The following is a 110,302-nucleotide window of genomic DNA, read 5'->3' as shown; positions in this document are numbered from 1 at the left end:
GCCTGAGTGCGACCGAAGCGTTGCTGGAGCGCGCCGGCGAGTTTCTCGACCGCGCCCAGGCCGACACGACGGCCGACAGCGTGGCGGCGGCGTCGATTGCCGTTGCGGAAGCCCGGGCGATCAGTACGGAAATCTCCCTCGCCGCCGGCAGCACCCTGTTCGAGTTGGCGGGCAGCCAGGCGACCCTGGCCGAGCACGGTCTCGACCGCCACTGGCGCAATGCGCGGGTGCACACGTTGCACGACCCGGTGCGCTGGAAGTATCACGCAGTGGGCAACTACTACCTCAACGATGAAAACCCGCCGCTGCGGGGGACCATCTGATGAGCAAGAAAAAGATCCTGCTCAATGCCTTCAACATGAACTGCATCGGGCATATCAACCACGGCCTGTGGACTCATCCACGGGACAACTCGACCCGCTACAAGACCCTCGAGTACTGGACCGAGCTGGCGCAGTTGCTGGAGCGCGGGCTGTTCGACGGGCTGTTCATCGCCGATATCGTCGGGGTCTACGACGTCTACCAGCAGTCGGTGGAGGTGCCGCTGCGCGAATCGATCCAGCTGCCGGTCAATGATCCGCTGCTGCTGGTCTCGGCCATGGCTGCGGTGACGAAAAACCTCGGCTTCGGCCTGACCGCCAACCTGACCTACGAGACGCCGTACCTGTTCGCCCGCCGGCTATCGACACTGGACCACCTGAGCCGCGGCCGGGTCGGCTGGAACATCGTCACCGGCTACCTCGACAGCGCCGCCAAGGCCATGGGCCTGGAGGCCCAGGTCGAGCACGACCGCCGCTACGACCAGGCCGACGAGTACCTGGAAGTGCTCTATAAGCTGCTCGAAGGCAGCTGGGAAGACGACGCGGTTATCAACGACCCGGTGCGGCGGGTCTATGCCGAGCCGGACAAGGTCCACAAGGTGCGGCACAAGGGCGAGTTCTACCAGGTCGAGGGTTATCACCTTTGCGAGCCGTCGCCACAGCGTACGCCGGTGCTGTTCCAGGCCGGCAGTTCCGAGCGCGGCCTGCTGTTCGCCGGGCGGCATGCCGAGTGCGTGTTCATCAGCGGGCAGAACAAGGCGGCGACCCGGGCCCAGGTGGACAAGGTCCGCGCCAGTGTCGAGGCGGCAGGGCGCGACGGCCAGGCGGTCAAGGTGTTCATGGGCATCAACGTGATCGTCGGCGAGACCGAAGAGGCGGCCTGGGCCAAGCATGCCGAGTACCTCGGCTACGCCAGTGCCGAGGCCGGAGTGGCGCATTTCTCGGCGTCCACCGGGATCGATTTTTCCGAGTACGAACTGGACGAGCCGATCCAGTACGTGAAGAGCAACGCGATCCAGTCGGCGACCCGCAACTTGCAGAACAACGACTGGACCCGACGCAAGCTGCTGGAGCAACACGCCCTGGGTGGGCGCTACGTGACCGTGGTCGGTTCGCCGACCCAGGTCGCCGATGAGCTCGAGTCGTGGATCGCCGAAACCGGCCTGGACGGCTTCAACCTGACCCGCATCGTCACCCCGGAAAGCTACGGGGACTTCATCGACCTGGTGATTCCCGAGTTGCAGCGGCGTGGCTCGTACAAGACCGCGTATGAGCAGGGGACGTTGCGCGAAAAGCTGTTCGGCGACGAGGCCCACCTGCCGCCGGAACATGCAGGCGCGGCCTATCGCCAGAACTCAATTGCGGAAACACCACAGGCCCCTTCGTCGCCTGACGCAAACGAAAAACAAACGCTGGCCCTGTAGGAGCCGGGCTTGCCCGCGAAAGCGTCTGCAAGGGCGCCAAAAGCTTCGCGGGCAAGCCCGGCTCCTACAAGGCCGGTGCAGCCCCTACAGACGATTACCGACTGGAAATCCATCATGAAAACAATACGCCTCACCGCGCCAGTCAAGGCACTGGCCCTCGCCCTTGGCCTGTTCAGCGGCGCTGCCCATGCCGCCGACGCACCGCTCAAGGTCGGCACCACCGCCGCCTTCGCCATCCCGCTGGAGGCCGCCGTGGAAGAAGCCGGCAAGCAGGGCCTGAAGGTCGAGCTGGTGGAGTTCACCGACTGGATCGCGCCCAACGTCAGCCTGGCTGCCGGCGATATCGACGTGAACTACTTCCAGCACATCCCGTTCCTGGAAAACGCCAAGGCCGCCGCCGGTTTCGACCTGGTGCCCTTCGCTCCAGGGATCATCAACAACGTCGGCCTCTACTCGAAGAAGTACAAGAGCTTCGCCGAGCTGCCCGAGGGCGCCACCGTGGCGATTGCCAACGACCCGATCAACAGCGGTCGCGGCCTGCAACTGCTGGCCAAGGCCGGCCTGATCACCCTCAAGCCCGGTGTCGGCTACAAGGCCACCGAAGACGACATCGTCGCCAACCCGAAGAAGATCAAGATCCTCCAGGTCGAGGCCGTGCAACTGGTACGAGCCTACGATGACGCCGACCTGGTGCAGGGCTACCCGGCCTATATCCGCCTGGCGAAAACCTTCGATGCCGGCTCCGCGCTGCTGTTCGACGGCCTCGACCACAAGGAGTACGTGATCCAGTTCGTCATCCAGCCGAAGGAGAAGAACGACCCGCGCCTGATCAAGTTCGTCGATATCTACCAGCATTCGCCCGCCGTACGCGCCGCCCTGGACAAGGCCCACGGCAAGCTGTACCAGGCCGGCTGGGAAGGCTGACATGAGTGTTGCCAGCCTCCAGCGCCCGCAGGCCGAAGCGCCACGCGAGGCCGAACAGACCGAGCTGCACCCTGATCTCAACCGGGCCCACGTGCGCTTCATCGGCGTGGGCAAGACCTACGACGGCCACCACGGTCCGGTCAATGCCTTGCAGGGCATCGACCTGGCGATCCAGTGCGGCGAGGTGTTCGGCATCATCGGTCGCAGCGGTGCCGGCAAGTCGTCGCTGATCCGCACCATCAACCGCCTGGAGCAACCCACGTCGGGGCGGGTGCTGATCGACCAGGTGGACATCGGCGAGTTCGACGAGGATCGCCTGGTGGAATTGCGCCGGCGGATCGGCATGATCTTCCAGCACTTCAACCTGATGTCGGCCAAGACCGTCTGGCAGAACGTCGAGCTGCCGCTGAAGGTGGCCGGTGTACCCAGGCTGGCGCGCGAGCAGAAGGTGCGCGAGCTGCTGGAACTGGTGGGCCTGCGGGACAAGCACAAGGCCTATCCGGCGCAGCTGTCCGGTGGGCAGAAGCAGCGGGTGGGGATCGCTCGGGCGCTGGTCCATGACCCGGCGATCCTGCTGTGTGACGAAGCCACTTCGGCGCTCGACCCGGAGACCACCCAGTCGATTCTCGGCCTGCTGCGCGAGATCAACCGGCGCCTGGGCCTGACCGTAGTCTTGATCACCCATGAGATGGCGGTGATCCGCGAGATCTGCGACCGCGTGGTGGTGCTTGAGCACGGCCGGGTGGTCGAGCAGGGGCCGGTGTGGCAGGTGTTTGGCGATCCGCAACATGAGGTCAGCCGGACCTTGCTCGCGCCGTTGCAGCACGCGCTGCCGGAGGAGTTGCAGGGTCGCCTGCGGGCACAGCCGGAATCGACAGAAGCGGAGGTGGTGTTGCGCCTGCAGTTCACCGGCAGCGCCAGTGACGAGCCGGACCTGGCCGCACTGTTCAGTGCCTTGGGCGGGCGGGTGCGGCTGTTGCAGGGTGGCGTCGAGCGGATTCAGGGGCACGCCTTGGGGCAACTGCTGCTATCGGTGAGCGGATCGCCGCTGGACGCCGAGGCGCTGAGCCAGCGTGCGGCCGGTTGGGCACAACAGGTGGAGGTACTCGGCTATGTGGCTTGATCGGTTGTGGCAGGGGGTGATCGACACCTTCCTGATGGTCGGCGTGTCGTCGTTGATCGCGCTGTTGCTGGGCATTCCGCTGGCGGTGATCCTGGTCACCAGCCACAAGGGCGGAATTTACGAGGCACCGGCGGTGAATCGGGTATTGGGAGCGTTCGTGAACCTGTTCCGCTCGATTCCGTTCCTGATCCTGATGGTGGCGCTGATCCCGTTCACCCGACTGATCGTCGGCACCACCTATGGCGTGTGGGCGGCGGTGGTGCCGCTGACGATTGCGGCGACACCGTTCTTTGCACGGATCGCCGAGGTCAGCCTGCGCGAGGTCGATCATGGTTTGATCGAAGCGGCGCAGGCCATGGGCTGCCGGCGCTGGCATATCGTCTGGCACGTGCTGCTGCCCGAGGCGTTGCCGGGGATCGTCGGCGGTTTCACCATCACCCTGGTGACGATGATCAACTCCTCGGCAATGGCCGGCGCGATTGGTGCGGGTGGCCTGGGAGACATCGCCTACCGCTATGGCTACCAGCGCTTCGACAGCCAGGTGATGCTGACGGTGATCGTGTTGCTGGTGATCCTGGTAGCGGCAATCCAGTTCGGTGGGGATCGGTTGGCGCGGGTGCTCAACAAGCGCTGATTCGGGTGGCGACTTCGCGGGCAAGCCCTGCTCAGTGCTGTGTCGTATACGAATCTCGTGTTTGACAAAGCCCTGCAGGAGCGTGGCTTGCCCGCGAAGGGGTCCTCCCAGGCACAGCAAGAATTCGCGGGGTGATATATTCAGATCACCCACCCCAAAGCGCAGATCCTCGATGAAAACCCTCGGCCCCGACGACCTCCACCAGATCGCCTCCACCACCCTCGGTCACTACAACCGTACCGCCGAAGGTTTCCGCGAAGGCACCCGCGACCACGACGTCAGCCAGAACATCGACGCCCTGTTGCGTCACATCCAGGGCATGGCGCCGTTCACCATCCTCGATTTCGGCTGCGGTCCCGGTCGCGACCTCAAGACCTTTACCCGCCTCGGCCACACCGCCGTCGGCCTCGACGGTACCGAGCGTTTCGCGCAGATGGCCCGTGAGGACAGCGGTTGCGAGGTGCTGCAACAGAACTTCCTCGAACTGGATCTGCCGGCGCAGTGTTTCGACGGCATCTTTGCCAATGCCGTGCTGTTCCACGTCCCGCTGCAGGAGTTGCCGCGTGTCCTTGGGCAACTGCATGCCACGCTCAAGCCAGGTGGCGTACTGTTCAGCTCCAACCCGCGTGGGGAGAACCAGGAGGGCTGGAATGGCGAGCGATATGGTTCGTACCACGACCTGGAGTCCTGGCGAGAATTGCTGACGGCGGCGGGCTTCGTCGAGTTGGAACACTACTACCGTCCTGCCGGCTTGCCGCGTGAACAGCAGCCGTGGTTGGCGAGTGTCTGGCGCAAGTCCTAGAGGCTCGGCGATGTCGGCGTTGGATTGTCCATCCAGGACGGACAGTCAAACCGGTTTGAGCCGCTTTTTCCTTTTTCGGCGACTCATTAATCTGGTCACAAGTTGAACGACACAGCTTCTAACCACTTAACGAAAAAGGATTCCCCCATGAGCAAGCCAACCTACAACCGCCTGAACAAAGACGACGCCGTAGTCCTGCTGGTCGACCACCAGACCGGCCTGATTTCCCTGGTGCAGGACTTCTCGCCGAACGAGTTCAAGAACAACGTGTTGGCGTTGGCTGACCTGGCCAAGTTCTTCGACCTGCCGACCGTGCTGACCACCAGCTTCGAGCAAGGCCCGAACGGCCCACTGGTTCCGGAACTGAAGGAGATGTTCCCGGATGCGCCGTACATTGCCCGTCCAGGCCAGATCAATGCCTGGGACAACGAAGATTTCGTGAAAGCGATCAAGGCCACCGGCCGCAAGCAACTGATCATTGCCGGTGTGGTGACGGACGTTTGCGTGGCCTTCCCGACCTTGTCGGCCCTGGCTGAAGGTTTTGATGTGTTCGTGGTGACGGATGCTTCCGGTACCTTCAACGAAACCGTGCAGCAGGCCGCGTGGAACCGCATGACCCAGGCTGGCGCGCAGATGATGAACTGGTTCTCGGTGGCCTGTGAGCTGCACCGCGACTGGCGCAACGATATCGAAGGTCTGGGCAACCTGCTGTCGCAGCGTATCCCGAACTACCGCAACCTGATGAACAGCTACGCGGCACTGACTGCCCGCTAATCCACCAAAAACCACCAGGCCCGCCTTCGAGCGGGCCTTTTGTTTTTCTGCAGCCCCACACCGTTTCGGCGTGCTGCATACCTCTGTGGCGAGCGGGCTTGTCGGGACGCCGCACCGCCGCGCTCGGCTGCGCAGCAGCCGTAAAACCAGACGACCCGATTCCATCCGAAGTATCGCGGTGTCTGGTTTCAGGAGCGCTACGCGCTCCAGCGCGAGCAAGCCCGCTCGCCACAGGGACTGCGGTGTGCCCGATGTTTCAGTGTTGCTGGCCCAGCAACCCGTCCACCTGGCTTTGCGCCAACTCGATCAGATGCACCGCAGCCATCGCCAAGTGACGCGGCATACCGCTCAACTGTTCGGCAGACTCATACGCGGTGGCGGCTGCAGAGCGCAGGATCGAGTCGAGGTTGTTCAGGGTGTCTTCGAGGTGGGATGTTTTGCTGATGGAATCTGCTGGTAGTTCGTAATGGGCGAAGGCGCGTTCAGCGGCTTCGGCATCCATGAAGGATGCATTTTGCACCGGCGGATCGGGAACGATGGTTTTCATGACAACTCCTTGATTGATGGAGCCGACACTGATCGCTACCAAACGATATGGGTGGCGGCTATGCGCAGGTTGGTAGACCGGGAATCAAGGAACCCAGCGCACTCGAAAGTGCCCTGCGCACAGCCACCATGGACGACAGTCGCGGGCAAGAAATGCCAACGAAAAATCCACTAGAGTGGCGTCATGCGCCTTGATTGTTCTCGGGCTACCAAACCCGATCACCGCGTGTTCGCAGTGACAGGTCCAAGCCTAGGTCCCGCAGATCGACAGGCGCAAGCCGAAAGGATTTTCTAGGAAACTTCAGGCGAGGGAAAGGGAATCGTCTTGCTGGTGGGTCTTGGCGCCTGCAACAAGAATGTATCCAACGGTCGTAGTGAGTTGACATCAACGTCATCTGTGGCACTCTAAAAGAACTACTCAGCCCCGTACGCAGCGATTCAGTTCGCTGGCTGTTGGGGTGAAAAAACCGGCCTTGTGCCGGTTTTTTCGTTTCAAGAGACGGAGATATGATTCTGAAGCTGGGCTGCGTCGGTCGATCACCCAAAAAAGAAAACCCCGGAGGGCCTTGGCCTTCCGGGGTCGTTTGGCGCCACCGCTTACAGCTTGGCGATCGACACCTCGGTGGATTTCACGAAGGCGATCACTTCGCTGCCGATTTCCAGTTCCAGTTCCTTGACCGAACGGGTGGTGATCACCGAGGTGACGATGCCGGAAGCGGTCTGGACGTCGATTTCCGACAGAACGTCGCCGGTGACGATTTCCTTGACGGTGCCCTTGAACTGGTTGCGCACGTTGATGGCTTTGATGGTCATGGCGTTGATTCCTGTCTTTGATTGAGTAGGCAAGGCTTGATTACAGCGCCCAGCGCAGTTGCGTGGGCAAGGGTGAAACAGGTTCCGGCTCGGGTGGCACGCCAGGCAGTGACAGCACCCGGTTCAACACTTCGGTCTCCAGCGCCGCCAGGCGATGGGAACCCCGCACCCGAGGGCGCGGCAGTTCGACGTGCAGGTCGAGGCCGACCTGGCCGTCTTCGATCAGGATCACCCGATCGGCAATGGCCACGGCTTCGCTGACGTCGTGGGTCACCAGCAGCACGGTAAAACCATGCTGCTGCCAAAGGCGTTCGATCAGTTGCTGCATCTCGATCCGGGTCAGGGCATCCAGCGCCCCCAGCGGTTCGTCGAGCAGCAGCAGGCGAGGTTGGTGAATCAGGGCGCGGGCCAGGGCGACGCGCTGTTTCTGGCCGCCGGACAGACCCGCCGGCCACTCGTTGGCGCGATCGGCCAGGCCGACCGCTTCCAGGGCTTGCAGGGCCTGTGGACGCCAGTTGCCCTTGAGGCCGAGGCCGACGTTGTCGATGACTTTTTTCCATGGCAGCAGGCGCGCTTCCTGGAACATCAGCCGGGTGTCTTCGCGGGCGTCGCTCAGCGGCGCCGAACCGGCCAGCAGGTCGCCAGCGGTGGGCTTGTCGAGACCGGCCAGCAAGCGCAGCAGGGTGCTCTTGCCGCAGCCACTGCGGCCGACCACGGCAACGAATTGTCCGGCCGGGATGTGCAGGTCGATCTCGCGCAGCACCTGGCGCTCGCCGAAGGTTTTCTGCAGTTTGCGCGCCGCCAGCGGAATGCCTTGCAGCAGGCGTGGAGGTTGTTGGGCTGTCATGCTGCACCGCCTTTGGTCTGGTAAGCCGGATGCCAGCGCAGCCAGACGCGCTCCAGGCCGCGTGCCGCGAGATCGGCGAGCTTGCCAAGCACCGCGTAGAGCACGATGGCCAGCACCACCACGTCGGTTTGCAGGAACTCCCGGGCGTTCATCGCTAGGTAGCCGATGCCGGAGCTGGCCGAGATGGTTTCGGCGACGATCAGCGTCAACCACATGAAACCGAGGGCGAAGCGCACGCCCACCAGGATCGACGGCAGCGCGCCCGGCAGGATCACCTGGCGGAACAGGCTGAAGCCGGACAGGCCGTAGCTGCGCGACATTTCCACCAGCGCCGGGTCGACGTTGCGGATGCCGTGGTAGGTGTTGAGGTAGATCGGGAACAGGGTGCCGAGGGCGACCAGGAAAATTTTCGCCGACTCGTCGATGCCGAACCACAGGATGACCAGTGGGATCAGCGCCAGGTGTGGCACGTTGCGGATCATCTGCACTGAGCTGTCGAGCAGGCGTTCGCCCCATTTCGACAGGCCGGTGATGAAGCCCAGGGCCAGGCCGATGCTGCCGCCGATGATGAAGCCGAGGCCGGCCCGCCAGCCGCTGATGGCCAGGTGGGTCCAGATGTCGCCGCTCTGTACCAGGGCGACGCCGGCTTCGACCACCGCGCTCGGTGCGGGCAGGATCCGCGTCGACAGCCAGCCGGCCGAGACCGACAGTTGCCACACCGCCAGCAACAGTATCGGCAGGGCCCAGGGCGCGAGCCGGTGGGTGATTCGGGTAAGGGTCGTCATGGTGCGGCCTCAGCTCTGGGAGACGGCTTTGGGCAGGATGTCATTGGCGACCATCTCACCGAAGGGGCTGACGTAACCGGCGCTTTGCGGCCGCTCCGGACGTTCGATGTCCAGGTGCGGGAACAGCAGTTCGGCGACCCGGTAGGACTCTTCCAGGTGCGGGTAGCCGGAGAAGATGAAGGTGTCGATGCCCAGGGCTGCGTATTCCTTGACCCGTGCCGCCACGGTCGGGCCGTCGCCGACCAGCGCGGTGCCGGCACCGCCACGCACCAGGCCGACGCCGGCCCACAGGTTGGGGCTGACTTCCAGCTTGTCGCGGTTGCCACCGTGCAACGCGGCCATGCGCTGCTGGCCGACGGAGTCGAAGCGCGCCAGGGATTTCTGTGCACGGGCGATGGTGTCGTCGTCCAGGTGCGAGATGAGTTTTTCCGCGGCCTTCCAGGCTTCGGCATTGGTTTCGCGGACGATCACGTGCAGGCGGATGCCGAAGCGCACGGTACGGCCCTGTTTGGCGGCCTTGGCCCGCACCTGTTCGACCTTCTCGGCGACGGCGGCCGGTGGCTCGCCCCAGGTCAGGACCATGTCGACCTGTTCGGCGGCCAGGTCCTGGGCGGCTTCCGAAGAACCGCCGAAGTACAGCGGCGGACGCGGTTGCTGCAGTGGTGGATAGAGCAGCTTGGCGCCCTTCACGCTGATGTGCTGGCCGTCGTAGTCGACAGTCTCGCCTTCCAGGACCCGGCGCCAGATGCGGGTGAATTCCACCGAGGCCTGGTAGCGCTCTTCGTGGTTGAGGAACAGGCCGTCACCGGCCAGTTCATCCGGGTCGCCACCGGTCACCAGGTTGAACAGCGCGCGGCCGCCGGAGAGCCGGTCGAGGGTCGCCGCCTGGCGTGCCGCCACGGTCGGGGAAATGATCCCGGGGCGCAGGGCGACGAGGAATTTCAGCCGTTGGGTCACCGGAATCAGCGAGGCGGCCACCAGCCAGGAGTCCTCGCAGGAACGTCCGGTGGGGATCAGTACGCCGCCGAAACCAAGGCGATCGGCGGCCTGTGCCACCTGTTGCAGATAACCGTGGTCGACGGCGCGGGCGCCTTCGGCGGTGCCAAGGTAATGACCGTCGCCGTGGGTAGGCAGGAACCAGAAGATGTTGAGGCTCATGGAGTTGTCTCCTAAGGGATTCGTATGGTTCAAGGTGCGGTGGCCACGGCGGCCGGTGGAGTCCAGATCACGTCCTTGATGCTCAGCGGCTTGGGAATCAGCTTGAGCTGGTAGAAGCTGTCGGCGATTTTCTGCTGCGCGGCGACCACTTCCGGGGTGAGGAACTGTGCACCGTAGCCCTGGCGTTTCACCGAGGTCAGGGTGATGTCGGCGGGCAGGCCGAGCAGCGGTGCGACCTGGGCGGTGACTTCCTCGGGGTTGGCCTTGGACCAGTCGCCCACGGCACGGACTTCTTCGACCAGGGCCTTGATCACTTCGGGGTGTTTTTCCGCGTAGGGACGGGTCGCCAGGTAGAACTGGTTGTTGTCCACCAGGCCCTTGCCGTCACGCAGGGTGTGGGCCTTGAGCTGTTGCTCGGCGGCGGCCTGGTAGGGGTCCCAGATTACCCAGGCGTCGACGCTGCCACGCTCGAAGGCGGCGCGGGCATCGGCGGGCGGCAGGTAGACGGTCTGGATGTCGCTGTACTTGAGGCCGGCGTCTTCCAGGGCGCGGACCAGCAGGTAGTGCACGTTGGAACCCTTGTTGAGGACGACCTTCTTGCCCTTGAGTTCCTGCACCGACTTGATCGGCGAGTCCTTGGGAACCAGGATCGCTTCGCTGGTCGGTGCTGGCGGTTCGGAGGCGACATAAAGCAGGTTGGCGCCGGCGGCCTGGGCGAATACCGGCGGGGTCTCGCCGGTGACGCCGAAATCGATCGAGCCGACGTTCAGCCCTTCGAGCAGTTGCGGGCCGCCGGGGAACTCGGTCCATTGCACCTGCACGCCCTGGGCGGCGAGGCGTTTTTCCAGGCTGCCCTTGGCCTTGAGCAGGACCAGGGTGCCGTATTTCTGGTAACCGATCCGCAGGGTCTCGGCTTGAGCTTGGGTAATGGCGCCGAAGGTGACAGCCGCTGCAAACAGAGCGACCAGACCGCGACGCAAAATGACAGTGCGCATGGCGCTCTCCTTTTTGCAGTTGGGGTTTTGGCTGCACCTGCTTGCCCGTTGGCGGGCGAGTAAGGCCAGTACATCGATAAGCGGGTTGAAGCGGGCTAGATGCTCCAGCGGGCACTCAGCAGGCGATCGTTCAGCAGGGCCGGGTCCAGTGGCTTGGGTCGGCGGGCCAGGGCCCGATGGAACTGTTCCAGGGCTTCGCCCAGGCGTTGTTCCAGCGCCGGGGTCAATTGCGCCTGGGCGCTGCCTTCGCCGTAGGCGATCTGGCTGTCCTCGGCAAAGATGCCGTGGAGCATTTCCTGGGCCTTCAGTGCGGCGAGGACCGGCTTGAGCGCGTAGTCCACGGCGAGCATGTGGGCGATGCTGCCGCCGGTGGCCATCGGCAGTACCACCTTGTGGCTCAGGGCGCGTTCGGGCAGCAGGTCCAGCAGGGTTTTCAGGGCGCCGGAAAACGAGGCCTTGTACACCGGGGTGGCGATCACCAGGCCGTCGGCCTGCTCGATGTGTTGCAGCAGGTTGACGACCTGCGGGCTGCCGAAGCGAGCGTGAAGCAGGTCTTCGGCATTGAAATCACGGATCTGGTAGCTCACCACTTCGACGCCTTGCTGGTTGAGCCAGCGTTTGGCGTGGTCCAGCAGCACCCCGGAGCGCGATCGCTGGCTGGGGCTTCCTCCGAGTGTCACGACCAGCATGAAGGTCTTTCCTCAAACGTAGGGCGGCGATTCGCGGGTTGCGATCTCGCTTGGGTTGGGACAGACCTTACCAGTCATTTTATATATCCATAAATCTCATTTATTCATTTGTTTATTCTTAAAGTGAATATGTAAATGGCTTTGTTCCAGGCAAAAAAATAGGCCGTCAAAACGGCCTGAAAACCCCTGCTTTGTGAATCCCTGGAAGCCTGCGATCCCCGCGATTGAGTGCGAAGCGCTCGCAAATCCTGAGAACCCGTTTCATCAGGAACATTGCATCTGGCGATTTTACGACTGCTTCGCAGCCGATCGCGGGCAAGCCTCGCTCCTACAAGGGGGTGGGGCTTGCCCGCGAGATGGAAGTCAGCGGTTGGGCTGTGGCGTCAGGCGCAGGTACGGCTTCACCGCGCGGTAGCCTTTCGGGAAGCGTTTCTTGATCTCTTCCTCGTCCTTGAGCGACGGCACGATCACCACGTCGTCGCCGTCCTGCCAGTTGGCCGGGGTGGCAACCTTGTGGTTGTCGGTCAGTTGCAGCGAGTCGATCACCCGCAGGATCTCGTTGAAGTTGCGGCCGGTGCTCGCCGGGTAGGTGATGGTCAGCCGGATCTTCTTGTTCGGATCGATCACGAACAGCGAGCGCACGGTAAGGGTGTCGCTGGCGTTGGGATGGATCAGGTCGTACAGGTCGGAAACCTTGCGATCGGCGTCAGCCAGGATCGGGAAGTTGACGAGGGTGTGCTGGGTCTCGTTGATGTCTTCGATCCACTTGTGGTGCGAGTCCACCGGGTCCACGGACAGGGCGATGGCCTTGACGCCGCGCTGGGCGAAGTCGTCCTTGAGCTTGGCGGTGAAACCCAGCTCGGTGGTGCACACCGGGGTGAAGTCGGCCGGATGGGAAAACAGCACGCCCCAGCTGTCGCCAAGCCACTCGTGGAAACGGATCTTGCCGGCGCTGGAATCCTGTTCGAAATCGGGGGCGATGTCGCCAAGTCTGAGGCTCATGTGCTGCTCCTTGGGTGAAGGTTCATGAGGCCTACTGTGCCTTGAGTGAGGATTATTTAAAAAGAATAAATATTGATTTATTTAGAAGATAAAGAAATATTAAAAAGTTCTTCATTGGACGCCGCAAGCGGCCAGGCGCACTCTTGTCCACAGCTTGTGAGAGGGCTAAGGGGATGTAACTCAGTGGAGTACCAAACGCCGCGATGTTGAGGTTTGGCGTGGGGTCGAAGCTGAAGAGTAGTGCTGTATGCAAGACGTGAAGCACTCGGCCCGGTATTGCACCGGGCCGAGTGTGGATCTTTCTACCAGCCGATCACGCGCTTCTTACAGCAGCGGAATCGAGTAGCTGACGATCAGGCGGTTCTCGTCCTGCGAACGGGTGTTCGGCAGGTCGGTACGCCACATCGCGTTTTTCCAGGCGAAGCCCAGGTTCTTGAAAGTACCTTCCGGTACGACATAGGCCAGGCTGATGTCGCGTTCCCACTCGGAACTACCGTTGGCACGTGCACCCGAAACGATGGTGTCGATGTTGTCGCCACGCAGGTAAACGACGCCAGCGGTCAGGCCAGGCACACCCACTTTGGCGAAGTCATAGGCGTAGCGAGCCTGCCAGGTACGCTCGCCGGCACGGGCGAACTTCTGGATCTGCACGTCGGTGGTGGTGCTGTTGGACGAGCCGTCACCCTGGTTCAGCCAAGGGAAGTCACTGTCACCCTTGGTGTACTGGTAGCCAGCACCGAAGGTGTGACCTTCAACCGAGTACAGGGCCAGGTAGCTGTACAGGTCGTTGTCGACCTTGCCCTTGACCTTGGTGGCGTTGGTGGTGTGATCCGAGTACCAGCCAGTGGTGTAGTAGTTGGCGGTGTCGCCATTGGCGCCGTTGTCGCGGCTGCGGTAGTAGCGCAGATCGCTCTTCAGCACGCCAGGACCGATTGCCCAGTTGTGCACCAGGCCCAGGAAGTTCTGCGAGTAGAAGTCCTTCAGCTCACCGTAGTAGTACGAAGCGGTCAGGTCCTTGGTGATCTTGTAGTCTGCGCCACCGTAGTAGAACTTGTTGCTGTCACGAGCGGCAGCGGTAGTACCGTTGGCGCCAGCGAGCGACAGGCTCTGGTCGTTGGTGGAGTTACGGCCCTTGGCCGAGTTGATCAGACCGCCGGTCAGGGTCAGATCCTTGATTTCGTTCGACTTGATCTCGCCGCCGGTGAAGGTTTGTGGCAGCAGGCGACCGTCGTTGGTCTTGATGACCGGGTTGTTTGGCTGCAGGGTACCGATCTTCAGTTCGGTCTGGGAGACCTTGACCTTGCCGGTCAGGCCCAGGCTTGCGAAGTCTGGTACTGCGCCATTCTGGCCATTGGTCGGGAACACGGTGCCGCCGTTGGCAGCGCCGTTGGCGTTACCGCTCTTGTCACGGCTGGAGTCCAGACGGACGCCGTACAGGCCGATGGCGTCAACGCCGAATTGGACGGTGCCTTGGGTGTAACCCGAGATGAAGCGCAGATCGAAGCCTTGGCCCCATTCTTCGTTCTTGTTGCGGCTGGTGGCGGTGTTGGCGCCATCGCGGTTATCGGTATTGATGTAGAAGTTGCGCAGACCCAGAGTGGCCTTGCTGTCTTCGATAAAACCTGCGGCGCTTGCCTGCTGCGCCAGAACCCCTACGGCCACAGCCAGGGCCAAAGTGGACTTCTTCATTGGTCTTGCTCCTCTCATTTCTAATTTTTGTATTTCTAGGCTCGGGATCTGCGTCCCTTTGGCGCCACAGATTGCGCGATTAGCGCCGGATCGTGACTGGTAAGTCAATCGTAACAAACCATGTCTACGACTTTGGTCTAACCGCTGTGATTTGGTCCGTGCAGGGTAATGACTTTGTCATAAACCCAAAAAGAATCATTTCATCCTTTTTCAGACGATTCAGGAATATCGCGCTCCATCGAGCCGCATCGCCAGAGGTTCTTATCGACCGCCGGGCTCATTCCTGAAAAGTATTTTTTGCCTCTTTTTTAAAACCACAGACGGGGCGTAACAGTCTCCGTACGTCATGAGCGATCAAAAAGGCGACGCAATCATGGCGAAACGCTGCTACTCCCGTCAATTTATTACAGCATTTGTCGCAGCAAGAACGCCACGTGACTGTCACATTCCGACGTCCGGTCCGGGTGATGACTCATGGGGCGAACTGGAAACCATAGACCAGGGAAGGCCGCGCTGCCACCTGGCCTGCCGGTGAAGGTGTGGGAGGGCCACGGTTTACGGGGACATGACAGGCCTATTTACTCTCATAAGCTAATGTGAATAAGTTATTTATTTTAAGATTCTTAGATCATTTAGTCTTCTCGACACGCCGAGTCCCCGGTCATCCGTCGAGGAGCTTCTCCCATGAAACCCAATTCCCCACTCCGCCTGCTGGCGGCCTTGTCCCTGGCCGGGGCCAGCCTGTTCGCACAGGCCGCCGACCTTACCGTGGCCTACCAGACCACCGTCGATCCGGCCAAGGTCGCCCAGGCCGATGGCACCTATGAAAAAGTCACCCAGGCCAAGATCGACTGGCGCAAGTTCGAGAATGGCGCGGACGTCATCTCGGCCATCGCCTCGGGCGATGTGCAGATCGGCTACCTGGGTTCCAGCCCGCTGACCGCGGCGATTACCCGCAAGGTACCGGTGGAAACCTTCCTGATCGCCACCCAGATCGGCGCTGCCGAGGCCCTGGTGGCCCGCGATGGTTCCGGGATCAACTCGCCCCAGGACCTGGTGGGCAAGAAAGTCGCCGTGCCGTTCGTCTCCACCGGCCACTACAGCCTGCTGGCTGCTCTGAAGCACTGGAACATCGATCCAGCGAAAGTGCAGATTCTCAACCTCGCACCGCCAGCCATCGTCTCTGCCTGGAAGCGCGGCGATATCGACGCGACTTATGTCTGGGACCCAGCCCTGGGCGTCGCCAAGGAAAACGGCAAGGTGCTGATCACCTCTGGTGAGCTGGCGAAACTCGGTGCGCCGACGTTCGACGCCTGGATCGTGCGCAAGGACTTTGCCGAGAAGCACCCGGAAATCGTCAAGGCGTTCGCCAAGGTCACGCTGGATGCCTACGCCCAGTATCGCAAGGACCCACAAGCCTGGCTGGCTGACAAAGGCAACGTCGACAAGCTGGTCAAGCTCTCGGGCGCCAAGGCCGCCGACATTCCGCTGCTGCTGCAAGGCAACGTCTACCCGCTGGCGGCTGACCAGGTCACTGTCCTCGGCAAGCCGACTGCCCAGGCAATCACCGATACCGCGGCGTTCTTGAAGGAACAGGGCAAGGTCGAAGCGGTCCTGCCGGACTACGCGCCGTACGTCAGCGCCAAATTCATCACCCACTGATCCACCGAGCCTGATTGCTCAAGCCCAGACTGAGGAGCCCTTCGCCATGGCCTTGTTACAACTGGAGCGCATCAGCGCACAGTACCCCGGTGCGGCCGAGCCGGTGTTGTCGGATATTTCCCTCAGTCTGGGGCCCCAGCAGCTGCTGGTGGCCCTCGGGCCGTCGGGCAGCGGCAAGACCTCGCTGCTGAACCTGATCGCCGGGTTCGTCGAGCCGAGTGCCGGGCGCATCACCCTCGATGGTGTGCCGGTCAAGGGACCGAGTGCCGAGCGCGGCGTGGTGTTCCAGGACGATGCGCTGCTGCCCTGGCAGGATGTGCTGGCCAATGTCGGCTTCGGCCTGGAACTGGCGGGCGTATCCCGTGAGCAACGCGAAGCCCGTGCTCGGGAAATGCTTGCGCTGGTCGATCTGGCGAGCTTCGACCAGCGGCGTATCTGGCAGCTCTCCGGTGGCCAGAAGCAGCGCGTCGGCCTGGCCCGCGCCCTCGCCGCAGACCCGCGCGTGTTGCTGATGGACGAGCCGTTCGGCGCCCTCGATGCCTTTACCCGCGAGCAGATGCAGGAGCTGTTGCTGCAGGTCTGGCAGCGCACCGCCAAGCCGGTGTTTCTGATTACCCACGATATTGAAGAAGCGGTGTTTCTCGCCACCGACCTGATCCTGTTGGCGCCGAATCCCGGCCGGGTGGTGGAGCATCTGCGCCTGGACTTCGGCCAGCGCTACAGCGCCGGCGAGTCGGCCCGTTCGATCAAGTCCGATCCACGTTTTATCGAAACCCGCGAGCACGTGCTTGCCCGCGTGTTCTCCCAGCGCAGCGCCAGCCCACGGCAGGAGTTCGTATGAGCAGCTATGAATTGCCGGCGACCACCACCGCCAAGTCGCCCACCCCTGTGGCGCGGCGCAGCCTGAGTACCCGCTGGATCAGCGTACTGACCCTGTTGGCTCTGATTGCCTTGTGGTGGGCCGTTACCGCGTATGGCGTGATCGAACCGCTGTTTCTGCCGCCGCCCTCGGCGGTGCTGGAAAAAGGCTGGCTGCTGGCAACCAAGGGCTACATGGACTCGACCCTCTGGCAGCACCTCGGCGCCAGCCTCGGCCGTATCGGCCTGGCCCTGGGCATCGCGGTGCTGACGGCTATTCCGGTGGGCATCGCCATCGGCCACAACCGGGTTGCCCGCGGCATTCTCGACCCGCTGATCGAGTTCTACCGGCCGATCCCGCCGCTGGCCTATCTGCCGCTGATCGTGATCTGGTGCGGTATCGGCGAGCTGTCGAAAGTCCTGCTGATCTACCTGGCGATCTTCGCCCCGATCGCCATCGCGACCGCTACCGGCGTGCGCACCGTCGATGCGGCCAAGCTGCGTGCGGCGCTGTCGCTGGGAGCGACCCGGACACAGCTGATTCGCTACGTGATCCTGCCCAGCGCCTTGCCGGACATTCTTACCGGCGTGCGCATCGGGTTGGGCGTCGGCTGGTCGACGCTGGTCGCCGCCGAACTGATCGCAGCCACCAGTGGCCTGGGCTTCATGGTCCAGTCGGCGGCGCAGTTCCTGGTAACCGATGTGGTGGTGCTGGGCATCCTGGTCATCGCCCTGATCGCCTTCGCCATGGAGATGGGCCTGCGCGCCCTGCAACGCAAGCTGGTGCCGTGGCACGGCCAGGCTCACTGACAGACTTGACCCTGCCGACCGCTCGGCGCGTATTTGAAGAGACCCGACCATGAGCCTGACCATCACTCCCCTGAGCGCGGCCCTGGGTGCCCAGATCGACGGCATCGCCCTGAGCCAGCCGCTCAACCTCGAGCAGCGCGACGCCATCGAGCAGGCGCTGCTCAAATATCAGGTGCTGTTCTTTCGCAACCAGCCGCTGATCCCGCAGCAGCAGGCGGCGTTCGCGGCGAATTTCGGCGACCTGCATATCCATCCGATCTACCCGAACGTGCCGGAGCAGCCGCAGGTGCTGGTTCTCGATACGGCGGTGACCGATGTGCGTGACAACGCGATCTGGCATACCGACGTGACCTTCCTGCCGACTCCGGCTCTTGGTGCGGTGCTGGCGGCCAAGCAGTTGCCGGCCTTTGGGGGCGACACCCTGTGGGCCAGCGGGATCGCCGCGTTCGAGGCCTTGTCGGCACCGCTGCAGCGGTTGCTGGATGGGCTGACCGCGACGCACAACTTCATCAAGTCGTTCCCCGTCGAGCGCTTCGGCAATACGCCCGAGGACCTGGCGCGTTGGGAGGAAACCCGCAGGAAGAATCCGCCGCTGTCGCACCCGGTGATTCGCACGCACCCGGTGAGTGGGCGCAAGGCGTTGTTCGTCAACGAGGGTTTCACCACCCGTATCAATGAGCTGGAAGAGGCGGAGAGCGAGGCGATTCTCAAGCTGCTGTTCGCCCATGCAACGCGGCCGGAATTCACCATTCGCTGGCGCTGGCAGGAGAACGATGTGGCGTTCTGGGACAACCGCGTGACCCAGCACTACGCGGTGGATGACTACCGGCCGAACCGGCGGGTGATGCATCGCGCGACCATCCTCGGCGACGCACCGTTCTGACGTTGTAGGAGCAGGCGGTTCGATGAATCGACTTGCCCGCAAACCGCCATGGGCGGCCATACGAAACTGTTTTGAATGGCCGCCTCTCGCGGTTCGCGGGCAAGCCCTGCTCCTACAGACGGCCGTGTTGGAGTTTAGAGCGGGATGGCGCGCTTGGGCAGGTACGGCGGCAGGTACAGTCCCAGGTACGCATCGAACACCCGCATGCCTTCCTCGGCCATGCGCGGGGTGATCTGGTCGTGCAGCTGCATCGACCGCGCGTAGACCCGATCTCCCAGCTCCATCGCCAGGGCGAACACGTCGACATCGGTCGGCAACGTCGGCAGCTCGAAGTGGCGGATGAACAGTTTGTGCATCAGGTCGCCCAGCTCGATGTCGTGCTGGCGGTCGGCTTGGGTCACCTCGGCCAGGCCGTGCTGGGCGAGGATCAGTTGCCGGGCCGCGGCATCTTCGCTGTAGATCACCAGCATCCGCTGTTCCACCAGCCGTGACAGGTCGCGCCAGCTGTTGAGGCTGGCGTGGTCGATCGGTGCCTGCAGGCAGGCGCGAAAGGCCGCGTGGACATCGGCGGTGAGCGCTTCGAGCAGGGCCGGGACACTGGCGAAGAAGTGATAGACCGATGACGGCGGGATCTGCGCGCGCTCGGCGACGCTGTAGATCGACAGGCTGGCCACGCCCTCGGCGGCCAGCAGGGTGCGGGCGGCGTCGAGGATCGAGTCGATCCGCGCCTGGCTGCGTGCACGGGGTTTGCGGGCGGTGGCGGGGCGGGGCATGGGGTTCTCCGGCAGGGATGCCGGGGATTGTACGCGAGGATGCTTCGGCGGTGTCTTGTGGCGAGCGGGCTTGTCGGGACGCCGAATCACGGCGGCGCGAGGACGGTTCGGTGGTGTCTTATGGCAAGCGGGTCTTGTGGCGAGCGGGCTTGCCCGCGTTGGGGCGCGAAGCGGCCCCCAAAACCTGTCTCCCCGGTTTGGCTGATGCACCGAGCCGGCTGGTTTTACGGCTGCCTTGCAGCCGGGCGCGGGCAAGCCCGCTCGCCACAAGGCGGAGCGGCGTCTCGATATTCCTGGCAAAAAAACGCCGCAGGCCCTGGGGCCTGCGGCGTTCTTCTTTGCATTACCGCAACCGCTTACACGGTATGCAGGTACCAGTTGTACTCGAGGTCGGAGATGGAGTGTTCGAACTCCTCCAGCTCGCTTTCCTTGCAGGCCACGAAGATATCGATGTACTTCGGATCGATATAGCGGGCCATGACTTCGCTGTCGTCCAGCTCGCGCAGGGCATCGCGCAGGTTGTTCGGCAGGCTCTGCTCGTTCTGCTCGTAGCTGTTGCCTTCGGTCGGTGCGGGCGGCTCGACCTTGTTGGTCAGGCCGTGGTGCACGCCGGCCAGTACCGAGGCCATCAACAGGTACGGGTTGGCATCGGCGCCGGCAACTCGGTGTTCCAGGCGCACGGCGTCGGCCGAACCGGTCGGTACGCGCAGGGCCACGGTGCGGTTGTCCAGGCCCCAGCTCGGCGAGTTCGGCACGTAGAACTGCGCGCCGAAGCGACGGTAGGAGTTGACGTTCGGGCAGAGGAAGGCCATCTGCGCGGGCAGGGTCTCGAGCACACCGCCGATCGCGTGACGCAGCGCGGCGTTCTGCTCGGGATCCTCGCTGGCAAAAATGTTCTTGCCGTCTTTGTCGAGTACCGAGATGTGGACGTGCAGTCCATTACCCGCCTGGCCCGGATAGGGCTTGGCCATGAAGGTGGTGTCCATTTCATGGTCGTAGGCGATGTTCTTGATCAGGCGCTTGAGCAGGACCGCGTAGTCGCAGGCCTTGATCGGGTCGGCCACGTGGTGCAGGTTCACTTCGAACTGCGCCGGGGCGCTTTCCTTGACGATGGCGTCAGCCGGAATCCCTTGCTCCTTGGCACCTTCTAGGATGTCCTGGAGGCAGTCGACGTATTCGTCGAGGTCGTCGATCAGGTAGACCTGTGTCGAGTGCGGGCGTTTGCCGGAGATAGGGGAGCGGGGCGGTTGCGGGCGGCCATTCACGTTCTCCTGGTCGATCAGGTAGAACTCCAGTTCGAAGGCGGCGCAGATGGTCAGGCCGAGGTCATCAAACTTGCTTACAACTTGGCGGAGCACTTCACGAGGGTCGGCGAAGAAAGGATCGCCTTCGAGTTCGTGCATGGTCATCAGCAATTGCGCGGTGGGTCGCTTTTGCCAGGGTTCGTTGCTCAGGGTGCCGGGGATCGGGTAACAGATCCGGTCGGCATCGCCGATGTCCAGGCCCAGACCGGTGCTTTCCACTGTGGAGCCGTTGATGTCGAGGGCAAAAAGTGAGGCCGGCAGGTTGATGCCTTTCTCGTAAACCTTGTGGAGGCTGGTGCGTTCGATGCGCTTGCCTCGCACCACACCATTCATATCCGCAATCAGAAGGTCGACGTACAGAACCTCAGGATGTTCCTTAAGGAACACGTTCGCTTCGTTAAGCTGAACGGCACGCGGGGGTACCGACATGATGCAACACCTTTGTTGTTAAAAATATCAATCATTGATCTTTTCTGGTTTCAGTCAACCCGAACGGCATGCCGAAGTCAAGCCAGGCAATTTCTGCCCTGAAAAAGCGCCCGAGTGGCTTTTTTGGGGCATTTTGGGGCGTTTTTTCCCTGATAAATCCCATGGGCACCGCAGGCTTGAGCGGGCCGTGTTGTATTTTTTACGGGGGTGTTGTGTAAAAAAATGAACAAGGCTAAGCTCGATTAAAACCCATAACAGCAATAATACCGGGGTGTTTCATGTCTCGCCTGCCGTTGATCGGCGTCACCGCCTGCTCTAAACAGGTTGGTTTGCATGGTTATCACATCAGTGGTGACAAGTATGTCCGTGCAGTCGCAAGTGCTGCCAAGGGCTTGCCGCTGATCATTCCCTCGCTGGCGGAACTGTTCGAACCGTCCGATATTCTGGACAGTGTCGACGGCCTTCTTTTTACCGGCTCTCTCTCCCATGTCGAACCGCATTTGTACGGCGGTCCGGCCAGCGAGCCGGGCACCGCTCATGATTCTGCACGCAACCGCACCACCGTGCCGCTGATCCGTGTCGCCGTGACGGCGGAACTCACAGTCAACCCGGTTCCCGGACTGGTCGAGGCGGTCTCTGTGGTGGGCGGCAAGGCTTTTGCTTCGAGGGGGCAATGGCACCCGGAATGGCAGGTCAGGTCCAACCCGGCCTACCTCGGCATTTTCCAGGCTTTTGGCGAGGTTTGCCGAAAACGGGCAAAACAACGTGATAGTGATGCGCTTAGTAACACCTGACTCCTATTATGTAGCTCAGGAAACCCAGCCCAGAGGCATTTATGAGTAACAACCTCGACCAGCTCACCGATTGGTTGAAAGACCACAAGATCACAGAAGTCGAATGCATGATTGGCGACCTGACCGGCATCACCCGAGGCAAGATCTCGCCAACCAACAAGTTCATCGCCGAAAAGGGCATGCGCCTGCCCGAGAGCGTCCTGTTGCAGACCGTGACCGGCGACTACGTCGAAGACGACATCTATTACGAACTGCTCGACCCGGCGGACATCGACATGATCTGCCGCCCTGACGGTAACGCGGTGTACCTGGTGCCCTGGGCCATCGAACCGACCGCCCAGGTGATCCACGACACCTACGACAAGCAGGGCAACCCGATCGAGCTGTCGCCGCGCAACGTGCTCAAGAAGGTCCTGAAACTCTATGCCGACCGTGGTTGGCAGCCGATCGTCGCACCGGAAATGGAGTTCTACCTGACCAAGCGCAGCGACGACCCGGACTATCCGCTGCAGCCGCCGGTGGGCCGCTCCGGTCGCCCGGAAATCGGTCGCCAGTCGTTCTCCATCGAGGCGGCGAACGAATTCGACCCGCTGTTCGAGGATGTCTACGACTGGTGCGAACTGCAGGAACTGGACCTCGACACGCTGATCCACGAGGACGGCACGGCGCAGATGGAAATCAACTTCCGTCACGGCGATGCCCTGTCCCTGGCCGACCAGATCCTGGTGTTCAAGCGCACCATGCGCGAGGCGGCGCTCAAGCACGATGTGGCGGCGACCTTCATGGCCAAGCCGATGACCGGCGAGCCGGGCAGCGCCATGCACCTGCACCAGAGCATCATCGACATCCAGACCGGCAAGAACATCTTCTCCAATGAAGACGGGACCAAGAGCGAGCTGTTCCTCAACCACATCGGCGGCCTGCAGAGGCTGATTCCCGAGCTGTTGCCGCTGTTTGCGCCGAACGTCAACTCGTTCCGCCGCTTCCTGCCGGACACCTCGGCCCCGGTGAACGTCGAGTGGGGCGAAGAGAACCGCACCGTCGGACTGCGTGTGCCGGATGCCGGCCCGCAGAACCGTCGGGTGGAAAACCGCCTGCCGGGCGCCGACGCCAACCCCTACCTGGCGATCGCCGCGAGCCTGCTGTGCGGCTTCATCGGCATGGTCGAAGGCATCACGCCGAGCGCGCCGGTGGTCGGTCGTGGCTACGAGCGACGCAACCTGCGCCTGCCACTGACCATCGAGGACGCCCTGGAGCGCATGGAAAACAGCAAGACCATCGAAAAGTACCTGGGCAAGAAATTCATCACTGGCTACGTCGCGGTAAAGCGGGCCGAGCATGAAAACTTCAAGCGTGTCATCAGTTCGTGGGAGCGGGAATTCCTGCTCTTCGCCGTCTGATGCAGCGGGCGCGGCGGGTTCCTGGCCGCGCCTTCACTGGAATCTAGGAGATCCGTATGACCAGCAACAACCCGCAAACCCGTGAGTGGCAAGCCCTCAGCAGTGATCATCACCTGGCCCCCTTCAGCGACTTCAAGCAACTGAAGGAAAAAGGCCCGCGCATCATCACCAACGCCAAGGGCGTCTATCTCTGGGACAGCGAGGGCAACAAGATCCTCGACGGCATGGCCGGCCTGTGGTGCGTGGCGGTCGGGTACGGGCGCGACGAGCTGGCCGACGCCGCCAGCAAGCAGATGCGCGAACTGCCTTATTACAACCTGTTCTTCCAGACCGCCCACCCGCCGGCGCTGGAACTGGCCAAGGTGATCTCCGAGATCGCGCCCGAGGGCATGAACCACGTGTTCTTCACCGGTTCCGGCTCCGAAGGCAACGACACCATGCTGCGCATGGTTCGCCACTACTGGGCGATCAAGGGCCAGCCGCAGAAGAAGACCATCATCAGCCGCAAGAACGGCTATCACGGTTCGACCGTGGCCGGCGCCAGCCTGGGCGGCATGACCTACATGCACGAGCAGGGCGACCTGCCGATCCCGGGCATCGTCCACATCCCGCAGCCGTACTGGTTCGGTGAAGGCGGCGACATGAGCCCGGAAGAGTTCGGCATCTGGGCGGCCAACCAACTGGAAGAGAAGATTCTCGAAGTGGGCGTGGACAATGTCGGCGCGTTCATCGCCGAGCCGATCCAGGGCGCTGGCGGGGTGATCGTGCCGCCGGACAGCTACTGGCCGCGGGTCAAGGAAATCCTCGCCAAGTACGACATCCTGTTCGTCGCCGACGAGGTGATCTGCGGTTTCGGCCGTACCGGTGAGTGGTTCGGTAGCGATTTCTACGGCCTCAAGCCGCACATGATGACCATCGCCAAGGGCCTGACCTCCGGCTACATCCCCATGGGTGGCCTGATCGTGCGCGACGATGTGGTCGCGGTGCTCAACGAAGGTGGCGATTTCAACCACGGGTTCACCTACTCCGGGCATCCGGTGGCGGCGGCGGTGGCGCTGGAAAACATCCGCATCCTGCGCGATGAAAAAATTATCGAGCGGGCCCATGCCGAAACGGCACCCTATTTGCAAAAGCGTCTGCGGGAACTGAACGATCACCCATTGGTGGGTGAGGTTCGCGGTGTGGGTCTGCTGGGGGCCATCGAACTGGTCAAGGACAAGACCACCCGTTCGCGGTATGAAGGCAAGGGCGTCGGCATGATCTGCCGGCAGTTCTGCTTCGACAACGGCCTGATCATGCGTGCTGTCGGCGACACCATGATCATTGCCCCGCCACTGGTGATCAGCAAGGACGAGATCGACGAGCTGGTGGCCAAGGCGCGTCAATGCCTGGACCTGACCCTGAGTGCGTTGCAGGGCTAGGTGCTAGGCTCTGAGCGCAAGCGAGTTGTCGGCGCTTTCGCCCGGAGTGATCAGAAAGGCCTGTCTTTTCTTGAAAGCCGGCCTTGGATCTTGCCAGACTACCCCACTGTTCCGAGTCGCCCGGGAATCGGCCGCCGAACAGCTGGTTAAAAAGAAAAATTGGAGCATGACGCATGAAGGCATTAGGTTTGAAGAACGCTGGCAAGACTCTCCTGGCCCTGTCCATGGCCGGAGCGATGGCCGGTGCCGCTCACGCGGACGACAAAGTGCTGCACGTTTACAACTGGTCCGACTACATCGCACCGGACACCATCGCGAACTTTGAGAAAGAGTCCGGGATCAAGGTCGTCTACGACGTGTTCGACAGCAACGAAACCCTGGAAGCCAAGCTGCTGGCCGGCAAGTCCGGCTACGACATCGTGGTGCCGTCCAACAACTTCCTGGCCAAGCAGATCAAGGCTGGCGTCTACCAGGAGCTGGACAAGTCCAAGCTGTCCAACTATGACAACCTGAACAAATCGCTGCTCAAGGCGGTTTCGGTCAGCGACCCGGGCAACCAGCACGCCTTCCCGTACATGTGGGGCTCGATCGGCATCGGCTACAACCCGGAGAAGGTCAAGGCCGCGCTAGGCGTGGACAAGATCGATTCGTGGGACACCCTGCTCAAGCCGGAGAACATCGCCAAGCTCAAGAGCTGCGGCGTGAGCTTCCTCGACTCGCCGACCGAGATGATCCCGGTGGCGCTGCACTACCTGGGCCTGCCAACCGACAGCCAGAAGAAGGATGACATCAAGAAGGCCGAGGAACTGTTCCTGAAGATCCGTCCTTCGATCACCTACTTCCACTCGTCCAAGTACATCTCGGACCTGGCCAACGGCAACATCTGCGTGGCCGTCGGCTACTCGGGTGATATCCAGCAGGCCAAGTCCCGCGCTGCCGAAGCCGGTGACAAGGTGAAAGTCAGCTACGCCATTCCGAAGGAAGGTGCTGGCAGCTTCTACGACATGGTCGCCATTCCGAAAGACGCCGAGAACGTCGACGGTGCCTACAAGTTCATGAACTACCTGCTCAAGCCGGAAGTCATGGCGGCGATCACCGACAGCGTGCGTTTCCCGAACGGGAACGAGAAGGCTACGCCACTGGTCGACAAGAGCATCACCAGCGATCCGGGCATCTACCCGCCAGCTGACGTGCAGGCCAAGCTCTACGCCATCGCCGACCTGCCGGCCGCTACCCAGCGTGAGCTGACCCGCAGCTGGACCAAGATCAAGTCGGGCAAGTAACCCGCCTGGTGTAACACCGCTCCACCTGCTGGAACCAGGCTCATCCGGGGCTCGGTTCCAGCAGGATAAATATCAATCAAAGAAAACTTTTGCTGGATCGGCTTATCGAGGGTAAGTTGCGCGCCGGTTTTGCCGTCGGGCGGTTCAGACGCCATATGGCCCGGGCAACTCAGGCCCAACTATTGAGAGGACCTCCGAGTGTCTATTTCTTTGTTTTGCAAGACTTTGCTGGTTGGCGCAGGCCTGACGCTGACTGTCAGTACATACGCTGCACCGACCGTGCATATTTATAACTGGTCCGATTATATCGGCGAGAAAACCCTGGCCGATTTTGAGAAGGCCACCGGTATCAAGCCGGTGTATGACGTCTTCGATTCCAATGAAACCCTGGAAGGCAAGTTGCTGGCCGGACATACCGGGTATGACGTGGTGGTACCGTCCAACCACTTCCTCGGCAAGCAGATCAAGGCCGGCGCCTTCCAGAAGCTCGACAAGTCGCTGCTGCCCGATTACGCCAACCTCGACCCGGCGCTGATGAAGCGCCTGGAGAAGAACGATCCGGGCAATCAGTACGCCGTGCCGTACCTGTGGGGTACCAACGGCATCGGCTACAACGTCGAGAAGGTCAAGGCCGCGCTGGGCGTCGACAAGATCGACTCCTGGGCGATGCTGTTCGAGCCGGAAAACATCAAGAAGCTCTCCAGCTGCGGGGTGGCGTTCCTCGACTCGGCCGATGAAATGCTCCCGGCGGTGCTGAACTACATGGGCCTGAGCCCCAACAGCACCAACGAGAAGGACTACAAGGCGGCCGAGGAAAAACTGCTCAAGGTCCGTCCGTACGTGACCTACTTCAACTCGTCCAAGTACATCTCCGACCTCGCCAACGGCGAGATCTGCGTGGCGGCCGGGTTCTCCGGCGACGTGTTCCAGGCGAAAAAACGTGCCGAAGAGGCGAAGAAGGGCGTGGATATCGCCTACGTGATTCCCAAGGAAGGCGGCAACCTCTGGTTCGACATGCTGGCGATCCCCAAGGACGCCAGCAACGTCAAGGAGGCCCACGCTTTCATCAATTATCTGCTGCAACCTGAAGCGATCGCCCAGGTCAGCGATTATGTCGGCTATGCCAACCCGAACCCAAAGGCTGGCGAACTGATGGATCAGGCCGTGCGCACCGACGAAGCGGTTTACCCACCGCAAGCTGTAGTGGACAAGCTGTACGTCAACTCGGAACTACCCCCGAAAATCCAACGTGTGATGACCCGTAGCTGGACCCGGATCAAGTCGGGCAAATAGTCCGCAGGGCCCTCGGGTCAAACCATTCAATGCCGGGCCGTCTTGGCCCTGCAGTTAAATTTTGTTGGGAGTTTTGCAAATGGCTGTTGCCTCCGGCGCCTATAAGAAAGCCCTCGAAGGCGACCAATCACCCAAGCAGGTGTTGGTCAAGATCGACCGGGTCACGAAGAAGTTCGACGAGACGATCGCCGTGGACGATGTGTCCCTGGAAATCAAGAAGGGCGAGATCTTCGCCCTGCTTGGCGGCTCGGGTTCGGGCAAGTCCACCTTGCTGCGCATGCTCGCCGGTTTCGAGCGGCCCACCGAAGGCCGGATCTACCTCGATGGCGTGGACATCACCGACATGCCGCCCTACGAGCGGCCGATCAACATGATGTTCCAGTCCTATGCCCTGTTCCCGCACATGACCGTGGCGCAGAACATCGCCTTCGGCCTGCAGCAGGACAAGATCCCGAAAGCCGAGATCGATGCCCGTGTGGCCGAAATGCTCAAGCTGGTGCAGATGAGCCAGTACGCCAAGCGCAAGCCGCACCAACTGTCTGGTGGCCAGCGCCAGCGTGTGGCCCTGGCCCGTTCCCTGGCCAAGCGGCCGAAGCTGTTGCTGCTCGACGAGCCCATGGGTGCTCTGGACAAGAAGCTGCGCTCGCAGATGCAGCTTGAGCTTGTCGAGATCATCGAGCGCGTCGGCGTGACCTGCGTCATGGTGACCCACGACCAGGAAGAGGCCATGACCATGGCCGAGCGGATCGCCATCATGCACCTCGGCTGGATCGCCCAGATCGGCAGCCCGATCGACGTCTACGAGACCCCGACCAGCCGCCTGGTCTGCGAGTTCATCGGCAACGTCAACCTGTTCGACGGTGAAGTGGTCGATGACGCCGAAGGTTATGCGCGCATTGCCAGCCCGGAGCTGGAGCGCAGCATCTATGTCGGCCACGGCGTGAGCACCTCGGTGCAGGACAAGCGCGTGACCTACGCGATCCGTCCGGAGAAGCTGCTGGTCACCACCACCCAGCCGCAGTGCGAGCACAACTGGTCGCGCGGCAAGGTCCACGATATCGCCTACCTGGGCGGCCACTCGGTATTCTACGTCGAGCTGCCGAGCGGCAAGCTGGTGCAGTCCTTCGTCGCCAACGCCGAACGCCAGGGCGCACGGCCGACCTGGGGTGACGAAGTGTTCGTCTGGTGGGAAGACGACAGCGGCGTGGTACTGCGCTCATGAACATGCGAAAACTCAAGCGTCGGCTGCAACGAATAACCCCCTCTGGCCGCCATGTGGTCATCGGGATCCCTTTCCTCTGGCTGTTCCTGTTCTTCATGCTGCCGTTCTTCATCGTCCTGAAGATCAGCTTCGCTGAAGCGGACGTGGCGATTCCGCCGTACACCGAGATCTACACCTTCGTCGAGCAGAAGCTGCAACTGGTACTGAACCTCGGCAACTACTCGATGCTGGGTGACGACGAGCTGTACCTGGCGGCGTACCTCGGTTCCCTGAAGATGGCCTTCGTCAGCACGCTGTTGTGCCTGCTGATCGGCTATCCGATGGCCTACGCCATCTCCAAGGCGCGCAAGGAAGTGCAGACCGTGCTGGTACTGCTGATCATGATGCCGACCTGGACCGCGATCCTGATCCGCGTCTATGCCTGGATGGGCATCCTCAGCAACAACGGGCTGCTCAACAGCTTCCTGTTGTGGACCGGCCTGATCAGCGAGCCGCTGCAGATCCTCAACACCAACCTGGCGGTGTACATCGGTGTGGTCTACTCGTACCTGCCGTTCATGATCCTGCCGCTCTACGCCAACCTGGTGAAACACGATGCCAGCCTGCTGGAAGCCGCGTCGGACCTGGGTTCGAGTACCTTCAACAGCTTCTGGAAGATCACCGTGCCGCTGTCGAAGAACGGCATCATCGCCGGCTGCATGCTGGTGTTCATCCCGGTAGTGGGCGAGTTCGTGATCCCCGAGCTGCTCGGCGGTCCGGAAACGCTGATGATCGGCAAGGTGCTGTGGCAGGAATTCTTCAACAACCGTGACTGGCCGGTAGCGTCCGCACTCGCCGTGGTGATGCTGGCGATCCTGATCGTACCGATCATCCTGTTCAACCGCAGCCAGGCCAAGGAAATGGAGGGCAGGGTATGAAGCGCTTCAGTTTCTCGAGTCTGATGCTGGTGGTAGGCCTGCTGTTCATCTACCTGCCGATGCTGATCCTGGTGATCTACTCGTTCAACGCCTCCAAGCTGGTGACGGTGTGGGGCGGCTGGTCGGTGAAGTGGTATGTCGGCCTGCTCGACAATACCCAGCTGATGGGCTCGGTCGCCCGCTCGCTGGAAATCGCCTGCTACACCGCCGTCGCGGCCGTGGCGCTGGGTACCCTGGCGGCGTTCGTGCTGACCCGGATCACCCACTTCAAGGGCCGCACCCTGTTCGGTGGCATGGTCACCGCACCGCTGGTGATGCCGGAAGTGATCACCGGCCTGTCGCTGCTGCTGCTGTTCGTGGCCATGGCGCAGATGGTCGGCTGGCCCCAGGAGCGTGGCATCGCCACCATCTGGATCGCCCACACGACCTTCTGCTCGGCCTACGTGGCGGTGGTGGTGTCGGCGCGCCTGCGGGAGCTGGACCTGTCCATCGAAGAAGCAGCCATGGACCTCGGTGCGCGGCCGTGGAAGGTGTTCTTCCTGATCACCATCCCGATGATCGCGCCATCGCTGGCGGCGGGCGGCATGATGTCGTTCGCCCTGTCGCTGGATGACCTGGTACTGGCCAGCTTCGTTTCCGGGCCGGGGTCGACCACCCTGCCGATGGAAGTGTTCTCGGCGGTGCGCCTGGGCGTGAAGCCGGAGATCAACGCGGTGGCGAGCCTGATCCTGCTGGCGGTATCGCTGGTGACCTTCCTGGTCTGGTACTTCAGTCGCCAGGCCGAAGAGCGTCGTCGCAAGGCGATCCAGCAGGCCATCGAGGAAAGCGCGGCGGACTCCTGGAAACAGCCGGACGTGCGGCGACCATCGGCTGCGGTGGAAACCGTATGATCCGCTAAAAGCTTCGCGGGCAAGCCCGGCTCCTACAAGGTTGGTGCCGTACAAAAAATGGTGGACGACACTATTCTGTAGGAGCCGGGCTTGTCGGGGCGCCGAACCGCCGCGAATGGGGCCTCCCGGATTTCACTCGGCCCACGGCGAACGCCGGATCACCTCGACGAAATTCATCGGCTTGAAACTCGTATCCTTGTCCCTCAACACGTCGGTCTTGACGTTGCCGAAGGTGGTCTGCGGACGATGGCGCAAGCCGTCGGCAAACGCACAGATGATGCACTCCTTGAACTGCTCCCCCCGTGGGTGCGCATGCACCACCGCTTCACGCTGTGCCGCGGGAAACGCGGCGTAGTCCATCCCCAGCACATCCATCTCCACTCCCGCGGTCACCAGGGCCACGGTCGGACGCAGGTATTGCGGTATACCCGGCGTGGTGTGCAGGGCGATCGACAGCCAGACCTGCTCGATATCGTCGTCCGACAGCCCATAGGGCTGCATGAAGGCCTTGGCGGCGTTGGCGCCGTCGACTTCGAAACGGTCGTGGTCACTGCGCTGGCCTTCCACCAGGCCGAGGTCGTGGAACATCGCGCCGATGTAGAGCAGTTCCGGGTTGTAGGCCAGTTGCTTGCGCTCGCCGCTCAGGGCGCCGAACAGGAATACCCGGCGCGAGTGGTGGTAGAGCAGGTCGCTCTCCACATCGCGAATGTACTCGGTGGCCGCCCTGGCCAGCGCGCTGTCGGGGATCCGGATGCCGGCGATGGTGTTGCTCATGGTGGTGACTCCTCTGGCGAGCGCCGGGGTGGCGCCGATGGAATCAGTCTGGCGCCGGGTGGGTTTGGCTGCTATTGATACAGGGTGACGATTCCAGCCATTCGCGGCGGGTTTCACGCCAGCCGCCGCATGCGTCTCGTATCCCCGCAGGCCTTTGGGTACCGTAGGCCCGGTTCGGCGGTTTTCCGTACGGAACCAGACGTTGATCCGAAAGAGGCTTGTTCCATGACCCGTACCGTCGCCGTCGTCGTGTTTTCCGGTGTCCAGTCCCTGGATGTCACCGGGCCGATGGATGTATTTGCCGAGGCCAATCGCTTCCTGGGGCCCGAGGCGGGGTACCGCCTGGAGGTGATTGGCGTCGAGCGCGGCTGGGTGCCTTGTTCCAATGGCCTGGCGATCCAGGCACACCGGCATTTCAGCGAAGCGCTGGAACGCTACGACCTGCTGTTGTGCGCCGGTGGGCCGAACTTGCCGGGGCAGGACTTCGGGGTGGAGTTCCATGCCTGGCTGCGGGCCGCGGCTGGCCGTGCCGGGTTGTTTGGCTCGATCTGCAACGGCGCGTTCATGCTGGGGCGGGCCGGGCTGCTGGAGGGGCGGACGGTGACCACCCACTGGAACGACGCGCAGGCGCTGGCCGAGTTGTGCTCGACGGCACGGGTCGAGGCCGATCGTCTGTATGTGCAGGATGGCGAGCTGTTCACCTCGGCGGGGGTGACGGCGGGAATCGACCTGTCGCTGTACCTGCTGTCCCGGAATCATGGCAGCGCAGTCGCCTTGAGCGTGGCCCGGCGACTGCTGGTGTTCACCCAGCGTTCGGGGGGCCAGTCGCAATTCAGTCCCTACCTGACACCCCATGCCGAGCCGGGTTCGGCCGTGGCCCAGGTGCAGGCGTATGTACTGGCGCATCTGACGGCGGACCTGAGCATTGCTGAGCTGGCGAAGGCGGCGAACATGAGCGCGCGCAATTTCTCTCGAGTCTTCGTCCGCGAAAGCGGCGTGACCCCGGCGGAGTTCGTCGAAAGCGCGCGGGTTGATGCGGCGCGGGTGCTGCTGGAAAGCAGTGGGGCGCCGTTGAAGACCATCGCCTATGAGTGCGGGTTTCGCGATGCGCACCACATGCGCAGTGTGTTCCAGCGGCGGTTGGGGGTGAGCGCGCAGCAGTTTCGGCAGAATTTTGCCGGGTTGGCTTGAGGTCTTGTGGTTGGCTGTCTGGCCCCTTCGCGGGCAAGCCCCGCTCCTACAGTTATTTGGCGATCACAACATTTGTGCACGACACAGGCTTTGTAGGAGCCGGGCTTGCCCGCGAAGAGGCCCTTGAAGTCGACGCAACTCATGAAGTGCCCGATAGAGCCCGTGACAACCAGGCGTCCGGGCTCTGCTGGAACGGCGGCGGGAATAACTTACGACTTCAGGCTGTCATACGCCTCCAGCGCATGCAGCGAGTAGATGTACGCCGCCCCGGCATTCAGCGAAATCGCCGTGGCCAGCGCCGCGGCGACTTCCTCGCGGGTCGCGCCGGCCTTGATCGCCGCGTCGGTGTGGGCGCCGATGCAACCGTCACAGCGGGTGGAGATCGCCACGGCGATGGAAATCAGCTCGCGGGTCTTGGCATCCAGCACATTGTTTTCGGCAGCGGCTTCACCCAGCTTCATATAGGCCTGGACCATCTTGGGGTTGGACTTGCCCAATGCGCCAAAGGCGTTCTTGATGGTGGGCAACAGTTCGGACCAATTGAGAAACATCGTGGTAACTCCTGAAAGGCTGACGGTAGACTGCGTAAGCAACGAATCCAGTTTCATTCATTCGGTTCAGTCACTTTTGTTCGATCCACTCAACCCTTTGTCCGATAGGCGCAAATGAACTCGATCGATAGGCTCATCGGGCTGGCCGGCGTGCGCGGCAGCCTGGACTTGCGTTGCCAGTTGCAGGGCGATTGGGCGCTGGATCACGAGCAGGAGAACGCCGGTATCGCGCCCTATCACATCGTGCTGACGGGGGAGTGCCAGGTCGAACTGCCCAGCGGGCCGGCGGTACGCCTGGGGGCGGGGGACATCCTGGTGTTGCCCGGCGGCGGCACACACCTGTTGCGCAGCGAGGGGCGGCGGGTGGCACCAATGGCCACGCAGGTCGACCAGGGTGGCTTGCTGCCGCTGCACCGGATTGGCCGCGCGGGACCCGCGCTCGATCTGCTCTGTGGGCGCTTTCATTACCAGCGTGAGTCCATGCTGTTCGCCGCTCTGCCACCTTACCTGGTGGTGTCCAGTCGCGACCTGCCGGCCAGCGGCCAGTTGGCGGCGCTGGTGGGGTTGTTGCGGGTGGAGGCCGATGGCGACCAGGCCGGTGCGCGATTCCTGGTGGATGCGCTGTCGTCGGCGCTGTTCACGTTGATTCTGCGGGTTTATCTGCAACAGCATCTACAGGCCAGCGGCACCCTGGCCCTACTGGCCGACAAACGCCTGAGCCGGGCCTGGCAGGGCATGCTGGATGACCCGGCCCACGAATGGAGCATCGACAGCCTGGCGGCGCTGGCGAACATGTCGCGGGCGACCTTCATGCGCGCGTTCGTCAAGGTCGCGGGGGCGTCGCCGTGGGTGCTGCTCACTCGGGTGCGGATGGAACTGGCCTATGGCTTGCTGAGCAATTCGCACCTGGGCTTGAGCGATATCGCGCTGCAGGCGGGGTACCAGTCGCAGGCGGCGTTCAGCAAGAAGTTCAAGGAACTCTATGGGCTGGCGCCGGGGCAGGTGCGCAAGGCCGGGGCTTAGGCGCCGCCCTGACTATTTGCCCGGTACCAGCTTCAACACACTGCGGGTATTGGCCGAGACCTCGACCTCGTTAATGTGCACTTCCTCATAGCCACCCTCGACATAGGTCTCGGCCTGGTCGCTGTAGTGTTTGTCGAACAGCACGCCGCTCTGGCCCACCGGGTTGATGGTCAGGCCGTGGTCCGGGTCGGCAAAGTCGATCAGGCGGCGGGTCGAGGGACCATAGGTCACCGGCCAGGGCGCCGGGCCGATCTTCGCCGAAAGGTTGTTTGGCACTTCGTGGGTGCCCGGCGCATCGAACGGGCCGACGTTGAACAGCCGGTCCAGCGGCTTCTGCCGGCCCAGCGGATGGCCGTGGGTCAGGGTATGCGCCTTGCCCCAGACCCAGCCGCCGCTGTTGTCGCCGTAGGTGGTCCTGAGGTGGGCGAGGGTTGCCTGCCAGGCACGTTTCACCACCTCGTTGCGGTTGCCGTTCCACCACGGGGAGTTCCCATCGGCCGCCAGCCGTGGCAGGGCGGCGTCCACCACGCGGGTGGTGATCAGGGTGTTGAAGTAGTCGTCGCCCAGCTTGTCGTGCATGGCGGCACGGGCCAGTTCGTAGAGAAACTGGTTGAACAGCGTGGCGCTGGTGGAACTCATCGGGTAGTCACCCTTCCAGGTCGCCAGTTGTTCCACCAGCTTGAGTTCGGCCGGGTCCTTCGCCGCTTCGCGCAATGCCGGCAGCAGCGGCTTGAGCAGGCGCGGGCCGTAGTCGGTGGTGGTGCCCAGTTGCAGTTTCTGGCTGTTTTCCACGCTCCAGCGCACGCTGTTGTCGGCCAGTTGCCGGTTCAGTTGCTGGCCACGATCGGCCAGGTTGTAGTAACCGGGAATGACCATGCCGGTAGGCGAGGCCGGCTGGCTGTTGGCCGAGATGATGTAGCCACGCGCAGGATTTTCCTCCTGCGGGTTGGCGCTGAACGGGTAGTAGCCGTTCTTGTCGGCGTCGCCGGTGCTGCCATCGAGGATGAACGCCGGGTTGACCCCGTCCGGTCGCTTGGGCAGCAGTGCGGCGGCCCACCAGCCGATATCGCCCTTGGCATTGGCCCACATCAGGTTCAGGCCGGGCGCCTGGATCCGGGCGGCGGCTGCGCGGGCCTTGTCCAGGGTGTCGGCGCGATTGAGTTCGTAGAAACCCTGCAGGATCGGGTTCGGCGTTTCGAGGAATGCCCACCACATGGCGATCGGCTTGGCTCCGGCGTTGGTGCCGAGCACGTCATTGACGATCGGGCCATGGGGGGAGCGCAGCAGGGTGAAGGTCACCGGCGCCTGGCCCTTGACCGCGATCTGCTGCTCGCTACGGGTCATCTCGACCCACTGGCCGTGGTACCAGACCTGGTTGGGATGTTCCGGGTTGGTCTTCTCGACGATCAGGTCGAGGTCGTCGTTCTGGAACATGGTCAGGCTCCAGCCGAAGGCCTGGTTGTTGCCGAGAAAGGCGAACGGCACCAGCGCCTGGTGATAGCCGTACAGCTCGAAATTCGGTGCCGACAGTTGCGCCTCGTACCACACCGCCGGGGTCGAGAAGGCGATGTGCGGGTCGCCCGCCAGCAGCGGCTTGCCGCTCTTGGTCCGGCTGCCGGAGACCGCCCAGGCGTTGCTGCCTTCGAACTGCGGTACACCGGCATCGCGCAGGGCCTGCTCGCTGACTCGCGCCAGGGCGCCAAGGCCCTTCCAGTCGGACTCGGCCAGCGGCGTCGGCGAGCCGAGCATGCCCTGGGGGCGCCACTCCAGGTCGAATACCTTGAGGTAGTCGGCCCCCAGCTTGTCGCGCACGTAGGTCAGCAGCGGTTCGGTGCGCAAGGCGGCGGCGAAGCTGTAGGCCATGTAGCCGGCGATGCTGATGGTGTCCTCGGCGGTGAACGGCCGCGGCTGGATGCCCAGCAGGTCGAATTCGACCGGTTTGGCGTGGCTGGCCTGGTACTGGTTGATCCCGTCCAGATAGGCCTGCAGGGCCTTCCAGGCGGCGGATTGCCGGTCCAGCTGGGCGACATACTGATCGGCATGTTCGCGGATGCGCAGGCTGCGGAACAGCTTGTCGGTCTCCAGGGTCTTGGGCCCGAGGACCTCGGACAGCTCGCCACGGGCCAGGCGCCGGACGATCTCCATCTGGAACAGGCGGTCCTGGGCATGCACGTAGCCCAGTGCGCGGTACAGGTCGGTCTCGGATTCGGCACGGATATGCGGCACGCCGCGCTCGTCGTAGCGCACGGTGACCGGTCCCTGCAGGTTGCCCAGCGTGACCTGGCCCTGGCGTGTCGGCAGCTTGCCCTGGATGTACCAGGCCGCTCCAGCGGCCGTGGCGGCGATCAGGACAGCGAGAACGGTCAGGCTGCGTTTCATGCGGGGTTCCTTGTCAAGGTCGGGGCTGCCGAGGCTCAGCCGCTAAGGTGTAGCACAGCCCGCCGGACGGATGCATCGGACACACGGCGGATTACCCTGAAAAGTCCGGTTTGCCGTGATCATTGTCCCGGTTCTTGCCAAGGGCAGTAGCAGCCCACTGCCATGTTGTGGGTGGCGTTCACCGAGCGGCCTTCGCTGAGGGCCTGCAGGATCGGCTCGATGAAGCTGTTGCTGGAGTTACAGGTGGCGCCTTGGCTGTAGGGGCCGAAGTAGGCCAGCTGGCCGTTGCGGTCCCAGATCGCCACTGCCGGGCTGACGGTCAGGTGTTCGGCACCGGGGAGCCCCGCCAGCGGCTTGATGGCTTGCAGGTTGGCCGGCAGTTGGCCGTGGCTGCCAGGCTTCTGCAGTGCGTAGAACTCCACGCCCAAGGGCGCGAAATGCTCGACCAGTTCGCCCAGGTGCTGCTGGTTGCCGACGTTGCAGGGGCAGGCCGGGTCCCAGAAGTGCACCAGGCGGATCTTGCCCGGCCCAGCCAGTTCCGGTGGCAGGCTCAGGCGGTCGCCGGCGAATAGCGCGGCCTGGTCGCTGAAGGCACGGATGTAGCGGCCCTGGAACCAGTCGTAGGCGAACCACAGGCCCACCGCGCAAAGCACGGCCAGCAGGCTGGCGAGTAATGTCTGGTAGCGCGTCTGGAGCATGGCAATTGGGTCCTCGAAGGTCGCGTAGCTTGCCATGCCTGCCCTGACAGAAGAATATCGCAGATCAGTAAAACGCTTCGGCGTTGCCGTAACTTTGCCTGGAGCCGTCCATGCCCGCCACCTTCGACCCCGATTCCCTGCGCGCCAGCCTGCGCCCGCTGGCCGAGGCACAGCCATTGTCGCCGGCGGCGCAGGCCTACCAGCGTTTCTACGGTCTGGACCTGCCCCAGCGCAACGCCCCGTTCACCAGCCGCCTTGGCGGTTTCAGGAGCGGCGCCTTCGATCTGGTCAGCCAGCTCTGGCTGCCCCAGGAGCCGGTGGCGACCCTGTTCCTGTTCCACGGCTTCTACGACCACATGGGGTTGTACCGCAACGTCATCGACTGGGCCCTGGACCGCGGCTTCGCAGTGATTTCCTGCGACCTGCCGGGCCACGGGCTGTCCAGCGGCGAGCGGGCCAGCATCGAGGATTTCGCAGAATACCAACGGGCGTTGCAGGGGCTGTTCGAGCAAGCCCGCAGCCTCGACCTGCCGCAGCCCTGGCACCTGTTCGGGCAGAGTACCGGTGGCGCCATCGTGGTCGATCACCTGCTCAAGCATGGCCTGGACAGCCCGGCCCAGGGCCAGGTGGTCCTGCTTTCGCCGCTGGTGCGGCCGCGGGCCTGGGGCTGGTCGAAGCTCAGCTATCACCTGCTCAGGCCGTTCGTCAAAGGCATTGCCCGGCGTTTCAGCGAGAACACCCACGACCCGGCATTCATGCCGTTCCTGCAGGCCGATCCGTTGCAGCCGCAGCGCCTGCCGACTGCCTGGGTCGGCGCCCTGGCCCGCTGGATTCCGGGCATCGAAGGCGCCACCGCGAGCCCGCGCCGGCCCCTGATCATCCAGGGCGAAGGCGACATGACCGTCGATTGGCGGCACAACCTGACCGTGCTGCGCAGCAAGTTCGACCAACCCGAGGTGTTCATGCTGGAACAGGCCCGGCATCACCTGGCCAATGAACTGCCCGAATACCGCGAACGCTACTTCAGCTTTCTCGCTACCCATTTCTGATCGAGGCCCCCATGACCGAACGCCTGCCACAGCGTGGTGACTACCGCCACTTCCAGCCGATCATTACCCGTTGGCACGACAATGATGTCTACGGCCACGTGAACAACGTCACCTACTACAGCTTTTTCGACACGGCGGTGAATACCTTCCTGATCGAGCAGGGTGGCCTGGATATCCATGACGGCGAAGTGGTCGGTTTCGTGGTCAGTTCCGCCTGCGACTATTTCGCCTCGGTGGCCTTCCCCGAGCGCATCGAGATCGGCCTGCGGGTCGGCAAGCTGGGCAACAGCTCGGTGCAATACGAGCTGGCGGTATTCAAGGCCGGCGAAGACGACGCCTGTGCCGCCGGGCGCTTTGTCCATGTGTTTGTCGAGCGCGCGAGCAACCGGCCGGTGTCGATTCCCGAGGGCTTGCGTGACGCCCTTCAATCGTTGATCTGAATGATCCCTTCGCGCACCGCGAACAGCACCAGCCCGGCAATGTCGTGAATCCGCAGCCGGTGCATGATCTGCGAGCGGTGCGCTTCCACGGTCTTCACGCTCAGGCCGAGGCCGACGGCGATGGAGCGGGTCGTCTCGCCCCGGGCGATCAGCCGCAGGATCTCCAGTTGGCGTGCGGTCAACGCGACATGGCTGGCCTTGGCTGTCGGTTCATGGCTGTGCCGGACGGCCTGGTTGACCACCAGTGGCACTACCGCCGATGACAGGTACTGGCCGCCGTGGCGCAAGGCCTTGAGGGCCAGTTCCAGCTCCAGCACCGTCGCGGTTTTCAGCAAGTAGCCATGGGCGCCCAGTTGCAGGCACTTCATCACGAAGTGCGTGTCGGTGTGCATCGACAGCATCAGCACCTTGCTGCGCGGTGCGCGCAGCGACAGCTCCTTGAGCGCGGTGACGCTGTTCATGCGCTCCATCGACATGTCCAGCAGCACGATGTCCGGCTTGAGCCTGGAGGCCAGTTCGATGGCGGCCTGGCCATCGCCTGCTTCGCCGACGACTTCGTATTCTTGTTTTTTTTCCAGCAAAGCCCGGATTCCCGCCCGAAACAGCGGGTAGTCGTCGGCAAGCAGTATTCGACAAAACATAAGCTCTAGCCCATGGCGCAAAGAGAAGGGCGCAGCCGCCGAGTGGGCCTGCTGCGGTTGTTCTTGTCTGGATTCCCACCCAGGGTCCACATTGGTTCGGGCCGGCTCAGCCGTGGCGGTGGCTGTCGCCAAAAAGCTGGATCAGTTTCGGCAGCTTCACCAGGGGTTCGACCGCCTGGGCCGCGCCCAGGCGGATGGCTTCCTTGGGCATGCCGAACACCACGCAGCTGGCTTCGTCCTGGGCGACGGTACTGGCGCCACTGTCACGCATGGCCAGCAGCCCGCGCGCGCCGTCATCGCCCATGCCGGTCATGATGATGCCCAGCGTGTTGGCGCCGGCCTGGCGCGCCACCGAGCGGAACAGGACGTCCACCGAAGGCTTGTGCCGGTTGACGGGCGGGCCGTCGAGCACCTCCACCTGGTAGTGCGCGCCACTGCGCTTGAGCTGCATGTGCAAACCTCCGGGAGCGAGCAGGGCCAGGCCGCTGTGGACGCGATCCAGGTGCCTGGCCTCGCGTACTTCGATCTGGCACAGCTTGTCCAGGCGCCGGGCAAAGTCGGCGGTGAACTTCTCCGGCATGTGTTGAACGATGACAATCCCCGGGCAGTCACGTGGCAATTGCCTGAGGATGAATTCCAGGGCCTGGGTGCCGCCGGTTGAACAGCCGAGGGCGACTACCCGATCGGTGGTCCTGAGCGCCGTCGGGGCCATGGGCACCACGGGGGGTGATTCTGCGACAGGGGGACTGTGGCGAAGGGCCATAGGCCGTGCCCGGGCACTTTCCTCGACCTTGCGGATCAGTTCGGTGGAGAGCTGTTCGAGGCTATGGCGCAGCCCCAGCCTGGCCTTGGTGAACACCCCGACGGCACCGGCTGCAAGGGCCTCGACGCTGACTGCCGAGCCCTGTTCGGTCAAGGTCGAGCAGATCAGCGTCGGCGTCGGTCGTTCGCTCATGATCTGGCGCAGGAACGTCAGGCCATCCATGCGCGGCATCTCGATATCGAGGATCAGCACATCCGGCCAGTCACGCCGCATCTTGTCGATGGCGTAGAGCGGGTCGGCCGCCTGGCCGATCACCTTGATGTTCGGATGGCTTTCCAGGCACTGGGTCAGTACCTGGCGGACCAGCGCCGAGTCGTCGACGATGAACACCCGGATCATCGTGGCCGCACCCCCGTCAACAGCGGCTGTACGCTGTTGCGCTGGCAGTCGACCGCGCCGCTGCTGCCGTTGATGTGCAGGCGGCGATAATGCTGGCCATCGAGGTCGCAGTGATCGACCACCCAGTTGCGCCGGCTGAACTGTTCGCGGGCAAAGGCGCTGTTGCTGTGGCCGATCTTGCGGCCGCGCATGCCCTCGAAGCGCACCAGGCTGCCGCCACCGAAGATGCCCTTGCGGTACTCGCCGGGGTGGGTGCCGTGGCGTTGCATGTCGCCCTGGATACGCTGGAATACCCCTTCGCCGTAGCGGGTGTCGAGACCATTGCCGGCTTTCGGGTCGCTGGGCAGCAGGTAGTGTGAGACGGCGAGCAGGCGCCAGCGTGGGTGCCAGAGAATGATCGACACGCAACTGCCGAGCAGGGTGGTGACCATGCCTTCGTGCTGGCCGAAGAAATAGTCGCCGGGGCGCAGGAACAGCGACGGATTCATAGGCGTTCGTAGACCGAAGGGTTGAGCAGCCGCACCGGCAGGTCGAAGCCGTGGATGCTCTCCGCGTGACCGATGAACAGCAGGCCGCCGGGGCGCAGTTGGTGGACCAGGCGCTGGACGATGCGCTGTTTTTCCTCGTTGCTGAAATAGATCAGCACGTTGCGCAGGAAGATCACGTCGAAGGGCCCGAGCCCGTCCGGCAGCGGTTGGACGATATTGATCTCGCGCAGGTTGACCCGTTCGCGCAGGGCGGCCTGGACCCGGAAGCGCCCGCGCATGTCGCCGACGCCGCTCAGGCAGTGGCGTTGCAGCCAGCCCTGGGGGAAGTACTTGGCCTGGGCCATGTCGTAGATGCCATCGGCGGCCTTCTCCAGCATGCTCAGGCTGAGGTCGCTGGCGAGAATCGACCAGTCGCCACCGCGCAGGTTCTCCTCGACCACCATGGCCATGCTGTAGGGCTCTTCGCCGGACGAGCAGGCGGCACTCCAGAACTTCAGCGGACCCTTGCGCGTGCCGAGCCAGTTGCCGAGGAACTCGAAGTGCGGGTGCTCGCGAAAGAAGTAGGTTTCGTTGGTGGTCAGCAGGTCCACCACCAGCCGCCGTTCCTTGAGGTAGGCCGGCTGATCGAGCAGTTGCAGGTAGCCGGCATAATTGTCGAGGCGGTAATGGCGCAGCCGCTTCATCAGTCGGCCGGCCACCAGTGGCCGCTTGTTCGGTGCCAGGACGATGCCCGAGGCTTCGGCCATCAACGTCTGCAGGCGGCGGAATTCGCCGTCGCCCAGGGTGGGCAGCTTGAGCTGGCTGGACATCTCAGGCGCCCTGGGCCGCAGTCAGGCTGAGTTGGCGGATGTCCTCCAGGGACAGCACTTGCGGGATGTTCAGGATGATGGTGAAACCCTGCTCGCCACGGGCCATGCCGGCGATGAAGTCGGTGCGGATGCCGGCGCCGAAGGTCGGTGCGGCCACCACCTGCTGCGGGTCGATGTCGAGCACCGCGTCCACCGCGTCGACCACCAGGCCGATGCGCTGGTTGAAGTCCGCCAGTTCCAGTTCGATGATGACGATGCAGGTGCGCTTGCCGACGGTGGTCGGCTCGAAGCCGAAGCGCGTGGCCAGGTCCAGCACCGGCACGACGTTGCCGCGCAGGTTGATCACGCCGTGGATGAACGCCGGCATCATCGGTACGGCGGTGACATCGCCGTATTCGATGATCTCGCGCACCAGGTCGATGGGCACCGCGTACGCGGCCTGCCGCACCCGGAACGACAGGTGCTGGATGCTCGACGCGAGGGGCGCCTCGGGCAGGAGGGCGAGGTCGCGGCTCTGGCTTGCAGTCATGATCCGGCCCTCAGTTGAAACTCACGAACTGGCCTTCATCGACCGGCGTGCGGCTCTTGAAGCTGTCTCGTGGACCATTGAAACCGTAGCCGTCATGGCTGCGGGACGGGGCCCGGTGGGCACCGGCGGCGTCCTCCTCGAAACGGAAGAAACCGATCAACTCCTGCAACTGCCCGGCCTGGGCATTCATTTCCTCGGCAGTGGCCGCCAGTTCTTCGGACGCCGAGGCGTTCTGCTGGGTGATCTGGTTCATCTGGCCCATGGCGATGTTGATCTGCCCGGCGGCGCCGCTCTGTTCCTGGGAGGCGGCGGTGATTTCCTGGACCAGGTCGGAGGTCTTCTGGATGTTCGGCACGATCTCGTTGAGCAGGTGCCCGGCCTGCTCGGCCAGTTGCACGCTGCTGGAGGCGACCTGGCCGATTTCCTGGGCCGCTACCTGGCTGCGCTCTGCCAGCTTGCGTACCTCGGCGGCAACCACCGCGAAGCCCTTGCCATGGTCGCCGGCGCGGGCGGCCTCGATGGCGGCGTTGAGGGCCAGCAGGTTGGTCTGGTAGGCGATGTCGTCGATGATGCTGATCTTGTCGGCAATCTGCTTCATCGCCAGCACCGTGTCGCCGACCGCGCCGCCGCCCTGGACGGCGTCATTGGCGGCCTTGCCGGCGATACCGTCGGTGATTTTCGCGCTCTCGGTGTTCTGCGCGATGGAGGCGGACATCTGCTCTACCGAAGCGCTGGTCTGCTCGACGCTGGCGGCCTGTTCGTTGGCTGCCTGGCTCAGCGACTGCGAGGTCGAACTGACCTGCTCCGAGGCCGAGGACAACGAGTCGGCGGCACTGCGTACGTCGCCGAGGATGTTGCGCAGGCGCAGGGTCATGTTCTGCATGGCGCCCAGCAACTGGCCGGTCTCGTCCTTGCTGGTGATTGCCAGGTCCTGGCTCAGGTCACCGGCGGCCATGCGATTGGCCGCCTCCACGGCGCCGTTGAGCGGGCGGGTGATGCTGCGGGTGACCAACACGCCGATCAGCATGCCGAGCAGGGTCGCGGCGATGATCAGGGCGATCATCTGGGTCTGCGAGGCATTGGCGATATCGGTGATCTGCTGGTTGGCCTGGGCGGCGCGCTCGCGCTTGCCCTGGGTGACCACGCCCATCAACTGGTCGACCACGTTGCTGGTGCTGACCGCTTTGGGCAGCAGGTCGGTGACGTCGCTGGTCTCCTGCAACTGGCCGGATTGCTGGTGGGTACCGAGGATCTGCAGGACGACGTTTTCGTACTCCTTGAGTGGCGCTTCGAGCTGGTCGATCTGGGCCAGGCCTTCCTTGGTGATGAACGCCTTGCGCGCCTCGGCGATCAGCTTGCGGGTCTGCTCCAGGGCTTCGCGTGACTGCTTGGCAGCCTGTTCGCGGTCGGCGGCGTTGGTGGCCAGCAGGCTGTGACGCATGGAGCGGCCGGCGACGATCAGTTGGATGTTGGCTTCCTGCATCAGGTTCAGGCCGGTGAGGTCGCGGTCGTACATGCGGTCCGACAGGTCGTTGACCTGGGACAGGTTGCGGATGCCGATCACGCCGATGACGACGGTGAGTGCCACGACCAGCAGAAAGCCCGCGGTCAGCCGTATGCCTATCTTCATGTTGCGAACGAACTGCATGGTCAATCTCCTGAAAGGCTGGGCAAGGGGGTGGAAATCGAGGTGGCCACGGCGTCGGCCGGGGCCTGCAAATGGCGCAGGAGGCTGGCGATATCGAGGATCAGCGCGACCTGGCCGGAGCCGAGGATGGTCGAGCCGCTGATGCCGCGCAGGTGCTGGAACATCTGGCCGAGGGGCTTGATCACGGTCTGCAGTTCGCCGAGCAACTGGTCGACAATCAGCCCGGCCTGCTGGCGGCCCTGGCTGACCACGACGATGTTGCGCCGACGGGCACGGCTCGGTGCCAGGCCGAAGTGGCGGTCGAGGGCGATGCATGGCAGCGGCTTGCCGCGCAGGTTGAGGTAGCCCTGGCCCTGGTGCAGCCATTCGGGACCGGCTTCCATGCACTCGGTGACCATGTCCAGCGGAATGACGAAGTTGTCCTGGCCGACACCGACCTGGAAGCCGTCGATGATCGCCAGGGTCAGCGGCAGGCGGATGCGGAAGGTGCAGCCCTGGCCGGCGGCGGAGTCGATCTCGATCACCCCGCGCAGCTGGTCGATGGCGCTGCGCACCACGTCCATGCCGACTCCGCGCCCGGAGAGGTTGGACACTTGTTCGGCGGTGGAGAAACCGGCCTCGAAGATCAGCAGATGGATATCCGCGTCGCTGAGCTGCGCGTCCGGGTCGACCAGGCCCTTGTCGATGGCCTTGGCGAGAATCCGCGCGGTGTTCAGGCCGCGTCCGTCGTCGCTGACTTCGAGTACGATCATGCCCGAGTCGTGGTAGGCATTGAGGCGCAGGTTGCCCTCGGCCGGCTTGCCGACGGCGATCCGCTCGGCGGCCGACTCGATGCCGTGGTCGATGGCATTGCGTACCAGGTGGGTCAGTGGGTCGGCGATCTTGTCGATCACCGACTTGTCCAGTTCGGTTTCGCCGCCGACCAGGCTCAACTGGATGTTCTTGCCCAGCTCCTGGCTGACATCGCGTACCACCCGATGGAAGCGGTTGAAGGTTTCGCCGACCTCGACCATCCGCAGTTTCAACGCCGCCTCGCGGATCTGCTCGACATGCTGGTGCACCGCCTGGGTGGCTTCCATGCAGCCGCTGTCGCTGCTGCGGCGGGCCTGCATCTGGGCGCTGGCGGTGCTGATCACCAGCTCGCCGACCAGGTTGATCAACTCGTCGAGCTTGTGGGCGGCGACCTTGACCAGCGTGGTGTCGAGGGCGCGCCGCTCGCGCGTGGTGGCGGTTTTCGGCGCCGGGGTATCAACGACCGGGGGAGGCGCTGTGACGGCTACGGTCGTCGCTGGCCGGGCAGGTTCGAGGACGCTCAGGCGCAGTTCGCAGAAGTCCTGGATGAACTCGAAGACGTCCTCGATCTCGGCCTGGCTGGCCGCCGTGAGCAACTGGAACTCGAAGCCCAGGTGGCAGGTTTCCGGGTCGAGCCGATCCAGGGCCGGTATTGCGTCGATGCGGCTCTGCAGCGACACGATTTCCCCCAGCCGCTTGAGGTAGCGCAGGAAGGCCGCAGGGTCGAAGCCGTTGCGAAACAGCTCCGCAGAGAAACTGATCGAGACCTGCCAGGTGAGCCGGTCTGCCGGGGCGGCTGCCGCCTCCTGCGGCTCGGCGTCCGCCAGCGCTTGCGCCGTGTCGCCCTGGGCCTCGAACAGCGCCGCCAGCAGCGGCGCCTGCCGGGTCTCGTCGACATCGAGCAGGCCGCTGTCGGGGTCGACGCGCTCGATCATCGCGTTCAACTCATCCATGCAGTTGAGCATCAGCGAAGTCAGCGCCGGCGTTAGTGCGCGTTGGCCGTCGCGCACCGACATCAACAGGCTTTCCAGGTGGTGGGTGAGGTTGACCAGCGGGGTCAGCGAGAAGATCCCGGCCGAGCCCTTGAGGGTGTGCACGGCACGAAACAGGCCGTTGATCGCTTCCTGGTCGTCGGGGCTGGTTTCCAGGCGCAGCAGGCTGTCCTCGGCGTCCTTGAGCAGGTCACGGCCTTCGCTGAGAAAACCCAGCAGCAACTGGTTCCATTGTTCGCCACTGAGCATGGGATCAATCCTCGGTAGGGGCGGCGGGGTACAGCGATTCCAGGTTCAGCAGGGTCAGCAGTTCCCTGGCGGTATCGGAGACCTGGCTGACGGTGGCGGGATGGTCGATGGACGACAGCGCCCGCTGGATCGCCAGGAGCAGCTGTGCGCCGGCGCTGTCCAGTTCGCTCAGGCCTCCCAGGTCCAACTGCCATGGCCCTGGAGGCAACGGCAGCAGGCCGAGCAGTTGCTCGCGCGCCAGGCTGACTTCGTAGAGGGTCAGGTCGCCTTGCAGGCGAAGTTGCGCGGGCATGCCATCGGCGGCGGGAGTCAGCGAGAACATGGCGGGTTATCCCAGCAGTTTGTCGACGGCCGCCAGCAGTTGCTGCGGTTGGAATGGCTTGACGATCCAGGCCTTGGCCCCGGCGGCCTGGCCCTCGGCTTTCTTCGACTGCTCGCTTTCGGTGGTGAGCATGATGATCGGCGTGAAGCGGTATTCGTTGCGCGCCTTGACCTCCTTCACCAGGCCGATGCCATCGAGGTTGGGCATGTTCACGTCGCTGATGATCAGGTGGATCTTCTGCCCGGTCAGTTTGTTCAGGGCGTCGCGGCCGTCGCAGGCCTCGATGACCTGGTGGCCGGCGCCGGTCAGGCTCATCTTCACCAGTTGGCGCATGGACAGGGAGTCGTCGACGATCAGGATGGTCTTGGCCATGTTCATCACTCTTGCAAAGGGAAAAAGCGGGAGAAGCTAGAAGAAGGTCACGTCGTCACCGGTTGCCACCTGGGAGCGACCCTGTCGCTCCTCGTCGGTGGTGAAACGCTGGCGCTGGCGTTCGAGCCAGGCGGACGGATCGTTGAGGCTGGCGTCCTGCTGGCGGATGGCCTCGAGCAGGTGGGCGAGGTCGGCCTGGACGTGGTCGAGCATCTGGTCGGCGCGGTCCTGGAACTGCAGGTTGACCATGATCGCCTGGATATCGGCCTGGGTGTCCCGGGCATCGCGCTGCAGGACGCGGGAGGCGTCGGTGAGTTCGCCGAGGTTGTCGCCCAGGCGCGCCATGACCTGGGTCACGGCGTGATTGAGGAAGTCCAGGTTGGCCTTTTCACTGCTGCCCAGTTCGGCGGCGGCGGTGATGGTGGTCTGGATCGCGTGGTTGATCTCGCCGACCTTGGTGTCCATGCCCTGGCCGGTTTCGGCGGAGAGAGTGGAGAGCTTGCGCACTTCGTCGGCGACCACCGAGAAGCCGCGACCGTAGTCGCCGGCGCGAGCGGCTTCGATGGCGGCATTGAGGGCCAGCAGGTTGGTCTGGTTGGCGATTTCCTGGACGCGCTTGGCCATCTGCTGCAGTTGGCTGGCGTAGTCGCCCAGGTGGCTGATGGTTTCGAGCAGTTCGCCCTGGCGCTGGCTGCTGGCTTCGAAGGATTGGGTCACTTCATGCAGGCGCTGGTTGGCGTCGCGCAGGCTTTCCCCGACGCCGCCACTACCCAGGATATTTTCGGAGCTGTGCAGGCCGCCTTCGAGGCGCGCGGCGATGTTGGCGAAGCGCTCGAACAGCTCGCTGATATTCGATTGCAGCAGTTGGCGGCTTTGGCCGATGCCATCGTTCCAGGCCGGGGCGACTACCGGCAGCAGCGTGTGCAGTTCGCCCTGAGCGGTGACGATATCAGGTTGTGGCGTAAGGGTGCCGGGTGCGGGATTGTTCGACGGTTTGACAATCCGCAGGGCGAGAGCGGCGAGCGCGATCAGTATCAGTCCGGCGCCGTTGAGCAGGGGTTGGGCCAGGAAAAGCCCACTGGCGCTTAGCGCGATCCCTAACCAGACTCCCAGATACTTCCACATCCGCTGCTTCCATTGCATGGCTCAAGTGCCGCGGATCATATCGGTAGCATATTGATATCAGTATCGGGATAACCCTTAATCCTTCTGGGCTGCAGGAAGGATTCGTCGAGTCAGGAAGGCGTTCTGAATCTGACTGGTCGGGCAGGTATTTCGGCTGTTGTGCCCTGTTGGCGCAGCCTCCTGGGATAGTGGAGAAATGGCTCCGATCCAGGCGTTCTAGGAATTAGCCTTAAGGTGTTTTGAGTGGTGTGGATGTAATTGAATGTTACAAACGTGGCCGGCGTGCGGAGTGGCCGCAAGCACAGCGGCTCCCCTGGGAGGAGAGCCGCGGTGGCCTGATCAATGGACGAACAGTGCGATAAGGATGATCACCGGGATCGGTACACCCAGAAAAAACAGCAGAAGTGAGCGCATTTTCATTCTCCTCGGGTTAGTTCAGGGGCGCGGTGCGCGTCCGGTATTCGGTGCTTTCCAGATAGACCACGTTGTCCCGTTGACGGCCACCGAAGGTCGCCGCCAGGCTGGCGAAGAAGGCGCCGATCAGCAGGGCGATGAACATCCACAAGGTGGTCCAGGCAGCGGCCTTGGCAGCCTGGTCGGCAGCCTGCTTCGCCGCGTCGACGGCCTGGCGGGCCTGGGCGTAGACCTGGTCGACACGCTGTTCGGCCTGGACCCGGCTGAGGTTGGTGCGCTGGGCCACTAACTGGGCAAGGTAGGTCCGATCCTCGACGCTCAATTGGCCGGTGCTCAGGCTGTGGGCGACGATGCGCGTGGCCGTGGCATGGGCCGCGTCCTCGCTTACCGCTGCCGGACGATCGTCGCGGAACAGCAGATCGATGTAGTAGTCGGAGCTGCGATCCTGACGGCCATCGACGCCACTCGCCGCGCCTGCGGCCACGGTCGCCCCGGCCTTGACGCCACCACCGACGATGCCGCTGACGGAACCGGCCACCAATGCGACCATGAGCAGGGTTGCCACGGCCCAGGCGAGGAAACCGTGGGCGGTATCGCGGAAGTAGACCTCGTCACCGTGCACATTGGCCCACTTCACCCGCAGGCGGCCGGCCAGGTAACCGCCCATGCCCGAGGCAAGGATCTGCGTCAGCGCCAGCCAGATGATGGCCCAGATACCCAGGCCCTTGGCACTGAGGCCTTCGCCCGACCAGGGTGAGATAGCGGAAAAGCCCAGCCCGGAACCGAGCATGAGCAGCAGGAAGGAAAGTGCGGCGGCGGCGGCCGCGCCAGCGAAGATCGCCGCCCAGGACACTCCCGAGTGGTTCGACGAATCTTGCAGTGCGCCCGGATGGACTTCGGCGTTCCCGATCATTGTTATCGTGCTCCATAGGTGAGAGACGTGCAGCCTTCACAGAGGAGATAGCAGTGGTTGTGCCAATCCTGCCTTCAAAAAATTGTCTTTTATTTCAGTAGGTTGGATATTGGTTGCAATCTGAGGCTCATGCAATCTGCATGGTCGGGCGGCTTTATGGCGGGTTTTCTGCACTGGCCGGTGGGTATGACCAGGGGAATGCCGTTGCGGCATTCCCCTTTTCAGCTTTCTCAGTGGCGCCAGTGGCGACCGTGCTTGCGATGGCCATAGGCGTGGCCACGGCCACGATGGCTGTCGCGGTAATGGCGATCCTCGCGGTCGCTGGAGTTGCCCATGTAGTTGCCCAATGCGCCGCCCGCGCCGCCGCCCGCTGCGGCTCCGATCAGGCTGCCGGTGCTGCCGCCCATGCTGCGGCCGATCACGTTGCCGCCGGCCGCGCCCAGTGCGCCGCCGATCGCTGCTTCGCCGCGGCTGCGCTTGTCCGCGCCGACCGCACTGCCGCCTGCGCCGCCCAGGGCCGCGCCAATGGTCGAGCCGGTGTTGCCGCCCAGCGACTGGCCGACCGCTGAACCGAGCACGCCGCCCAAGGCACCGCCGATACCGGCTTCGGTGGTACCGCCGGCGCAAGCCAGGCCGCTGGCCAGGCTCAGGGACAACAAGAGAATCGACGAGAACTTCATGTGAGAGGAGCCTCCTAGGGATGACGGCGCGATCCTGAGGCTTGTGACGGCGTGCTTACAACGGAAATCCGACGAATAACACGACTTGTATACAAAATCATAACTTACTGATTTTGCAAGGGAACTTAGTCTATTTTCGGCAGTCTGACGCTACTTGAACCCGATCATTTTGCGCCTTGCGCGCTCGCTGGAAGAGGCTGTCGCCGCCTCCGGAACGTTGACTCGTGCCGACGTTTTTCCATCTTTTGGAACGAACCCTGCCGGTTGCCCGGACGAACGCCTTGAGCTGGCATCCGGACTCACTGCCGGAGCGCCTCTCGCAAGGCGCCCCGGAATGGGCTGAATCAGCTTGCCTGAGCCAGGATCAGGCCGTTCTCGCTGGCCATTTCCAGGCAGATCGCAACGAACTTGGAGGTAGGGGTGTGGCTGCCGTCGCCGACGCTTTCCAGCGGCACCAGCGGGTTGACTTCCGGATAGTAGGCAGCGGCCTGGCCGGCAGGGATGTCGAAGGCCAGCAGGGTGAAGCCCTTGACCCGACGCTCGCGGCCGTCTTCCCACAACGACACGATGTCGACCTTCTGCCCTGGCTTGAAGCCCAGGCGGATGATGTCCGCTTCGTTGACGAACAGCACTTCACGCTGGCCCTTGACCCCACGATAACGGTCGTCGAGACCATAGATGGTGGTATTGTACTGGTCGTGGGAGCGCATCGACTGCAGGATCAGGTCCGGTTTCTTGCCGGTGGCGTGGGTCAGTTCGTGGATCAGGTCGCTCGGCAGGCTGTTGGAGCGGAAGTTCGCCCGGCCCGAGGCGGTGTTCCAGCGACGGGCGCCGGCGGTGTTGCCCAGGTAGAAACCGCCCGGATGTTCGAGGCGCTGGTTGAAGTCCTTGAAGCCGGGAATGGTGTCGGCGATCAGGTCGCGGATACGGTTGTAGTCGCCCACCAGCCAGTTCCAGTCCACCGGATGCGAACCGAGGGTCGCGGCGGCGATGCCGGCGATGATCGCCGGTTCCGAGCGCATGTGCTTCGACAGCGGCTGCAATTGGCCGTTGGAGGCATGGACCATGCTGAACGAGTCTTCCACGGTCACGGCCTGGGTGCCTTCGGCCTGCAGGTCGATGTCGGTGCGGCCCAGGCACGGCAGGATCAGCGCTTCCTTGCCGTGGGTCAGGTGGCTGCGGTTGAGCTTGGTGCTGATTTGCACGGTCAGGTCGCAATTGCGCAGCGCTTCGAAGGTCCTTGGGCTGTCCGGGGTGGCCTGGGCAAAGTTGCCGCCCAGGCCGATGAACACCTTGGCGCGGCCGTCGAGCATGGCGTGGATGGCTTCGACCACGTTATGGCCGTTGCTGCGCGGTACCTTGAACTGGAAGCGGCGTTCCAGGGCGTCGAGCAATGCCACCGGTGGGCGTTCGTTGATGCCCATGGTGCGGTCGCCCTGCACGTTACTGTGGCCGCGTACCGGGCACAGGCCAGCGCCTGGACGGCCGATGTTGCCGCGCAGCAGCATCAGGTTGGCAATTTCCTGGATGGTCGCCACCGAGTGGCGGTGCTGGGTGATGCCCATGGCCCAGCACATGATGACGTTCTTGCCCTTGACGTACATCCGCGCCGCCTGCTCGATCTCCACCAGGGTCAGGCCCGATTGCGCGACGATCTGCTCCCACGGGGTTTCATCGATCGCGGCCAGGTAGTCGAGCACACTGACGGTGTGTTCGTTGAGGAAGTCATGGTCGAACACCGACGGTTCGTTGGCCGCCTGGGCATCACGCTCCCATTGCAGCAGGAACTTGGCCATGCCGCGCATCAGGGCCATGTCGCCGCCCAAGGCCGGACGGAAGTAGGCGGTGTTGGTCGGCTTGTCGCCGTTGGTGAGCATTTCCAGCGGGTGCTGTGGATGCTGGAACCGTTCCAGGCCACGCTCCTTGAGCGGGTTGACGCAAACCACCTGGGCGCCACGCTTCACGGCTTCACGCAGTGGCTCGAGCATCCGCGGGTGGTTGGTGCCGGGGTTCTGGCCCCAGACGAAAATCGCGTCGGCGTGTTCGAAGTCGTCGAAGGTCACGGTGCCCTTGCCGACCCCGACGCTTTGCGCCAGGGCCACGCCGCTGGCCTCGTGGCACATGTTCGAGCAGTCGGGGAAGTTGTTGGTGCCGAAGGCGCGGACGAACAACTGGTACAGGTACGCCGCCTCGTTGCTGGCCCGGCCCGAGGTGTAGAACTCGGCCTGGTCGGGGCTGGTGAGGTTCAGCAGGTGCTTGGCGATCAGCGCGAAGGCCGCGTCCCAGCTGATGGGCTTGTAGCGGTCGGTGGTCGGGTCGTAGCTCATCGGCTCGGTCAGGCGGCCCTGGTACTCGAGCCAGTAGTCGGACTGCTCGAACAGCGAGCTGACGCTGTGCTTGGCGAAGAACGCGGCATCCACCCGGCGCTTGGTGGCTTCCCAGTTGACCGCCTTGGCGCCGTTTTCGCAGAACTTGACCATGCCGCTTTCCGGCGAGTCGCCCCAGGCGCAGCCCGGGCAGTCGAAACCGCCGTTCTGGTTGGTCTTGAGCATCATGCGGATGTTTTTCAGCGCGTTGTCGCTGGTCAACCAGGCCTGGGCGACGCTGATCAATGCGCCCCAGCCACCCGCCGCGCCCTTGTAGGGCTTGTAGCGTGGGGTCGGGGTCTGGTCGGCTTGATTATGATTGCTCACGCGGGATTCTCCATCGCAGGGCTATAGACCCGCGGCGCACTTTTCTGCGGCAGGTGAATGAGATTGAGGTGGTGCCGGCGTGCCCATTGCAGGGCCAGGCCGGTGGGGGACGACAGGCTCACCAGGGTCTGGATGCCGGCCCGCAGGACTTTCTGGATCAATTCGAGACTGCAGCGGCTGGTGACGATGGCCACGCCGCCGGCGGTCGGGATCTGTTGGCGGATCAGCGCACCGATCAGCTTGTCGAGGGCGTTGTGCCGGCCGATGTCTTCGCGGCCCAGCAACAGTTCGCCCTGGTCGTTCATGAACACGGCGGCGTGCACCGCTCCGCAGTATTGTCCCAGCGGCTGGAAGGCGCTGATGCGCTGGCGCAGGTTGTCGAGCCAGGCGGCCGGCGGCAGTGGCGCGCCGGGCAGCACGGCCAGTTCGGGAAGGGCCTGTTCCAGGGCTTCCACACCGCACAGGCCGCAGCCACTGGTGCCGGCCAGTTGTCGGCGCTGCTGCTTGAGGTTCCAGAACGCGCGGCTGGATATCTCCACTTCGGCGTAGTGCGCCGAGCCGTTGCTGGTGAGCTTCAGGTCGTAGAGTTCGGAGGCGTCATGGATGATGCCGCTGCCGATGCTGAAACCGACGATAAAGTCTTCCAGGTCGGTGGGCGTGACCAGCATCACGGCCTGGCTGATGCCGTTGTAGGCAATGGCCAGCGCGACTTCTTCGGCGAGGGCGGTCTCAACGGCTTCGTGGTGGTCGAGGTCGCTGTACTGGTAGCTCTGGCTGGCGGCTGGCGCAGCTGCCGCGGTGGCAGGAAGCGCGCAGCCGACGGGCTTGGCGTGCATGGGGCATTACCGGCGGAATATCCAGTGCTAAGACTAGGCGTGACAAAAGGTCACGTCTAATCGCTAGTACTGATCTACCGATAGATGACGTCGATCAATGTCCGGCCGGCGATTTTTGATAGAGCGCGAAACAGGCTTCGGCCAGGGCCGAACGCGGTGCTCCACGGCGCATGATCAGGCCCAGGTTGGCCAGGGTCCGGGCATTTTCGATAGGTTGCAGGCTCAGGTGGTCGGTCAGGGTTTCGAGGCCGCTGTTCAACGGCATGATCGCGCAGCACAGGCCGCCATTCACGGCCTGCAGCAACTGATGAACGGCGTCGGTCTGCAGCAGCGGCTGTGGGTTCAGGCCGCGGCTGTGGAAGTTGTGGTCGATGGACTGGCGAAAATGCATGCCGCTGGTGAGCATGCCCAGGGGAAGTTCGATCAGTGCTTCCCAGCTCAGCGGCTGTTCGCCGAACTGGAAGAAACGCTGGTCGTAGAGCAGGCCCATGGCGGTCTCGCTCAGGGGCAGGGCGTCGAAGCGCTCGGTGTCCAGGCGATCCAGGTAGGACACGCCGAGATCGAGACGATTGCTTGCCAGTTGTTCGAGGATCTGTTCGGAGCTGAGGGACGACAGTTCGAAGCGCAGGTCCGGGTGCTCGGCGTGCAGGCGTTGCATCAGGTGCAGCGGGTCGAAGTTCGACAGCGGTACCACGCCCAGGCGCAGGGTGCCGATCAGGTTGCCGCGGCAGGCGGCGGCCTCGGCCTGCAGCCCGTCGTAGGCGGCCAGTACGGTGCGGGCCCAGGCCAGCACCCGCTCGCCGGGGGCGGTGAAACCTTCGAAGCGTTGGCCACGGTTGACCAGTTGCAGGTCGAGCTCTTCCTCCAGGCTGCGCAGGCGCATGGACAGCGTCGGCTGGGTGATGTGGCAGCGTGCCGCCGCCTGGCCGAAGTGTCGCGTTTCGTCCAGGGCAATCAGGAATTTCAGCTGTTTGATGTCCATCGTCGCTCCACGCGCGGTTCAGCCCCGGATTCTAGCGCGGTTGGGCTACGCTGAGTCATGGGTCTGTCCGGAACCTGTCGCAGACGTGCCCGGTCCAGTGGTTCGCGTCTGGATATCACCCATCGAGGAGAAACAACCATGAGTATCTTGAGCTTCGTGAAAGAGGCCGGAGAGAAACTGCTCGACTTGCTGACCCCGGGCAATGCCAACGCTGGCGAGCAACTCAAGGAGCATATCGCCAAGGTCGGGTTGGGCAATCCGAATGTCCAGGCCACGGTGGAGGGCGACAAGGTCACGGTGACGGGAACGGCGGCCAGCCAGGAGGAGAAGGAAAAGATATTGTTGGCGCTGGGCAATATCGCCGGTGTCGGCAGCGTCGATGACCGAATCAGCGTCAGCGGGCCGGCGCTCGAGGCGGCGCGATTTGTCGTGGTGAAGCCGGGTGACACCCTGAGTGCGATCTCCAAGGCGGTCTATGGCAACGCCAACCTGTACGACAAGATCTTCAAGGCCAACCAGCCAATGTTGTCGAGCCCGGATCGGATCTATCCGGGGCAGACGCTGCGTATTCCCGAGTAACCCCGCCGTTGTAGGAGCCGGGCTTGTCGGGGCGCCGAACCGCCGCGAACCGCCATAGGCGGTCATCCGGAACCGTTTTGAATGGCCGCCGGTGGCGGTTCGCGGGCAAGCCCGGCTCCTACAAGTCAGTGATCAATTCGCGGTAGTCGCCCACCGCGGCGAACTCTTCGGTGTCCTTTGGGCCCTTGCGGCTGTCCGGCTCGCTCACTGCCAGCAGATGCGCCACGCCGAAGCGTCGGGCACTGCGCAGGATCGGCAGAGTGTCGTCGATGAACAGGCTGCGCGCCGGGTCGAAGCCGATATCGGCCTGCAGCGCGTCCCAGAACTGCGGCGACTCCTTGGCGAAACCATAGTCATGGGAACTGATCAGGCGTTCGAAGTAGGGCGCCAGTTCGATCCGCTCCAGCTTCAGTGACAGTGAATCGCGATGGGCGTTGGTGATCAGGATCACCCGCTTGCCCGCTTGGCGGATCGCTGCCAGGAAGGTGTCGGCATCCGGGCGCAGGGCGATCAGGTGGGCGGTCTCCAGTTTCAGTTCACGCACCGGCAGCTTGAGCTCCTGGCTCCAGAAGTCCAGGCAGTACCATTGCAACTGGCCGGCATTGTCCCGAAACAGCGCGCCTAGCTCCGCCTCCGCCATGCCCAGGCTGACGCCGTGCAGCTCGGCATAACGCCGGGGCAGGTGTTCCATCCAGAAGTGATTGTCGTAATGCAGGTCGAGCAGGGTGCCGTCCATGTCCAGCAGAACGGTATCGATGTCGCGCCAGGGTAATGAGGGCATGGGAAACTTCTCGACCGGTAAAAGGATATCCGACACAGACAATCGGAAAAGCCACGGTATAGTAACCCGTTAACGCCCAGGAGCCGCCATGCGCCAGAAACCTACCGTACTTGCCCGTGAAATCGTCGCCAGCAGCCGTCTGTTCCGGGTTGAACAGCTCCAGTTGCGTTTCTCCAACGGTGTCGAGCGCACCTACGAGCGGCTGGTGGGCAAGGGCACGGGCTACGGTGCGGTGATGATCGTGGCGATGCTCGACGCCGAGCATGCGGTGCTGGTCGAGGAGTATTGCGGTGGTACCGATGAGTACGAGCTGTCCTTGCCCAAGGGCCTGATCGAGCCGGGCGAAGACGTGCTGGCGGCGGCCGAGCGGGAATTGAAGGAAGAGGCCGGTTTTGGTGCCCGGCAATTGGAGCACCTGACCGAGTTGTCGTTGTCGCCGGGCTACATGAGCCAGAAGATCCAGGTGGTCCTGGCCAGCGACTTGTATGAAGAACGTCTTGAGGGTGATGAGCCCGAGCCGATGCGGGTCGACCGAGTGAACCTGCGCGAGTTGTCCGGCTTGGCGCAGAACCCGCAATTCACCGAGGGACGCGCGCTGGCGGCGTTGTACCTGGCCCGTGATCTGTTGACCCAGCGTGGAGTGTTTCAACCATGAGTGATGCGTTCGTGAATTTGCCCCATCCGTTCCTGGCCCCGGTGATCGAGCTGGCGCGCCAGGCTGGCGAGGCGATCCTGCCGTTCTGGCGCGCTGATGTCGAAGTGATGGACAAGGCCGACGCCTCGCCGGTGACGGCGGCCGACCTGGCGGCCCATCACCTGATCGTGGCCGGCCTGACGGCCTTGGCGCCGGATATTCCGGTGCTGTCCGAGGAAGACGCCGATATTCCCCAGGGTGTGCGTGCCGGCTGGCAGCGCTGGTGGCTGGTGGACCCGCTCGATGGCACCAAGGAGTTCATTTCCGGCAGTGAAGAGTTCACTGTGAACATCGCCCTGGTCGAGCAGGGCCGGGTGGTCTTCGGCGTGGTGTCGATGCCGACCAGTGGCCGCAGCTATTTCGGCGGCGCAGGCCTGGGTGCCTGGCGCGCGGACGCTGGTTTGCCGCCTGAGCCGATTCGGGTGCGTACACAACCGCCAGTTGGCAAGGCGTTCACGGTGGTGGCCAGCCGTCGGCATTCCAGCCCCGAGCAGGAGCAGTTGCTGTCCGGGTTGAGTGCGAGCCTGGGCGAGCTGGAGCTGGCGAATATCGGCAGCTCCCTGAAGTTCTGCCTGCTGGCCGAGGGTGCGGCGGATTTCTACCCGCGCCTGGCGCCGACCTCGCAGTGGGACACGGCCGCGGCCCAGGGTGTGCTGGAAGGCGCTGGTGGGGAGGTGCTGGAGTTGAGTGGCGAGCGCTTCAGCTACCCGCCGCGTGAGTCGTTGCTCAATCCGTTTTTCCTGGCCTTGCCCGAACAGGCACCGTGGCGGGCGCAGTTGCCGAAACTGACGCAAGCCTGATCTGTAGGCGTCGGGCTTGTCGGGGTGCCGAACCGCCGCGAAGCGTCATCGGCGGCCATCCGGAATTTTTTGAATGGCCGCCGGTGGCGGTTCGCGGGCAAGCCCGGCTCCTACAGGGGACGCGGTGCTGGTATGGGGTTCAGCGGTGCAGCACGTACTGGCCGCTGAAGTGTACGGCTTCGTCGTCGCTGCCGGCGTTCATCACCTGGGTTTCCAGCGTCAGCCGCGCCCGGCCGTAACGCTGGTAGGTGGCCAGGAATTTTTTCCAGACTTTCTCCTCCGGCGCCGCGCAGCGTGCCTCGGCATCGCCAGTGACCGGCAGCGGGTAGCTGATCCGGCCTTCCTGGATGACGATATGCCCGTCATCGATACCCGCCTCGCGCAGGCTCAGGTGCAGCCAGCCCCAGCCGGCCAGCACCGCGCCGCAGTACAGGCTGCCGCCGAACATGGTGCTCTTGTGGTTGACGTTGCGCTCCAGCGGCAGCCACAGGCGCAGTTGCCCGGCCTCCCAGCCGCCAACCTTGAGTCCCATCTCGCGTGTCAGGGGGATGTCGTGGTGCAGGATGGATTCCAGGTAGTGGCTGTCGCGACTCATGCAGTGACCTCAGTGATGTGATTCATTCAAGCTCTTCGCCGCCACTGTGGCTGCCGCTGTCGAAGCTCAGCCCGTGCTTGCGCAGCTTGTCGTGCAGCGTTTTGCGCGGAATGCCCAGCGCTTCGGCCAGGCTGCGCAAGGAACTGTGGGAGCGCGCCAGTTCGGCGGCGATCAGCGACTTCTCGAAGTGCTCGACTTGTTCGCTCAACCCGCCGCTGCCGCCTGCGATCTGTGCGTCGAGGTTTTCCGAGGTGCCGTTGTCCAGCGCCAGTTCCAGGCCGAGGGCGAAGCGTTCGGCGGCGTTTTGCAGCTCGCGGACGTTGCCCGGCCAGCCGTGGCGCAACAGCAGCGCCCGTTGCGCCGGTTGCAGGCTGTGGGGCGGCAGGCCATGGCGGCCGCTGGCTTCGTCGGCGAAATGCTGGAACAGCATCAATGCATCTTCACCCCGTTCGCGCAGCGGTGGAATGCGCAACGGCGCGACATTCAACCGGTAGTACAGGTCGGCGCGGAAGCGGCCCTGGTCGGCGGACTGGCGCAGGTCTTCCTTGGTCGCGGCGATGACACGGATATCCAGCGGGATCTGCTGATTGCCGCCCAGGCGCTCGACCACCCGTTCCTGCAGCAGACGCAGCAGCTTGACCTGCACGTCCAGGCTCATGCTTTCGATTTCATCGAGGAACAGCGTGCCGCCGTTGGCGAATTCGAACTTGCCGATCCGGCGTTTCTGCGCGCCGGTGAAGGCGCCCGGTTCGTGGCCGAACAGTTCGCTCTCCACCACCGACTCGGCCAGGGCACCGGCGTTGATCGCCACGAACGGACCGTTGCGACGGCCCGACAGGTCGTGCAGGGCACGGGCCACCACCTCCTTGCCGGCACCGGTTTCGCCGAGGATCAGCACGTCGGCCTTGGTCGCCGCGAGGGCGCCGATCTGTTCGCGCAGGCGTTGCATCTGTGGCGAATGGCCGAGCAGGCGGGTCGCCAGTTGCTGGCGATCGCTCAGTGCCAGGCGCAGGCTGCGGTTGTCCAGCACCAGGCGGCGCACCGCCAGGGCGCGGCGCACGCTGTCGAGCAGGGCGTCGCTGGCGAAGGGTTTTTCCAGAAAATCATAGGCGCCGGCGCGCATCGCCTGGACCGCCAGCGGCACGTCGCCGTGGCCGGTGATCAGCAACACCGGCAGTTCCGGGTCCTGGGCATGCAGTTCGTTGAGCAGTTCGATGCCGTCCATGCCGGGCATGCGGATATCGCTGACGACCACGCCCGGCCAGTCGCGCTCGATACGTCCGGCCAGGCCACGGGCCTCGGCCAGCGGCAGGATTTTCAGGCCGGCGAGATCCAGCGTCTGGCTCAGGGCCTGGCGCAGGTGGGGATCGTCGTCGATCAGCACCACCTGGATCTGGTGGTCGATATTCATACCATCGAGTCCTCGGCCGGTTGCAGGGCGACCCCGGGAGCGCCGGCGCGCATCCGCAGGGTGATCAGGGCGCCGCCTTCGCGGTGATTGGCGAACAGCAGTTCGCCACCGAAGGCGCGCATCAGCGAATCACAGATGGCCAGGCCCAGGCCAAGGCCCTGGGTGCGCGTCTTGGTGGTGTAGAACGGCTCCCCGGCGCGCCCCAGAGCTTCGAGGCAGAAGCCTGGGCCGTTGTCGCGAATCGTCAGGGTCACGCCCTCTGGCGATTCCTGGGCGCTCAGCCAGAGTTTGCGCGGCGGGGCTTTTTCGGTGAGGGCGTCGAGGGCGTTCGCCAGCAGGTTGCCGAGTACCTGGCGCAGCCGGGTTTCTCCGGCCTCGACCCACAGTGCGGCGGCCGGCAGGTCGCGGATCAGTTCGACTTCCATTGCCCGCCGACGCTTGGCCAACAGCGCCAGCGCGTCATCGAGTGCCGGCTGCAGGGCGACGCTTTCCGGGGCATGCCGGTCGCGGCGGGCGAAGGCGCGCAGGTGGGCGATGATCGAGGCCATGCGGCCGGTCAGTTCGCTGATCAGCTTGAGGTTGCCGCGGGCGTCGTCGGTACGCTGGTGGTCGAGCAGCACCTCGGCGTTTTCCGCGTAGCTGCGAATCGCCGCCAACGGCTGGTTGAGTTCGTGGCTGATGCTCGCCGACATGGTGCCCAGGGCCGAAAGCTTGCCCGCCTGGACCAGGTCGTCCTGGGCGCGGACCAGTTCCTGCTGGGCGTGCTCGCGCTCCAGCACTTCCTGCTTGAGTCGGCGGTTGAGGCCTTCCAGGTCGCTGGTCCGCTCGGCCACGCGCATTTCCAGCTCGCGGCGAGCCTTGGCCTCGAAGGCGATCCGTTCCAGGTAGTGACGCCGGCGTTGCATCATCAGGCCGAGCAGCAGCATCAGCACCAGCAAGGTGGCGCCGCCGATCGCGACCACGGTGCGCACCGGGCGGTCGATCAGCGTCCGCGGGGCGAGGATGCTGACGCTCCAGCCGGTCTCGTCGATCTGCTGGGTCTGGGTCAGCCAGGCCTTGGGGCTGATCTCCAGCGGTTGCGGGTTACGCGTCGGGTAGGGCTGGATGGCGGTGATGGCGTCACGTTCGGTGCCGTTCAGCGAGCGGGTTGCGCGAAAGCGCCAGTCCGCTCGCGAGGTCAGGATCACCACGCCGTTGTGGTCGGTGACCAGCAACTGTTCGGGGGTCTTGCCCCAGAGGCTTTCGGTGTGGTCCAGGTCGACCTTGACCACCAGCGCGCCGATGACCTTGTCACCGTCGTGTACCGCTGCGGCGAAGAAGTAGCCACGCTTGCCCGACGTGGTGCCAAGGCCGAAGAAGCGTCCGAGACGACCGGCCATGGCTTCGCTGAAATAGGGGCGGAAGGCGAAATTGCGACCGACGAAGCTGTCGTGCTTGTCCCAGTTGGAGGCGGCGAGCGTCTTGCCGCTGGTGTCCATCAGGTACATGACTTCAGCGCCGGTCTGGTTGCAGATGTCACGCAGCAGGCTGTTGGCGTTTGCCAGGCGCAGGCCCTGCTCCGGTTCGGCGAGCACGGCGCGCAGGGCCGGCAGGTCGCCGAGGATCTGCGGCAGGACTTCGTAGCGGTGCAGGGTTCCCAGCAGGTTGGCGACGTAGAGGTCGAGGGTCTGGCGGTTCTGGCTCACCAGCTCGCTGCGGTAGTAACGCTCGGCCAGATGCTCCAGGGGCCACAGCAGGGGCGCCAGGCAGAGAAACAGCAGGGCCAGGCTGCGCCAGCGGGGTCTGCGGGGAATGGGTGGGGTTGTGATCATCGAGAGCATGCGCCGGTGGTGTCCGGCGCATTATGGGGGAGGGCGCGTAATCAATAAATGCTGTTTCGCCGGTCTCAGCCCTGTTCGGCCAGGCATTCGCGCAAGGCCGTGTGCCAATCCGGCTGGCTCACCTGCCATTCGCGCGACAGGCGGCTGCAATCCAGGCGCGAGTTCAGCGGACGGGTGGCGGGCGTCGGGTAGGCGCTCGATGGGATGGCTTCGAGGATCGCGCAAGGCTTGTTCAGGGCCAGCAGTTGTTCGCCGATCGCCTGGGCGAAGCCGAACCATGAGGTTTCGCCGCTGGCGGTCAGGTGATAGGTGCCCCAGGCGCCGGCCTGGCCGGCCTGCCAGCGCTCGATCAGGGCGCGAGTGCTGTTGGCGATGGTTCCGGCCCAGGTCGGTGAGCCGACCTGGTCGGCAACCACGCGCAGTTCCGGTTTCTCCTGCAGCAGCCGTTGCATGGTCAGCAGGAAGTTGCGCCCATGACTGGAGTAGACCCAACTGGTGCGCAGGATCAGGTGCTGGTCGTGAGCCGCGGCAATGGCCCGCTCGCCGGTCAGCTTGCTGCGGCCGTAGACGCTCAGCGGGTTGGTTTCATCGTCCTCGGTGTAGGGCTCGGCCTTGCTGCCATCGAACACGTAGTCGGTGGAGTAGTGGATCAGCGGGATCCCCAGGTCGGCGGCTTCCTGGGCCAGGATGCCGGGCGCCGTCGCGTTGATCGCGAACGCCAGGTCCGGTTCTGACTCGGCCTGGTCGACGGCGGTGTGGGCCGCCGCGTTGATGATCAGGTCCGGGCGGTGGGCGCGGACCTGTTGGCGGATCTGTTCGGGATGCGCCAGGTCGAGTTGGTCGCGGCCCAGGACGAACAACTGCCCCAGGTCGCCCAGGCGCTTGCGCAGCTCCCGGGACACCTGGCCGTTCTGGCCGTTGATGAGGATTTTCAGGGAGGATGTGCTCATTCGAACAGATCGGCCTCGTGCAGGGATTTACCGTTCTGATCCTTGGCCGAGAGCTGTGGAACCCCTTCGAATTCCCAGTCGATGGCCAGGCTCGGGTCGTCCCAGCGAATGGTACGTTCGGCGCTGGGGGTGTAGTAGTCGGTGGTCTTGTAGAGGAACTCGGCGTGGTCGCTGAGCACCACGAAACCGTGGGCGAAGCCTTCGGGTACCCACAGCTGGCGATGGTTCTCGGCAGAGAGGCGCACGCCGACCCATTGGCCGAAATGCGCCGAGCTGCGGCGGATGTCGACGGCCACGTCGAGAACCTCACCGGCGATCACCCGCACCAGTTTGCCCTGGGTGTTTTCCATCTGGTAGTGCAGGCCGCGCAGGACGCCTTTCTGCGAGCGCGAATGGTTGTCCTGCACGAAGTCGAGATCCAGCCCGGTGGCTTCATGAAAGGCCCGTGCATTGAAGCTTTCGTAGAAAAAACCACGTTCGTCGCCAAACACCTTGGGTTCGAGGATCAGTACGCCTGGCAGTCGCGTCGGCGTGGCCTTCATCGTTTCTCTCCAGCGAGGGTGAACAGGTACTGGCCATAGCCGGTCTTGCCGAAGTATTTGGCACGCTCGAGCAGATGTTCGCGATCGATCCAGCCATTCTGGTAGGCGATTTCTTCCAGGCAGGCGACTTTCAGGCCCTGGCGGTGCTCAATGGTCTGTACGTACTGCGAGGCTTCCAGCAGGCTGTCGTGGGTGCCGGTATCGAGCCAGGCAAAACCACGACCGAAGCGCTCGACCCGCAGGTCGCCGCGCTTGAGATAGGCGTTGTTGACGTCGGTGATTTCCAGCTCGCCGCGTGGCGACGGCTTAACCGCCTTGGCGATTTCAATGACGTCGTTGTCGTAGAAATACAGCCCGGTGACCGCATAGCTGGATTTCGGCTTGGCGGGTTTTTCCTCGATGGAGAGGGCCCGGCCCTCGTCGTCGAAGTCGATCACTCCGAAGCGCTCCGGGTCCTTGACCCAGTAGCCGAAGACCGTTGCACCTTTTGCCTGGCGGGAGGCTCTCTGCAACTGGGTGCTGAAGGACTGTCCATGGAAGATGTTGTCGCCGAGGATCAGGCACACCGGATCTTCACCGATGAACTCCTCGCCAATCAGGAATGCCTGGGCCAGGCCGTCCGGGGATGGCTGTTCGGCATAGCTGAAGTGCACGCCGAACTGGCTACCGTCACCCAGCAGATTGCGATACTGCGGCAGGTCCTGCGGTGTGGAAATGATCAGGATTTCACGGATGCCGGCCAGCATCAGCACCGAGATCGGGTAATAGATCATCGGCTTGTCGTAGATCGGCAGCAGTTGCTTGGAAACCCCGAGGGTGATCGGGTGCAGGCGCGTGCCGGAGCCCCCGGCCAGGACGATACCTTTCATCATGCCAACAACTCCTTGTGATCGAGGGAACCCAGGCGTTCGCCCTGGTAGCTGCCATCCTGGACCCGGCGGCACCATTCGAGGTTTTCCAGGTACCACTGCACGGTCTTGCGCAGGCCGCTTTCGAAGGTCTCTTGCGGTTTCCAGCCCAGTTCGCGCTCGATCTTGCCGGCGTCGATGGCGTAGCGCAGGTCGTGGCCCGGACGGTCCTTGACGAAAGTGATCAGGTCGGCAAAGCGTGCCACGCCAGCCGGGCGGGCCGGAGCCAGCTCTTCCAGCAGGGCGCAGATGCCGCGCACCACCTCGATGTTCTTCTGCTCGTTATGGCCGCCGATGTTGTAGGTCTCGCCCACCACACCGTCGGTGACCACCTTGAACAGGGCGCGGGCATGGTCCTCGACGAACAGCCAGTCGCGAACCTGCTGGCCGTCGCCGTACACCGGCAGCGGCTTGCCGGCCAGGGCATTGAGGATCACCAGCGGGATCAGCTTTTCCGGGAAATGGAAGGGACCGTAGTTGTTCGAGCAGTTGGTCAGTAGCACCGGCAGGCCATAGGTGCGATGCCAGGCGCGGACCAGGTGGTCGGACGCAGCCTTGCTTGCCGAGTACGGCGAGCTTGGGGCATACGGGGTGGTTTCGGTGAAGAGGTCGTCGACGCCATGCAGGTCGCCGTACACTTCGTCGGTGGAAATGTGGTGGAAGCGAAAGGCGCTTTTCTCTGGCTCGGCCAGCTTCGACCAGTAGCCGCGAGCGGCTTCCAGCAGGCTGTAGGTGCCGACGATATTGGTCTGGATGAAATCCGACGGGCCGTCGATGGAGCGGTCTACGTGGGATTCCGCCGCCAGGTGCATGATCGCGTGAGGCTGGAAACGTGCCAGCAGCGCACTGACAGTGGCCTGGTCGACGATATCGGCCTGGACGAATTCATAGCGGGTATCGGTCGCGATACTGCTCAGCGACTCGAGGTTACCGGCATAGGTCAGTTTGTCGAGGTTGAGGACCTCGTGTTCAGTGTTGCGGATCAGGTGCCGAATCAGGGCGGAGCCGATAAAGCCGGCGCCGCCGGTGACTAGAATTCGCATGTCGGTGTGCCTTTTCCTTAGACGGGCATTCAATTGATGCAGCATAGCTTGTGGGTAGGCAGGCAGCGGTGCAAGTGCGACTGCTCCTGTATCGGTGCCGACGCTTCCTACTTTACTTCGTACTTGCGTATTGACGGCGCCGGTGGCGATATAGACACCCGATAAAAACTCCAGGGAGTCGCTCCATGTTGCTCGCTACGTTGATCCGCCGTGCCAGTCTGCCGAGCCCGAATGTCTCGATGTCTTCGGCACTGCAACTGCTTGAGGCGCATTACGGGCTCTCTGGAACCCTGCAGGCGCTGGGCAGCCAACAGGACCTCAACTACAGGGTCGACAGCGACAAGGGTCGATTCGTTCTGAAAATCTGCCATGGCGACTACGCCAGCCTAGAATTGCAGGCCCAGCACGCTGGCCTGGCGCACCTGGCTGGCTGCGACGGCCTGCGGGTGCCGCGGGTGATTGCCGCCAACAATGGCCAGGACCTGCTCTCCATCGAGCTGGGCGGCCAACCGTTGCATGTGCGCCTGCTGGAATACATCGAAGGCCAGCCGTTGACCCACCTCAAGCACCTCGGTCGTGAGCTGGTGGCCGGCCTGGGGCGCCTCTGCGGCGAAATGGACCGGGCGCTGGCGGATTTCCAGCATCCTGGCCTGGAGCGCACCCTGCAGTGGGACCCACGGCACGCAGGGGCGCTGATCGAACACCTGCTACCGGTGATCCACGATCCGCAACGGCAGGCCGTCATTCGCGCTGCTACGGCCAAGGCCGCTCGTCGCTTGCAACCGCTGGAGGACAAGCTGCCGGTCCAGGCCATTCACCTGGATATCACCGATGACAACGTGGTCTGGCGCCGCGATGCGCAGCGGCACTGGCAGTTGCAGGGTGTGATCGATTTCGGCGACCTGAGCCGCACCTGGCGGATCGCCGACCTGTCGGTGACCTGCGCGGCCCTGCTGCACCATGCCGAAGGTGATCCCTTCGTGATCTTGCCGGCGGTCCAGGCCTACCACGCGGTCAATCCGCTGCAACGCGAGGAATTGCTCGCCTTGTGGCCGCTGATTGTCTCCCGGGCGGCGGTGCTGGTACTCAGTGGCGAGCAGCAGGTCGGTATCGATCCGGACAACCACTACAGCCGCGACAACCTGGCCCATGAGTGGGAGATTTTCGAGGTGGCGACCTCGGTGCCCTTCGAGTTGATGGAAGCGGCGATCCTCACCGCCCTCGACCAGCCCTTGGACGCGATCGCCAGCGAGGGTTTCGCGCCATTGCTGCCAGGGCTGGTCGGGCGTGAATTCGCACTGATCGACCTGGGTGTGCTCAGCCCGCATTTCGAGGCCGGCAACTGGGAACAGGACGGTATCGACCAGCGCCTGCTGGCCGAAGCTGCCGCGCTGCACGGCCTGGCAGCCAGCCGCTACGGGCAGTACCGCCTGTCGCGTACGCGCCCCGACAGCGCGGTGGAGCCGGATACCTGCCCGTTGCATGTCGACCTGCAGGTCCCGGCTGGTACGACTGTGGAAGCGCCGTTCGCCGGTACCCTGCATGCCCTCGGCGACGGTGCCTGGCAACTGTCGGGCACACCGCTGAGTCTGCGACTGTGGGGCGTCGAAGCCTCCGTCAAACCGGGGGCCGCAGTGGTCAAGGGGCAGGTGCTGGGCGAGGCGGGCGGTGCGTTGCGGGTCCAGTTGTGCCGACAGGCCGAGCTGGAGGCGCCGCTGTTCTGCACACCCTCGCGTGCTGCCGCCTGGCAGGCGCTCTGCCCATCGCCAGCGGCCCTGCTGGGGCTGGCCTGCGACGCCGAGCCGGAGCTGGACGCAACCGAGCTGCTGGCCCGCCGCGACGCCAGTTTTGCCCGCACGCAGAAGCACTACTACGTCGACCCGCCGCGTATCGAGCGCGGCTGGCGCAACCACCTGATCGACATGCAGGGTCGCTCCTACCTGGACATGCTCAACAATGTCGCGGTGCTGGGCCATGGGCACCCACGGATGGCCGCCGAGGCGGTGCGGCAGTGGTCGCTGGTCAATACCAACTCGCGCTTCCACTACGCCGCCGTCACCGAGTTCTCCGAGCGACTGCTGGAGCTGGCGCCGGACTCCATGGACCGGGTGTTCCTGGTCAACAGCGGCACCGAGGCGAATGACCTGGCGATCCGCCTGGCCTGGGCCTACAGCGGCGGGCGCGACATGCTCAGCGTGCTGGAGGCCTATCACGGCTGGTCGGTGGCGGCGGATGCGGTCTCGACCTCCATCGCCGACAACCCCAAGGCCCTGGAAAGCCGCCCCGACTGGGTGCACCCGGTGACCGCGCCGAATACCTATCGTGGGGCGTTTCGTGGCAGTGACAGCGCGCCGGACTATGTGCGCAGCGTCGAGCAGCAGTTGCTCAAGCTGGCCGACAAGAACCGCCAGTTGGCGGGGTTCATCTGTGAGCCGGTGTATGGCAATGCCGGGGGGATCGCCCTGCCACCGGGCTACCTGCAGCAGGTCTATGCGCTGGTGCGGGCCCAGGGCGGCGTGTGTATCGCCGACGAGGTGCAGGTCGGCTACGGGCGTATGGGCAAGTATTTCTGGGGCTTCGAGGAGCAGGGCGTGGTGCCGGACATCATCACCATGGCCAAGGGCATGGGCAACGGCCAGCCGCTGGGGGCGGTGATCACCCGTCGGGAGATCGCCGAGGCACTGGAGGCCGAGGGCTACTTCTTCTCGTCGTCGGGCGGCAGCCCGGTCAGTTGCCGGATCGGCATGGCCGTGCTGGAAGTGATGGCCGAAGAAAAGCTCTGGGAGAATGCCCAGGTCGTTGGCGGCTATTTCAAGGAACGCCTGGAGGCGCTGATCGACCGCCATCCGCTGGTAGGCGCGGTGCACGGCTCGGGCTTCTACCTCGGGGCGGAACTGATCCGTGACCGCGAAACCCTGGAGCCGGCCACCGAAGAAACCGCGCTGTTGTGTGATCGGTTGCGCGAGCTGGGAATCTTCATGCAGCCGACTGGCGACCATCTGAACATCCTCAAGATCAAGCCACCGATGTGCACCACGCGTCGCAGCGTGGATTTCTTCGTCGACATGCTGTCGAAGGTACTGGATGAAGGGCTGTGATGTTTAAAACCGATTGTTATCGGTAAATTTCGTCTACCAAAAGGCCATTTATAATTTTTTAGCTTTGAAGGCCGATTTTTATCGGCTATAAAGTCGGCATTACATGCCCTGAAAATCCTCGACGGTTCCCTGGAGTCCTGATCCCCATGAGCATCCTGCACAGCACCCCTCGCGCCGACGGCTTCCACATGCCCGCCGAATGGGCGCCCCAGACCCAGGTCTGGATGATCTGGCCCGAGCGCCCGGACAACTGGCGCCTGGGCGGCAAGCCGGCACAAGCGGCCCACGCTGCTGTGGCCAAGGCGATCGCCCGGTTCGAGCCGGTGACGGTCGCGGTTTCCGCCGGCCAGTATGAAAATGCCCGGGCGCGCCTGGACGTGCCGAATATCCGCCTGGTGGAAATGTCCAGTGACGACGCCTGGGTTCGCGACAGCGGGCCGACCTTCGTCATCAACGACCAGGGCGAAGTCCGTGGCGTGCACTGGGGCTTCAATGCCTGGGGCGGCTTCGACGGCGGCCTGTACTTCCCCTGGAACCGCGACGAGCAGGTGGGTGGCAAGATCCTCGAGATCGAGCGCTGCGAGGAATACCGTACCGAAGGCTTCGTGCTCGAAGGTGGTTCGATCCATGTCGATGGCGAGGGCACGGTGATCACCACCGAGGAGTGCCTGCTCAATCGCAATCGCAACCCGCATCTGGGCCGCGAAGAGATCGAGCAGATCCTCGGCGAGCATTTGGCGGTGGAAAAGGTGATCTGGCTGCCGGACGGCCTGTTCAACGACGAAACCGATGGCCATGTGGATAACTTCTGTTGCTACGTGCGTCCGGGCGAAGTCCTGCTGGCCTGGACCGACGATCCGCAAGACCCGAACTACCCACGTTGCCAGGCGGCCGTGAAGGTCCTGGAGAACAGTCGTGATGCCAAGGGGCGCGCCTTTGTGGTGCACAAGATGCCGATTCCGGGGCCTCTGTACGCCACCGAGGAAGAGTGTGCGGGGGTCGATGCCGTGGCCGGTAGCCAGGAGCGCAACCCTTCGGTGCGCCTGGCCGGTTCCTATGTGAACTTCCTGATCGTCAATGGCGGGATCATCGCACCGAGCTTCGACGACCCGCAGGACGCTGTCGCCCGGGAGATCCTGCAGAAGCTGTTCCCGCAACATGAAGTGGTGATGGTGCCAGGACGGGAGTTGTTACTGGGCGGCGGAAATATCCACTGTCTTACCCAACAGCAACCCGCGCCACGGCAGGGTTGAGTGGGGCTGTAACATCGGCTGTCACCGCCCTGGATAGTGGCACTTTTGCATCATTGTGAAATTTTCTTCATCCAACCCGCAGCCCTTATGGGGTGCGGGTTTTTTTATGGGTGCTGGTGCTCAGAGCTGGCACTTTGGCATAGCTCTTGTATCTGCCTGGAGTACAGACGAAGGGTCTTCGGACTACGACGTTTTGTCATAAACCTTGAGTAACTTAGCCGCTCATGAACCAGGAGAGCGTCGAGATGAACGTAGCCAGCGAGCGAGTTTCGCATCCCCTGTCGGTGACGAGCGAGTCGCTTCAAATTCTGGCTCAGTGGTTGAAAAGCAATGGAACGCGTGCAACCCGTGCTCAGGATCCTCGTCGGATGATTATCGACCGCTACCCCGCAGGGCTGTTCAGCGACGCTGAACTGGATGCCTTGCTTGGGGTTTTGCAGGGTTAAATGGATTTAAAGGAAAACGCCGCTGCCCGGAGCGATCCGGCCAGCGGCGTTTTTTTTGCGCCTTAGAAACTGTAGCTGCCCGTCACCACCAGGCTGCGCGGAGCCCCTGGCTGGATCTGGAAGGCACTGGTGGCCGAGGCGTAGTAGGTGCGGTCGCTGATGTTGTTCAACGCGGCGCGCAGGTCCCAGTCGCGGGTGCGGAACCCGGCCAGGGCGTCCCAGGTGCCATAGCCTGGCAGCACCACGGTGTTGGCGTTGTCGGCGTAACGATCGCCGACCAGGGTCAGGCCGGTTTCGGCGTACCAGCCCATCTCCGGTTTCCAGGTCAGGAACAGGCTGCCGTTGCGCTTGGCGACGTTGCTGACGCGCTTGCCCTCGAAGCCGTTGTTGTCCTTGACGACGGTGGCGTCCTGGAGGCCGATGCCGCCGCGCAGGTACCAATTGCCGACGATGCGGCCGGTGCCGGTCAACTCGACGCCACGCGAGCGCTGCAGGCCAGTGAGCAGCGTGATCTCGGGTTTCAGCAGGTCTCGGGTACGGCGGTTATAGAGCTCCAGCTCATACACCGCCAGGGTGGTGCTCAGGTGCTCACCGAGCCAGTCGCTTTTCACCCCAACTTCCTTCTGGCGAGTGCGCTCGGGGCTCAGGTCGTTGCCGTTGCCGGGGGCGTTCGGGGTGATGCCGATCAGGCCACCGCCCACCGGCGAGAAGCTCTTGCTCCAGGACGCGTAGAACGAGTGGTCCTGCCATGGCGTCCAGACCGCGCCGAGGCGCGGGCTGGTGCTGTGGCTGTCGCGGCTGTCCGTGACGTGGGTCCGGTTGTTGGTGGTCTCGACCTCGAAACGATCGTGGCGCAGGCCGGCGAGCAATTGCCATTGGTCGTTCAGGCGCAGTTGGTCCTGGACGTAAAGCGCGCGGCTTTCGACTTCGGTGTGGTTGTCGCTGGAGAGCGTCATGCGCCCGTTATGGCTGAGGTGGTGATTGGGCTTGAACAGATCCAATGCCGGCACCGCCTGGCTGCCAGTGCCGGAGGCCAGCGAAGTGTAGAGTTTCGGATCGCGGCGCTGGCTGCCCAGCTCCAGCCCGGTCAGCAGGCGGTGCTCGAGGCCGAAGGTGTCGACGCTGCCTTCGGCTTCCAGGTTGCTATAGATATTTCGGGTGTTGAGGTCCTGCTGCCAACGCTGGCGCGTGACCTGGCGGGTCGCCGGGGTATAACCCGTCAGGTAGGTATTGTCGAAATCGCTGTTGAGCTTGAACACCCCAAGGGTGTGGCGCAGTTGCCAGTTGTCGTTCAGCGCGTAGGTGAGCTTCGAGCGCAGCGACTGCGCCTTGTCGTCGATGTAGTCCCGTGGGTCGCCGTAACTGGTATCGCGACCGACATCGGCCGGCCGCCCGTTGATCCCCGGTATGCCGCGGTCCGGCGTGCGGTTGTAGCGACTGTATTCGTACTGCACCAGCCAGTTCAGATCCGGGGTCAATTGCCAGCTCATCGACGGGGCGAACAGCTGGCGGTTGCCGCTGACGCCGTCGCGGAAGCTGTTGCTGTCCTGGTTGCCCATGTTCAGGCGCAGGCTGAGGTCCTGCGTGGGATCGACGCTGAGGTCGGTGTAGAGGCTGCGCAGGTCGTCGCTGCCACCCTGCACCTCGACCGTGGAACGGCGGCCGAACTGCGGCAGCTTGCTGACCCGGTTGACGATCCCGCCCTGGCTGCCACGGCCGTAAAGGACTGCGGCGGGGCCCTTGAGCACCTCGATGCGCTCGATATTGTGCAGGTCGCGCACGTACTGGCTGTCGTCACGGATGCCATCCAGATAGAAGTCGTTGCTGGCGTCGAAACCACGGATTCGCAAGCTGTCGAAACGGGTGTCCGCGCCGCTGCTGACGTTGGGGATGCCGCTCAGCGCCTTGCCCAGGTCATTGGTGCCGTAGTCGAGCACGTTCGCGGTCTTCAGCGAGTCGATGGCCTGGGGAACGTAGCGCACCGGCGTGGCGGTGCGGGTCGCGGTGCTGACATCCTTGACGCGGGGATCGTCCGGGTCGGCATCGGCGTTGATCGACAATTCCGGCAGGGTGGTCGTGGCTTGTGTGAATCCGGCGGACAGCAGAACGCAAAGCCCGAAAGTGACGGGCGCCAGGCGATAAGGGGCAGGCATGACGGGGATGTATCCGTGAGGGTGTAAGGGGGTTGGAAAAGCGCGCGAATGGTATCGAGTATTATTTCTAATTGATAACAATTACCAATAGCGCGGCTGGCTGGTTTGTATCTAAATATGTCTGAGTTGTTACATTTCTCGAATATGACCGATTTCCGCAACAAACCAGCCGCCATATCGGCGTTTTTCGAACAGCTGCCCGGCGCTAACCTGTAGGCACTGCTTGTTGACGACTTCCCTGGAGACCGCCATGACCGCTCCCGCGACCCTTCATTACATCTACGATCCGTTGTGTGGCTGGTGCTATGGCGCCAAGCCACTTGTGCAGGCTGCCAGCCAGGTGCTGCCGATGGCCCTGCATGGCGGCGGCATGATGGCCGGGAACAATCGGCAGTTCGTCAGCCCGAACCTGCGGGACTACGTCATGCCCCACGACCGGCGTATTGCCGAGTACACCGGCCAGCCGTTTGGTCAGGCTTACTTCGAGGGGTTGCTGCGCGACAGTTCGGCGGTGTTCGATTCCGCACCGCCGACGAGCGCCGTGCTGGCGGCCGAGGAACTGGCCGGGCGTGGGCTTGAACTGCTCGGCAGATTGCAGACCGCGCATTATCTGGAGGGACGGCGAATCGCCGATGCCGAGGTGTTGCTGGAGTTGGCAGTCGAACTGGGTTTCGAGCCGCCAGCCTTCAAGTCCGCCTTCGAGCGCAACAGTGGCGCGGTGGCGGTCGAGCACTTCAAGCGCAGCCGGGCCTTGTTGTCCCGGGTCGGCGGGCAAGGCTTTCCGACCCTGGTACTGGAACGTGATGGGCGCTTCAGCCTGATCGATATCGGCCCTTACTTGGGCAAGCCTGAAGTTTTCGCGCAATGGTTGCGCGAGTCGACCGGGCCAGTGGCTGGCACTCCTTCAGGCCCGGCCTGCGGGCTGCAGGGTTGTGCTGACTGAGTCGTCGATGTCGTTACTGCAAAACTGCCGTGACGCTGGCTGATATGCCATTTTTCGAGGTTGACCAAAAATACTTGTCTAATTGCCGATGATTCACGAAATTGACACTTTAGTCGTGTCGCGGATAGGATTCGCGGCACGCCTGTGGCTATAAGCCATATACCCAAAATAATAAGAGGCCCGCTGCATTCACCTGCAGGCGGGCCTTCTTTTTTTCTGCGTGAAAAATCCCAACACACAGGTTCAGCTCGGGAGCTGCAGGGCGTTTTATCCAGCTATAAGGAAAACAACATGTTGAACAAACGGATCGGTCTGCTCGCACTGGGCATTCTCAGCGCCACCCAGGCCATGGCAAGCGAGCAATCGGACGCCAAGGGTTTCGTTGAAGACAGCCACCTGAACGTGCTGCTGCGCAACGCCTATATCAACCGCGACTACAAGGACGGCAACCCTGACAAGGCCGAGTGGGGCCAGGCTGCCATCGGTACCTTCAAGTCCGGTTTCACCCAGGGCACCATCGGTGTCGGCGTTGACGCCTTCGGCCTGTACGGCCTGCGTCTGGACGGCGGCAAGGGCACTACCGGTGCCCAGGGCATCGACTTCTTCGCCAAGGACAACAAGGGTTCGCCTGATCGCGACCTGGCCAAGGCCGGTGCCGCGGTGAAATTCCGTCTGTCCAACACCGTACTGACCTACGGCGACCAGATGCCAGCCCTGCCGGTGCTGAGCTATGACAACGTCCGCCTGCTGCCGGAAAGCTACACCGGTACCCTGATCACCTCCAAGGAGATCAAGGGCCTGGAGCTGAACGCCGGTCGTTTCACCGCCGAATCGCGCAAGAGCGACGAAGGTCGTGACAGCGGCGGCCTGAAAAGCATCAACGTGCTGGGCGGCAGCTATCAGTTCACCGACAACTTCAAGGCGGCCCTGTACGCTTCCGACGTTGAAGACGTGCTGAAGAAGCAGTACGTGAACCTGAACTACGTATTCCCGGTTGCCCAGGATCAGTCCCTGACCCTGGACTTCAACGGCTACCGTACCAAGCTGGACAAGGACTACGCGGCTGATGCCGGCGCCGACGGTCGCGACAACAAGATCTGGAGCCTGGCAGCCACCTACGCCCTGGGTGCCCACTCCTTCACCATCGCGCACCAGCGCAGCACCGGCGACAGCCTGCTGGGCTACCCGTACGGCGGCTACCAGCGTGGCCAGGGTCGCGTGGGTGATGGCGGCAACTCCATCTACCTGGCCAACTCCTACTGGTCCGACTTCAACGGCTCGGACGAGCGCTCCTGGCAGCTGGGCTACGGCCTGGACTTCGGTACCTTCGGCGTACCGGGCCTGAGCTACAACTTCGCCTACGTCCGTGGTGACAACATCACCACCTCCACCAGCACCGGTGGTACCGAGCGCGAAATCTTCAACCAGTTCAAGTACGTGGTCCAGAGCGGCCCGGCCAAGGACCTGAGCGTGAAGGTACGTAGCTCGATCCTGCGCGTGTCGCAGAAGTCCAGCGAATACAACGTCAGCGGCAACGAAGTCCGTGTATTCGTCGACTACCCGATCAACGTGTTCTGATCGCGGCGACAACGCTGTAGCAACCTGATCCCAGGTTGAACAAACGCCCCGACTGGTTCGGGGCGTTTTTGTTTGTGCCGGTTGCGGGTAATCTGTGGCCCTGTTAGCCGATGCCTTCCCTGAGCCGAGAACCGGGCGCCATGACCGTCAGAACCTTTATCGCCCGTCGCCGCTGGTTGTCTCTGGGGTTGCTGGCGCTGTTCATCGCCGTTGGCTTGCCCTATGGCTGTTCGCGGCTGGCCTACAAGGAGCGCCAGTTGCTGTTCAACATCCAGCCGGGCACGGCGGGCTGGTTCAACGGGCTGCCCAGTGGCGTGCGGGAAATGCGGATCCCGGTCAGCGACGCCCTGGCAGGCAACGACTACCTGCACGCCTGGTGGTGGCCATCGAGCCGCGCCGATGCCCCGACCATCCTCTACCTGCATGGCACTCGCTGGAACCTGACAGCCCAGGTCGGGCGGATCACCCAACTGCGCGACCTGGGCTTCTCGGTGCTGGCCATCGACTATCGCGGCTTCGGCGACAGCCCTGGCGAGCTGCCGTCCGAGCGCAGCGTCTACCAGGATGCCGGCAATGCCTGGAAGCGGCTCGTGCAGTTGCAGCCGGATGCCCGCAAGCGCTACATCTACGGTCACTCCCTGGGCGGCGCGGTGGCGGTCGACCTGGCCGAGCGCCTGGCCGGTGACAAGCAGTCCGCCAAGGCGGCGGGGCTGATCATCGAGTCGACCTTTACCGACCTGGGCGACGCGGCCGGGGCGGCAATCCCGACTTCGTTGCCCGTGCGCTGGATTCTCTCGGAGAAGTTCGACTCCATCGACAAGATCAGCCAGATCGGCATCCCCGTGCTGATCGTCCACGGTACCGACGACCCCTACGTGCCGTCGCGCTTCAGCAAGGCGTTGTACGAGGCCGCCGCGCAACCCAAGCACCTGTTGCTGATCAAGGGCGGCAACCATATCAACAGCATGATTCTCGGCAACCGTGAATATGCCAAAGCACTGCGCCAGGCCTTTGCCGGGTTTCCGTCGACGGCAGCCGGTGATCTCGCAGGGAAAAGCACGGTTAATCGTTGAGGCAGGGCCTGCTTATGGGAACCCCTTCTGGGCAGAAGCGGTAACATTTGCGACCTTGCAATATGAATAAATATGCCAATAATCATAATTATGTTTTTTTGAATAAATTGACATATTCATGACTCCCGACCGTCTTTACTTTCCGCGCGCAGCTCTCGCCCAGCAGATATTGATGGGTTTCGAGAACCAGCTTCAGCAGGCCACGACCCTCTTTGCGCCACGTCGCAAGGGTAAGACACAGTTCCTGCTGAGAGATCTTGCGCCGATGGCAGAGTCGCAGGGCTTTGTCGTGGCCTATGCGGATCTATGGTCCAACAAGGAAGACCCTGAACGAGTGATCTGTGCCGCCCTCGCCAAGGCTCTGCATGAGACCAGCCTGCTGACCCGGATTGAAACCTGGTGGGCCAGGCCGAAGCGCTCGCTCAAGGGCATGAAAGTCGGCCTGGGAATGGATTCTGCTTCTGCCGAGGCCGAATTGACCGAGGCCGGGATTCCCTCGATCCATGAGTTGTTCGAGCGTTTCAGGATTGCGGGCAAGGGTAAGGCATTGCTCATAGTCGATGAGGTACAGCACTTGGCCACGCGCCCGGCGTTTGAGAATTTTACCGCCACGCTTCGGTCCTTGCTGACGACTAGTCAGGGTAGTGTTTTTGCAGTGTTTACCGGCTCATCCCAGGACGGTCTGACGAGCATGTTCCGGCGTAGCAAGGCACCCTTCTATCAGTTTGGTTCACAATTGAGCTTTCCTGATCTGGGGCGGGAGTTTTCGGAGCATTTCGGTCGACTTTATCGGGAAACGACGGGTTCGCATTGGGAAGTGGAACAGGCTTATCGCCTTTACGTAGCCCGAGGCATGACTCCTCACTACCTGCGCACCTTGTTCACAATCAGCTTGACCCAACACATCTGCGTCAAGGAGGCCGACAGGATTGTTTGGGCCGGGATGGTGGATGAAGGGCAATTCACCACTTTGCTACAGGATTTGCCACCACTGGATCAATTGCTGCTCAGGGGCATTGTCACCGGAGCATCGCTGTATGCCGACGAGTACCGGCGTTCCCTGGCTGATGAGTTACCGAGTGGTCAGGTGCCTAGCACCCAACAAGTTCAAACCGGGTTGGAGCGGATGCGCAAACGGGATCTGGTTGCCAACCTTGGGCATGGCCAATGGACTATTGAGGAGCAGGCGTTGGAGAGCTATCTGCGTGGGCTCTATAGTGGACTGGACGCGGACTGATCGAAGGGGGTGGCGGTCAATAGTCAGGGGACAGCCCACGACATGATCATGGTTGCCCCCTTCATTCAATCTCTAATGTAACCCGTACGAATAAACCCCCAGGTCACGGCTGTCGTACCAGTTGCCCTTGGCCCAGAACACTCGGTCCTGTGTTTCCTGAAAGCCGAGGATGCCCAGGTAACCGTCAACCGCCAGGCGCTGCCAGGAGCGCCCCCAGTCAGTGGAGTAGAATACGCCGTCTGCGGAGATAGTGGCTTTCGACCACCAGTACAGCCAGCGCGGCGGATGGTAGTTGCTGGAGGTGTTGATCAGCAGGCTGTTCTGGCCCATCCAGAAATGCCCCTCGCGCAGTTGGCTGTGGGATCCCAGTGGACCGAACACACTGGGCAGCTCGCCAACGACGTGCCAGGCCAGCTTGGCGGTGTCCAGTTCGCCAACCATGTCCTGCCCTTGCCCGCCCTGGTCGATCAGGCCCATGACCCGGCCGCTGCCGTTATCCACCACCGCGTCGATGAACAGCCCGTCCTCACGTTGTATGGACTCCACCTGCCACTGGCTGGCGTCTCGCTTGAGCTGGGCGCGGGTCGTGATGCTGACCGACAGGTTACGGTCCCCATCGCCCGGATTGCGTCCCCAGAACCGCTGCGAAACCCAGATAAGCGCGTGTTGCGCGTCCAGCTGCGTGACGTGGGTCTGGACGTCGCCAGTATCGCTGGATTCCTTGTACCACTCGGTCACGTCCGGTCGCTTGCCCTGGGCATACTCCTGCGTCACCAGCAGCGATTGGGATGCGAGGATTTCGGTGTCGGTTGCGCCGCCATCGGCCGAGTAGAAGACCCCGGTGGAGATCGCGTCGGGGTCGTTGCCGTAGCCCCGGGATTCCTGGCTCGGTGAACTCCAGGCCCAGATCTCGTCCTGGCCGTGGAAGTACGGCTTCAGGTTCCAGGCGATGTGATCGGCCTCGGAGAAGAACCCCTTGGGCAGCCAGTTCCAATGCCTGCCCTGGTCGTCGGTACGAAAGGCCGCGCTCTGCGTGCCGGCAAACAGCACCTGTGGCTTGTCATCGACCGGTGGTGTGTCGGTTTCTGGGCGATCAAGGCCACTCAGCAGGAATACCCGTTTGCCATCCGGGCTGGCCACTAGGCAGGCGGGGTCGGTGATATGGGCCACCAGCTCGAATCGGCCCTGATCATTCAGGCGCGAAATGAAGGTGGTTTCCTTCTGGCGCGGGGAGAGGAAGCTGGAGAAGGTACCGGATTCTTCCGATTCCTGATCCTTGTCCTCTGTCGGTTTGCCGTAAAGCACGGCATCCAGGTCCACTACGTCGGCGGCAGGTTTCAAAGCCTTGGCGTCTGTCTCCACGCGGCCGACCAACCAGGTGCCTTGTGGCGTGACGACCACACCGGTGCAGAACTGGGTCATCGCGCGTTGCCGGATGTCTTGCACGGCACCCAGTGTCTGCTGGTCCGGGCTGCCACCGCCCCATTCGAGCTTGGCGCTGAGAATGATCCACGCGTACCACAGCGCGACAGCGACGATCAGAATGACGGGCAGTTTGATGAACAGCTTTGTGCGAGACATGGGAGGTCCGTATCCGTGGGAAAGGCTGGGTAGCTTTTCTCATCTTCGGGGCCGGGAGTAAATTGCTGACGCGGGGGAAATTCAGATCTGTGAAGTGGGTCAGGTGGGGAAGCGTTTTACGGTGCCGGCGAAAGATGCTGGAACCCTCGGTGGGGTATTTTCTTTCTATTCCACACGCCGGTCATCCACCTGTTTTCTGTGCGGCGGCGTGGAGCGGTGCCTGAGATTTTGAGGAGGGGACAATTTGAGGACACTTTCAGCTTCTTGAAAGCGCCGAAATAAAGCTCCAGAAACGGCAAAGCCCCGCATTGCGGGGCTTTGAACATGGTGCGGCACCAGGAGTCGAAAATTCTCACAACTAATTGATTTTTAAGTATTTTACTTCTATAGGCGCGTACTTCTATCTCTAAAACTATCCTCAGGCGCCCCCTCTGATGATTAACGAGTCAAGGAAAGCTAAAACAAGAACTTAGGGAATTACACTGCCTCGAGGTTTCGATATCGCAGACCCTCATAGTCGGATGATGGAGGGCACGACCCTACCGCTTAGGGTAAGCGACAGCACATGACCTCGTGTAAAAGGCAAAGCTCGATACTCTTTCAATTTGAGCTGACTGCTATAAATGCGTGGGAAGCGGCCATGGCGGAAAATGGCCGGAAGCTGAAAACAGTGCTAAAGAAATTTTAGCAAAAAAGCCCGGCAAGCGATTGAGCTTACCGGGCTTTCTATCTACATCAGTGAGGCTTGGATGGTGCGCTGTCGTCCGTCAGGTCGAGCGTACCTTGCTCACCGGCTCCTTCTGGTTGCTTCGCCTTCCGAACTTCATCTACCTCAAAGCAGAACGCGGTTTTACCAACCTCGTGTGCGAAAAGGCGTTTGCCGTTGCGGAGGGTAATGAAGGGTCTGCAAATCAAAGTCATACGGATTCTCCAAGAGAACCCGGAAGTACTTGCGACACTGCAAATGCCGCTAGTCAAGCAGGTGTTGTAAAGAGATCGATATGTACGTAGAATCTCTTCCCGAGTATGGAAACCTGACCTCCGGGTTTGTTTTCTAATTGTGCTTTGGAGTTCTGCAAAAACATCCATTGCACGGTTCAAATCGCCTGCCAATGCTGCAAACATTGGTGGGCTTTTTTGTCGATAAAAAAGCTATCGGCAATTATAATTATCCTGTCATATCATCTTGCCGTCAACCCTTCTCCTCTAATTTTCCCTTCGTTTTCAGGCCGTTGGCTCAGAAGTTGAGATTTTTTCACTCAGACGTCAAAAATTGGCTGCGCTGGGTCGCTTCGCAAGCTCACATAGTCAGCCTGCCATCTGATCAGGTTTAGCGACTGACCATAGGTCAGCGCCTCATCGGATATCACGTTGATTTCTGTCAGCTCGATCCATTCCCAAGCCTGATTCGCGCCTGTTCTGCAGCGGCTCAGAAAAAGTTCGTCGATGGCCTTTGCTGCAGCCAAGGCTGCTTCTTCCGCAGTCTCAGGATCTTCGTCGGTTTTGTAGAGAACCAAGATCGCGAGCTCGTAAAGATCGTCCGATCCTTCTCGGGTTCTCTCCGTCCCCTGATCAACGTCAAAGAACACTGCTGGAATGTGGTTCCCGGACTCTTTAAAAAGCCTGGCAAGTCGATCGGCAACCTTTGTATCTCGCAGCCTGCGGTCAAACTCGTCCGGGAACGATGATCGGCGATATCTTGCTGCTAGCCAGCGCTGGAAGATGCTTCGTTCCTGGCCGTTCATCAAGGCAGCCCGAGTCGGCTCGTAGGACACAAATGCCTTGGACGGATCCTTATGCTCCTTCTGAACCCTAACCCGCTTGCTTGCATCGAATTCGCAAAGTAAGTGCTCGTCCGTGCCAGTCAGTTCGATATGTAGGCGCCTCGCGGTTTTGCAGTGCGTATAGTTCCCATCAAGTTTGTCCGTCAGGACCTTCCCTAAAATGAGCTCCACCTCCGGTTCGCCGTATGCTAGCTGCGCAAGGTCGCAATCATGCGTGGCGACGGCTGCGATGATTTTTTCCTGGTCATCGCCGTCGATGGTGATGCCGAGCTGGGCGAGTGTTTCGCTATCGACAATATAACCTTGTCGCCACGGTGTTGATCGACTCCAGCTCACCATCAACTGCTACCTCATGCTCTGTCTTGCAAATGGGGTGAGCCGATCGACGCGAGATCTACGGCGGCCCGATTTCGAGTTTTCAGTCTCGAGTCCATTGCTGCACGTTGTGCGCCTTCCTTTTGAGCCATAGCGATGAGTTTCCCAGCTGCCTCTACACCCGACATGCCTCCGGCAACAGCTTCAAATAGAGATTTGCCGCCTGGGAGCTTCCGCTTGGCGTTCACTTGTCCTGCTAGCGGATGGGCCACGATACGATCGGCCGCTGCGGCCAGTTCGTAGAGCAGGGCTTGGTTGCCCTCTGAGATGTGCTCACCGGCTTGCCAGTTATAAATCGCCTGCCTCGAAACTCCGAAGATCAATGCCAATTCGGTCACCGCTGGTTTCAAGGTGTTGCGTACGTAAGACATAGCTTCTGCGGTTGTCCGTGGGGCAGTTGTTTGCTCATGCTTGGCGATGCCTTGAGCCGATTCTTTGTATTCCTTGCTAGCCCGGTTCTCGCGAGGTTGGGGTTGTGGTGACAAGGTTCCAAGGCATAGTGCAAAGGCAACAGTCAGGCCGTAGCCCCAAGCCAGTGCTGCGCTGCCTGCCGTGCGCTTGACCTTCTCTCGTTCGGATTCGAGATGCCGGCTTGCTGCATTAAATGATCGGTTTGCCATTCCCGGGTTTGGAGATGGCGCGTACATTGTGCTCATAGGTTAACTCCATGCTTTCCGTGCGTAGTCCGTCACAGTCGCGTTGAAGAACAGCTCAACGAGGTCGTGAAGGTGTTGAAACCTATCTTTGATTTCGGTCGAGTCGTACTTTCGGCGCTCGGAAAAACTGGCGTCGACGTCAACGGTTGCGTGCTGACCATTGAGTCCTCTGAAGCGCTCGCCAACTTTGAGCGGATCTGGCAGCAGGTCTGGTGGAAAGCGCAGTTCGCTGTTCTGGGCAACCACCCGCGAGACCACCTGCCCTATGCTTGGGATGGTGGCCGACGACTCGGCAAAAGAATGATTGTAAGTCAGTGGTTGCCCTTCGAACTGGTACATCTGGTTGAGATCGAGCGAGGCTGGTGTTCCCCACACCTCTCGAGCAAGGTACTGCTGTAAGGTTTCCCCTTCAGCAGGTACTACAGCATCGAGGTACCTCAGGCCTAAGCGCTCAAAATAAGCGAGACCGTCGACCGCTTCCTCCAGAATGCTCAAACCCCGTTCCAATTCAGCATAGAACTTCGGAAAGGTCTCGTATTCAGTGCAGCGAAACGAAAGCGCACTCGGCTCCATCAGAAAGCCTTGAGTACCTTCGAGGTTGGAGAACGTATAGCTTTCGATCTGCTGTACGCCCGGCTGGAAAGGCTGCGTGTCATCCCCGCCTGTAATAGCACCAAAAGAGAATTGCATCTGCTGAGCGCTTTTGAAATCAGGGTAACCAGCCTTGCGCATCCGCTCCTGAATAGCCGGAAGGTAAGCCTTCAGTGACAGCAGTGTGTTGTGACGCACCTGGCCGATGGTGAAGTAGACTGGGGCGTTTGCGTATTTCTTTCCCATTTCGATTACTCAGCTTGACACTTTGATTGACAGTTTACAGCTAGGTTTACACTCTAGCAAGCGGATGAGTGTCCGCTGTGTCTAGAGCTCGACATCAGCGCTCATCAAGGGGAGCTGACTGATGCCTACGCAAAAAGCCACTAGTCAAGGTCAGTTGCTTTTGGGTTGATTGCTATCGGTATCAGGTGCCACTTAGAGATTGAAAGTCCATGACGTCTGTCGGCGCTGAGCGAGCAGTCGGACGGTAAGCAGGTAATAGTAACGAGTCGCTTCACTACGCCCAGCTAGCCGATGGTCCATAAACCAAATTAGGTGTTTTCTCTGCCAGCTCCATGGCGTCTCTCGCCGCCATCGCGCTGCGATCTCGGCGCTAATAATCCTGGCTTGCCGCAAATGCCGCTGCTGCGTTGCATGCGATCCAGTCAGCACGCCACCTAGGAACATCTCCATATCAAACGCCTTACTCATGTCCGTCCTCCAATATAGGCAGCGGCAACGTCGATCCGACTGTGCCCCAGTTCTTTGCTGATCTGCATGCGAGCCTCACAGTCAAGACGCCGATCCACGGCATAGCACTGACCACCATTAACCGGCGCTTGGTGCTGGGTAATTTGCTCATAGCGCTCACAAGCAAACGCCGCCCGTAGCTCGTGAAAGCCTTTGAGGTTGTGCTTATGGAGAAAGTCCCGCGCGGGACGGACGATTTCCCGTTGGAAATCGAGGTATCTTTCATTCGGCGCAAGCAGGTTGTGGCTGCCGCGGGGTGAGACCTGTTCGGCGAATCTCAAAGCTTCGTGAATATGATCATCCACTCTGATCCAGCGAGGTGCCGAGGCACCTGAGCGCCCCCCTTTGGTGCCATCCTGGATGTTGATCTTGCCGTAGTGTTCGGACTCACGTTTTAAGCGCGGTAAGTCGGCCAAAATGGCCTCGCGCAGGCGCATTCCGGTGGCCCGCGCTAACTGAGCGATGGCCGCGGCACGAGAGTGCTGTTCGCTGAGCGTCTCGACGATTCGCATCAGGTGTTCGCGATCCTGGCCTTGTGGAGCTGTCGTGCGGATGGTGGTGCGCTGCATTCCCAGCGCTTTGCTCGGACTCGGCACTTTCACGTACTGATCACCGCGAAGCGCCGCCATGGTTCGGTTGACGCTGGACAATCGATTTTGTGCGGTGGCGATGGAGAGGTCGCCGCGATCGACCAAGTGACGCAGATGCGCCACGTAATCCGCCAAGATCTGACGATCTACCTGTCGTGCATCGTTGAGTCCTGGTCCATCGTCTGAGCGGCACCAGCGCACGAATGCCTGCCAACGATCACAGTGCGCTTTAACGGTCCCGTAGTGCCCGCCACCGAACATGTCTCTCAGCGCTTGCGGCCCGGCATAGCTCAGTTGCCGGCCATAGCCAAAATTGCGCCCATCTCGTCTGCCCACCAGCGCCATGATCAAACTCCTCTCGAAGCCAAAACTTTTAAAACTTTCCCCACGTCATCCCGCCAAGAATGTTGAGTGTTATCAGGGATCAAGGCCCCTGCGACCTGTGAGGGTTGTCCATTAACGCGGGACTGGCGGCTCCTTACGACCGGGAGCGTGGGCATCTCATGATCTGGCCTCCTGAACACTTCCGAAGAAGTGGGCGGGTGGAGGCTGTGCTGGCTGACGAAACCAACGCCGCGAGATCCTGAGTCGAGTGAAGGCAGTGATGTGATGACCGGGGCATGCCTGACTGTCAGTCAGGTTCAGTCCATTCCCTGGGCTGCGACACCATCATCTGCATCGCTGTTGCTGGTGACTTCGGTGTTTGTCACGCCGATTGTCACGAGGGGGAATGCCGCAAAGCCTTGTACGAGTTGGGCTGCAGCAGCGGTAGGAGCGCCCGTCTCTTTCCGGGAGAAAGAGACGGGCGCAGGTTGGCGCAAGGAAATGGCCAAGCGGATAGGTTGCTGCAGGGCAGCTATGAAAGGGGTGAGTTGCCGCAGTGGGCACTCTGATAGAAGTAGGCATCCATCACATCGCTGTGACTGTGCGAGCCACCGGACGCTAATCGCACTTTGGGAGAACCACCACCGTGTGGCGTAGCCTTGAAGGTTCTGGCTACCTGGGTTGCTGTCGACGACAGCGCTTTGCTCGATCTTTTCTACGCCTGTGGATAATTTGGGTCAAGGCCCCAATTTTCGGGAGTTCTGCGGCTGTGGATGAAATTATCCACCGGTGGAAATCCGTGGTTTTCCACAGACAGTTGCGTGGGCTTTAGATTTTTTAAGTGAGGTCCATCCAAACAGGGCGGCTTTGCAGCCCTGTTTGGATGGACCCGCGTGGCAGAGCAGATTGCGAGAGCCTTACGGATGTACGCTTACTTTACTGCGGCACTTTAAAAGCCAAAGTAGTGTTAGCACCGTCGGCCAAAATAACGTGTTGAGAACGTCGTGAGCGCTTGCCTGCCAGCGCCAGTACCCGAAGCTTCCAATATCGTCTCGCCGATCTACCCACTCGCCTGCACACGCAATGATGAAAACAACCAGCCAGCCAAGGTATGGCCTGAATCGTCGGGTGCCAACGATCAACGTCAAATAGACCGCCATGCCCAAATAGATATGCAGCGCGTCTTTTGACAGTCCGGTTGCCGACACAATGGCGAGCTTGATGCTTTGTGCGGTTGAGATATCCATATCAACTCCTCCTCTCTGCGCCAATGCCAGGCTTCGCCTTTATGCGAGTAACGTTATCTCCAATCTGGTTGGCGAATTCGTGTGGAGTGACATGCTCCTGTCGGTTGGCCTCCAGGTACCGACTCCACCAGTTCATGATCAGCCTGCGTTCCTCAATGAATTCGGCCTTGTGGATGTAAGCGGCGCGGACATTGTTGCGTTCCTTGTGGCTCATCTGCCGTTCAATGGCTGTCTCGGACCACAATCCTGACTCGATCAGTGCGCTGCAGGCCATCGAACGAAACCCATGTCCGCAGATATCGGTTTTGGTGTCGTATCCCATCGTCCGTAGCGCGTTGTTCACGGTGTTTTCAGACATGGGTTTCCAGGGCTTGGCATCGCCTGCAAACACCAGGTCGAATTTACCGGTGAGTGCGTGGATCTGTTCAAGCAAGGCCACTGCTTGCGGCGATAAGGGTACTAAATGGATATCCCCTGCCATCTTCGTACCCCTTGTGGAAAAGGCTACTCCCTCCAACGCGGGTCGAGTGTCCGGGATTTCCCAGACGCCGCGCTTAAGGTCGAACTCGCTCCATCGGGCGAAGCGCAGCTCGCTGGACCGTACAAACACATGGAGCGACAGCATCACCGTCAGACGGGTAAGTGCCCGGCCTTTATAGGTGTCGATCCGCTCTTGCAGTTCCGGCAGTCGCGATAAGGGTAGAGCGGGGCGATGTACCACCCGCGGGGCTTTGATCAAGCCTTCGAGGTCGTAAGCAGGGTTTGCGGTGATAAGCCGGAGTCGCTTTGCCTCGCGCATGATGCTCTGCAGGTAGTTTTGTACCCTTAAAGCAACGTCTATCGTTCCGCGCTTCTTGATCGCTTCCAAGGGCTGCATAAGGTCATGGGTGTCGAGATCAACAATGGCGCGTGCGCCGATCAGCGGGAATACGTGGGTTTTTAGGCGGCTCATCACTGTCTTGGAATGGCCTGGTGCCCACTTGGCCGACATTTCTGTGTGCCAGTCCAGCGCAACGCTTTCAAAGGTTCTGCCTTTGATCACGGCTTCCGCCTTGGCTTGGTGCTTGGTCTCTATGGGATCAATGCCATCCGCCAGCATTCGCTTGATCTCCAAGCGCTTGCGGCGCGCATCGGCGAGGCCAATGACGGGGTAGTTGCCGAACGAGGTCAGTCCTTCCCGTCCGTCAGGTTTGACGTAACGGAGCCGCCAGCCTTTGCGGCCATTGGGTTGGACTAGGAGGTAGAGGCCGTCGCCGTCGAAAAGCTTGTAGGCGCGGTCGGTGGGCTTGGCTGAGCGGCAAGCCGAATCAGAGAGTGGAGCAGTGGTGCGCGACATAAGGGTACTCCCTTTTATCGAAGTGACCTGTATCCCAAACTCTACCCTTAAAACGGTTGGAATCCACCAGTTTCTGACGGAAACCGATGGAACGCCAAAACGAAAAAACCCGCCAGAAGGCGGGTTTTTCGGGGGTTCTAGAGATTTTGAAAGCCTTCTCTGGAACCTTGTATGGTGCCGGCACCAGGAATCGAACCCGGGACCTACTGATTACAAGTCCACTCAGTAGGTCAATGGACATTGGTAAAATCCCGCTAACCTCTGATTTTAATAGTTATTTAAGGATATTTGGGCCAGGTATCCGTCTGCAACGTGGACACTTTGTGGACACTTCAACCCGTCATTGTCTGCACAGGTCTTCAATCCTTTTCACTCCGTGCAATCGCTGGCCCCTGCTCATGGCCCAGGCCGGGCCTGCCCTGGGCGGTGATTGACCTATCAGCCAGGTTTGCAAAAAAAATTCACGCAAGGTGCGTCGGCGGGAGGGGGATAAGTGATTTTTCCGGCCGATTTTTTTCCCCGCCGGCGTTTTTTGGCCGCCGCCGCAGGCTGCCAGGTCAGATCAGCGCATTTCATCGTCTCGCAGTGGGTACGAGGGCCAATCCCGATATACTGTATGCTCATACAGTTAATTTCTGATGGGTAGGTCCCCTCGATGAACCAGGAGCACGCAATGAAAGTCACTTGCGCGGTGGACTCGCTCCCGGCCTGGCTGGAGCTACTACTGGATCAGGACGCACTGTTGGCTTGTCCTGGTGCTCACCACAAGGCATTGGTCAGTGGCGCCCATGCGCTCCACCGGGCACAGCTTGTCGATCGCGACGGCCTAAGTGATCTCCTGGAGCAGGCAGATGGAGCCCTGGCATACGCAATTGAAGCGCTGCTTGATCAACCAAGTGTGGAGTAGGAGGGGTTCACCATGCACATGCTGGTTACTCCTATGCGCCGCAAGGGCATGGCCCTGGGTGAGAAGGAACGCCGAGCACTGAGGCCGTTGAAAGGCGATGTGAATGTACGCTGTGAGGAAGACAAGAGGATGGGCCGCAGTTCAAACGTCGCCAGCTTGCGGACCGGTATGCCCATGGAGCCAGACCTGCTACCGCAGCTCGTTGACGCAACGCTAACCAGGATGGCCACCCACGGGTTCGTCCTGAGCGGTATCGAGTTCATCGACGGATGTGCTTATGCACAGTCCTGGTGGTGTCGGATCGTATAGCGAAAAAAGAAGAAGGGGGCCGAAGCCCCCATCTTTGTAGCACTAACTCACTGGAAACAGTCGGTATAACTTAGTCAGCCAGTATGCTGTCTGCAGGAGCCGGATAAGCTCCTCGTGGAAACGGCGAATGCTCAGGTTCTGTATATACATCGTTGATACCTCATCGGTCAGTTCATGATTGGACTGAGCCAAGTCCTAAGAACATTCCCGCCAAACTTTCCACGCAACAAAGAATCGAACGATTAGACCGAACATAGCCCCAACAGTCAGGGAAATGCGCTGGCGAACGGCTTTGATGACGACTGGTACGGTTGACGAGCAAGTTACTTGACCATAGGCTTCAACGTGGAGGTAGGAAGGCTATGGGGATTGGCTCAGTGCCAGCACAATATGACCGCAGAGCGGGCATCGTGCAACCCATGCCCTTGCTGCTGGAGGACCCACCACTGCGTGGGTCCTCCTTTTTTCTGAGAGCCGAAATTATCATTCTGACACGAGGACCCCCTATTCAAGGGGGGGGAATACCGTGATGCTTATCAAAATGACAATCAGCCGCTAATCACTTCTTCCGCCAACCGCCACTGTCGCCGGCGACATCTTTCAGACGAGTGGTATCACGGTATCAATCCCCACTCGCTCGTTGGACAGAAAGTTCAACTAATAGTGGAATACGGCCGCCCCCTTCTCTTGAGGTTATGATTCGTGAACCGAGACTTTTCCACTATCAGTTGAATAGCGCGATGCGCGCTAAGTTGAATAGCGCGATACGCGCTATAAGTTCAGAGCGTAACGGATTTAAGTTTAAGGCTCAGTTGTTTCGATTCAGCAGCCTTCTCTGTGAAGACAACGGCATTCCCCGGTGGTGGCGTTGGTCCGTGGGTGTGGCTGGCCAGCTGCGTGTTCATCTGCTCCACCAGGTCGAGCAGATCGCACAGCACCTGCAGCACGTTGACCCCTTCCGACCCGAGCCAGGTCCTGGGCGACTGCAGGCTCTGACTGATCGCGGCAACGCTCTTGCGCGTGCCCTGGATCTGCTCCTGCATGTCGCCGCCGATCGTCGCGTTGTGCTTCTGGCCGACGACCAGGTTCAGGTCCCGGCCGGTGGCCTGGTGCAGATCGTCGATCGCTGCCAGGCTCGCAGATCCACCCGACAGCAGCTTCATGGCGCCCAGCGCCTCGATCTTCTTGATGCCGCCGACGCTCTCGGTGGAGTGGTCGTCGATCGTCCTGGTGCAGCTCTGGAACTGCTCGGTGTTCTCCAGGGCCTCAACCTTCCGCTCGATCGCCTTGTCCTCGATCTTTCCATCGGTCTGGCGCAGCCAGTTGCCGTCCGCGTCGACGCGCTGCTGGCAGGCCTCGCTGTGCTGCCACACCTGGTCGCCCTTGGGTACCCGGGGCAGGCTCAGGCCGTGCGGCAGGATCTGCGTGATAAAGGGCTTGTGAGGCAGGCCGTAGGCGAAGCTGACCACCACCGTGGTGCCCTCCTCGGGAAAGCCGAACATTCCCGCTTCCTGGCCGCCCATCGGCGCCGGCAGCGGTAGGCCGGTTAGGATCGGCAGCGCCGGATCCGGCTCGCCGTCCGGCAGCAGCACCTCGACGTCAACGCCGAAGCGCGGCCGGAAGTCATCACACAGACCTGGTGCTGCCGGCGCATCCGGTACCGCGACCACACGGCCAAAGCGCGGCAGGTGGTAGCCACCGGTCAATTCGGGAAATTGTCGCTCTACGCTGCGACGGATTGCGTCGTCCATTTGATGGCCATCTGATTACCGGCCAGGGCCACACTGGTGATCCGCTCGCCTTGGTTGAAGGTTGCACCAGGACGCAGCCCGGGGAGAGCTGCAATCACTGCGCTGTGATTGCCCTGGTAGCCGTCGAACAGCTCGACCGGCAACTGCAGCGCAGGGCGTGTACCGAAGAAGCTGTCGGCCCAACTGCCGACGAACACCTCTCCGTCACCCTGCTGCTGCCAGATCGGGTCAGGGATGCTGAACACGCTCGCCAGGCTGTCCATGGCCAGATACCCCGAGGCCAGGCCGTAGAAGTACGGCGCCTTGACCTTGGCATAGGGCTTGTCCGGAACCCGGAAGCGCAGGCCGGTCTGCGTGCTAATCTCCTCGAGCACGCCCTGCAGATCGACGTGGCGCAGGTTGAGCGGCAGCGGCTGGGCCAGGACTGATGCAAGCTCGCGGCAGACCAGGACCTGCTGAACACTGTTCACCGCCGTCGAGCGCTCGACGTAGCCGAGGAAATGGCGCTGCAACGTGCTGTCGTTGTAGCCGATATCGAACGTGACCAGGCCCTTGGCCGGCGCGCCGGCCTGCACCGTGAATGTCGCCCGGCCGGGGCTCTTGAGATCAAGCCGCACGTCATCTGTGATCAACGGGTACACGGTGCCGCCGATCGTCAGGACCTTGTTCAGCTTCATGACTGCGCACCAGGTGCCAGGTAGTCATCCACCTTTTTCAGGACCTTTTCGAAGCCAGTCAGCTCCTGGCCGGCCTCGCCGTCCTTGCCACCGACGCCCTGGCCTGATGCGGACTGGGCGTTGACGTCGCTGGTTCCCTTGCGCTGCTCGGCCTTCTCCGGGTTGGAGAGCCGTTCGGACAGGGTGAACTGCACCAGCCAGGCCGCCAGGTTGTCGTCTTCCCGAGCGTTGACCCCATCCGAAAACTGCACTTCACGGATGCCGAACGCGGCCGCGCTGTCGTTGACGATGCGATACAGCTTGAGCTTCCCGCCGGCGCCGGTCGCCTCGGCAAGGCGCATCAAGGCCCGGAGCTGGTCCTGGTCCTTGAATGCGATCATCATCGAAACCGCCAACGTCTTGGGCTTGAAGCCCTTGTGAGCGGTGTCCGTGTTGCTGGTCTGTCCCGACAGATCCTCGCTTTCAATGCGCAGGCTTGCGGTGACCTTCATGCGGTTGCCACGGATCTCCTGGCCATCGAGTAACAGAGTCATAGGCCGACCAGCTCCCGCACAAAGCTCAAGCCCTGGAGCGATCCAACCAGGAGCACGCCGGCGGACAGCACGTACTCATGACCTGGTGCATCACCGTCCAGGAGTTGGCGGCTCAGCTCGCCGCTGTCGCCCGGGCCAATCACCCGAGCCCGCATGCTGTGATCGATATCCCCGCCGGTCAGCAGGGCCTTCAGGTCATTCAACTGCTGGTCGCGGGCCTGGGCCTGGGCAGCCTTGCGCCCAGCCAGCGCCGCGAGGTCGCCCATGGGCGAGCTGTCGGCGTAACTCTCCAGCGCTGCGAGCTGGCCGGCCATGGACTGCTTGGCCACCTTCAACAAGGTGCAGCGCTCCAGGGGCAGCTCTGCCCAGCGCGGCAGTGGCCCAGCGGTGGGGATCTCCCACTTTTCAGCCTCCAGCGTCGACAGGTTGCGCGCTCGCCGCTCAGTTCGCACCAGGTCAGGAATCGGCAACAAGGCATTGAAGCGCGAAAGCGTGTCAGCGAGCTGAGCGTATGTGGTGCCCAGAAACATCAGTGACACCGCGTACTGTGGCCCGGCCGGCACGCCGGCATCGGTCTTGTCGATGAGTTTGGCGGCGAGCTGCTGCAGCAGATTTGGGGCAGACAGGTAACGCTGATTGCCCTGGCCCTGGCCGACACCGCTCTGGAACGGCGTAACAGCCAAGCATGCAGGCGCTTCGCCGAGTTGGCCGGCCAGTGCTGAACGACCTGATGCGACAGCCGCGGCTGCAGCATTGCCCACCGGCCCGGGGTTCGTGCTGGCCAGACCATCGAGTCCGGCCAGGCGCTGGGCTGTGCTCTCCAGCTCGCCCCTGGCGAGGCCCTGGGCGTTGGCCAAGTCGGCCATCCAGGCCGTGGACTCGGTCGGCCAGCGCATTACTACCGGGGCCCAGGTATCAGTCACGGGACAGCTCCAAGGTCGGTAGCTCGGACAGGAGCTGGTCAAGGGGCGGGAGTTGACGGGCACCAGCGGTCACTACGTCCAACTGCGTATAGAACGAGTTCCAGCACGCCGAGCGCCAAGCCCGGAAGGCCTGGCCTTCGGCCTGAAACTTCGGTACCGCCGGTTCTTCTGCGTAGGTCACCGCATTGTTGATGTTGTCATAGCCCCACTGGATGGCAGTGCTGTCCAGCAGGTTCTGGACCGCACTGGTGTACTGGGCAATTAGTTTCTGCAGAGTGGCCTGGGGTGTTTCCTGCAGCTCCGGCGCGCCCTGTGCGCTGATGCTGATCGTCAGCCCTTTAGAAAGGCCATCAAGCAGTACCAGGTACTCGCTGCGAGTGATCTGCACCGCGTCCGCAGGGATCGAGCTATGGACGGTCGGATCGTAGAAACCGCCGGTTGATTGGCTGAACTTCATCGTTTCTCCTCAATAGCCCAGGGCGAACCAGTGGTAGCCCAGTGACGGCATGTTGGTGGCGTAACCGTTCAATCGAAACTGAATGTTGTTGACCTTCTGGGCGCCAGCGGTCACATAGTCACCGTTCACGGACTTCGCACCGTCGCCCGTGGCCGAGACGTTCAAGTTGCTGGAAGGAAAGGCGATCGGGAATGTCACCAAGGCTGTTAGGTCGTCCAGAGACCCCTGGTAGTAGCCCCACTGGATAATCAAGCCGCCCATCCAACTGGGTAGGGCCATGTAGCCGTTGGTGGCCAGACTGATTGCGAATCCAAAGCGCAGCTTTTTTGGCGTGATGTATGCCGTGTCATCGGTGCCGGCGTTCGTCTGTGACTGTGTGGCCACCTTCGCGCCGCCAGCGACTGCCTCGGTGGCTTGGGTTGCCGTCGCAGTCAGCGTGACGTCACCAGAACCGTCTAGGTCGACCGAGCCGGTCATGGCACCACCGAGGGTGATCTTGCGAGCGACGGCCCACTTCGCCGCCTTACCGACCACCGTGGCGCCGGAAATGATGTTCGCGATACCGGTCCAGATCAGGACCGACGCGGCCTTGACGGCTTTGGTGGTGGCTAGAATGGTGCTGCTGTTCGTGTCCTGGTCGTCACTGATTGCGTTTGGGATGTTGCCCAGCTTCACATCTTCCTTGGTAGTCGCCTGGGCACGTAGATCCGGGTAAGTGCCATTCTTGAGCGCGAAGGCGGTCAGCAGCGGGCTGCTGGCCTCGAAAACAACGCGTGAGTCAACCAGCGTATTGGCGTCTACCAACTGCGCCACAATCACGCTGTAGTGCGTAATGCCATTAGCGTCGACGTAGTCCGCTCGGGGCGGATTGCCGTAAACGACCTGCAGGGTCGTGACCACATCATTCAATTGTCGCTGCAGGCTGACATCCAGCCAGGCATAGGTCGGAAAACTCGGCGGTGCAGCTACGGGCATGGCTGCAGACAGCTCCACGCGGAGCCCTTCCACGTACGCGATCCCGGGCTTGAGCTGGTAAGCGCTCCCGACCTTTTCCATCAGCAGGCCAGAGTTCAGGCAGAGCCGGCGGCCGTATAGGTCGCGGTTCGCTTTGCGTGCACGCTCATCGATGCCGGCCAAGCGCACGGTGAAGTCGTGTTGCCAGGTGTGTGCATCGATCGTCAACCCGGTCAGCACCTGGGCTCCGTCGAACACGACCAGGAAGTTCCGGGTCAGATTGTTGCCGATCTGCAGCGGTGGGATGTTTCGACGCTTTTGCTGCAGGGGCACGTAGGCCACGGCAAACAGCACACCCTCGGCCGACTCCAGGCCGATCCAGTTGAAATCCCAGTCACCGACATCCGAGCCTACCTGCAGGCTGTACACGACCTGGTTTGGGTTCACATACCCGGCCGCCGGGATATCCGCGCTGTAGACGATCTGGGCCGCTGCTGGTTTGGCGGCGGTGCGGTCCACCGGGGCGGTAGGATCCAGCCCGGGAACATTGGCGAAGATGAACCGCTGAATGACCAGGTTCTGCTGGGCGGCTTGTTTCTGGGCAATCAGGCTTTCGCCTGCGACGGTGATACTGGCTCCCATCGTGGGCTCCTACAGGCTGGCGACCAGTGTCTGCTGGTCGTCGTTGAAATCGACCAGGGCGACGCCCATGGCCAGGGGGGTGATGGTCACGAAGTCATAGCGGCGGCATGTGCGGCCGTACTGCTGGATCAGGACGCGCAGCAGCTCGGGGTTCTCGGCCAACTGCATGTTGCTCAACTGCAGCAGCACAACGTCCCAGTCTCGGTCTGGATCGCGCTCCTGGATCTCGACGTAACCGACGCCAAGGCGCTGCAGGATGCGGTTCATGCCGGCGGTGCTGCCGGCGTCCACAGCGTTGATAAAGGCGTACTTGACCCGCGACCGGTACAGATTTTCGGGCTCGCCCTTGAATCGGGTGATGTCCCGCTGCCAGGCCAGCAGATCGAGCACGACCAGGTGGCAGGTGTCAGCGTCGAGCTGCAGGAGCGGCCAGCGCAGCCAACCCTCGACCTTCTCCCAGTAGGCCTGGGCGGCGTCCTTGATCTTTGTCAGCTCGGTACCGGCGAGCCAGAACTTCAGATCGAGCTTAATCATGGCGCTCGACCTCCAGGCTCCGGATCCGGGGGATCGTCAGTTCGGACACGATGTCGTCATTGCCGAAGCGCAGCGACTCGATGCCGGCGAACTGCTGGTGAAGCTCTTCGCCGAGGCGGCTGAACGAGAACCGCGACTGGGGAAAGGTCAACGTCGGGGCGTAGTCGGTGCTCTCTCGGAACGCGGCCCTGATGAACAGCTCTACGTCCGCCTCCAGCTTGTCCCGTTGCTCGCTGGTCAGCGTCGATCGGGGCCACAGTTGCACGACCAGGTCGTGCAACGTCTCCGGCATGGCGAGCACCAGGAGGTCATCGCCGTGGCCGTGATTGCCGCCGTCGCGGATATAGGCGTTGATCTGCTCCAGGTACGTCGCCGCCGGCACATCGGCATCGAACAGGACATAGGCATTGGCGGTGGCGGGCCCGCGCGGGGCTCCATGTAAGAAATACACGCCATCCGGCCGGACGCCCGGGAACTCGGTGATCATGGCCCGGTAGGCCGCATCGGTGTGCCACCGGTTCACGGCGGAGAACTGGTTGCGCACCCGCAAACGCAGTTCCTCGTCCGGCTCAGGGTCTGCACCAGGAGTAGCCAGCCAGCCGTCGTTGTTCACGACCTGGGCAATACCGGGGACCGGTGTTGGCAGGATCGCGTAGTAACCCGGGGCCAGGTTGTAGCCGGCACCGGTGTCGATCGCCTCGACCGGGATCTCCAACTGCATCAAGCCGTCGCTGAACAATCCTGCAGCCGTGGTGACCACCTGGTAGACGCGGTCGTTGATCGTGGCTGACTGGACCACCGTTCCGGCCGTGACCTCCAGCGTGCCGCCGGCGGCGGTGCGAGTGAACAGTACCTGGCCGGTGGCCTTGGTGGCGCCTTTGCGCTCGATCGCCACAGCCCAGGCCAACATCTCCAGCCAGGTGCCGGTCGCGGTCTTGACGAAAAAGTTGGGCAGCACGGTGCCGGCGAGGAACTGCAGGATCCATAGCACCGGCTTGGTGATCAGTGCAGTCACTACCCGCCAGAACGGCGAATAGGCGCTGGTATTGCTGACTTTGGCGCCCTGGGCGACCACCTCAGCCTCCCACGCCTGGCGCAGGCCGGCCTCAGTGGTCGGAATGCCGGCGTCACTCAACGCCTGGTTGAAGTCCACGTTACTCACAGCGTTACCTCAATCGTGCCAAATTTCAGGGTTTTCGCCGCAACCAGGTACTGCCCGGGCTGCAACTGGGTGATCTGTGCGCTACCAGGAACAAGGCGTTCGTCCGACTCGACCAGGAGTTCCAGTTGCTGGATGCAGTCGCGCTGCCGGAGTCGGTCGCGCTCTGCGACCAGCGTCACCAGCAGCCCGCTGTCGCGGATCATGTGTGCGATGTCCTGGGCGATACAGGCGCGGTCGTCGACCAGGAGCGGCTGCCGGGACAGATCCAGAACCAGGTCGTTGTCCTGGATCAGCAGATCGATGTACTCGCTCATCCCGGTACCGCCATGGCCATCATGTTTTCGAGTTCCAACGGGGTCATGGGCTTGGCCGTGTGGATGTTCATGTTCTCCACGTGCGTGCCCTTGTTGTTGCTGGTGTTCGTGTTCTGGATGCTGGTCAGCAGCCCGCCAGGAGGAACCGCTGCAGGCCGGGCAGGAGAGATCGATGGAATGGCCGCATTAATGGTCTGCTGGGCCTTCTGCGCCGAGGCGGCGACGTCTGCAGCATTGCCGACCTGCTCGCCGCCGGGGATCTGTGGCAGATCGCCCATGCGCGCCTCGATGTTCACCCCGGGAATCATGTTGATCATCTCGATCAGGCCGTTGATTGCCTTGTTGAACACGCCGACGATCGCGTCCCAGGCGCCCTTGGCCATCCCGGCCCAGCCACCCATGCCGTCGAACCAGGCGGTCAGCACCTGCAGCTTTTCCATGACCCACTTAAAGGCCTCGGTGTTCATCAGGGCCGAGGTCCACTCGTCCCAGTACACCACTGCCGCCGCGACGAGCCCCACCAGGAGCGCGATGCCCACGACCACGGCGCCGATCGGGTTGGCAGTCAGCGCGACGTTGACCAGCCAGATCACGCCTTGCCAAGCGAGCATGGCGCCGCGAACGATCGCCAGCGTCGACCGGAACAGCAGCAGGCCGCCGACATACAGGCCGAGAGCAGCCGCCTGCAGGAGAAACCCGGCGATCGTGCGCAGGTGCAGCATCTGCACCACTTTCCAGACCGTGATCAAGCCAAGCCATGTCACCCGGGCAACCCCCACTGCAAACGTGAGCAGCGACATGGCAGCGATGATGCCGAGGATGGTCAACGTGGTGATGCCGACGACACGGGTGATGTTCGGGAACATCTGCGTCCAGCGCATCAGCACCTTGCCGGTGTCGACGAGCTTCTGCATGACGGGCGTGATTGAGGGCAGCAGGACCTGGCCAAACAGAATCCGCATGCCCTCGACGAGCGACGTCCACTGCTGCCAGGGGTCGACCATCATCTTGGCCATGTTCTCGGCGTTCTCCAGACCGCGCACGTTGCCGAGGCGGTCCATGCCGTTCTTCAGTCGATCGGTATCGGCGATCAGCGAGCTGATCAATCGGGCCGCTTCACCGCCGAAGGCGTCCCGCAGCTTGTTACCGTTGGCCTCGATCGACAGATCCCCGAACTTGCCCTTTAGCTTTTCCAGGATATCGAGCATCGGCAGCAACTTGCCCTGGGTGTCAACGAACTTCATCCCCAGCTTTTCGGACGCGCCGGAAATGTTCTCGAAAAAGGACTTGTAGAGCCCGCCCGCTTCGCCACCGTCCATGGTGCTGCCGAGCGTGCCTAGGACTGCCATCTGCTCGGCCAGGCTGACCCCGGCGGTGCTGGCCAGGCCGCCAGCGGCCTTGAACGCCTCGCCGATCTGGTCACCGCTTGTCCGGAACAACTGCACGGCCGTGGCTGTCTGCCCGGCCAGCTTTTCGACCCATTCACCTCGACCCATGGCATCAGCCTGGCCTTTGAACAGGTTGTACATGGTGCCCACGTACTCGCCCATGGTATCGGCATCGGCCTTGGTGGCCTTGGCCAGCAGGTTGCTGGCGTTGGTGAAGGTCGCCAACTGGTTGCCGGTCAGCCCCTTGATCGCGCCCTCAATGCTGTAGGCCGAGGCGACGAACTCCTGGGCGTTCTGCCCGTAGTTCACTGAAAACTCCAGGGCCTTGGCGTTCAGGGCAGTCAGGGCATCTTCGGCGGCACCGAGGGAGCGCACATCGCCGATCGCCCGGTTCATCTCCAGGGCAGGCTCCAGCGACTCGCTGATCCCCCAGAAAGCGCCGGTCAGGCCGCCCAGGCCGGCGCCCATCTGGATGATGCCCTTCTGGCTCTTCTCGGCCAGGTCGGCAAACCCCATTTTCACCTTGCCCAGGGGCGCGGTGATTTTGTCGGTCAAGGCGAGGATGAAGTCGAGGCGGGAGCTGCGATCAGCCATGTCATTATCCGTTCAGCGCATGCGCGATGCCGTTGGCCACCGCGATCTCCATGCGTCTCCAGTGTTCGTCGTCGAGCCACTTGGCCGTGCCCATGTTTTCCACAGTAGGCTCGGTCCCGGGCAGCCAGCGAGTGGTCAGGGCAATCAACTGGCCCAGGCCGTCCTCGCTCAGTCGTTCCGCGTATTCGAGGGCTTTTTTACGATGATCTCGACGTCAGGCGAGTATTCTTCCAGGAGCGCGCCGGCGATCTGCATCACCATCACCGGGTTGCCCAGCAGTTCCTTGAGCTTTGCCCGCTGCTCCTGGGCCACGGTGGTGACGAGCAGGTTGTTGGCCGGCGCGACCTTGTTTGTCGGGGTCATGGCGTTGAAGTACTTGCTGATGTCCTGAGGCGTCAGGGTGAAGGCGTATTCGTTTGCGCCGATTTCCAGGGTGATTTCGCGAGTATCCATGGGTGTTGCTCCATTCATTTGGGTTGATGTTGGGTGAGTCAGCGCAGGCAAACGTTGGTCACATAGTCCTGCAGGCCCAGGATCATTTGCCGGCTGACGGCGAGTTGTTCCCGGAGGGTGAAATAAGCCTGTCGAGCGTCTGCAGTGAGTTCGGGGGAACCTGCATCAGCCACGCCGCCGGCGCCGGCATTGGTGTGTTCGCCGGCAACGGGGCAGGTAGCGTGGAGCTGCAGCCGCTGATCAAGGCGATCGACAGCAAGCTGCAGGTCCTGGTTTGTCTTGAGCGCATCGCTCAGCTCCTGAGTGTGTTTTGTGTCGATGGCGGCAGCCGTGGCCAGGCGCTCGCCGCTGATCCGGGCGGCTTCGCGCAGGCCTGCGACTTCGTACTTCGCGACGTCACGCTCAGATCGAGCGCTGTCGCGCTGCAGCAGCACCTGGTCGAAAGCGAGCCAGATCCCGCCGGCGACGATCAGCACGACCAGGAGCAGGCGCAAAGGTGAGGAAGTCATGAGGCGCACAACTTCGCTTCATCCAGCCGACGAGCGTGCAGCCCGGGCACGAAGTGCTTGATGCCCTTGGCGTCGGTGACGTAGGCCCACACCGGACGGCCATCAGCGCCCCAAGCCAGGGCGCGGCAGCCTTCCGCTATGCGCCCGGCGTTGATGAGCCCTACAGCCCGGCTCGCGCAGGTCGACGGCACGCCGACGTTGTGGCCGTGACTGCTCAAGGAGTCGAAGGTGTTCTGGCTGATGTTCGGGTTCGTCAGGCAGTCGGCCAGGGCCAACTGGCCTTTCTGGACCACCAGTTGCTCCACCTCTGCGCACCGCGCCGGCGACCAGTAGTCACCGACGATCACCGGATACGGGCTGACATGGCGGGTGATGCCCTTGCAAACCGTCGGCAGCCCCTGGGCCAGGTTGTCGGCGTAGACCGTGTTCTGGCCCTCACCCTCCCACTTGCCCAGCAATGCCATCAGGGTGCTGCTGCCGAGGACCAGGCCTACGGTGCCGGCGAGGATCCGGCTGCGCAGGCTCATGGGAACACCAGGCGCAGGACTGCCGGCACAACCATTTGCGCGACCACAGCCAAAACCGAGATCGTCGCCAGCACGCGGGTCACTTTCGTGCCGATGTCTGCGACGGTCGCGGTCAGGACACGTTGGCCCTCGTTCAGCGCGGCCAGCTCGGCGGTGAACTGCTTGAACTCGCTTTCCAAGCGCGTGACGCGCCCAGGCACCGATTCATGGTGCGTGACCAGATCGTCCACGCGCTGTTCCAGGAGAGCCACGCGGATCTCCAGTTTGGGCTTCTGCAGGCGGTTCATCGGGCACGCTCGAAAAGGTTTTGGCAGGGGACGCAGCGGGTCATACCGCCCAAGGCGCGCCGCGCCTCGGGGATCTCGTCGCCGCAGTCGTCGCAATGGGTCAGGCTTGGCCCGCTCGGCCGGCTGACCGCCAAGGCTGCGGCAATGGCTTGGTCACGCTGCCGCTGCTCCAGGGCTTGCGCACGATCGAACGGGCAGACCATCAGCGCAGGCCCTCGATCTCAGCGGCCGAGAGGTACGGCACGCCATTGATACGGACGAAGTCGGGGCTTGAAACGCTGAACTGCACCTTGTGCTTGGATTTCTCGCCGCCCTTCTGGTCGACACTGAGCAGGCTGGACACCTTCAACTTGCAGCCAAAGGCCTCGATACGCAGCTCCTCCTCGCCGGCCTGGGCGAAGAACACCACGTCGAACGGGTCCAACTGGCGGAAGCTGCCAGCAGTCCGGGCGGCCTCGATCAGCAGGTTGAAGTTGAGGGAGTCCAGTTCGAACTCGCCAGCGGCCGAGACATCGCCGTCGACGTGCCCGTTGGGGACGCCTCGGTTCGTGGCCACCGCGCTGTTGTCGGTGATATCGAGTGTGCAGGTGTCGACGTGGACCTTGAGGTCACCAACGGAGACGTCGAAGTTCTTACCGCCAATACGGGACATGTGGGGTTACTCCGTGTCGCTGGAAAGATCCAGGGCGATGTTCGCAGTCAGGTCTTTCGGGCAGTTGAGGGGCTTGAGCTTCAGGTACAGCTCAACGCTGGTTTTGCTCTTCCAGACCAGGACCACGTCGCCGTCCTTGGGCGACTCGATCTCGCCCGGGAACTGCTGGCCAGCAAAGACGGTGGACTTCGCCATAGCGCGCAGTGGCTTCATGAACTGGCTGACGGCGGCGGCCATGCTGGCCGGCGAGTTGTTCAGGCGCCGATCGGCGACACGCTGGATCAGCAACGGCCGGATCTGCCGGGCGGCTTTGTCGGCCAAGCGTAGGTACTCGATCACCTGGTAGTCGCTGGCCGGCGCATCGAGCATGTTGCCGTCGCCCCAGAACGTGCCCGGATAGTCCGGGTAGGTTTGCGGTACCGAGAAACGGGCCTTGTCCAGCTCGGCGCCCAGGGCGGATTGCAGCGGGATACCTTCCTTGTCCACCGGGGCATCCCCCAGGCCGAGGACAGCGCCAGTGGCGACGCGCATCGGGCTGTCTGCGATGCTCACGACCGCATTGGCCAGCCGCCCGGCCAGGACGCCGAGGTTGTTGCCGTGCAGTTGGGGGACCACCAGGACACGCGGTGCGGAAACATCCTTGGTGATCGCTTTCTGCGCGACTAGGTATGCGCTCCAGTCCTGGGATGCTTTGTCGATGCCGGCAGTACAGGCCATCACGAAAAGGCGGCGGCCGTAAGTGTTGTTGATGGTGATCGCCGCATCGTGCATCGCCGACAGCTCAGCCGCGGCTGTCACTGGTGTGGTGATCACCGCCGCCTCAACAGAGAACCCCAGTTGCTGCGCCTTCTGCAGAGCGTCTTGCCAACTGCCATCGACCGCGATCGGGGCGGCGATGCAGTTCCAGCGGTCGCCTCCGTTCAGGCGTGCGGCAGTAACCTGGGTCTTCAGGTCGCTCTCAGGGATGCCCAACTGGGCGTCCAGGTCGCTGTCGGTGTTTAGCGGGATGAACTGGCCGACGTTCTTCGCGCCTGGGCCGATGAAGAGGAAATAGCGCTCGATCTCGGTTACGGCACCCTGGCCGAGGTTGAGATTGTTGACGCTGACTTTTCCGAGTGCCATAGGGTGCCTCGTTAACGTGGAGAGTTGAGGATTTGCTGCAGGACGAGGCTGACCAGCTCGCTGGTTTCCTGGTCGCTGCTGCCGAGGAACTGCCGGCGAGGCAGGGCGATGTCCCACGACTGCGCGCCGGTGCCCTCGGCTCGTTCGTCGGACAAAATGCGGATCAGCAGCCCGGCTTTCGCGTAGTTGACGTGCTGCTGAATCCACGCCACGGACGGCCTGGTCAGCGACTTTTTGCCGGCCTGGCGGACCTTGAAACCGAGGCGCCGCAGCCGCTTTGCCTGTTTGTCGGTGGCTGCCAGGCCTTCGGGCACAGTGCTCCAGCGGCGCATCTGCGCTGCAGTACGCCGCTCGGATACACCGTTGTGCTGCTGGGCGGCGATCCAGCCCGTCAAAGCGTTGCGCCAGCCCAGCGTTGCCTCGTCGGGCGTGAGGTTGGTGACCTGGAGCAGCTTGCCCAGGCCTGCTTCCATCTTCTTCTTGCCCTTGCCATCGCCCTTGCGGGGGGCGAATGGCGAGCCGTCCAGGTTCTGTTGCTCCCGGATCCGGCGGCGGCTCATGGTGCGTACGCGCTTGCTGACGTTGTTCAGCAGACGCCGGCGCAACTGTGGGGGCATGCTCAACAGTGCCAGTTGCTCCTGGACGCCTAGGTAGCCCCGAGCATCGAGCTCGACCAGGCTACGCCCCATGGCTCACCTCGCCGTGTTCGGCCACCCACACTTCGGCCTGGCCAAGCCCATAGGTCTTGTCCCCGACCTTGATCTGGCCGTTGGGGTCTTCGGCCAGGTGCTGCTCTTCTTCGAACTCCAGCACCAGCTCGACATCGAACAAATCGTTGTCGAGGGGTTCCACAGTGAATGCCGGCGCAGGCAGGTCGTCGCCTCGATCGGGATCGTTCGACTCAAGCCACGAACCCACCAGGGCCATCATCAGCGCAGGGTTGCCGGCGAAGCGCTCCAGGACGAACACTGCCCGGTACCGCATGTCACCCATGTACATGCCGGCGGAACTGGGTTTCCAGATCAGATCGAGGCTGACGTTCTCGGTCCAGCTATCGAGCTGTTCAGGGAGAACCAGGTCTTGCTCGAGCAGGAACGCAGTCAGGCCACGGAGCTTGTTCATTGCAGTGACACCGTGATGCGGCCACGGCCCTGCAGGGAGCGAATGGCTTGCTGGCTGTACGCCAGGAAGGTCTCGGCACGTTCCGGAGCTTCCTTGCCAGTGTTCTCGGCAACCTCGCGGCGGGTCACGGTCGCAAAGTCGGTCAGTGCTGCTGCCTTCGCCCTGCAGTACACCGCGCGCTTGTACAAGGCGACCTTATTGGCGTAGCCCCAGCCAAGCACCGAGCCCGGGTTGGCCTGGGCTTCCAGGTTCGATACGCCAGCAGCCTGCAGGAGCGATTCAACGCGAGCCAGGTCCTGGTTCACCTCGCCCATGGCGATAACGAGTTGAGTGACCAGCGTTTCGCCCAGGTACTCGCCGGGCAGGCGGTAAGCCTTCTGGTACTCAGCCAGGGAGAGATCCGGCCAAAAGCCGTTGTTCTCGATGGTCTGGTCCACCACGGTGGAGGTTCTGCCTGAAAAGCTCATCGCTGATCACTCGAAAAGGGCGGGAAACACCGTTTCAACGGGGTAGGCCAATGAATTGGCTATCTCGTTTCACGGGTTCCCGCTGGGGGGGGAGTCGGTTATTGGGCGCCGGCGGCGGCTTCCTGCTTACGCAGGGCCTTGCGGCAGTTCTCGATCCGGGTTTCCACGCCGACCTTGGAATAGAGCTGTTGCGCTCGCTCCAGGTGCTCCAGCGCGGTCGCCCATTCCTTGTCTTCCTGGGCACGAATGCCAATCAGCTTGTGGAACTTCGCGGGGATCTGCTCCGGCAGGTCCCATTCACCGTCGACGCGCGGCAGCAGGTCGGACAGGTATGGCTCCGGGCTGCGCTGGGCCTTGTACTCGTCATAGGCCCACTCACAGACCGAATCGGCGACAAAGGTCTGGATGTCACGGCGCTTGAAGCGCTCCGGCATCACCTGCGCCTGCGCAATAGCGATGTCGGCCAGCTCCAGGGCATCGACGAACTGCGCGGTGTCGAACAGCCAGACCATGACCTGGACCAGGACGCGGTTCGGAAAGACCAGGCCGGACTCGATGTAGCGCTGGATGTACTCCTGGTACTTGGGCAGCAGCTCGCTACGCTTGAGGTCCTGCCGGGTGGCCATGCCCTGGATCGCGCTCAGGCGGGCCAGGTCCTCGTCCAGTGCGGCTTCCATCAAGGCCAGGTGCTTGCGTGCATTCGCCGGGCTGCCCAGTGCCTCGCCTGGCGAGTACGGCAGCGCAGCAGCGGCGACCGCGCTGGCCACCGCCGACACGCCCTGGGCGAGTACGCGGCGCTTGTGCTCCAGCGCCAGGCTCACTTGACCGTCTCCACAGAGTCAGATTCAAGGTAGGCGAACTTGCCCAACTGCTCGATCACATAGCCCTCGTTGCGACCGTTGTAGTCCTCGACGCGGGAGCGCTTCGGGTTCTCCAGGAGGTGGCGGCGCCAGCTGGTGCCCTGGAAATAGATCGAGAGGTTGGTCCAACTGGTTACCAGGATGCCCTTGGCCGGGAAGAACGGGATCAGGAAGGACTGCAGGCCGCCATAGGTGGCGATAACCTGCTGGTCCTCGATCCGCTCTTTTTCCGTAGGAGTCTGGCCCTGTGCGGCATACAGCTTGCCCTTGTCGTAGGCCAGCAGGTCGGAGCCGACGATGGCCACCAGGTCGCCGGCGTCGCGGAACACCGGATCAATCATCTGCTTGACGTCATGCACAGCCGCGTCGAGGTTGGTGTAGTCGCCACCTTTGCCCAGCATGATTTTCGTGGCCGGGTCGCCACTCGACAGGACCTGTTCGGGGATCTGCTCGCGAGCGATCTGCAACCAGCCCTTGTTCACGTCCTGGAGCAACGGGTACTTGTCAGGGTCCGTCTGGGGTGCGACAGACTTGCCGTGGAAGCCGACCATGATGCGGTCGAGCGCGATCCGGTGCTGGACTGCGGCCAGGTAGCGCTCGGCAAAGTCGGGGAACTGCGACCAGGCGTCGATCGTCGCGAACTTCAGGGCGACATCGGTTTCGGTGCTGAACAGCTCGTACTCGTTGTTCTTGAGATCGAGCAGGGAGCGCGGCTCGCGGTCATTCTTGTCCGTGTCAGTACGACCGGTGGCTGGACCGTTCAGGCCCATCAGTACCTTTTCGCCTTTCAGATCACGGACAGGCACGACGTTGATCCGCTGCAGGAAGTCGGAACGCTCGGTGATCTGTTCGTTCAACTCCTGGGCATGCGCCGGCTCGACCGCGAAGGTACGGGCCGCGTCACCGACGTTGTACGCATCGGCCAGCTCGCTCTGGAGCCGCAGGTACTGTTCTTCAGCGTGTTGAGAGAGGGAAGCCATTAGCGCAGACCCTTGCGTTTTTGGCCTTGGGCGCCGGTCGTGCGTTGTACCTGGCGGCGGTTGGCCGTGCTGTTGAACATCTTGGTCATGGACTCCTGCAGCTCGTCGATACGAGCGCTCAGTTCCTTGACATCTTTGCCACCTTTACCGCCCTTGCCGTTGCGGCTGTAGTCGCGGTCTTCATTGGCCTGGTCAACCACGTCCTGGACGGCGGTGCCCACTGCGTCGACCTGCTCCTGGTTGTCAGCCGGGTCGACGTTCTCCACGACCGGCTCCAGGACGGCCTGGAAGCCGGCCAGCAGGATTACGAATTGATCACACAGCGCCTGCAGCGCCTTGGCTGTTGCTTCATCCATCGGTTTGTTCTCTTGGGGTGAGGGGGTATCAGGGGTGCCGCTGATTTCGGCGAAGCTCTTGAACAAGCCGGTCAGTGCGGAAAAGAGGCGGCGCATCTCGCCTTTTGTCTGACCGCCCTCGCGTAGGGAGCCCAGGGCAACGGCGTTGCAGAAGTAGGAGGTGCGGGCATAGCGGTGGCCTCTGCGGGCGCCCCGGGAGAAATACAGCTCCTGGGTGCCCAGGCTTGCCGGCGAATCGGTGACGGCCAGGCCGGTCAGGTAGAACCGTCCCGACTTGGCAAAGTCAGGGGTGATTTCGACGCTGGTGAATAGCTTTTCGCCCTCGTCGTTCAGTTGCAGCAGCTTGTTGTTGGGCTTGAGCTGTGCCTCCAGGGCCACCTGGCCAGGCTCCAGTTCCGGGTCGTCTTCTACGAGACGCACGGCAAAGACAGTGCCGTGGGAGCCTGGCCAGCGTTCGTGTTCGCTCCAGATCACCGCCGTGTACACGGACAGCTTGTAGGTCTCGGCGCAGTCACGCAGCTCCTGGACGGTAATCTCCCGTTGGTCTGCAGTCGGGCCGCTGACAGCTACGCGCTTCCAGTAGGAGACAAGGGATCGGGGCATCAGTGAAACGCTCGGTGGTGGTCGATGAGCGCCACGATAGGGAGCCGATCAGCCCCTGCAAAATGGATTGCTTGAGCGGAATTCCTATTTTCACGATCTAGGAAAATCGCTCACTTTTAGGCCGCGTTTATGGGGATTTCGCCGCATAGACTGCGGCCCCATGAACTACTCAATCGAAGTCAAAGAGGCCGCGAAACGGCTTTACCTGCGCAGGGCGTCGGTGAAGGAGATCCAGGCCCAGCTGAAGCTCCCGAACGTCCGGATCATCTATTACTGGATACGCCAGGGCGGCTGGGACGAGATGTTGACGGACGAAGAACCGGTGACGGCTGTCAGCCGGCGGATCACGCTCATCCTGGAGAAGACCGACACACTAACCAAAGTCGAGCTCGACGAGCTGGAGCGCCTAACATCGATCAGGGAAAAGCTGATCAAGCAGTCTGCCCGGCCTGCAGCACCGGCGGCGAATGACACGCCGGCCAGGGACAACGAGCGCCCACGCAGGGAGCGCCAGGACCAGGGAAACCGTGGCGGTAAGAAGCGGGAAAAGGCGCAGAAGAACGACATCAGCCAACTGACCGAAGTGGACTTCCTGGAGAAGTTCACCTCCAAGATGTTTCAGTATCAGCTGGACCTGTTCGCGGCCAAGAAAAACCCGCTGACGGCGCGTATCCGGAACATCCTGAAGTCGCGGCAGATCGGCCTGACCTACTACTTTGCAGCCGAGGCCTTCATGGACGCGGTGTTGACGGGGGATAACCAGATCTTCCTGTCGGCCAGCCGCGCGCAGTCCGAGGTGTTCCGTAGCTACATCGTTGAGTTTGCCAGCAAGTGGTTCGACATTGAGCTGACCGGGAACCCGATCAAGCTCAGTAAGGACGGCAAGCCTTGGGCTGAACTACGTTTCCTTTCAACCAACGCCAATACCGCGCAGAGCTACCACGGGCACCTATACGTGGATGAAATCTTCTGGATACCCCGGTTCGACAAGATCCAGGGCGTGGCCAGCGGCATGGCCGCTCATGCAAAGTGGCGGCAGACGTATTTCTCGACCCCCAGCGCGGTCACCCATGAGGCCTATCCGTTCTGGACGGGTGAGACCTTCCGCAACAGCAAACGCGCCAAGAAGGCCGGAGCCTGGCCCAGTGATGCCGAGATCCACGCCGGTGTCCTGTGCCCGGATGGGCAGTGGCGCAAGATCATCACGCTGGAAGATGCCATCGCCAGCGGCTGCAATCTGTTCGACATCGATCGCCTGCGCCTGGAGAACGACGAAGAGCGCTTCGAACAGCTGTTCATGTGCAAGTTCATCGACAGCAGCCAATCGGCGTTTTCGCTGGCCGCCCTCGAGCGCTGCTATTCCGACCTCGGCCTGTGGGACGACTACAGGCCCAGCGAGGACCGACCGTTTGGCGATGCTCCGGTGTGGCTCGGCTACGACCCCAGCCGCACCAGGGACGATGCTACGTGCGTCGTGGTGGCACCGCCCGCCGAGCCCGGGGGCAAGTTCCGGATCTTGGAGAAACACAGCTGGCGGGGGCAGTCGTTCACCTACCAGGCGGCCCAGGTCAAAAAGCTTACAGAGCGGTTCAACGTGCAGCACATCGGCATCGACACGACAGGCGTCGGAATCGGTGTTTACGACCTGGTGCACGACTTCTACCCACGGGCCAGGCAGATCCATTACAGCCTGGAGACGAAAACCACGCTGGTCCTCAAGGCCCAGGACGTCATCCAGGCAGCCCGGATCGAGTGGGACGCCGGTTGGACCGACATCGCCCAGGCCTTCCTCACCATCAAGCGCGGCACCACCGGTGGCGGCCAGATCACGTTCAGCGCCTCCAGGACCGAGGCCACCGGGCACGCGGACATCGCGTGGGCCGTCATGCATGCCCTGCACAACGAACCTTTGAACACCAACAGGCGGCGCAGTAGCCGCTACCTCCTGAGTGGAACCCATGCCAAGAGCGAACAGAAAGCAACGACACAACCGGCAGCCCGAGCGACAGCCAACACGGGTGTTCACATTCGGGGAGCCGGAACAGGTCCTGACCAGCAATATCGGCGAGTACCTGGGCGTGTTCGCCAGCGACGACGGGCGGCTGTACAAACCACCGGTGTCCCGCGCCGGCCTGGCCAAGCTGCTGCGTGCCAACGCGCACCACGGCGCCATTCCGAAGTTCAAGCGCAACTTGCTGTTGCGTGAGTTCATTCCGTCTGCAGGCTGCAGCATCCACACAATGGGTTGTGCTGCCCTGGACTACATGGTGTTTGGGGAAGCCTATTTCCTGGTGCACTTCAACTTTGCAGACCAGGGCCTGGAGTTGGAGCACCTGCCGGCGATCAACATGCGGGTAAAAGTTGGCGGTGGATTCGTCATGTTGCTGCCCAATGGCCAAGAAGAAGAGTTCGATCAGGACGAGATTATTCAGGTCAAAGACTATGATGTGGAACAGAACATTTATGGTGTTCCTGACTACCTGGGCGGCCTGCAGGCACTGCTGTTGAATGAGGCCGCAACTTTGTTCCGCCGCCGGTATTACAGCAACGGCGCGCATGCTGGTTACATCTTCTATACCAATGATCCAAACTTGTCCGAGAAAGACGAAGACGAGCTTAGAGCGCAGATCAGTGCGAGTAAGGGTGTTGGTAACTTTCGTTCGATGTTTGTGAACATTCCAGGCGGCCAAGAGAACGCTATCAAGATCATCCCGGTCGGTGACTTTCAAGCTCGGGATGAGCTGGAGAAAGTTAAGAACATCACACGGAATGACATCATTGCAGCATGGCGTATGAACCCGGCGCTAGCAGGGATTATTCCCGAGAATACCGGCGGCTTCGGTGACATCGAGAAGATCGATCGGGTGTACACGAACAACGAGATTCGACCCATCTGCCAGTTGTTCAGTCAGGTCAACGAAGTGCTGCGCGAAGACAGGCGTATCAGTTGGAAAAAAGAACCAGAAATAGCAACAGTCTGACTAATATTAATAGGTTCAGTGGGCACTGCTTTATGGCAAAATAGTACCCAATCAGGAACCTAAGGGAGGGGTGTATGCGAGTCTACTGCAAGGAGTGTAACGGGAAGGGCAGGATATCTTCTAGGAACGATATTTCTATGGAATTTTCGTCTCTCTACTGCACCTGTTTAGACTGTGGCCATCGCTGGGTGGCGCATCTGACTTTTTCGCATACCCTAACCCCTTCAGAGCAGATGCTTGATCGTCTTGTTTTTGATCAGCTCCGAAAATTACCCAAGTCTCGACAGAAGGAGATCTTTCAACAGCTTGGCGCTATAGATGCGCGGTAGCTGTTGAAAGTTCTCTCTATGTTTTCGAAGTCCTTCATCAGGCAAGTAGAGAACTGTATTAACCCAACGCGCCCGCGCTCGGATAGTTCGGTGGTAGGAAGTTCAGTTAAAAGGGCAAGCAGGTTTCCGTGGTTCTCTAGGTCATCGGCAAGTTTGTTAAGGCAGAGGGTTGGTTGTGACATGCGTAACTCCGTTTTCCATAATGGCACATAGCCAATATATTGTCGTTGAACGGTCTGCGCGTCAAGAAAATAAAGCAGTTGAAATTGCTGTGCCAGTTGTGCGATTAGTTTCTTGATGTGATGGTCTGGTGTGAGTGTGGTCATGTGTGTGGTAATAAAAAATGGGCGCTTATGCGCCCATTCTGTAGTGAATGTGTATTGAACTAATACTGTTTCAATACTCTTTGAGTTTGTGTTTCAGTGAGTTGATTCTTACAACCCCAAATTTTCGTTCTCCAGTTCCTCCCTCGAATGCAACCACGAACATGTCAGCGGGCAGCGGGATCAACACCAGACCGTCGCCTGGATCATGGTAAAGGTGTTGGGTCGCTTGCGTCAGATTGAAGTCATTGCCGAGGCCCAACTGACGGCGCGCTTCTTCCGCCTCGACCTTGTTTACTTCAATTAAATTTCCATCAATAAGCATCATGCCGCCCCTTTCAAACTCAATTGCGCTTCCAGCTCCTCAACTCGCGAAGTGAGAATCCTTGTGAGCCTTCGCAACTCGGTGGAGTCCAGGTCGCCAGTTATAGAACCCTTGAGCCGACTGATAATTTCTGAGTTCATGCTACGGCCATTACTTGCTGCAACATCGGCAATAAGATCGCGCAGCCCATCAGGCAAGCGAACTACGAACTTGTCAGCGGTGCGGGAGTCAGTCTTCTTGTGGGTCATGGTTATTTTCTCCTTCAAAGTGATGATGTGTATGCGGCGCTGGCCAGCAGTTGTTGAACCAGGGCAATGTCCTGGACGGACAGATCGCCGCGACAACGGGCCGCGTCGGTGACCCTCTCCAGTTGGGAATAGGCCTCGGGGGTCTTCATGACCAGGAAGCCGATCAGGGCCCCCCCGACGATGGCTGTGGCCTGCAGGCGGCTCGGTGTTGTGGTAGCCTTCGAGCCGCTGCCGCTTGGGGTTGGTACTCGCATGTTCTTCTCCTCGTTTCGGTGGTAGGTGCCAGGGAGCTGCAACTCCTTGGCACCGTCTCTATCAGCCCTGGTTGATGGCTTTGGCCGTGTACACCGGGCGCGTCACGCTCTGCACTTCAAATACTCCCAGCTCCACGCCATCGACCTGTTTCAGGTGCACTTCGCAGGTCACGGGCGGACTCTGGTGATATCGCCAGAAGTCACTGGCCACCAGTTCAGCCAGATCCTCGGCCTTGGCGTACAGGAGGTACGTTGCTGGCATCAGCATCGCGCCGGCCTGGCCGTCCACGGTGTAGAAAACATTCATTCCAGTGTCTCCGGTGCCCACTGCTCGATCAGGCGCTGCCAGATCGCGCTACCGCCCTGGATGCGTTCGTGCACCTCCAGGTCGGGTGTGAAGTCCATCATCAGGACCTTCAGGCAGTCTTCGAACAGGTCGATGTCCAGGCTGCGCAGGGTGCTGAGTTCAAAGGGGAAGTCCTCGCCGTTGTAGATCCCCAGCAGGAAGCGCCCCAGGACGCGGCTCTGGCCGTGGTCGCGCAAGGCGATCGGGACCAACCGATTGAGTGCCTGAGTTCCAGCAACACGGATAGCCGGTAGCTGCTGCTGGTGGGCTTGGACTTTGGCCAGTGCGGTGGCCATGGTTCTTGCTCCGTTGCTCATTGGCCGTTCCTCATTCCGCGCACGCTGTACAAGGAGCCCTCGTGCAGCACGTGCAGATCCACGTCGGCCAGCCGGTAGGCTCCTCCTGCACCACCTATCAGGACGTAGTCGTCATATGAAGCTTGGAAGCGGACAGGGAAGGGGTGCCCGATGCCGTTGCTCAGGCACCATTCAATTTGGTGGTGGTACTTGCTGTCCTCTCGGATGCTTGCGAACAGTTGGCCAACTGGCTTGGGATCACGCCCAGCCTGGAATGCTTCGAAAGCCAGTTGAACGGCCCTGTTCTTGAAGGACTGGCCATCGAACAGCATCTGCAGGTCCCCGACTCGACCCTTGGCGAATTCACGGAATTTGCTGAGCGCTACCTGAACCTCAGCGGTTAATTGCTCTGTTTCCATCGCTGTTTCTCCTTGTGGTGCCTGGTGGCACTGATGGGTGGATTTCCACCCGGTTGTTGAATGTGTCGCGTATACCCCCTGAGCATCTGGAATAAGTGGAAGGAACCCGTACCGGCAGGTCTGCAGCCCTTGTTCTTGCTGGTCTGCAGCTTTTTTTTCTCCTTCCAGCAGGGGTGGAAGGTGGTGGAAGGTCGAATTGCAGCAACTCGCCTGCAGGCCACGTATTACCTGGGCTGTAGCCATTTCGTCGAATAACCCCCGAGGTGGAAGGTTGGTGGAAGGTGGTGGAAGGAAATTCCTTCCAGTACCTTCCACTGGTACGCCGATTGCTGGACGGCTGT

General features: G+C 62.2%; 115 protein-coding genes (1 of these 115 running past the window's edge). 37 read left to right on the top strand and 78 right to left on the bottom strand.

The window, feature by feature from the left end:
- The 7 genes from AC6I6U_RS02325 to ycaC all read left to right on the top strand — a co-directional run.
- Positions 1-323 carry the end of an SfnB family sulfur acquisition oxidoreductase gene (locus tag AC6I6U_RS02325; protein ID WP_497880469.1) on the top strand. Its footprint begins 874 nt before the window's first position, so 323 of the gene's 1,197 nt are visible here — the last part of the coding sequence; the start codon falls outside the window, past its left edge; its stop codon occupies positions 321-323.
- Positions 323-1,744, top strand: coding sequence for an LLM class flavin-dependent oxidoreductase (locus tag AC6I6U_RS02320; RefSeq protein ID WP_497880468.1), 1,422 nt, complete (start codon positions 323-325; stop codon positions 1,742-1,744). The genes AC6I6U_RS02325 and AC6I6U_RS02320 overlap by 1 nt, the downstream gene beginning before the upstream one ends.
- A 114-nt stretch (positions 1,745-1,858) precedes the next feature.
- The gene (locus AC6I6U_RS02315) at positions 1,859-2,668 is read left to right on the top strand and encodes a MetQ/NlpA family ABC transporter substrate-binding protein (RefSeq protein WP_497880467.1); all 810 of its coding nucleotides are present in this window, start codon (positions 1,859-1,861) and stop codon (positions 2,666-2,668) included.
- Between the two features lies 1 nt (position 2,669).
- Positions 2,670-3,791: a methionine ABC transporter ATP-binding protein gene (locus AC6I6U_RS02310; RefSeq protein WP_497880466.1), complete on the top strand. Its 1,122-nt coding sequence runs from the start codon at positions 2,670-2,672 to the stop codon at positions 3,789-3,791.
- Positions 3,781-4,425 (top strand): methionine ABC transporter permease, encoded by a 645-nt coding sequence (locus AC6I6U_RS02305; protein WP_186689174.1) that lies wholly within the window; start codon positions 3,781-3,783, stop codon positions 4,423-4,425. The genes AC6I6U_RS02310 and AC6I6U_RS02305 overlap by 11 nt, the downstream gene beginning before the upstream one ends.
- Positions 4,426-4,597: 172 nt before the next feature.
- A complete protein-coding gene (locus AC6I6U_RS02300; RefSeq protein WP_497880465.1) occupies positions 4,598-5,227 on the top strand; it encodes a class I SAM-dependent methyltransferase in 630 nt (209 codons plus the stop codon).
- Positions 5,228-5,374: 147 nt separating this feature from the next.
- Positions 5,375-6,001, top strand: coding sequence for an isochorismate family cysteine hydrolase YcaC (gene ycaC / locus AC6I6U_RS02295; RefSeq protein ID WP_217838499.1), 627 nt, complete (start codon positions 5,375-5,377; stop codon positions 5,999-6,001).
- A 256-nt stretch (positions 6,002-6,257) separates the two neighbouring features.
- On the opposite strand, the gene AC6I6U_RS02290 is transcribed toward ycaC, so the two are convergent.
- From AC6I6U_RS02290 to AC6I6U_RS02250, 9 genes are all read right to left on the bottom strand, one after another.
- Entirely contained in the window at positions 6,258-6,548 is a 291-nt protein-coding gene (locus AC6I6U_RS02290) for a DUF6124 family protein (protein WP_497880464.1), read from the bottom strand.
- A 596-nt stretch (positions 6,549-7,144) separates the two neighbouring features.
- Positions 7,145-7,360 (bottom strand): TOBE domain-containing protein, encoded by a 216-nt coding sequence (locus tag AC6I6U_RS02285; protein WP_017901475.1) that lies wholly within the window; start codon positions 7,358-7,360, stop codon positions 7,145-7,147.
- A 40-nt stretch (positions 7,361-7,400) separates the two neighbouring features.
- Entirely contained in the window at positions 7,401-8,207 is an 807-nt protein-coding gene (gene ssuB / locus AC6I6U_RS02280) for an aliphatic sulfonates ABC transporter ATP-binding protein (protein ID WP_497880463.1), read from the bottom strand.
- Positions 8,204-8,992 (bottom strand): aliphatic sulfonate ABC transporter permease SsuC, encoded by a 789-nt coding sequence (ssuC, locus tag AC6I6U_RS02275; protein ID WP_497880462.1) that lies wholly within the window; start codon positions 8,990-8,992, stop codon positions 8,204-8,206. The genes ssuB and ssuC overlap by 4 nt, the downstream gene beginning before the upstream one ends.
- 9 nt (positions 8,993-9,001) lie before the next feature.
- Positions 9,002-10,150, bottom strand: a complete 1,149-nt coding sequence (gene ssuD / locus AC6I6U_RS02270) for an FMNH2-dependent alkanesulfonate monooxygenase (protein WP_497880461.1) — start codon at positions 10,148-10,150, stop codon at positions 9,002-9,004.
- Positions 10,151-10,179: 29 nt separating this feature from the next.
- Positions 10,180-11,145, bottom strand: a complete 966-nt coding sequence (locus AC6I6U_RS02265) for a sulfonate ABC transporter substrate-binding protein (RefSeq protein WP_497880460.1) — start codon at positions 11,143-11,145, stop codon at positions 10,180-10,182.
- Positions 11,146-11,240: 95 nt separating this feature from the next.
- A complete protein-coding gene (ssuE, locus tag AC6I6U_RS02260) occupies positions 11,241-11,834 on the bottom strand; it encodes an NADPH-dependent FMN reductase (protein WP_497880459.1) in 594 nt (197 codons plus the stop codon).
- A gap of 363 nt (positions 11,835-12,197) precedes the next feature.
- Positions 12,198-12,836 carry a peroxiredoxin gene (locus AC6I6U_RS02255; RefSeq protein ID WP_497880458.1) on the bottom strand — a complete coding sequence of 213 codons (639 nt, stop codon included), beginning with the start codon at positions 12,834-12,836 and terminating at the stop codon, positions 12,198-12,200.
- Between the two features lie 324 nt (positions 12,837-13,160).
- Positions 13,161-14,525: an OprD family porin gene (locus AC6I6U_RS02250; protein WP_497880457.1), complete on the bottom strand. Its 1,365-nt coding sequence runs from the start codon at positions 14,523-14,525 to the stop codon at positions 13,161-13,163.
- A 684-nt stretch (positions 14,526-15,209) separates the two neighbouring features.
- Between AC6I6U_RS02250 and tauA the strand changes: the two genes are divergently transcribed.
- The 4 genes from tauA to tauD are packed head-to-tail and all read left to right on the top strand — an operon-like array spanning position 15,210 to position 18,738.
- A complete protein-coding gene (gene tauA / locus AC6I6U_RS02245; RefSeq protein WP_497880456.1) occupies positions 15,210-16,187 on the top strand; it encodes a taurine ABC transporter substrate-binding protein in 978 nt (325 codons plus the stop codon).
- A gap of 46 nt (positions 16,188-16,233) precedes the next feature.
- Positions 16,234-17,028 (top strand): taurine ABC transporter ATP-binding subunit, encoded by a 795-nt coding sequence (gene tauB, locus AC6I6U_RS02240; protein ID WP_497880455.1) that lies wholly within the window; start codon positions 16,234-16,236, stop codon positions 17,026-17,028.
- Complete coding sequence (tauC, locus tag AC6I6U_RS02235; RefSeq protein ID WP_497880454.1) at positions 17,025-17,855, top strand: taurine ABC transporter permease TauC; 831 nt, start codon at positions 17,025-17,027, stop codon at positions 17,853-17,855. Before tauB ends, tauC begins: the two co-directional genes overlap by 4 nt.
- Before the next feature lie 49 nt (positions 17,856-17,904).
- Positions 17,905-18,738 (top strand): taurine dioxygenase, encoded by an 834-nt coding sequence (gene tauD / locus AC6I6U_RS02230; RefSeq protein ID WP_497880453.1) that lies wholly within the window; start codon positions 17,905-17,907, stop codon positions 18,736-18,738.
- A 134-nt stretch (positions 18,739-18,872) separates the two neighbouring features.
- Here the strand turns inward: tauD and AC6I6U_RS02225 are convergent, their stop codons facing one another.
- Positions 18,873-19,511, bottom strand: coding sequence for a TetR/AcrR family transcriptional regulator (locus AC6I6U_RS02225; protein WP_497880452.1), 639 nt, complete (start codon positions 19,509-19,511; stop codon positions 18,873-18,875).
- Between the two features lie 356 nt (positions 19,512-19,867).
- Positions 19,868-21,244 (bottom strand): glutamine synthetase family protein, encoded by a 1,377-nt coding sequence (locus AC6I6U_RS02220; protein WP_497880451.1) that lies wholly within the window; start codon positions 21,242-21,244, stop codon positions 19,868-19,870.
- 278 nt (positions 21,245-21,522) lie between these two features.
- On the opposite strand from AC6I6U_RS02220, the gene AC6I6U_RS02215 reads away from it, so the two are divergent.
- From AC6I6U_RS02215 to AC6I6U_RS02180, 8 genes are all read left to right on the top strand, one after another.
- Positions 21,523-22,038, top strand: a complete 516-nt coding sequence (locus tag AC6I6U_RS02215) for a gamma-glutamyl-gamma-aminobutyrate hydrolase family protein (RefSeq protein ID WP_497880450.1) — start codon at positions 21,523-21,525, stop codon at positions 22,036-22,038.
- Between the two features lie 41 nt (positions 22,039-22,079).
- Positions 22,080-23,438: a glutamine synthetase family protein gene (locus AC6I6U_RS02210; protein ID WP_497880449.1), complete on the top strand. Its 1,359-nt coding sequence runs from the start codon at positions 22,080-22,082 to the stop codon at positions 23,436-23,438.
- A 56-nt stretch (positions 23,439-23,494) separates the two neighbouring features.
- Positions 23,495-24,859: an aspartate aminotransferase family protein gene (locus AC6I6U_RS02205; protein WP_497880448.1), complete on the top strand. Its 1,365-nt coding sequence runs from the start codon at positions 23,495-23,497 to the stop codon at positions 24,857-24,859.
- 173 nt (positions 24,860-25,032) lie between these two features.
- On the top strand, positions 25,033-26,142 hold the full coding sequence (locus tag AC6I6U_RS02200; RefSeq protein ID WP_497880447.1) for a polyamine ABC transporter substrate-binding protein: 1,110 nt from the start codon (positions 25,033-25,035) through the stop codon (positions 26,140-26,142).
- 198 nt (positions 26,143-26,340) lie between these two features.
- Positions 26,341-27,435, top strand: a complete 1,095-nt coding sequence (locus AC6I6U_RS02195) for a polyamine ABC transporter substrate-binding protein (protein WP_497880446.1) — start codon at positions 26,341-26,343, stop codon at positions 27,433-27,435.
- A 79-nt stretch (positions 27,436-27,514) separates the two neighbouring features.
- Positions 27,515-28,657 (top strand): ABC transporter ATP-binding protein, encoded by a 1,143-nt coding sequence (locus tag AC6I6U_RS02190; RefSeq protein ID WP_186683849.1) that lies wholly within the window; start codon positions 27,515-27,517, stop codon positions 28,655-28,657.
- Complete coding sequence (locus tag AC6I6U_RS02185) at positions 28,654-29,574, top strand: ABC transporter permease subunit (RefSeq protein ID WP_497880445.1); 921 nt, start codon at positions 28,654-28,656, stop codon at positions 29,572-29,574. Before AC6I6U_RS02190 ends, AC6I6U_RS02185 begins: the two co-directional genes overlap by 4 nt.
- On the top strand, positions 29,571-30,464 hold the full coding sequence (locus AC6I6U_RS02180) for an ABC transporter permease subunit (RefSeq protein WP_497880444.1): 894 nt from the start codon (positions 29,571-29,573) through the stop codon (positions 30,462-30,464). The genes AC6I6U_RS02185 and AC6I6U_RS02180 overlap by 4 nt, the downstream gene beginning before the upstream one ends.
- Positions 30,465-30,596: 132 nt before the next feature.
- Here AC6I6U_RS02180 and AC6I6U_RS02175 read toward each other — a convergent pair whose 3' ends face one another.
- Positions 30,597-31,238: an HD domain-containing protein gene (locus AC6I6U_RS02175; protein ID WP_497880443.1), complete on the bottom strand. Its 642-nt coding sequence runs from the start codon at positions 31,236-31,238 to the stop codon at positions 30,597-30,599.
- 225 nt (positions 31,239-31,463) lie between these two features.
- On the opposite strand from AC6I6U_RS02175, the gene AC6I6U_RS02170 reads away from it, so the two are divergent.
- The gene (locus tag AC6I6U_RS02170; RefSeq protein ID WP_497880442.1) at positions 31,464-32,429 is read left to right on the top strand and encodes a GlxA family transcriptional regulator; all 966 of its coding nucleotides are present in this window, start codon (positions 31,464-31,466) and stop codon (positions 32,427-32,429) included.
- 209 nt (positions 32,430-32,638) lie between these two features.
- On the opposite strand, the gene AC6I6U_RS02165 is transcribed toward AC6I6U_RS02170, so the two are convergent.
- Positions 32,639-32,980 carry a carboxymuconolactone decarboxylase family protein gene (locus tag AC6I6U_RS02165; RefSeq protein ID WP_100944057.1) on the bottom strand — a complete coding sequence of 114 codons (342 nt, stop codon included), beginning with the start codon at positions 32,978-32,980 and terminating at the stop codon, positions 32,639-32,641.
- Between the two features lie 114 nt (positions 32,981-33,094).
- Between AC6I6U_RS02165 and AC6I6U_RS02160 the strand changes: the two genes are divergently transcribed.
- Positions 33,095-34,003: an AraC family transcriptional regulator gene (locus tag AC6I6U_RS02160; protein WP_497880441.1), complete on the top strand. Its 909-nt coding sequence runs from the start codon at positions 33,095-33,097 to the stop codon at positions 34,001-34,003.
- 12 nt (positions 34,004-34,015) lie between these two features.
- Here the strand turns inward: AC6I6U_RS02160 and AC6I6U_RS02155 are convergent, their stop codons facing one another.
- Positions 34,016-36,382, bottom strand: a complete 2,367-nt coding sequence (locus AC6I6U_RS02155) for a penicillin acylase family protein (protein WP_497880440.1) — start codon at positions 36,380-36,382, stop codon at positions 34,016-34,018.
- A gap of 119 nt (positions 36,383-36,501) precedes the next feature.
- Positions 36,502-37,116 (bottom strand): DUF6436 domain-containing protein, encoded by a 615-nt coding sequence (locus AC6I6U_RS02150; RefSeq protein WP_497880439.1) that lies wholly within the window; start codon positions 37,114-37,116, stop codon positions 36,502-36,504.
- A 74-nt stretch (positions 37,117-37,190) separates the two neighbouring features.
- On the opposite strand from AC6I6U_RS02150, the gene bipL reads away from it, so the two are divergent.
- Positions 37,191-38,129 carry a phospholipase BipL gene (bipL, locus tag AC6I6U_RS02145; protein ID WP_497880438.1) on the top strand — a complete coding sequence of 313 codons (939 nt, stop codon included), beginning with the start codon at positions 37,191-37,193 and terminating at the stop codon, positions 38,127-38,129.
- An 11-nt stretch (positions 38,130-38,140) separates the two neighbouring features.
- A complete protein-coding gene (locus tag AC6I6U_RS02140) occupies positions 38,141-38,569 on the top strand; it encodes an acyl-CoA thioesterase (RefSeq protein WP_497880437.1) in 429 nt (142 codons plus the stop codon).
- Here the strand turns inward: AC6I6U_RS02140 and AC6I6U_RS02135 are convergent.
- The 15 genes from AC6I6U_RS02135 to AC6I6U_RS02065 form a co-directional block, all read right to left on the bottom strand.
- A complete protein-coding gene (locus AC6I6U_RS02135) occupies positions 38,554-39,210 on the bottom strand; it encodes a response regulator (RefSeq protein WP_497880436.1) in 657 nt (218 codons plus the stop codon). The two genes, AC6I6U_RS02140 and AC6I6U_RS02135, sit on opposite strands and share 16 nt — an antisense overlap.
- Positions 39,211-39,316: 106 nt before the next feature.
- Positions 39,317-40,372 carry a protein-glutamate methylesterase/protein-glutamine glutaminase gene (locus AC6I6U_RS02130; protein ID WP_497880435.1) on the bottom strand — a complete coding sequence of 352 codons (1,056 nt, stop codon included), beginning with the start codon at positions 40,370-40,372 and terminating at the stop codon, positions 39,317-39,319.
- Positions 40,369-40,860, bottom strand: a complete 492-nt coding sequence (locus tag AC6I6U_RS02125) for a chemotaxis protein CheD (protein WP_497880434.1) — start codon at positions 40,858-40,860, stop codon at positions 40,369-40,371. The genes AC6I6U_RS02130 and AC6I6U_RS02125 overlap by 4 nt, the downstream gene beginning before the upstream one ends.
- Positions 40,857-41,669, bottom strand: coding sequence for a CheR family methyltransferase (locus AC6I6U_RS02120; RefSeq protein ID WP_497880433.1), 813 nt, complete (start codon positions 41,667-41,669; stop codon positions 40,857-40,859). The genes AC6I6U_RS02125 and AC6I6U_RS02120 overlap by 4 nt, the downstream gene beginning before the upstream one ends.
- 1 nt (position 41,670) lies before the next feature.
- Entirely contained in the window at positions 41,671-42,198 is a 528-nt protein-coding gene (locus tag AC6I6U_RS02115) for a chemotaxis protein CheW (protein ID WP_497880432.1), read from the bottom strand.
- Positions 42,199-42,208: 10 nt separating this feature from the next.
- Entirely contained in the window at positions 42,209-43,846 is a 1,638-nt protein-coding gene (locus AC6I6U_RS02110) for a methyl-accepting chemotaxis protein (protein ID WP_497880431.1), read from the bottom strand.
- A gap of 2 nt (positions 43,847-43,848) precedes the next feature.
- Positions 43,849-45,879: a chemotaxis protein CheA gene (locus AC6I6U_RS02105; protein ID WP_497880430.1), complete on the bottom strand. Its 2,031-nt coding sequence runs from the start codon at positions 45,877-45,879 to the stop codon at positions 43,849-43,851.
- Between the two features lie 4 nt (positions 45,880-45,883).
- Entirely contained in the window at positions 45,884-46,201 is a 318-nt protein-coding gene (locus AC6I6U_RS02100; RefSeq protein ID WP_497880429.1) for an STAS domain-containing protein, read from the bottom strand.
- A gap of 6 nt (positions 46,202-46,207) precedes the next feature.
- Positions 46,208-46,573 carry a response regulator gene (locus AC6I6U_RS02095; protein ID WP_497880428.1) on the bottom strand — a complete coding sequence of 122 codons (366 nt, stop codon included), beginning with the start codon at positions 46,571-46,573 and terminating at the stop codon, positions 46,208-46,210.
- A gap of 36 nt (positions 46,574-46,609) precedes the next feature.
- Positions 46,610-47,698, bottom strand: a complete 1,089-nt coding sequence (locus AC6I6U_RS02090; protein WP_497880427.1) for a methyl-accepting chemotaxis protein — start codon at positions 47,696-47,698, stop codon at positions 46,610-46,612.
- A 430-nt stretch (positions 47,699-48,128) separates the two neighbouring features.
- Positions 48,129-49,025 (bottom strand): hypothetical protein, encoded by an 897-nt coding sequence (locus AC6I6U_RS02085; RefSeq protein WP_497880426.1) that lies wholly within the window; start codon positions 49,023-49,025, stop codon positions 48,129-48,131.
- A 230-nt stretch (positions 49,026-49,255) separates the two neighbouring features.
- The gene (locus AC6I6U_RS02080) at positions 49,256-49,705 is read right to left on the bottom strand and encodes a glycine zipper domain-containing protein (protein WP_497880425.1); all 450 of its coding nucleotides are present in this window, start codon (positions 49,703-49,705) and stop codon (positions 49,256-49,258) included.
- A gap of 344 nt (positions 49,706-50,049) precedes the next feature.
- Positions 50,050-52,398 carry an FdhF/YdeP family oxidoreductase gene (locus tag AC6I6U_RS02075; RefSeq protein ID WP_497880424.1) on the bottom strand — a complete coding sequence of 783 codons (2,349 nt, stop codon included), beginning with the start codon at positions 52,396-52,398 and terminating at the stop codon, positions 50,050-50,052.
- Positions 52,395-53,234, bottom strand: coding sequence for a formate dehydrogenase accessory sulfurtransferase FdhD (gene fdhD, locus AC6I6U_RS02070; protein ID WP_497880423.1), 840 nt, complete (start codon positions 53,232-53,234; stop codon positions 52,395-52,397). The genes AC6I6U_RS02075 and fdhD overlap by 4 nt, the downstream gene beginning before the upstream one ends.
- A 94-nt stretch (positions 53,235-53,328) precedes the next feature.
- Entirely contained in the window at positions 53,329-54,216 is an 888-nt protein-coding gene (locus tag AC6I6U_RS02065) for a LysR family transcriptional regulator (protein WP_497880422.1), read from the bottom strand.
- Between the two features lie 138 nt (positions 54,217-54,354).
- On the opposite strand from AC6I6U_RS02065, the gene lysM reads away from it, so the two are divergent.
- On the top strand, positions 54,355-54,795 hold the full coding sequence (lysM, locus tag AC6I6U_RS02060; protein WP_497880421.1) for a peptidoglycan-binding protein LysM: 441 nt from the start codon (positions 54,355-54,357) through the stop codon (positions 54,793-54,795).
- A gap of 118 nt (positions 54,796-54,913) precedes the next feature.
- On the opposite strand, the gene yrfG is transcribed toward lysM, so the two are convergent.
- Entirely contained in the window at positions 54,914-55,576 is a 663-nt protein-coding gene (yrfG, locus tag AC6I6U_RS02055) for a GMP/IMP nucleotidase (protein WP_497880420.1), read from the bottom strand.
- Between the two features lie 88 nt (positions 55,577-55,664).
- On the opposite strand from yrfG, the gene nudE reads away from it, so the two are divergent.
- Entirely contained in the window at positions 55,665-56,231 is a 567-nt protein-coding gene (gene nudE, locus AC6I6U_RS02050; RefSeq protein WP_497880419.1) for an ADP compounds hydrolase NudE, read from the top strand.
- Positions 56,228-57,070 carry a 3'(2'),5'-bisphosphate nucleotidase CysQ gene (gene cysQ / locus AC6I6U_RS02045; protein WP_497880418.1) on the top strand — a complete coding sequence of 281 codons (843 nt, stop codon included), beginning with the start codon at positions 56,228-56,230 and terminating at the stop codon, positions 57,068-57,070. The genes nudE and cysQ overlap by 4 nt, the downstream gene beginning before the upstream one ends.
- Positions 57,071-57,209: 139 nt before the next feature.
- On the opposite strand, the gene AC6I6U_RS02040 is transcribed toward cysQ, so the two are convergent.
- The 7 genes from AC6I6U_RS02040 to rfbB form a co-directional block, all read right to left on the bottom strand.
- Entirely contained in the window at positions 57,210-57,665 is a 456-nt protein-coding gene (locus AC6I6U_RS02040) for a YiiD C-terminal domain-containing protein (RefSeq protein ID WP_497880417.1), read from the bottom strand.
- A gap of 22 nt (positions 57,666-57,687) precedes the next feature.
- Entirely contained in the window at positions 57,688-59,076 is a 1,389-nt protein-coding gene (locus tag AC6I6U_RS02035) for a sigma-54-dependent transcriptional regulator (RefSeq protein WP_497880416.1), read from the bottom strand.
- Positions 59,073-60,887 (bottom strand): sensor histidine kinase, encoded by a 1,815-nt coding sequence (locus AC6I6U_RS02030; protein WP_497880415.1) that lies wholly within the window; start codon positions 60,885-60,887, stop codon positions 59,073-59,075. The genes AC6I6U_RS02035 and AC6I6U_RS02030 overlap by 4 nt, the downstream gene beginning before the upstream one ends.
- A 74-nt stretch (positions 60,888-60,961) precedes the next feature.
- On the bottom strand, positions 60,962-61,846 hold the full coding sequence (gene rfbD / locus AC6I6U_RS02025; RefSeq protein ID WP_497880414.1) for a dTDP-4-dehydrorhamnose reductase: 885 nt from the start codon (positions 61,844-61,846) through the stop codon (positions 60,962-60,964).
- On the bottom strand, positions 61,843-62,388 hold the full coding sequence (gene rfbC, locus AC6I6U_RS02020) for a dTDP-4-dehydrorhamnose 3,5-epimerase (protein WP_497880413.1): 546 nt from the start codon (positions 62,386-62,388) through the stop codon (positions 61,843-61,845). The genes rfbD and rfbC overlap by 4 nt, the downstream gene beginning before the upstream one ends.
- The gene (rfbA, locus tag AC6I6U_RS02015; RefSeq protein ID WP_497880412.1) at positions 62,385-63,260 is read right to left on the bottom strand and encodes a glucose-1-phosphate thymidylyltransferase RfbA; all 876 of its coding nucleotides are present in this window, start codon (positions 63,258-63,260) and stop codon (positions 62,385-62,387) included. The genes rfbC and rfbA overlap by 4 nt, the downstream gene beginning before the upstream one ends.
- Positions 63,257-64,339 (bottom strand): dTDP-glucose 4,6-dehydratase, encoded by a 1,083-nt coding sequence (gene rfbB, locus AC6I6U_RS02010; RefSeq protein ID WP_497880411.1) that lies wholly within the window; start codon positions 64,337-64,339, stop codon positions 63,257-63,259. The genes rfbA and rfbB overlap by 4 nt, the downstream gene beginning before the upstream one ends.
- Before the next feature lie 185 nt (positions 64,340-64,524).
- Between rfbB and AC6I6U_RS02005 the strand changes: the two genes are divergently transcribed.
- The 3 genes from AC6I6U_RS02005 to AC6I6U_RS01995 all read left to right on the top strand — a co-directional run bounded on the left by AC6I6U_RS02005 (position 64,525) and on the right by AC6I6U_RS01995 (position 69,136).
- Positions 64,525-67,437 carry an aminotransferase gene (locus AC6I6U_RS02005; RefSeq protein WP_497880410.1) on the top strand — a complete coding sequence of 971 codons (2,913 nt, stop codon included), beginning with the start codon at positions 64,525-64,527 and terminating at the stop codon, positions 67,435-67,437.
- Positions 67,438-67,583: 146 nt separating this feature from the next.
- Positions 67,584-68,690 carry an agmatine deiminase gene (gene aguA, locus AC6I6U_RS02000; RefSeq protein WP_497880409.1) on the top strand — a complete coding sequence of 369 codons (1,107 nt, stop codon included), beginning with the start codon at positions 67,584-67,586 and terminating at the stop codon, positions 68,688-68,690.
- Positions 68,691-68,935: 245 nt separating this feature from the next.
- Entirely contained in the window at positions 68,936-69,136 is a 201-nt protein-coding gene (locus tag AC6I6U_RS01995; RefSeq protein ID WP_497880408.1) for a hypothetical protein, read from the top strand.
- A 62-nt stretch (positions 69,137-69,198) separates the two neighbouring features.
- On the opposite strand, the gene AC6I6U_RS01990 is transcribed toward AC6I6U_RS01995, so the two are convergent.
- Entirely contained in the window at positions 69,199-71,289 is a 2,091-nt protein-coding gene (locus tag AC6I6U_RS01990) for a TonB-dependent receptor (protein ID WP_497880407.1), read from the bottom strand.
- Positions 71,290-71,539: 250 nt separating this feature from the next.
- On the opposite strand from AC6I6U_RS01990, the gene AC6I6U_RS01985 reads away from it, so the two are divergent.
- The 4 genes from AC6I6U_RS01985 to AC6I6U_RS01970 all read left to right on the top strand — a co-directional run bounded on the left by AC6I6U_RS01985 (position 71,540) and on the right by AC6I6U_RS01970 (position 76,120).
- Positions 71,540-72,232 (top strand): DsbA family protein, encoded by a 693-nt coding sequence (locus AC6I6U_RS01985; RefSeq protein ID WP_497880406.1) that lies wholly within the window; start codon positions 71,540-71,542, stop codon positions 72,230-72,232.
- Between the two features lie 291 nt (positions 72,233-72,523).
- On the top strand, positions 72,524-73,810 hold the full coding sequence (locus tag AC6I6U_RS01980; RefSeq protein WP_497880405.1) for an OprD family porin: 1,287 nt from the start codon (positions 72,524-72,526) through the stop codon (positions 73,808-73,810).
- A 140-nt stretch (positions 73,811-73,950) separates the two neighbouring features.
- A complete protein-coding gene (locus AC6I6U_RS01975; RefSeq protein WP_497880404.1) occupies positions 73,951-74,883 on the top strand; it encodes an alpha/beta hydrolase in 933 nt (310 codons plus the stop codon).
- A gap of 118 nt (positions 74,884-75,001) precedes the next feature.
- Positions 75,002-76,120: an ATP-binding protein gene (locus AC6I6U_RS01970; RefSeq protein ID WP_497880403.1), complete on the top strand. Its 1,119-nt coding sequence runs from the start codon at positions 75,002-75,004 to the stop codon at positions 76,118-76,120.
- Between the two features lie 72 nt (positions 76,121-76,192).
- Here AC6I6U_RS01970 and AC6I6U_RS01965 read toward each other — a convergent pair whose 3' ends face one another.
- The 9 genes from AC6I6U_RS01965 to AC6I6U_RS01925 form a co-directional block, all read right to left on the bottom strand.
- Positions 76,193-77,701 carry a hypothetical protein gene (locus AC6I6U_RS01965; protein ID WP_497880402.1) on the bottom strand — a complete coding sequence of 503 codons (1,509 nt, stop codon included), beginning with the start codon at positions 77,699-77,701 and terminating at the stop codon, positions 76,193-76,195.
- A gap of 735 nt (positions 77,702-78,436) precedes the next feature.
- Positions 78,437-78,622 (bottom strand): hypothetical protein, encoded by a 186-nt coding sequence (locus AC6I6U_RS01960; RefSeq protein ID WP_038445250.1) that lies wholly within the window; start codon positions 78,620-78,622, stop codon positions 78,437-78,439.
- A gap of 338 nt (positions 78,623-78,960) precedes the next feature.
- Positions 78,961-79,824, bottom strand: a complete 864-nt coding sequence (locus AC6I6U_RS01955) for a hypothetical protein (RefSeq protein ID WP_014336076.1) — start codon at positions 79,822-79,824, stop codon at positions 78,961-78,963.
- A gap of 11 nt (positions 79,825-79,835) precedes the next feature.
- On the bottom strand, positions 79,836-80,516 hold the full coding sequence (locus tag AC6I6U_RS01950) for a hypothetical protein (RefSeq protein ID WP_038445253.1): 681 nt from the start codon (positions 80,514-80,516) through the stop codon (positions 79,836-79,838).
- A gap of 3 nt (positions 80,517-80,519) precedes the next feature.
- Positions 80,520-81,353 (bottom strand): TIGR04255 family protein, encoded by an 834-nt coding sequence (locus AC6I6U_RS01945; protein WP_014336078.1) that lies wholly within the window; start codon positions 81,351-81,353, stop codon positions 80,520-80,522.
- 192 nt (positions 81,354-81,545) lie between these two features.
- Positions 81,546-81,821: a hypothetical protein gene (locus tag AC6I6U_RS01940; protein ID WP_304628923.1), complete on the bottom strand. Its 276-nt coding sequence runs from the start codon at positions 81,819-81,821 to the stop codon at positions 81,546-81,548.
- A complete protein-coding gene (locus AC6I6U_RS01935) occupies positions 81,818-82,795 on the bottom strand; it encodes an integrase domain-containing protein (protein WP_497880401.1) in 978 nt (325 codons plus the stop codon). Before AC6I6U_RS01935 ends, AC6I6U_RS01940 begins: the two co-directional genes overlap by 4 nt.
- Positions 82,796-83,691: 896 nt before the next feature.
- Positions 83,692-84,021, bottom strand: a complete 330-nt coding sequence (locus AC6I6U_RS01930) for a hypothetical protein (RefSeq protein WP_038445259.1) — start codon at positions 84,019-84,021, stop codon at positions 83,692-83,694.
- A gap of 1 nt (position 84,022) precedes the next feature.
- A complete protein-coding gene (locus AC6I6U_RS01925) occupies positions 84,023-85,357 on the bottom strand; it encodes a tyrosine-type recombinase/integrase (RefSeq protein WP_304628922.1) in 1,335 nt (444 codons plus the stop codon).
- A 673-nt stretch (positions 85,358-86,030) separates the two neighbouring features.
- Here AC6I6U_RS01925 and AC6I6U_RS01920 point away from each other — a divergent pair.
- Positions 86,031-86,264 (top strand): hypothetical protein, encoded by a 234-nt coding sequence (locus tag AC6I6U_RS01920; protein WP_497880400.1) that lies wholly within the window; start codon positions 86,031-86,033, stop codon positions 86,262-86,264.
- A gap of 1,088 nt (positions 86,265-87,352) precedes the next feature.
- Here the strand turns inward: AC6I6U_RS01920 and AC6I6U_RS01915 are convergent.
- The 24 genes from AC6I6U_RS01915 to AC6I6U_RS01800 form a co-directional block, all read right to left on the bottom strand.
- On the bottom strand, positions 87,353-88,324 hold the full coding sequence (locus tag AC6I6U_RS01915; RefSeq protein WP_497880399.1) for a hypothetical protein: 972 nt from the start codon (positions 88,322-88,324) through the stop codon (positions 87,353-87,355).
- Positions 88,297-89,001 carry a hypothetical protein gene (locus AC6I6U_RS01910; RefSeq protein WP_497880398.1) on the bottom strand — a complete coding sequence of 235 codons (705 nt, stop codon included), beginning with the start codon at positions 88,999-89,001 and terminating at the stop codon, positions 88,297-88,299. The genes AC6I6U_RS01915 and AC6I6U_RS01910 overlap by 28 nt, the downstream gene beginning before the upstream one ends.
- On the bottom strand, positions 88,998-89,534 hold the full coding sequence (locus AC6I6U_RS01905; RefSeq protein ID WP_497880397.1) for a baseplate complex protein: 537 nt from the start codon (positions 89,532-89,534) through the stop codon (positions 88,998-89,000). Before AC6I6U_RS01905 ends, AC6I6U_RS01910 begins: the two co-directional genes overlap by 4 nt.
- Entirely contained in the window at positions 89,531-90,430 is a 900-nt protein-coding gene (locus AC6I6U_RS01900; protein ID WP_497882966.1) for a hypothetical protein, read from the bottom strand. Before AC6I6U_RS01900 ends, AC6I6U_RS01905 begins: the two co-directional genes overlap by 4 nt.
- A gap of 19 nt (positions 90,431-90,449) precedes the next feature.
- Entirely contained in the window at positions 90,450-90,914 is a 465-nt protein-coding gene (locus tag AC6I6U_RS01895; protein ID WP_497880396.1) for a hypothetical protein, read from the bottom strand.
- A 9-nt stretch (positions 90,915-90,923) separates the two neighbouring features.
- On the bottom strand, positions 90,924-92,510 hold the full coding sequence (locus AC6I6U_RS01890; RefSeq protein WP_497880395.1) for a phage tail protein: 1,587 nt from the start codon (positions 92,508-92,510) through the stop codon (positions 90,924-90,926).
- A gap of 9 nt (positions 92,511-92,519) precedes the next feature.
- Positions 92,520-93,044, bottom strand: coding sequence for a phage tail protein (locus AC6I6U_RS01885; protein ID WP_497880394.1), 525 nt, complete (start codon positions 93,042-93,044; stop codon positions 92,520-92,522).
- Positions 93,037-94,206, bottom strand: a complete 1,170-nt coding sequence (locus AC6I6U_RS01880) for a baseplate J/gp47 family protein (RefSeq protein ID WP_497880393.1) — start codon at positions 94,204-94,206, stop codon at positions 93,037-93,039. Before AC6I6U_RS01880 ends, AC6I6U_RS01885 begins: the two co-directional genes overlap by 8 nt.
- Complete coding sequence (locus AC6I6U_RS01875; protein WP_497880392.1) at positions 94,203-94,520, bottom strand: DUF2590 family protein; 318 nt, start codon at positions 94,518-94,520, stop codon at positions 94,203-94,205. Before AC6I6U_RS01875 ends, AC6I6U_RS01880 begins: the two co-directional genes overlap by 4 nt.
- Positions 94,517-96,502, bottom strand: coding sequence for a phage tail tape measure protein (locus AC6I6U_RS01870; RefSeq protein ID WP_497880391.1), 1,986 nt, complete (start codon positions 96,500-96,502; stop codon positions 94,517-94,519). The genes AC6I6U_RS01875 and AC6I6U_RS01870 overlap by 4 nt, the downstream gene beginning before the upstream one ends.
- Positions 96,503-96,506: 4 nt before the next feature.
- Complete coding sequence (locus tag AC6I6U_RS01865; protein ID WP_497880390.1) at positions 96,507-96,650, bottom strand: DUF6890 family protein; 144 nt, start codon at positions 96,648-96,650, stop codon at positions 96,507-96,509.
- Positions 96,651-96,670: 20 nt separating this feature from the next.
- A complete protein-coding gene (locus AC6I6U_RS01860; RefSeq protein WP_497880389.1) occupies positions 96,671-96,955 on the bottom strand; it encodes a putative phage tail assembly chaperone in 285 nt (94 codons plus the stop codon).
- 38 nt (positions 96,956-96,993) lie between these two features.
- Complete coding sequence (locus tag AC6I6U_RS01855) at positions 96,994-97,449, bottom strand: lysis system i-spanin subunit Rz (RefSeq protein WP_497880388.1); 456 nt, start codon at positions 97,447-97,449, stop codon at positions 96,994-96,996.
- An 11-nt stretch (positions 97,450-97,460) separates the two neighbouring features.
- A complete protein-coding gene (locus AC6I6U_RS01850) occupies positions 97,461-97,991 on the bottom strand; it encodes a lysozyme (RefSeq protein ID WP_497880387.1) in 531 nt (176 codons plus the stop codon).
- Entirely contained in the window at positions 97,988-98,278 is a 291-nt protein-coding gene (locus AC6I6U_RS01845) for a hypothetical protein (RefSeq protein ID WP_497880386.1), read from the bottom strand. The genes AC6I6U_RS01850 and AC6I6U_RS01845 overlap by 4 nt, the downstream gene beginning before the upstream one ends.
- Complete coding sequence (locus AC6I6U_RS01840; protein ID WP_497880385.1) at positions 98,275-98,481, bottom strand: TraR/DksA family transcriptional regulator; 207 nt, start codon at positions 98,479-98,481, stop codon at positions 98,275-98,277. The genes AC6I6U_RS01845 and AC6I6U_RS01840 overlap by 4 nt, the downstream gene beginning before the upstream one ends.
- Entirely contained in the window at positions 98,481-98,930 is a 450-nt protein-coding gene (locus AC6I6U_RS01835) for a phage protein (RefSeq protein WP_497880384.1), read from the bottom strand. The genes AC6I6U_RS01840 and AC6I6U_RS01835 overlap by 1 nt, the downstream gene beginning before the upstream one ends.
- A gap of 6 nt (positions 98,931-98,936) precedes the next feature.
- Positions 98,937-100,052, bottom strand: coding sequence for a DUF2586 domain-containing protein (locus AC6I6U_RS01830; RefSeq protein WP_497880383.1), 1,116 nt, complete (start codon positions 100,050-100,052; stop codon positions 98,937-98,939).
- An 11-nt stretch (positions 100,053-100,063) separates the two neighbouring features.
- The gene (locus AC6I6U_RS01825) at positions 100,064-100,741 is read right to left on the bottom strand and encodes a phage virion morphogenesis family protein (protein WP_497880382.1); all 678 of its coding nucleotides are present in this window, start codon (positions 100,739-100,741) and stop codon (positions 100,064-100,066) included.
- Positions 100,731-101,174 (bottom strand): phage tail protein, encoded by a 444-nt coding sequence (locus AC6I6U_RS01820; RefSeq protein WP_497880381.1) that lies wholly within the window; start codon positions 101,172-101,174, stop codon positions 100,731-100,733. Before AC6I6U_RS01820 ends, AC6I6U_RS01825 begins: the two co-directional genes overlap by 11 nt.
- Entirely contained in the window at positions 101,171-101,641 is a 471-nt protein-coding gene (locus tag AC6I6U_RS01815; RefSeq protein WP_497880380.1) for a head completion/stabilization protein, read from the bottom strand. The genes AC6I6U_RS01820 and AC6I6U_RS01815 overlap by 4 nt, the downstream gene beginning before the upstream one ends.
- 98 nt (positions 101,642-101,739) lie before the next feature.
- Positions 101,740-102,462, bottom strand: a complete 723-nt coding sequence (gene gpM / locus AC6I6U_RS01810) for a phage terminase small subunit (RefSeq protein WP_497880379.1) — start codon at positions 102,460-102,462, stop codon at positions 101,740-101,742.
- Positions 102,459-103,481 (bottom strand): phage major capsid protein, P2 family, encoded by a 1,023-nt coding sequence (locus tag AC6I6U_RS01805; RefSeq protein WP_497880378.1) that lies wholly within the window; start codon positions 103,479-103,481, stop codon positions 102,459-102,461. The genes gpM and AC6I6U_RS01805 overlap by 4 nt, the downstream gene beginning before the upstream one ends.
- Positions 103,481-104,440: a GPO family capsid scaffolding protein gene (locus AC6I6U_RS01800; RefSeq protein WP_497880377.1), complete on the bottom strand. Its 960-nt coding sequence runs from the start codon at positions 104,438-104,440 to the stop codon at positions 103,481-103,483. Before AC6I6U_RS01800 ends, AC6I6U_RS01805 begins: the two co-directional genes overlap by 1 nt.
- A 160-nt stretch (positions 104,441-104,600) precedes the next feature.
- On the opposite strand from AC6I6U_RS01800, the gene AC6I6U_RS01795 reads away from it, so the two are divergent.
- The 3 genes from AC6I6U_RS01795 (at position 104,601) to AC6I6U_RS01785 (ending at position 107,750) form a co-directional block, all read left to right on the top strand.
- Positions 104,601-106,646, top strand: coding sequence for a terminase large subunit domain-containing protein (locus AC6I6U_RS01795; protein WP_497880376.1), 2,046 nt, complete (start codon positions 104,601-104,603; stop codon positions 106,644-106,646).
- Entirely contained in the window at positions 106,558-107,421 is an 864-nt protein-coding gene (locus tag AC6I6U_RS01790) for a phage portal protein (RefSeq protein ID WP_497882965.1), read from the top strand. Before AC6I6U_RS01795 ends, AC6I6U_RS01790 begins: the two co-directional genes overlap by 89 nt.
- A 74-nt stretch (positions 107,422-107,495) precedes the next feature.
- Complete coding sequence (locus AC6I6U_RS01785) at positions 107,496-107,750, top strand: ogr/Delta-like zinc finger family protein (protein WP_419737421.1); 255 nt, start codon at positions 107,496-107,498, stop codon at positions 107,748-107,750.
- 396 nt (positions 107,751-108,146) lie between these two features.
- Here AC6I6U_RS01785 and AC6I6U_RS01780 read toward each other — a convergent pair whose 3' ends face one another.
- The 6 genes from AC6I6U_RS01780 to AC6I6U_RS01755 all read right to left on the bottom strand — a co-directional run bounded on the left by AC6I6U_RS01780 (position 108,147) and on the right by AC6I6U_RS01755 (position 109,961).
- Positions 108,147-108,401, bottom strand: a complete 255-nt coding sequence (locus AC6I6U_RS01780) for a hypothetical protein (protein ID WP_497880375.1) — start codon at positions 108,399-108,401, stop codon at positions 108,147-108,149.
- The gene (locus tag AC6I6U_RS01775; protein ID WP_497880374.1) at positions 108,398-108,646 is read right to left on the bottom strand and encodes an Arc family DNA-binding protein; all 249 of its coding nucleotides are present in this window, start codon (positions 108,644-108,646) and stop codon (positions 108,398-108,400) included. The genes AC6I6U_RS01780 and AC6I6U_RS01775 overlap by 4 nt, the downstream gene beginning before the upstream one ends.
- A 14-nt stretch (positions 108,647-108,660) precedes the next feature.
- Positions 108,661-108,900 (bottom strand): hypothetical protein, encoded by a 240-nt coding sequence (locus tag AC6I6U_RS01770; protein WP_497880373.1) that lies wholly within the window; start codon positions 108,898-108,900, stop codon positions 108,661-108,663.
- Between the two features lie 61 nt (positions 108,901-108,961).
- The gene (locus AC6I6U_RS01765) at positions 108,962-109,207 is read right to left on the bottom strand and encodes a hypothetical protein (RefSeq protein ID WP_497880372.1); all 246 of its coding nucleotides are present in this window, start codon (positions 109,205-109,207) and stop codon (positions 108,962-108,964) included.
- Positions 109,204-109,563: a DUF7673 family protein gene (locus tag AC6I6U_RS01760; RefSeq protein ID WP_419737425.1), complete on the bottom strand. Its 360-nt coding sequence runs from the start codon at positions 109,561-109,563 to the stop codon at positions 109,204-109,206. The genes AC6I6U_RS01765 and AC6I6U_RS01760 overlap by 4 nt, the downstream gene beginning before the upstream one ends.
- Positions 109,560-109,961 (bottom strand): hypothetical protein, encoded by a 402-nt coding sequence (locus tag AC6I6U_RS01755; RefSeq protein WP_497880371.1) that lies wholly within the window; start codon positions 109,959-109,961, stop codon positions 109,560-109,562. The genes AC6I6U_RS01760 and AC6I6U_RS01755 overlap by 4 nt, the downstream gene beginning before the upstream one ends.
- Between the last annotated feature and the right edge of the window lie 341 nt (positions 109,962-110,302).

The organism is Pseudomonas sp. UTLPPB19802 (genome assembly GCF_059730225.1).
This window is presented reverse-complemented; position numbering and strand designations above follow the sequence as displayed.

Bases quoted from the DNA above. Each gene is read 5' to 3' on its own strand.
- AC6I6U_RS02210 (WP_497880449.1), top strand. From the start codon at position 22,080: ATGAGTAACAACCTCGACCAGCTCACCGATTGGTTGAAAGACCACAAG.
- AC6I6U_RS01900 (WP_497882966.1), bottom strand. From the start codon at position 90,430: ATGCGCTGGCCGACCGAGTCCACGGCCTGGATGGCCGACTTGGCCAAC.
- AC6I6U_RS01895 (WP_497880396.1), bottom strand. From the start codon at position 90,914: ATGAAGTTCAGCCAATCAACCGGCGGTTTCTACGATCCGACCGTCCAT.
- AC6I6U_RS01970 (WP_497880403.1), top strand. From the start codon at position 75,002: ATGACTCCCGACCGTCTTTACTTTCCGCGCGCAGCTCTCGCCCAGCAG.
- AC6I6U_RS01845 (WP_497880386.1), bottom strand. From the start codon at position 98,278: ATGAACCGCCTGCAGAAGCCCAAACTGGAGATCCGCGTGGCTCTCCTG.
- AC6I6U_RS02255 (WP_497880458.1), bottom strand. From the start codon at position 12,836: ATGAGCCTCAGACTTGGCGACATCGCCCCCGATTTCGAACAGGATTCC.
- AC6I6U_RS02105 (WP_497880430.1), bottom strand. From the start codon at position 45,879: ATGCTCAGTGGCGAACAATGGAACCAGTTGCTGCTGGGTTTTCTCAGC.
- AC6I6U_RS01950 (WP_038445253.1), bottom strand. From the start codon at position 80,516: ATGAGCACAATGTACGCGCCATCTCCAAACCCGGGAATGGCAAACCGA.
- AC6I6U_RS01955 (WP_014336076.1), bottom strand. From the start codon at position 79,824: ATGGTGAGCTGGAGTCGATCAACACCGTGGCGACAAGGTTATATTGTC.
- AC6I6U_RS01795 (WP_497880376.1), top strand. From the start codon at position 104,601: ATGAACTACTCAATCGAAGTCAAAGAGGCCGCGAAACGGCTTTACCTG.
- aguA (WP_497880409.1), top strand. From the start codon at position 67,584: ATGAGCATCCTGCACAGCACCCCTCGCGCCGACGGCTTCCACATGCCC.
- AC6I6U_RS01860 (WP_497880389.1), bottom strand. From the start codon at position 96,955: ATGGATACTCGCGAAATCACCCTGGAAATCGGCGCAAACGAATACGCC.
- ssuB (WP_497880463.1), bottom strand. From the start codon at position 8,207: ATGACAGCCCAACAACCTCCACGCCTGCTGCAAGGCATTCCGCTGGCG.
- AC6I6U_RS02065 (WP_497880422.1), bottom strand. From the start codon at position 54,216: ATGGACATCAAACAGCTGAAATTCCTGATTGCCCTGGACGAAACGCGA.
- AC6I6U_RS01910 (WP_497880398.1), bottom strand. From the start codon at position 89,001: ATGAAGCTGAACAAGGTCCTGACGATCGGCGGCACCGTGTACCCGTTG.
- tauD (WP_497880453.1), top strand. From the start codon at position 17,905: ATGAGCCTGACCATCACTCCCCTGAGCGCGGCCCTGGGTGCCCAGATC.
- ssuD (WP_497880461.1), bottom strand. From the start codon at position 10,150: ATGAGCCTCAACATCTTCTGGTTCCTGCCTACCCACGGCGACGGTCAT.
- ssuC (WP_497880462.1), bottom strand. From the start codon at position 8,992: ATGACGACCCTTACCCGAATCACCCACCGGCTCGCGCCCTGGGCCCTG.
- AC6I6U_RS02205 (WP_497880448.1), top strand. From the start codon at position 23,495: ATGACCAGCAACAACCCGCAAACCCGTGAGTGGCAAGCCCTCAGCAGT.
- tauB (WP_497880455.1), top strand. From the start codon at position 16,234: ATGGCCTTGTTACAACTGGAGCGCATCAGCGCACAGTACCCCGGTGCG.
- AC6I6U_RS01875 (WP_497880392.1), bottom strand. From the start codon at position 94,520: ATGAGCGAGTACATCGATCTGCTGATCCAGGACAACGACCTGGTTCTG.
- AC6I6U_RS02155 (WP_497880440.1), bottom strand. From the start codon at position 36,382: ATGAAACGCAGCCTGACCGTTCTCGCTGTCCTGATCGCCGCCACGGCC.
- AC6I6U_RS01980 (WP_497880405.1), top strand. From the start codon at position 72,524: ATGTTGAACAAACGGATCGGTCTGCTCGCACTGGGCATTCTCAGCGCC.
- AC6I6U_RS02305 (WP_186689174.1), top strand. From the start codon at position 3,781: ATGTGGCTTGATCGGTTGTGGCAGGGGGTGATCGACACCTTCCTGATG.
- AC6I6U_RS02285 (WP_017901475.1), bottom strand. From the start codon at position 7,360: ATGACCATCAAAGCCATCAACGTGCGCAACCAGTTCAAGGGCACCGTC.
- rfbB (WP_497880411.1), bottom strand. From the start codon at position 64,339: ATGCGAATTCTAGTCACCGGCGGCGCCGGCTTTATCGGCTCCGCCCTG.
- AC6I6U_RS02220 (WP_497880451.1), bottom strand. From the start codon at position 21,244: ATGTCGGTACCCCCGCGTGCCGTTCAGCTTAACGAAGCGAACGTGTTC.
- AC6I6U_RS02100 (WP_497880429.1), bottom strand. From the start codon at position 46,201: ATGTTCTCGCTGACTCCCGCCGCCGATGGCATGCCCGCGCAACTTCGC.
- nudE (WP_497880419.1), top strand. From the start codon at position 55,665: ATGCGCCAGAAACCTACCGTACTTGCCCGTGAAATCGTCGCCAGCAGC.
- AC6I6U_RS01830 (WP_497880383.1), bottom strand. From the start codon at position 100,052: ATGGCACTCGGAAAAGTCAGCGTCAACAATCTCAACCTCGGCCAGGGT.
- AC6I6U_RS01785 (WP_419737421.1), top strand. From the start codon at position 107,496: ATGCGAGTCTACTGCAAGGAGTGTAACGGGAAGGGCAGGATATCTTCT.
- cysQ (WP_497880418.1), top strand. From the start codon at position 56,228: ATGAGTGATGCGTTCGTGAATTTGCCCCATCCGTTCCTGGCCCCGGTG.
- AC6I6U_RS01805 (WP_497880378.1), bottom strand. From the start codon at position 103,481: ATGGCTTCCCTCTCTCAACACGCTGAAGAACAGTACCTGCGGCTCCAG.
- AC6I6U_RS01960 (WP_038445250.1), bottom strand. From the start codon at position 78,622: ATGACTTTGATTTGCAGACCCTTCATTACCCTCCGCAACGGCAAACGC.
- AC6I6U_RS02175 (WP_497880443.1), bottom strand. From the start codon at position 31,238: ATGAGCAACACCATCGCCGGCATCCGGATCCCCGACAGCGCGCTGGCC.
- AC6I6U_RS01765 (WP_497880372.1), bottom strand. From the start codon at position 109,207: ATGAATGTTTTCTACACCGTGGACGGCCAGGCCGGCGCGATGCTGATG.
- AC6I6U_RS02125 (WP_497880434.1), bottom strand. From the start codon at position 40,860: ATGAATCCGTCGCTGTTCCTGCGCCCCGGCGACTATTTCTTCGGCCAG.
- AC6I6U_RS01780 (WP_497880375.1), bottom strand. From the start codon at position 108,401: ATGATGCTTATTGATGGAAATTTAATTGAAGTAAACAAGGTCGAGGCG.
- AC6I6U_RS01755 (WP_497880371.1), bottom strand. From the start codon at position 109,961: ATGGAAACAGAGCAATTAACCGCTGAGGTTCAGGTAGCGCTCAGCAAA.
- AC6I6U_RS02140 (WP_497880437.1), top strand. From the start codon at position 38,141: ATGACCGAACGCCTGCCACAGCGTGGTGACTACCGCCACTTCCAGCCG.
- AC6I6U_RS01940 (WP_304628923.1), bottom strand. From the start codon at position 81,821: ATGAGTAAGGCGTTTGATATGGAGATGTTCCTAGGTGGCGTGCTGACT.
- AC6I6U_RS01825 (WP_497880382.1), bottom strand. From the start codon at position 100,741: ATGGGGCGTAGCCTGGTCGAGCTCGATGCTCGGGGCTACCTAGGCGTC.
- AC6I6U_RS02185 (WP_497880445.1), top strand. From the start codon at position 28,654: ATGAACATGCGAAAACTCAAGCGTCGGCTGCAACGAATAACCCCCTCT.
- AC6I6U_RS02165 (WP_100944057.1), bottom strand. From the start codon at position 32,980: ATGTTTCTCAATTGGTCCGAACTGTTGCCCACCATCAAGAACGCCTTT.
- lysM (WP_497880421.1), top strand. From the start codon at position 54,355: ATGAGTATCTTGAGCTTCGTGAAAGAGGCCGGAGAGAAACTGCTCGAC.
- AC6I6U_RS02290 (WP_497880464.1), bottom strand. From the start codon at position 6,548: ATGAAAACCATCGTTCCCGATCCGCCGGTGCAAAATGCATCCTTCATG.
- AC6I6U_RS02120 (WP_497880433.1), bottom strand. From the start codon at position 41,669: ATGTCCAGCCAGCTCAAGCTGCCCACCCTGGGCGACGGCGAATTCCGC.
- fdhD (WP_497880423.1), bottom strand. From the start codon at position 53,234: ATGCACGCCAAGCCCGTCGGCTGCGCGCTTCCTGCCACCGCGGCAGCT.
- AC6I6U_RS01965 (WP_497880402.1), bottom strand. From the start codon at position 77,701: ATGTCTCGCACAAAGCTGTTCATCAAACTGCCCGTCATTCTGATCGTC.
- yrfG (WP_497880420.1), bottom strand. From the start codon at position 55,576: ATGCCCTCATTACCCTGGCGCGACATCGATACCGTTCTGCTGGACATG.
- AC6I6U_RS02315 (WP_497880467.1), top strand. From the start codon at position 1,859: ATGAAAACAATACGCCTCACCGCGCCAGTCAAGGCACTGGCCCTCGCC.
- AC6I6U_RS02300 (WP_497880465.1), top strand. From the start codon at position 4,598: ATGAAAACCCTCGGCCCCGACGACCTCCACCAGATCGCCTCCACCACC.
- AC6I6U_RS01930 (WP_038445259.1), bottom strand. From the start codon at position 84,021: ATGGATATCTCAACCGCACAAAGCATCAAGCTCGCCATTGTGTCGGCA.
- AC6I6U_RS01840 (WP_497880385.1), bottom strand. From the start codon at position 98,481: ATGGTCTGCCCGTTCGATCGTGCGCAAGCCCTGGAGCAGCGGCAGCGT.
- AC6I6U_RS02320 (WP_497880468.1), top strand. From the start codon at position 323: ATGAGCAAGAAAAAGATCCTGCTCAATGCCTTCAACATGAACTGCATC.
- AC6I6U_RS01770 (WP_497880373.1), bottom strand. From the start codon at position 108,900: ATGCGAGTACCAACCCCAAGCGGCAGCGGCTCGAAGGCTACCACAACA.
- AC6I6U_RS01760 (WP_419737425.1), bottom strand. From the start codon at position 109,563: ATGAGCAACGGAGCAAGAACCATGGCCACCGCACTGGCCAAAGTCCAA.
- AC6I6U_RS02265 (WP_497880460.1), bottom strand. From the start codon at position 11,145: ATGCGCACTGTCATTTTGCGTCGCGGTCTGGTCGCTCTGTTTGCAGCG.
- AC6I6U_RS02250 (WP_497880457.1), bottom strand. From the start codon at position 14,525: ATGAAGAAGTCCACTTTGGCCCTGGCTGTGGCCGTAGGGGTTCTGGCG.
- AC6I6U_RS01890 (WP_497880395.1), bottom strand. From the start codon at position 92,510: ATGGGAGCCAGTATCACCGTCGCAGGCGAAAGCCTGATTGCCCAGAAA.
- ssuE (WP_497880459.1), bottom strand. From the start codon at position 11,834: ATGCTGGTCGTGACACTCGGAGGAAGCCCCAGCCAGCGATCGCGCTCC.
- AC6I6U_RS02170 (WP_497880442.1), top strand. From the start codon at position 31,464: ATGACCCGTACCGTCGCCGTCGTCGTGTTTTCCGGTGTCCAGTCCCTG.
- AC6I6U_RS02080 (WP_497880425.1), bottom strand. From the start codon at position 49,705: ATGAAGTTCTCGTCGATTCTCTTGTTGTCCCTGAGCCTGGCCAGCGGC.
- AC6I6U_RS02090 (WP_497880427.1), bottom strand. From the start codon at position 47,698: ATGTGGAAGTATCTGGGAGTCTGGTTAGGGATCGCGCTAAGCGCCAGT.
- AC6I6U_RS02215 (WP_497880450.1), top strand. From the start codon at position 21,523: ATGTCTCGCCTGCCGTTGATCGGCGTCACCGCCTGCTCTAAACAGGTT.
- AC6I6U_RS01995 (WP_497880408.1), top strand. From the start codon at position 68,936: ATGAACGTAGCCAGCGAGCGAGTTTCGCATCCCCTGTCGGTGACGAGC.
- AC6I6U_RS02005 (WP_497880410.1), top strand. From the start codon at position 64,525: ATGTTGCTCGCTACGTTGATCCGCCGTGCCAGTCTGCCGAGCCCGAAT.
- AC6I6U_RS01850 (WP_497880387.1), bottom strand. From the start codon at position 97,991: ATGAGCCTGCGCAGCCGGATCCTCGCCGGCACCGTAGGCCTGGTCCTC.
- AC6I6U_RS01835 (WP_497880384.1), bottom strand. From the start codon at position 98,930: ATGTCCCGTATTGGCGGTAAGAACTTCGACGTCTCCGTTGGTGACCTC.
- ycaC (WP_217838499.1), top strand. From the start codon at position 5,375: ATGAGCAAGCCAACCTACAACCGCCTGAACAAAGACGACGCCGTAGTC.
- AC6I6U_RS01800 (WP_497880377.1), bottom strand. From the start codon at position 104,440: ATGCCCCGATCCCTTGTCTCCTACTGGAAGCGCGTAGCTGTCAGCGGC.
- AC6I6U_RS02200 (WP_497880447.1), top strand. From the start codon at position 25,033: ATGAAGGCATTAGGTTTGAAGAACGCTGGCAAGACTCTCCTGGCCCTG.
- tauA (WP_497880456.1), top strand. From the start codon at position 15,210: ATGAAACCCAATTCCCCACTCCGCCTGCTGGCGGCCTTGTCCCTGGCC.
- AC6I6U_RS02160 (WP_497880441.1), top strand. From the start codon at position 33,095: ATGAACTCGATCGATAGGCTCATCGGGCTGGCCGGCGTGCGCGGCAGC.
- AC6I6U_RS01885 (WP_497880394.1), bottom strand. From the start codon at position 93,044: ATGATTAAGCTCGATCTGAAGTTCTGGCTCGCCGGTACCGAGCTGACA.
- AC6I6U_RS01905 (WP_497880397.1), bottom strand. From the start codon at position 89,534: ATGACTCTGTTACTCGATGGCCAGGAGATCCGTGGCAACCGCATGAAG.
- AC6I6U_RS01945 (WP_014336078.1), bottom strand. From the start codon at position 81,353: ATGGGAAAGAAATACGCAAACGCCCCAGTCTACTTCACCATCGGCCAG.
- AC6I6U_RS02130 (WP_497880435.1), bottom strand. From the start codon at position 40,372: ATGATCCGGGTGTTCATCGTCGACGACTCGGCGCTGGTCCGCCAGGTA.
- AC6I6U_RS01990 (WP_497880407.1), bottom strand. From the start codon at position 71,289: ATGCCTGCCCCTTATCGCCTGGCGCCCGTCACTTTCGGGCTTTGCGTT.
- AC6I6U_RS02095 (WP_497880428.1), bottom strand. From the start codon at position 46,573: ATGGCCAAGACCATCCTGATCGTCGACGACTCCCTGTCCATGCGCCAA.
- AC6I6U_RS01975 (WP_497880404.1), top strand. From the start codon at position 73,951: ATGACCGTCAGAACCTTTATCGCCCGTCGCCGCTGGTTGTCTCTGGGG.
- bipL (WP_497880438.1), top strand. From the start codon at position 37,191: ATGCCCGCCACCTTCGACCCCGATTCCCTGCGCGCCAGCCTGCGCCCG.
- AC6I6U_RS01775 (WP_497880374.1), bottom strand. From the start codon at position 108,646: ATGACCCACAAGAAGACTGACTCCCGCACCGCTGACAAGTTCGTAGTT.
- AC6I6U_RS02190 (WP_186683849.1), top strand. From the start codon at position 27,515: ATGGCTGTTGCCTCCGGCGCCTATAAGAAAGCCCTCGAAGGCGACCAA.
- AC6I6U_RS02135 (WP_497880436.1), bottom strand. From the start codon at position 39,210: ATGTTTTGTCGAATACTGCTTGCCGACGACTACCCGCTGTTTCGGGCG.
- AC6I6U_RS01815 (WP_497880380.1), bottom strand. From the start codon at position 101,641: ATGAGCTTTTCAGGCAGAACCTCCACCGTGGTGGACCAGACCATCGAG.
- AC6I6U_RS02310 (WP_497880466.1), top strand. From the start codon at position 2,670: ATGAGTGTTGCCAGCCTCCAGCGCCCGCAGGCCGAAGCGCCACGCGAG.
- AC6I6U_RS02115 (WP_497880432.1), bottom strand. From the start codon at position 42,198: ATGACTGCAAGCCAGAGCCGCGACCTCGCCCTCCTGCCCGAGGCGCCC.
- AC6I6U_RS01920 (WP_497880400.1), top strand. From the start codon at position 86,031: ATGAAAGTCACTTGCGCGGTGGACTCGCTCCCGGCCTGGCTGGAGCTA.
- AC6I6U_RS01935 (WP_497880401.1), bottom strand. From the start codon at position 82,795: ATGGCGCTGGTGGGCAGACGAGATGGGCGCAATTTTGGCTATGGCCGG.
- rfbD (WP_497880414.1), bottom strand. From the start codon at position 61,846: ATGAGCACATCCTCCCTGAAAATCCTCATCAACGGCCAGAACGGCCAG.
- tauC (WP_497880454.1), top strand. From the start codon at position 17,025: ATGAGCAGCTATGAATTGCCGGCGACCACCACCGCCAAGTCGCCCACC.
- AC6I6U_RS02110 (WP_497880431.1), bottom strand. From the start codon at position 43,846: ATGCAGTTCGTTCGCAACATGAAGATAGGCATACGGCTGACCGCGGGC.
- AC6I6U_RS02035 (WP_497880416.1), bottom strand. From the start codon at position 59,076: ATGAATATCGACCACCAGATCCAGGTGGTGCTGATCGACGACGATCCC.
- AC6I6U_RS01985 (WP_497880406.1), top strand. From the start codon at position 71,540: ATGACCGCTCCCGCGACCCTTCATTACATCTACGATCCGTTGTGTGGC.
- AC6I6U_RS01870 (WP_497880391.1), bottom strand. From the start codon at position 96,502: ATGGCTGATCGCAGCTCCCGCCTCGACTTCATCCTCGCCTTGACCGAC.
- AC6I6U_RS02085 (WP_497880426.1), bottom strand. From the start codon at position 49,025: ATGATCGGGAACGCCGAAGTCCATCCGGGCGCACTGCAAGATTCGTCG.
- AC6I6U_RS01820 (WP_497880381.1), bottom strand. From the start codon at position 101,174: ATGAACAAGCTCCGTGGCCTGACTGCGTTCCTGCTCGAGCAAGACCTG.
- AC6I6U_RS02225 (WP_497880452.1), bottom strand. From the start codon at position 19,511: ATGCCCCGCCCCGCCACCGCCCGCAAACCCCGTGCACGCAGCCAGGCG.
- AC6I6U_RS01915 (WP_497880399.1), bottom strand. From the start codon at position 88,324: ATGGACGACGCAATCCGTCGCAGCGTAGAGCGACAATTTCCCGAATTG.
- rfbA (WP_497880412.1), bottom strand. From the start codon at position 63,260: ATGATGAAAGGTATCGTCCTGGCCGGGGGCTCCGGCACGCGCCTGCAC.
- AC6I6U_RS02030 (WP_497880415.1), bottom strand. From the start codon at position 60,887: ATGATCACAACCCCACCCATTCCCCGCAGACCCCGCTGGCGCAGCCTG.
- rfbC (WP_497880413.1), bottom strand. From the start codon at position 62,388: ATGAAGGCCACGCCGACGCGACTGCCAGGCGTACTGATCCTCGAACCC.
- AC6I6U_RS02180 (WP_497880444.1), top strand. From the start codon at position 29,571: ATGAAGCGCTTCAGTTTCTCGAGTCTGATGCTGGTGGTAGGCCTGCTG.
- AC6I6U_RS02150 (WP_497880439.1), bottom strand. From the start codon at position 37,116: ATGGCAAGCTACGCGACCTTCGAGGACCCAATTGCCATGCTCCAGACG.
- AC6I6U_RS01925 (WP_304628922.1), bottom strand. From the start codon at position 85,357: ATGTCGCGCACCACTGCTCCACTCTCTGATTCGGCTTGCCGCTCAGCC.
- AC6I6U_RS02040 (WP_497880417.1), bottom strand. From the start codon at position 57,665: ATGAGTCGCGACAGCCACTACCTGGAATCCATCCTGCACCACGACATC.